This window comes from Larkinella ripae, from assembly GCF_054780775.1.
The window spans coordinates 115343-230685 of record NZ_BAAGVR010000028.1; the positions used below are offsets into that span (position 1 = coordinate 115343).

92 protein-coding genes (2 of these 92 running past the window's edge) are annotated in these 115343 nt (G+C 54.9%); 49 read left to right on the forward strand and 43 right to left on the reverse strand.

Features of this window, described 5'->3' with window-relative positions; all coding sequences use genetic code 11:
- Window positions 1–945, reverse strand: partial view of a 2-hydroxyacid dehydrogenase gene (locus tag ACYVHX_RS22280; RefSeq protein ID WP_460673902.1) — the 5' portion only. The gene continues 42 nt to the left of window position 1, outside the view; 945 of the gene's 987 nt are visible here — the first part of the coding sequence; the start codon lies at window positions 943–945; its stop codon lies beyond the left edge, outside the window.
- 272 nt (window positions 946–1217) lie between these two features.
- On the opposite strand from ACYVHX_RS22280, the gene ACYVHX_RS22285 reads away from it, so the two are divergent.
- The 3 genes from ACYVHX_RS22285 to ACYVHX_RS22295 all read left to right on the forward strand — a co-directional run bounded on the left by ACYVHX_RS22285 (window position 1218) and on the right by ACYVHX_RS22295 (window position 3370).
- Window positions 1218–1580 (forward strand): hypothetical protein, encoded by a 363-nt coding sequence (locus ACYVHX_RS22285; protein ID WP_460673903.1) that lies wholly within the window; start codon window positions 1218–1220, stop codon window positions 1578–1580.
- A gap of 199 nt (window positions 1581–1779) precedes the next feature.
- A complete protein-coding gene (locus ACYVHX_RS22290; RefSeq protein WP_460673904.1) occupies window positions 1780–2688 on the forward strand; it encodes an LEA/WHy family protein in 909 nt (302 codons plus the stop codon).
- Window positions 2689–2827: 139 nt separating this feature from the next.
- On the forward strand, window positions 2828–3370 hold the full coding sequence (locus ACYVHX_RS22295) for a Rad52/Rad22 family DNA repair protein (protein WP_460673905.1): 543 nt from the start codon (window positions 2828–2830) through the stop codon (window positions 3368–3370).
- 77 nt (window positions 3371–3447) lie between these two features.
- On the opposite strand, the gene ACYVHX_RS22300 is transcribed toward ACYVHX_RS22295, so the two are convergent.
- The 3 genes from ACYVHX_RS22300 to ACYVHX_RS22310 form a co-directional block, all read right to left on the reverse strand.
- Window positions 3448–3627, reverse strand: a complete 180-nt coding sequence (locus ACYVHX_RS22300; protein WP_460673906.1) for a hypothetical protein — start codon at window positions 3625–3627, stop codon at window positions 3448–3450.
- 243 nt (window positions 3628–3870) lie between these two features.
- Window positions 3871–4266 (reverse strand): response regulator, encoded by a 396-nt coding sequence (locus tag ACYVHX_RS22305; RefSeq protein WP_460673907.1) that lies wholly within the window; start codon window positions 4264–4266, stop codon window positions 3871–3873.
- Between the two features lie 413 nt (window positions 4267–4679).
- Window positions 4680–5348, reverse strand: coding sequence for a YdcF family protein (locus ACYVHX_RS22310; protein WP_460673908.1), 669 nt, complete (start codon window positions 5346–5348; stop codon window positions 4680–4682).
- A gap of 276 nt (window positions 5349–5624) precedes the next feature.
- Here ACYVHX_RS22310 and ACYVHX_RS22315 point away from each other — a divergent pair, with 276 nt between their 5' ends.
- From ACYVHX_RS22315 to ACYVHX_RS22325, 3 genes are all read left to right on the forward strand, one after another.
- Entirely contained in the window at window positions 5625–6299 is a 675-nt protein-coding gene (locus tag ACYVHX_RS22315; RefSeq protein ID WP_460673909.1) for an SGNH/GDSL hydrolase family protein, read from the forward strand.
- Window positions 6300–6515: 216 nt separating this feature from the next.
- Complete coding sequence (locus ACYVHX_RS22320) at window positions 6516–7751, forward strand: multidrug effflux MFS transporter (RefSeq protein ID WP_460673910.1); 1236 nt, start codon at window positions 6516–6518, stop codon at window positions 7749–7751.
- A gap of 305 nt (window positions 7752–8056) precedes the next feature.
- A complete protein-coding gene (locus ACYVHX_RS22325) occupies window positions 8057–9250 on the forward strand; it encodes an MFS transporter (RefSeq protein WP_460673911.1) in 1194 nt (397 codons plus the stop codon).
- 83 nt (window positions 9251–9333) lie between these two features.
- On the opposite strand, the gene ACYVHX_RS22330 is transcribed toward ACYVHX_RS22325, so the two are convergent.
- Entirely contained in the window at window positions 9334–9765 is a 432-nt protein-coding gene (locus ACYVHX_RS22330) for a VOC family protein (RefSeq protein ID WP_460673912.1), read from the reverse strand.
- A gap of 236 nt (window positions 9766–10001) precedes the next feature.
- On the opposite strand from ACYVHX_RS22330, the gene ACYVHX_RS22335 reads away from it, so the two are divergent.
- From ACYVHX_RS22335 to ACYVHX_RS22345, 3 genes are all read left to right on the forward strand, one after another.
- Window positions 10002–10541, forward strand: coding sequence for a glycine zipper domain-containing protein (locus tag ACYVHX_RS22335; protein ID WP_460673913.1), 540 nt, complete (start codon window positions 10002–10004; stop codon window positions 10539–10541).
- A gap of 46 nt (window positions 10542–10587) precedes the next feature.
- A complete protein-coding gene (locus tag ACYVHX_RS22340; RefSeq protein ID WP_460673914.1) occupies window positions 10588–11067 on the forward strand; it encodes a YybH family protein in 480 nt (159 codons plus the stop codon).
- A gap of 233 nt (window positions 11068–11300) precedes the next feature.
- Window positions 11301–11693: a T9SS type A sorting domain-containing protein gene (locus ACYVHX_RS22345; RefSeq protein ID WP_460673915.1), complete on the forward strand. Its 393-nt coding sequence runs from the start codon at window positions 11301–11303 to the stop codon at window positions 11691–11693.
- 275 nt (window positions 11694–11968) lie between these two features.
- Here the strand turns inward: ACYVHX_RS22345 and ACYVHX_RS22350 are convergent, their stop codons facing one another.
- From ACYVHX_RS22350 to ACYVHX_RS22360, 3 genes are all read right to left on the reverse strand, one after another.
- Complete coding sequence (locus tag ACYVHX_RS22350; protein WP_460673916.1) at window positions 11969–12442, reverse strand: hypothetical protein; 474 nt, start codon at window positions 12440–12442, stop codon at window positions 11969–11971.
- 145 nt (window positions 12443–12587) lie between these two features.
- Window positions 12588–14189 carry a calcineurin-like phosphoesterase C-terminal domain-containing protein gene (locus ACYVHX_RS22355; protein WP_460673917.1) on the reverse strand — a complete coding sequence of 534 codons (1602 nt, stop codon included), beginning with the start codon at window positions 14187–14189 and terminating at the stop codon, window positions 12588–12590.
- 222 nt (window positions 14190–14411) lie between these two features.
- Entirely contained in the window at window positions 14412–15560 is a 1149-nt protein-coding gene (locus ACYVHX_RS22360; protein WP_460673918.1) for a glycosyltransferase family protein, read from the reverse strand.
- A 189-nt stretch (window positions 15561–15749) separates the two neighbouring features.
- On the opposite strand from ACYVHX_RS22360, the gene ACYVHX_RS22365 reads away from it, so the two are divergent.
- The 3 genes from ACYVHX_RS22365 to ACYVHX_RS22375 all read left to right on the forward strand — a co-directional run bounded on the left by ACYVHX_RS22365 (window position 15750) and on the right by ACYVHX_RS22375 (window position 19406).
- Window positions 15750–17108, forward strand: coding sequence for a GH1 family beta-glucosidase (locus tag ACYVHX_RS22365; protein WP_460673919.1), 1359 nt, complete (start codon window positions 15750–15752; stop codon window positions 17106–17108).
- A gap of 386 nt (window positions 17109–17494) precedes the next feature.
- Window positions 17495–18583 carry a fatty acid desaturase family protein gene (locus ACYVHX_RS22370; protein WP_460673920.1) on the forward strand — a complete coding sequence of 363 codons (1089 nt, stop codon included), beginning with the start codon at window positions 17495–17497 and terminating at the stop codon, window positions 18581–18583.
- Between the two features lie 118 nt (window positions 18584–18701).
- The gene (locus ACYVHX_RS22375; protein WP_460673921.1) at window positions 18702–19406 is read left to right on the forward strand and encodes a DUF4369 domain-containing protein; all 705 of its coding nucleotides are present in this window, start codon (window positions 18702–18704) and stop codon (window positions 19404–19406) included.
- Window positions 19407–19443: 37 nt separating this feature from the next.
- Here ACYVHX_RS22375 and ACYVHX_RS22380 read toward each other — a convergent pair whose 3' ends face one another.
- Together ACYVHX_RS22380 and ACYVHX_RS22385 are read right to left on the reverse strand one after the other, a co-directional pair.
- Entirely contained in the window at window positions 19444–19884 is a 441-nt protein-coding gene (locus ACYVHX_RS22380) for a hypothetical protein (protein ID WP_460673922.1), read from the reverse strand.
- A gap of 321 nt (window positions 19885–20205) precedes the next feature.
- Window positions 20206–22083 (reverse strand): heparinase II/III domain-containing protein, encoded by a 1878-nt coding sequence (locus ACYVHX_RS22385; RefSeq protein ID WP_460673923.1) that lies wholly within the window; start codon window positions 22081–22083, stop codon window positions 20206–20208.
- Between the two features lie 196 nt (window positions 22084–22279).
- Between ACYVHX_RS22385 and ACYVHX_RS22390 the strand changes: the two genes are divergently transcribed.
- Both ACYVHX_RS22390 and ACYVHX_RS22395 read left to right on the forward strand, forming a co-directional pair.
- The gene (locus ACYVHX_RS22390) at window positions 22280–23650 is read left to right on the forward strand and encodes a Gfo/Idh/MocA family protein (RefSeq protein ID WP_460673924.1); all 1371 of its coding nucleotides are present in this window, start codon (window positions 22280–22282) and stop codon (window positions 23648–23650) included.
- Complete coding sequence (locus ACYVHX_RS22395; protein ID WP_460673925.1) at window positions 23651–25366, forward strand: hypothetical protein; 1716 nt, start codon at window positions 23651–23653, stop codon at window positions 25364–25366.
- A 122-nt stretch (window positions 25367–25488) separates the two neighbouring features.
- On the opposite strand, the gene ACYVHX_RS22400 is transcribed toward ACYVHX_RS22395, so the two are convergent.
- Together ACYVHX_RS22400 and ACYVHX_RS22405 are read right to left on the reverse strand one after the other, a co-directional pair.
- Entirely contained in the window at window positions 25489–26127 is a 639-nt protein-coding gene (locus tag ACYVHX_RS22400) for a 3-keto-disaccharide hydrolase (RefSeq protein ID WP_460673926.1), read from the reverse strand.
- A gap of 98 nt (window positions 26128–26225) precedes the next feature.
- Window positions 26226–27146, reverse strand: coding sequence for a ThuA domain-containing protein (locus tag ACYVHX_RS22405; protein ID WP_460673927.1), 921 nt, complete (start codon window positions 27144–27146; stop codon window positions 26226–26228).
- Window positions 27147–27368: 222 nt separating this feature from the next.
- On the opposite strand from ACYVHX_RS22405, the gene ACYVHX_RS22410 reads away from it, so the two are divergent.
- Window positions 27369–27740: a response regulator gene (locus ACYVHX_RS22410; RefSeq protein WP_460673928.1), complete on the forward strand. Its 372-nt coding sequence runs from the start codon at window positions 27369–27371 to the stop codon at window positions 27738–27740.
- Here the strand turns inward: ACYVHX_RS22410 and ACYVHX_RS22415 are convergent.
- Both ACYVHX_RS22415 and ACYVHX_RS22420 read right to left on the reverse strand, forming a co-directional pair.
- On the reverse strand, window positions 27703–27957 hold the full coding sequence (locus ACYVHX_RS22415) for a hypothetical protein (protein ID WP_460673929.1): 255 nt from the start codon (window positions 27955–27957) through the stop codon (window positions 27703–27705). The genes ACYVHX_RS22410 and ACYVHX_RS22415 overlap by 38 nt on opposite strands.
- A 39-nt stretch (window positions 27958–27996) precedes the next feature.
- Window positions 27997–28284 (reverse strand): hypothetical protein, encoded by a 288-nt coding sequence (locus tag ACYVHX_RS22420; RefSeq protein ID WP_460673930.1) that lies wholly within the window; start codon window positions 28282–28284, stop codon window positions 27997–27999.
- Window positions 28285–28440: 156 nt separating this feature from the next.
- Between ACYVHX_RS22420 and ACYVHX_RS22425 the strand changes: the two genes are divergently transcribed.
- From ACYVHX_RS22425 to galU, 4 genes are all read left to right on the forward strand, one after another.
- On the forward strand, window positions 28441–28770 hold the full coding sequence (locus ACYVHX_RS22425; protein WP_460673931.1) for a hypothetical protein: 330 nt from the start codon (window positions 28441–28443) through the stop codon (window positions 28768–28770).
- A gap of 67 nt (window positions 28771–28837) precedes the next feature.
- A complete protein-coding gene (locus tag ACYVHX_RS22430) occupies window positions 28838–31417 on the forward strand; it encodes a GH116 family glycosyl-hydrolase (RefSeq protein ID WP_460673932.1) in 2580 nt (859 codons plus the stop codon).
- Between the two features lie 86 nt (window positions 31418–31503).
- Window positions 31504–32499 carry a mevalonate kinase family protein gene (locus ACYVHX_RS22435; RefSeq protein ID WP_460673933.1) on the forward strand — a complete coding sequence of 332 codons (996 nt, stop codon included), beginning with the start codon at window positions 31504–31506 and terminating at the stop codon, window positions 32497–32499.
- A 94-nt stretch (window positions 32500–32593) separates the two neighbouring features.
- Window positions 32594–33463 (forward strand): UTP--glucose-1-phosphate uridylyltransferase GalU, encoded by an 870-nt coding sequence (gene galU / locus ACYVHX_RS22440; protein ID WP_460673934.1) that lies wholly within the window; start codon window positions 32594–32596, stop codon window positions 33461–33463.
- 73 nt (window positions 33464–33536) lie between these two features.
- Here the strand turns inward: galU and ACYVHX_RS22445 are convergent, their stop codons facing one another.
- The 10 genes from ACYVHX_RS22445 to ACYVHX_RS22490 all read right to left on the reverse strand — a co-directional run bounded on the left by ACYVHX_RS22445 (window position 33537) and on the right by ACYVHX_RS22490 (window position 47114).
- Entirely contained in the window at window positions 33537–34652 is a 1116-nt protein-coding gene (locus tag ACYVHX_RS22445) for a thioredoxin-like domain-containing protein (RefSeq protein ID WP_460673935.1), read from the reverse strand.
- A 129-nt stretch (window positions 34653–34781) separates the two neighbouring features.
- Window positions 34782–36032 carry a kynureninase gene (gene kynU, locus ACYVHX_RS22450; RefSeq protein WP_460673936.1) on the reverse strand — a complete coding sequence of 417 codons (1251 nt, stop codon included), beginning with the start codon at window positions 36030–36032 and terminating at the stop codon, window positions 34782–34784.
- A 94-nt stretch (window positions 36033–36126) separates the two neighbouring features.
- Complete coding sequence (locus tag ACYVHX_RS22455; RefSeq protein ID WP_460673937.1) at window positions 36127–36474, reverse strand: heavy-metal-associated domain-containing protein; 348 nt, start codon at window positions 36472–36474, stop codon at window positions 36127–36129.
- Between the two features lie 24 nt (window positions 36475–36498).
- Window positions 36499–38004: a hypothetical protein gene (locus tag ACYVHX_RS22460; RefSeq protein WP_460673938.1), complete on the reverse strand. Its 1506-nt coding sequence runs from the start codon at window positions 38002–38004 to the stop codon at window positions 36499–36501.
- 29 nt (window positions 38005–38033) lie between these two features.
- Window positions 38034–38372, reverse strand: coding sequence for a four-helix bundle copper-binding protein (locus ACYVHX_RS22465; protein WP_460673939.1), 339 nt, complete (start codon window positions 38370–38372; stop codon window positions 38034–38036).
- 117 nt (window positions 38373–38489) lie between these two features.
- Window positions 38490–39068 (reverse strand): helix-turn-helix domain-containing protein, encoded by a 579-nt coding sequence (locus ACYVHX_RS22470; protein ID WP_460673940.1) that lies wholly within the window; start codon window positions 39066–39068, stop codon window positions 38490–38492.
- Window positions 39069–39133: 65 nt separating this feature from the next.
- Window positions 39134–41392: a TonB-dependent receptor gene (locus ACYVHX_RS22475; RefSeq protein ID WP_460673941.1), complete on the reverse strand. Its 2259-nt coding sequence runs from the start codon at window positions 41390–41392 to the stop codon at window positions 39134–39136.
- A gap of 78 nt (window positions 41393–41470) precedes the next feature.
- A complete protein-coding gene (locus ACYVHX_RS22480) occupies window positions 41471–41929 on the reverse strand; it encodes an HYC_CC_PP family protein (RefSeq protein WP_460673942.1) in 459 nt (152 codons plus the stop codon).
- Window positions 41930–42101: 172 nt separating this feature from the next.
- Window positions 42102–43850, reverse strand: coding sequence for a RagB/SusD family nutrient uptake outer membrane protein (locus ACYVHX_RS22485; RefSeq protein WP_460673943.1), 1749 nt, complete (start codon window positions 43848–43850; stop codon window positions 42102–42104).
- Window positions 43851–43871: 21 nt separating this feature from the next.
- Complete coding sequence (locus ACYVHX_RS22490; RefSeq protein WP_460673944.1) at window positions 43872–47114, reverse strand: SusC/RagA family TonB-linked outer membrane protein; 3243 nt, start codon at window positions 47112–47114, stop codon at window positions 43872–43874.
- Between the two features lie 386 nt (window positions 47115–47500).
- Here ACYVHX_RS22490 and ACYVHX_RS22495 point away from each other — a divergent pair, with 386 nt between their 5' ends.
- Window positions 47501–51151 (forward strand): CRTAC1 family protein, encoded by a 3651-nt coding sequence (locus ACYVHX_RS22495; RefSeq protein WP_460673945.1) that lies wholly within the window; start codon window positions 47501–47503, stop codon window positions 51149–51151.
- Between the two features lie 146 nt (window positions 51152–51297).
- Here ACYVHX_RS22495 and ACYVHX_RS22500 read toward each other — a convergent pair whose 3' ends face one another.
- Window positions 51298–51780 (reverse strand): DUF4494 domain-containing protein, encoded by a 483-nt coding sequence (locus tag ACYVHX_RS22500; protein ID WP_460673946.1) that lies wholly within the window; start codon window positions 51778–51780, stop codon window positions 51298–51300.
- 253 nt (window positions 51781–52033) lie between these two features.
- On the opposite strand from ACYVHX_RS22500, the gene ACYVHX_RS22505 reads away from it, so the two are divergent.
- The 6 genes from ACYVHX_RS22505 to ACYVHX_RS22530 all read left to right on the forward strand — a co-directional run bounded on the left by ACYVHX_RS22505 (window position 52034) and on the right by ACYVHX_RS22530 (window position 57862).
- The gene (locus tag ACYVHX_RS22505) at window positions 52034–52801 is read left to right on the forward strand and encodes a GIN domain-containing protein (RefSeq protein ID WP_460673947.1); all 768 of its coding nucleotides are present in this window, start codon (window positions 52034–52036) and stop codon (window positions 52799–52801) included.
- Window positions 52802–52817: 16 nt separating this feature from the next.
- Window positions 52818–53849 (forward strand): sensor histidine kinase, encoded by a 1032-nt coding sequence (locus tag ACYVHX_RS22510; RefSeq protein WP_460673948.1) that lies wholly within the window; start codon window positions 52818–52820, stop codon window positions 53847–53849.
- Window positions 53850–53857: 8 nt separating this feature from the next.
- Window positions 53858–54628: a LytR/AlgR family response regulator transcription factor gene (locus ACYVHX_RS22515; RefSeq protein WP_460673949.1), complete on the forward strand. Its 771-nt coding sequence runs from the start codon at window positions 53858–53860 to the stop codon at window positions 54626–54628.
- A 183-nt stretch (window positions 54629–54811) separates the two neighbouring features.
- The gene (locus tag ACYVHX_RS22520) at window positions 54812–55309 is read left to right on the forward strand and encodes an RNA polymerase sigma factor (protein ID WP_460673950.1); all 498 of its coding nucleotides are present in this window, start codon (window positions 54812–54814) and stop codon (window positions 55307–55309) included.
- 11 nt (window positions 55310–55320) lie between these two features.
- Window positions 55321–55992 (forward strand): hypothetical protein, encoded by a 672-nt coding sequence (locus tag ACYVHX_RS22525; RefSeq protein WP_460673951.1) that lies wholly within the window; start codon window positions 55321–55323, stop codon window positions 55990–55992.
- A gap of 10 nt (window positions 55993–56002) precedes the next feature.
- Window positions 56003–57862 carry an outer membrane protein assembly factor BamB family protein gene (locus ACYVHX_RS22530; RefSeq protein WP_460673952.1) on the forward strand — a complete coding sequence of 620 codons (1860 nt, stop codon included), beginning with the start codon at window positions 56003–56005 and terminating at the stop codon, window positions 57860–57862.
- 74 nt (window positions 57863–57936) lie between these two features.
- On the opposite strand, the gene ACYVHX_RS22535 is transcribed toward ACYVHX_RS22530, so the two are convergent.
- From ACYVHX_RS22535 to ACYVHX_RS22550, 4 genes are all read right to left on the reverse strand, one after another.
- A complete protein-coding gene (locus ACYVHX_RS22535; protein WP_460673953.1) occupies window positions 57937–59268 on the reverse strand; it encodes an ABC transporter permease in 1332 nt (443 codons plus the stop codon).
- Between the two features lie 111 nt (window positions 59269–59379).
- On the reverse strand, window positions 59380–60294 hold the full coding sequence (locus tag ACYVHX_RS22540) for an ABC transporter ATP-binding protein (RefSeq protein WP_460673954.1): 915 nt from the start codon (window positions 60292–60294) through the stop codon (window positions 59380–59382).
- Window positions 60295–60554: 260 nt separating this feature from the next.
- The gene (locus ACYVHX_RS22545; protein ID WP_460673955.1) at window positions 60555–60974 is read right to left on the reverse strand and encodes an RDD family protein; all 420 of its coding nucleotides are present in this window, start codon (window positions 60972–60974) and stop codon (window positions 60555–60557) included.
- A gap of 116 nt (window positions 60975–61090) precedes the next feature.
- The gene (locus tag ACYVHX_RS22550; protein ID WP_460673956.1) at window positions 61091–62344 is read right to left on the reverse strand and encodes a dicarboxylate/amino acid:cation symporter; all 1254 of its coding nucleotides are present in this window, start codon (window positions 62342–62344) and stop codon (window positions 61091–61093) included.
- Window positions 62345–62534: 190 nt separating this feature from the next.
- Between ACYVHX_RS22550 and ACYVHX_RS22555 the strand changes: the two genes are divergently transcribed.
- Entirely contained in the window at window positions 62535–62699 is a 165-nt protein-coding gene (locus tag ACYVHX_RS22555) for a hypothetical protein (protein ID WP_460673957.1), read from the forward strand.
- 66 nt (window positions 62700–62765) lie between these two features.
- Here the strand turns inward: ACYVHX_RS22555 and ACYVHX_RS22560 are convergent, their stop codons facing one another.
- The 5 genes from ACYVHX_RS22560 to ACYVHX_RS22580 all read right to left on the reverse strand — a co-directional run bounded on the left by ACYVHX_RS22560 (window position 62766) and on the right by ACYVHX_RS22580 (window position 66848).
- Window positions 62766–63200: an SRPBCC family protein gene (locus ACYVHX_RS22560; protein WP_460673958.1), complete on the reverse strand. Its 435-nt coding sequence runs from the start codon at window positions 63198–63200 to the stop codon at window positions 62766–62768.
- Between the two features lie 101 nt (window positions 63201–63301).
- Window positions 63302–64801 (reverse strand): glycine--tRNA ligase, encoded by a 1500-nt coding sequence (locus ACYVHX_RS22565; protein ID WP_460673959.1) that lies wholly within the window; start codon window positions 64799–64801, stop codon window positions 63302–63304.
- A 99-nt stretch (window positions 64802–64900) separates the two neighbouring features.
- Complete coding sequence (locus ACYVHX_RS22570) at window positions 64901–65632, reverse strand: Nif3-like dinuclear metal center hexameric protein (RefSeq protein ID WP_460673960.1); 732 nt, start codon at window positions 65630–65632, stop codon at window positions 64901–64903.
- 26 nt (window positions 65633–65658) lie between these two features.
- On the reverse strand, window positions 65659–65949 hold the full coding sequence (locus ACYVHX_RS22575) for a chaperone modulator CbpM (RefSeq protein ID WP_460673961.1): 291 nt from the start codon (window positions 65947–65949) through the stop codon (window positions 65659–65661).
- Window positions 65950–65960: 11 nt separating this feature from the next.
- Window positions 65961–66848 carry a DnaJ C-terminal domain-containing protein gene (locus tag ACYVHX_RS22580; RefSeq protein WP_460673962.1) on the reverse strand — a complete coding sequence of 296 codons (888 nt, stop codon included), beginning with the start codon at window positions 66846–66848 and terminating at the stop codon, window positions 65961–65963.
- A gap of 241 nt (window positions 66849–67089) precedes the next feature.
- On the opposite strand from ACYVHX_RS22580, the gene ACYVHX_RS22585 reads away from it, so the two are divergent.
- The gene (locus ACYVHX_RS22585; protein ID WP_460673963.1) at window positions 67090–68085 is read left to right on the forward strand and encodes a ComEA family DNA-binding protein; all 996 of its coding nucleotides are present in this window, start codon (window positions 67090–67092) and stop codon (window positions 68083–68085) included.
- Window positions 68086–68152: 67 nt separating this feature from the next.
- Here ACYVHX_RS22585 and ACYVHX_RS22590 read toward each other — a convergent pair whose 3' ends face one another.
- Entirely contained in the window at window positions 68153–68950 is a 798-nt protein-coding gene (locus ACYVHX_RS22590) for an LOG family protein (RefSeq protein WP_460673964.1), read from the reverse strand.
- Between the two features lie 338 nt (window positions 68951–69288).
- On the opposite strand from ACYVHX_RS22590, the gene rpiB reads away from it, so the two are divergent.
- Window positions 69289–69723, forward strand: a complete 435-nt coding sequence (gene rpiB, locus ACYVHX_RS22595; RefSeq protein WP_460673965.1) for a ribose 5-phosphate isomerase B — start codon at window positions 69289–69291, stop codon at window positions 69721–69723.
- Here the strand turns inward: rpiB and ACYVHX_RS22600 are convergent.
- The gene (locus ACYVHX_RS22600; RefSeq protein ID WP_460673966.1) at window positions 69713–71143 is read right to left on the reverse strand and encodes a hypothetical protein; all 1431 of its coding nucleotides are present in this window, start codon (window positions 71141–71143) and stop codon (window positions 69713–69715) included. The genes rpiB and ACYVHX_RS22600 overlap by 11 nt on opposite strands.
- A 209-nt stretch (window positions 71144–71352) precedes the next feature.
- Between ACYVHX_RS22600 and rbfA the strand changes: the two genes are divergently transcribed.
- The 4 genes from rbfA to ACYVHX_RS22620 all read left to right on the forward strand — a co-directional run bounded on the left by rbfA (window position 71353) and on the right by ACYVHX_RS22620 (window position 76731).
- A complete protein-coding gene (gene rbfA / locus ACYVHX_RS22605) occupies window positions 71353–71745 on the forward strand; it encodes a 30S ribosome-binding factor RbfA (protein ID WP_460673967.1) in 393 nt (130 codons plus the stop codon).
- Window positions 71746–71760: 15 nt separating this feature from the next.
- A complete protein-coding gene (locus ACYVHX_RS22610) occupies window positions 71761–72990 on the forward strand; it encodes an ABC transporter permease (protein WP_460673968.1) in 1230 nt (409 codons plus the stop codon).
- Window positions 72991–73059: 69 nt separating this feature from the next.
- Entirely contained in the window at window positions 73060–75618 is a 2559-nt protein-coding gene (locus ACYVHX_RS22615) for a M1 family aminopeptidase (RefSeq protein ID WP_460673969.1), read from the forward strand.
- A gap of 39 nt (window positions 75619–75657) precedes the next feature.
- Complete coding sequence (locus tag ACYVHX_RS22620; RefSeq protein WP_460673970.1) at window positions 75658–76731, forward strand: 3-keto-disaccharide hydrolase; 1074 nt, start codon at window positions 75658–75660, stop codon at window positions 76729–76731.
- Window positions 76732–76841: 110 nt separating this feature from the next.
- On the opposite strand, the gene ACYVHX_RS22625 is transcribed toward ACYVHX_RS22620, so the two are convergent.
- The 3 genes from ACYVHX_RS22625 to ACYVHX_RS22635 all read right to left on the reverse strand — a co-directional run bounded on the left by ACYVHX_RS22625 (window position 76842) and on the right by ACYVHX_RS22635 (window position 79446).
- Window positions 76842–77222, reverse strand: coding sequence for a hypothetical protein (locus ACYVHX_RS22625; protein WP_460673971.1), 381 nt, complete (start codon window positions 77220–77222; stop codon window positions 76842–76844).
- A gap of 176 nt (window positions 77223–77398) precedes the next feature.
- Entirely contained in the window at window positions 77399–78757 is a 1359-nt protein-coding gene (locus ACYVHX_RS22630; RefSeq protein WP_460673972.1) for a sensor histidine kinase, read from the reverse strand.
- Window positions 78754–79446 carry a response regulator transcription factor gene (locus ACYVHX_RS22635; RefSeq protein WP_460673973.1) on the reverse strand — a complete coding sequence of 231 codons (693 nt, stop codon included), beginning with the start codon at window positions 79444–79446 and terminating at the stop codon, window positions 78754–78756. The genes ACYVHX_RS22630 and ACYVHX_RS22635 overlap by 4 nt, the downstream gene beginning before the upstream one ends.
- Window positions 79447–80098: 652 nt before the next feature.
- Between ACYVHX_RS22635 and ACYVHX_RS22640 the strand changes: the two genes are divergently transcribed.
- Genes ACYVHX_RS22640 through ACYVHX_RS22650 form a run of 3 tightly spaced genes read left to right on the forward strand, consistent with a single transcriptional unit; the run spans window position 80099 to window position 92752 of the window.
- On the forward strand, window positions 80099–86740 hold the full coding sequence (locus ACYVHX_RS22640) for an amino acid adenylation domain-containing protein (protein WP_460673974.1): 6642 nt from the start codon (window positions 80099–80101) through the stop codon (window positions 86738–86740).
- Between the two features lie 7 nt (window positions 86741–86747).
- Window positions 86748–91997: an amino acid adenylation domain-containing protein gene (locus tag ACYVHX_RS22645; RefSeq protein ID WP_460673975.1), complete on the forward strand. Its 5250-nt coding sequence runs from the start codon at window positions 86748–86750 to the stop codon at window positions 91995–91997.
- Window positions 91998–91999: 2 nt separating this feature from the next.
- Window positions 92000–92752 (forward strand): 4'-phosphopantetheinyl transferase family protein, encoded by a 753-nt coding sequence (locus ACYVHX_RS22650; RefSeq protein WP_460673976.1) that lies wholly within the window; start codon window positions 92000–92002, stop codon window positions 92750–92752.
- Window positions 92753–92964: 212 nt separating this feature from the next.
- On the opposite strand, the gene ACYVHX_RS22655 is transcribed toward ACYVHX_RS22650, so the two are convergent.
- Entirely contained in the window at window positions 92965–93153 is a 189-nt protein-coding gene (locus tag ACYVHX_RS22655) for a hypothetical protein (protein ID WP_460673977.1), read from the reverse strand.
- Between the two features lie 389 nt (window positions 93154–93542).
- On the opposite strand from ACYVHX_RS22655, the gene polA reads away from it, so the two are divergent.
- From polA to ACYVHX_RS22675, 4 genes are all read left to right on the forward strand, one after another.
- Window positions 93543–96518, forward strand: coding sequence for a DNA polymerase I (gene polA / locus ACYVHX_RS22660; protein ID WP_460673978.1), 2976 nt, complete (start codon window positions 93543–93545; stop codon window positions 96516–96518).
- A gap of 221 nt (window positions 96519–96739) precedes the next feature.
- Entirely contained in the window at window positions 96740–97606 is an 867-nt protein-coding gene (locus tag ACYVHX_RS22665; RefSeq protein ID WP_460673979.1) for a universal stress protein, read from the forward strand.
- Between the two features lie 146 nt (window positions 97607–97752).
- Window positions 97753–98832, forward strand: coding sequence for a magnesium/cobalt transporter CorA (gene corA / locus ACYVHX_RS22670; RefSeq protein ID WP_460673980.1), 1080 nt, complete (start codon window positions 97753–97755; stop codon window positions 98830–98832).
- A gap of 106 nt (window positions 98833–98938) precedes the next feature.
- Window positions 98939–101416, forward strand: a complete 2478-nt coding sequence (locus ACYVHX_RS22675; RefSeq protein ID WP_460673981.1) for a bifunctional UDP-N-acetylmuramoyl-tripeptide:D-alanyl-D-alanine ligase/alanine racemase — start codon at window positions 98939–98941, stop codon at window positions 101414–101416.
- Between the two features lie 144 nt (window positions 101417–101560).
- On the opposite strand, the gene ACYVHX_RS22680 is transcribed toward ACYVHX_RS22675, so the two are convergent.
- Window positions 101561–102259: a hypothetical protein gene (locus tag ACYVHX_RS22680; RefSeq protein WP_460673982.1), complete on the reverse strand. Its 699-nt coding sequence runs from the start codon at window positions 102257–102259 to the stop codon at window positions 101561–101563.
- Window positions 102259–103407, reverse strand: coding sequence for a THUMP-like domain-containing protein (locus ACYVHX_RS22685; protein ID WP_460673983.1), 1149 nt, complete (start codon window positions 103405–103407; stop codon window positions 102259–102261). The genes ACYVHX_RS22680 and ACYVHX_RS22685 overlap by 1 nt, the downstream gene beginning before the upstream one ends.
- Before the next feature lie 221 nt (window positions 103408–103628).
- On the opposite strand from ACYVHX_RS22685, the gene ACYVHX_RS22690 reads away from it, so the two are divergent.
- From ACYVHX_RS22690 to ACYVHX_RS22730, 9 genes are all read left to right on the forward strand, one after another.
- Complete coding sequence (locus ACYVHX_RS22690) at window positions 103629–105245, forward strand: SulP family inorganic anion transporter (RefSeq protein WP_460673984.1); 1617 nt, start codon at window positions 103629–103631, stop codon at window positions 105243–105245.
- Entirely contained in the window at window positions 105211–105900 is a 690-nt protein-coding gene (locus tag ACYVHX_RS22695) for a carbonic anhydrase (protein WP_460673985.1), read from the forward strand. The genes ACYVHX_RS22690 and ACYVHX_RS22695 overlap by 35 nt, the downstream gene beginning before the upstream one ends.
- 155 nt (window positions 105901–106055) lie before the next feature.
- On the forward strand, window positions 106056–107582 hold the full coding sequence (locus ACYVHX_RS22700) for an MFS transporter (protein WP_460673986.1): 1527 nt from the start codon (window positions 106056–106058) through the stop codon (window positions 107580–107582).
- A 13-nt stretch (window positions 107583–107595) separates the two neighbouring features.
- Window positions 107596–107817 (forward strand): DUF6814 family protein, encoded by a 222-nt coding sequence (locus ACYVHX_RS22705; protein ID WP_460673987.1) that lies wholly within the window; start codon window positions 107596–107598, stop codon window positions 107815–107817.
- Between the two features lie 88 nt (window positions 107818–107905).
- The gene (acs, locus tag ACYVHX_RS22710; protein WP_460673988.1) at window positions 107906–109819 is read left to right on the forward strand and encodes an acetate--CoA ligase; all 1914 of its coding nucleotides are present in this window, start codon (window positions 107906–107908) and stop codon (window positions 109817–109819) included.
- Between the two features lie 119 nt (window positions 109820–109938).
- Window positions 109939–110670 carry a T9SS type A sorting domain-containing protein gene (locus ACYVHX_RS22715; RefSeq protein WP_460673989.1) on the forward strand — a complete coding sequence of 244 codons (732 nt, stop codon included), beginning with the start codon at window positions 109939–109941 and terminating at the stop codon, window positions 110668–110670.
- An 84-nt stretch (window positions 110671–110754) separates the two neighbouring features.
- Complete coding sequence (locus ACYVHX_RS22720) at window positions 110755–111606, forward strand: methylated-DNA--[protein]-cysteine S-methyltransferase (RefSeq protein ID WP_460673990.1); 852 nt, start codon at window positions 110755–110757, stop codon at window positions 111604–111606.
- A gap of 92 nt (window positions 111607–111698) precedes the next feature.
- Complete coding sequence (locus ACYVHX_RS22725) at window positions 111699–112388, forward strand: 2OG-Fe(II) oxygenase (RefSeq protein ID WP_460673991.1); 690 nt, start codon at window positions 111699–111701, stop codon at window positions 112386–112388.
- The gene (locus ACYVHX_RS22730) at window positions 112385–112648 is read left to right on the forward strand and encodes an Ada metal-binding domain-containing protein (RefSeq protein ID WP_460673992.1); all 264 of its coding nucleotides are present in this window, start codon (window positions 112385–112387) and stop codon (window positions 112646–112648) included. Before ACYVHX_RS22725 ends, ACYVHX_RS22730 begins: the two co-directional genes overlap by 4 nt.
- Before the next feature lie 23 nt (window positions 112649–112671).
- Here the strand turns inward: ACYVHX_RS22730 and ACYVHX_RS22735 are convergent, their stop codons facing one another.
- Window positions 112672–115343: the 3' portion of an efflux RND transporter permease subunit gene (locus tag ACYVHX_RS22735; RefSeq protein WP_460673993.1), read on the reverse strand. Its footprint extends 1843 nt past the window's final position; only the last 2672 of its 4515 coding nucleotides appear in the window; its start codon lies beyond the right edge, outside the window; the stop codon is at window positions 112672–112674.

Consider the following 115343-nt stretch of genomic DNA (forward strand, 5'->3'; position numbering starts at 1 on the left):
AATGTTCTGGCAGGTGGTCAGCGCAATTCCCTGAAGGGCGTTGCGCGTAAAAAAAGCCTGATGGCCCGTGATCAGCACGTTGGGGAACGTCAGCAGGCGCATGAACGTATCGTCCTGAATGATCGTATTGGACAGGTCTTCAAAAAACAAATGACTTTCTTCCTCGTACACATCCAGGCCCAGATACCCAACCTGTCCGCTTTTCAGGCTTTCAATAACCGCCTGCGTATCGATCAGGGCACCCCGACCGGTATTGATCAGCATGACGCCCTTTTTCATCAGGCGAAGCGTGTCCGGGTTGATGATGTGATGGGTTTGGGGCGTCAGCGGGCAATGCAGGGAAAGAATGTCGGACTGGTGCAGCAGCTCGGCCAGGGAAACGTATTCGATTCCGATTCGATGCGCTTCTTCGTCTTCGACCAGATCAAAGGCCACCACGCGGCACCCAAACCCGCTCAGAATGCGGGCGGTTACTTTGCCGATTTTCCCCAATCCGAGCAGCCCGACGGTCTGACCAAACAAATCAAACCCCATCAGGCCATCCAGCGCAAAATTGCCTTCCTTGACCCGGTTATAGGCCCGGTGCGTTTTCCGATTCAGGGCCAGCATCAGGGCCAGTGTATGCTCAGCCACCGAATGCGGGGAGTAAGCGGGCACGCGCATCACCTGCAAACCGTGGTGTTGGGCGGCTTCCAGATCCACATTGTTAAAACCGGCGCAACGCAGGGCAATCAGGCGCACCCCCTGCTGCGCCAGTTGCCGGATGACGGCGGCATTTGCCCGGTCGTTGACAAACAGGCAGACCACCGGCGAATCGGTGACCAAACCGGCGGTGGTCTCATCCAGCGGAACTTTTAGAAACCGGAGCTGAAAGCCAAAGTCGGCATTCGTTTGCTCAAAGAACGTGATGTCGTAGGGTTTGGAACTGAAAAATGTAACCTTCATAGGCATTTCATCGGGGGATTACTTCGACGACCGGAAAATTTTCAGAACGGCCACGCTGGAGCGGCTGGCGTTTCATGGCTGGCAAGTTAACAACTTATCTTGGTGCGAGCCAGCATCAGGGTTGTGCGGACCGACGGTCTGGCTCAAAAGATTGATTCAGGATTCTTTCCCCAAAACTCCAATATCCGGACCATTTCCTCAATACTTCCCGGTTTTCATTCGGGCCGAAGTCCAGAACAGTTATCAATCGGACACTCAACACGCTGCAAACGATGGATACCAAACCGATCACGCCAACCTTACACGGAATTTTGGATTATGGATTCGCGGGCGTTCAACTGGCCGCGCCGTCCGCCCTGGGACTCAACGGGCAAATCGTTAAAACGTACCAGGCGCTAGGGGCCGGTTTTTTGGCGGTCAATGCACTTACGGATACGCCGGTAGCCCTGAAACGAGTGATTCCGCTGCCGGACCATCAGAAAATGGATGCGGTTATCCTGACGGGGCTCTCCCTGCTCACCCTGGCCAGCTTTATCCGGAAAGACAAACGGGCCCTTGGTTTTCATCTTGGATTTCTGGGAGCCGCCATCACCAATTACCTGTTAACCGACTATCAGGCTGGATCCCGAACGTAGCGTCGGTTCCCCAAAAACCGCCTGCGCCATCCCCGGACCCGAATGCCCGGCCGGTGGCCATTCAGGAGCAAATCAAACTCTAATCGCCCGGACCGGTTATGGATGGGATGGAACGCCAACCGCCGTTCAGAACTCCCTGACGTGAAGGGCTGAAAGCTGATCCGGGGCCGCCGTCCACTCCATTAATCAACCCCTAATTATGAAAAAAGGCTGGATCATTGCGCTTTCAATACTGCTGATCGGCGTCATCGGCGCGTATGTCTGGTACAGTCGGCTGAAAAACCGGGCGGAATCCGAAGGGGGCGCGTTCAATGACACGCTCAAACCCCGGCTGGAAGTGAGTACGCTCGAAATCACCAGCATCGACGACGACCGGATCAAAATGAATGTTAAAATGCTGATCGACAATCCCCTGCCGGTCGGCTTCAAGGCAAACCGGCTCCGCTACACCATTCTGATGGCGAACACGCCCGTGATCGAGGAATCGTACGAAAAACCGATCGAAGTCAGGTCCGGCGACAGCACCTGGGTGGTTTTGCCAATGGAAGTAAGCCAGAAAAAGCTCCTGACGGTGCTGGAAACCCTGGACCGGAAAGACATCGACAGTACGACGTATACGGTTCGGAGCACATTTGATCTGGACGTGCCGGTTTTGGGCGAGCGCACCTTTCAGCAAACCATTACCCGCCGGCTGCCCACTTTTTATCTGCCCGAAATCAAGGTGGAGGATCTGGATTTCGGAAAACTGGGACTGAAACGGACGGATATCAGCGCGAAGGTGGCCATCACCAATAAAAACCGGGTTCCATTTAATTTCACCGATACGCACTATACGGTTTCGATCGACGGCAAGGAGATTGCGGAGGGGGACCAGCCGGAAGCCATTCTGATCAAAGAACAGGCCACCACGCCCGTGGTTTTTCCGCTGACGATGCGGCCCGGGAACACCCTGGAGCTATTGCCCAAGATGTTGTTCGACAAAAAAGACACCCCGTTTCTGGTGACGTTTCGGTGTAAAATCATCGACAAGGGAAACAATTCGATGTTTCAGAACAGCAAAATGAACACGGTGGTGCGGGGTACGCTGGCCGATTTCAAGAAAGATTGATGAACCCTTGAAAAAACGCCTTTCTACGGGCGTTTCGCCCCCTGAAATGATGCGGTGAGAGGGCGGTTTTTTCTTGAAAAAACCGCCCCAAAATGATCGTTTTTGCGCCCGAATTTGTTTACTAAGAAACAACTCATGCATGGACATTAGCAAACTGACCGCTCCGCTGCGGCCCGAAGAAATCGAATGGCGGGTGCAGCAACAGATCGAAGCCAAAAACGGCAAACCCGCAAAATTGATCGTGGTTCCCTACATCACCAACCGCTGCGTTATGGAGCGCTTTGACGAGCAATTTGGCTGGGCTAGCTGGAGCAACGAAATCCGGGAGATCGAGGGTGGTTTCCTCTGTACAATTACGGTAACCCTGCCCACGGGTGCCACCGTCAGCAAAACCGACGGGGCCGGGCGCACGGCCGTTGAACCCCTGAAAGGAGGCATTTCCGATTCGATGAAACGGGCGGCTGTTCAGTTTGGTCTGGGTCGGGGTCTGTACAATTTCCCGAAAGTTTTCGTGGAAGTGGAAGGCAAATACATTCCGGAATGGGCGAACCGGCTTCTGGACGCGCTGGTGGATTCGATCAACAGTGGCAAACCGCAACGCGATGTCATCGTTCTGAAAGAAGAGCATGTCCGGCAGTTGCAACCGCCCCGGATAGCCAGTCCGCAACGGGCTGCGGCCTAGTGTATCACGGATTTGTCACGGAATAAAACCGGTCAGCACCTGCTACCGGTTTTTTAGTTTTCGCCCGCTAAGGAGCTCTAAATTTTAAGCTTTATTTTCTTTAGCAGAGTTTCCTGCTGCTCAATGACGCGCTCCAGTCGTTGGGAAAGCCGGTTGTTCCGGTCCGTCAGAGAGGCAATGCGTTCTTTCAGTTTCTGACAATCACCAGCAAACTGCTGAAGGGTAGTAGCGTTTAACTGCTCATCAAATTTTACCATCTCATTCCGGTTGAGGGAGCATCGTCCGGTAATCGCGGAAGGATGTTCGGCGAAGATGCTCAGATTGAACGGATTAGGATAGAAGACAGAGGGCGTTAAACGTATCAAATATACATTGAACAGGAGAGAATTGTTTGAAAATTTATAAAAAATCTTTACTAGTTTCTAAAAAGTAAATTCATGCGGTTTTTGCTTCGTCAGCCAGACGGAGGGTCGGAAATGGAGCGCATTCGGTGCGTTGATTCAGGAGAAATGGCCGGCCAGGCAAAGGTCCTTGACAAACTTGCACCAGTCCTGAAAGTTGAGGGGTTTTCGCGTGATTTCGTAGACGCCAATCGCCTGCGCGCGTTCCACCAGCGCCAGGGTCATGGTCTGACTGAACAAAACGACTTTGAGGGATCGGGTGGAAGGATTGTTTTTAAGCCATTCAACCAGCGTCAACCCATCCATGCCGGGCATGCACTGATCGACCAGGAGCAGGGTAGGCTGGCGGTCGGCTTGAATCGTTGCAATAATCGCCTGGGCATCCGTAAATGATTTCACCTGACAGCTGAGGGCTTCCTTTTTGAATGCCCGCTCAATGATGTCACCAACGGCCTGGTCATCATCGACGAGCCAGATGGCAGGCTTGTCTCGCATGATTCTGTTCCTTACGGAAAAGGTAGTTTATGAAGTAACGATTCTGGGCCGAAAAAGTCCATTCTTCAGCGAATTAATTTACCGAGACCCGGGCGATTGATCTACACCATACATGACTTGCTGGCGATTGTCCGGGCAGTTTGAACGGTGGCTGCCGATGTTTTTTAAGGCTGCATCAGCCGATGGCCCCTTCGGTCCCGAAAGTCAATCGGAGGGGCGTTGGTGAACTCATTATCAGACAAGAGGCTTTTTTAAGCCTAAATTACGAAAAGGGGGGCATCCGCTGCCCATAAAAATTCTCTAATTTAGTAGGCGGCAACGCCAACCCGGTTTTACAAAAATTGATCTTTGTTCCGTGCAAAAACCGCTCAGAATCAAGCGGTTTGGCTACTGGCCGGGCCCGCTTCGGGGCATTACTCCCTGATCAGGTGCTGGTCAAAACCGGCTGCCACCAGCGTTTCATACGCTTCCCAAACGTCTTGCGGAATGTCCTGCGGAATCTGAAATCCTTTGCGGGGATATTCCCTGATCCGTTGCAAATCGCCCACCATGATGTTAATCACCGCTTCGACGGACAGATCCGGGTTCGAATACTGATCCAGATAGTCTTCATACGAAACCTGCGGGGAGGTGACGTTCACCCGTTTTTCGGGCCAGACTTTCCGGAAGGTAGCGTAGCTCCGGCGTTCCATGTACGGTTTTTGAACCAACAGGAACCGGCCCGGGTCGAGGTGGCGCTCGGCCAGGAGCTTCTGGGTGAAAAGGACATTCTCACCGGTGTTCGTGGATTGGTTTTCAATCAGAATGGCGTGGGCCGGAACCCCCATTTCCCGGGCGATTCGGGCGAATTGATCGGCTTCGGGTTCGCTCCACATCGTTCGGGTAATAACGCCCAGCCCGCCCGAAAAGATGAGCAGCGGGGCCCATCCCGCCAGCCAGAGTTGCGCAGCCCGTTCGGCCACGCGCGTATCGTAGCTGCAAAGCACCAAAATCGCATCGGCGGGCTGGAGGGGCTGATTGAGCTGGTGGTAATTCCAGAGTTTCTTCGCTAGTTGGTGAACGGCGGGCGAGCGTGGAGTCATACGGGTTGATCAGGAAACGAGGCAAAGATACCGGCAAAACCGGGTTCTGCTGCGATTCGGCCTTTGGCGGTTGCAATTATTTTCCGGTTTTTCAGTGGGTGGGGAGTTGGGGATCGAAGGCGCGTTTCATACCCGGTTTTTGCCGAAAGTGGAATGAGAAAACGAAACGAATTGACTTCGGGAAATACAATTTCCGGATGATTCTGCCGTTACTTATGCGTCCAAAAACCGGATCTTGCCCGCCTGGCGGGATCTACTTCAACGAACATTTTGCTAATGACTTTTCTTCGTTTCTCCCTCGTCCGTTTCGCCATCGCCTTGTTTGTCACCACCTTCTGGGGCTGTCAAAACGGGGGCGTTTCGCCCGATAAATCCACTTCCAACTTCATTGTGGGTTGGGGCGACAGCCTGACCGAGGGCGTTGGCGGTACGCCGTATCTGAACGAACTCGAGAAACTGACGGGCTACAAGACGTTCAATGGGGGCATTGCGGGCCAGACCAGCACCCAGATTGCCAAGCGGATGCTGGCGGACAAGGAGAAACATTCGTACAACACGATCATCTGGGTAGGCCGCAACAACTACCTCGAACCCGACAACATCAAGGCCGACATTGCGGCCATGGTGGCGGCTCTGGGGCATTCGCGCTACCTGATCCTGAGCATCATAAACGGCCACATGGGACCCAAAGAGCAGGTTTTTGGCGATGGACACAAGGCGATCACGCAATTGAACGGCGAGCTGTATAAGCTCTACGGCGATCACTACATCAACGTGCATGCCTACCTGCTTTCCCAATACAATCCAAACAGCATGGCCGACATCATCGACCATACCGACGATGTCATTCCGGCTTCGTTGCGGGCCGACGAGCTGCACCTCAATTCGGCGGGTTATGCCAAGGTGGCCGAACGCATCAACCAAAGTCTGCACACGCTCACCAACCGGTAAGTAAAAACCGCCTTTTGACAGAAAACCGCCCGATCCGTCGGCGGGTGCGAAAAACCGGCCGGTTTTCCGGTTTCAGTGGGGAGCGCACCGAGGACCCGGTTTTTCGACGGGCTGTATTTTATGGATAATTCCTGGTGATTTTCCTGAAAAAATACAAAATTGGGAACAATCATTGCTTGAGGAGTGTCTAATCCGTAGGCACCACCGCTGCACCCTATGACGCGCCGACAGCATTTCGTTATTATTCTGATTTTAGGAACGCTCACCACGATCAGTCCTTTTTCCATCGACATGTATCTGCCGGGTTTTCCGGCTATTGCCGAAAGCCTGCACACGTCGATCGACAAGGTTCAGCTTTCGCTGACGGCTTATCTGATCGGAATTGCCTTCGGACAACTGCTGTACGGGCCGTTGCTGGATCGCTACGGGCGAAAACGACCGCTCTACGGCGGACTGGTGCTGTATTTGCTGGCTTCGGTGGGCTGCGCTTTTACGGATTCGATTGAAACGCTGATTCTGATGCGGCTGTTGCAGGCCATTGGCGGTTGTGTGGGCCTGGTTGCTGCTCAGGCGCTTGTCCGCGACCTTTTCCCGGTTTCGGAGATTGCCCAGGCGTTTTCGCTGCTGACGCTGGTGGTGGCGGTTTCGCCCATGATTGCCCCGACGGTCGGCGGCTATGCTACCGTGGCGCTGGGCTGGCACTCCATTTTCCTGATTCTGGCGGCCATCACGGCGCTGATTCTGGTGGCGATTTATTTTCTCCTTCCCGACGGCAAAAAACCGGAGCCTTCGATCTCGCTCCGGCCGGGGGCGGTGGTGGGGAGTTTTCTGACGGTTTTGAAACAACCCCAGTTTCTGACGTACACGCTCGTGGGGGGCATTGCCACCTCGGCTCCGTTTGCTTACATTTCCGGTTCGCCCGATGTGTTCATGAACATTTACCACGTCAGCGAGCAGCAGTACGGCTGGATTTTTGCCTTCCTGTCGATTGCCATCATCGGTCCGTCCCAGTTAAATCATATTTTGTTAAAGCGGTTCCGGAGCGAGCAAATCATTTTTGCCACGCTGACCTATCAGTCGGTGGTGGGGCTGCTGATGGTCTGGGGAACGTGGGCGGGCTGGTTCGGCCCCTACGGTCTGATTGCAGTTTTGTTTGCGTTTTTGCTGGGGCAAAGCCTGACCGGCCCCAATGCGTCGGCCCTTTCGCTGGCCCCCTTTTCACGGCATGCCGGAAGTGCCGCAGCGCTGATGGGCAGTTTCCGGATGGGCTTTGGCGGATTGGTTTCCGCGTCGGTCAGCGTGTTTCACAACCACACGGCCATTCCGATGGTGGGGATGATGGGCCTTTGTGTCCTCAGTGGCTTGGCGGTTTTACTCCTCGGCCAGCGGGCCATTCTCTACCGCTCCAAAAAAACCGGCGTTACCGAACCGCTCTCGGAAGTGGCCTTGTGAGAAGAGAAACCCCGGACTTATTCGTAAAACCGCTTCTTCCGAGTGATTTTCTGAAATCGCGCAGCAATTGGGCCGGTGTTCTGGCAGGTGGGTCAACCCGTACCAATGTTTCCGGCAAGGGCTCGGTTTCCATTTTTGGATGATTGCTCCATTGGGTCCGTACGGGTCGCCCAGCATGCGCATTTGACGGGACAGTGACGGGGTCGCAGTCCGTTTTCTCAATAAACTGCGCTTCGCCTTGATTTGAAATCGTTGCGGAATACGGACTTTTTTATACATTTAGCCGTCACTTCCGCTAATCCGTTATGAATGTAGCTCTGCCATCTGGGCCGGTGTTGAAGGCCCGGACCGCCACTCAGTTGATTTTTCTGGTTTGTGGTCTGGGAATGGCCAGTTGGGCGCCAATGGTTCCGTATGCCAAAGACCGGTTGGCGCTGAATGATGCCAACCTGGGATTGTTGCTGTTGCTGCTGGGGGCGGGCGCCATGCTGATGATGCCGACATCGGGCTGGCTGGTGAGCCGCTTCGGAAGCCGGATCATCATCGCCAGCGCCGTACTGGTCATGGCTGTTGCGTTACCCCTGCTGATTATTCTGCCATCGACGGCGGCCACCGCTGTCGCCCTGTTTGTGTTTGGCGCCAGCATCGGAGCCATTGACGTCGCCATGAACACGCACGGCGTCCAGGTGCAAAATCTCTACGGAAGTCCCATCATGTCGGCCCTGCACGGCCTGTTTAGCGTGGGCGGGCTTTTGGGGTCGCTGGGTCTGGGGTTTTTGATGAAGCTGGGGCTCAATCCGCTCTACGCCATTGTCAGTATTGCCGCCCTGATGATTCTCATTACCGTAAGCCAGTACCGGCATTTGTTCCCGGCCGAGGCCGAGCGGCAGGTGATGGCCAACTTTTCGGCCGGGGATGAAACGCCCGCGAAGACCCGCCAGCGATTCGGCTGGCTGCACGCTGGTGCCTTGTTTTTGGGACTGATGTGTTTTGTCGTTTTTCTGGTCGAAGGGGCCATTCTCGACTGGAGTGCCATTTTTCTGCGGGATACCAAAGGAATCGACCCGGAGCTGGCGGGGGCGGGGTATGCCGCCTTTTCGGTGGCGATGGCCGTCATGCGGTTAGTCGGCGATAAACTGGTGGCCCGCCTGAACAGCAAGACCGTGGTGGTGGCGGGCAGTTTAGTGGCCGCCGTGGGCCTGCTGATCGCCATTTTGAGTCCCTGGGTATTCGGGGCCCTGGCGGGCTTTGTGCTGGTGGGCCTGGGGGCGGCCAATATTGTCCCGGTTTTTTTCAGCGCGGCCGGCACCCTGCCCGGTATTGCCCCGACGGTGAGTATCTCGGTCATCACGACGATCGGTTATACCGGGATGCTGGCGGGCCCGGCTTTACTCGGTTTTATCGCTCAGCAATTCTCCCTTTCCACCGCTTTAGGATTCCTGATCTTGCTGTTGCTGGTGGTGACAGTGAGTTATGGCATAAAAGGGAAGGCGACGTAAAGAGCGGTTTGGAAGGCCAGCAGATCGAAAAAGGCCGTAGCGGTTTATTCCGCTACGGCCTTCGCTTTTAGGATTCTGAGCCCTTACTGATTGCCGGCTTCTGAGGTTGGTTGCTCCTGAACGGCGCTGGGGTCCATCCACATCACTTCCCAGAGGTGACCATCCAGGTCCTGAAAACCGTGTCCGTACATAAAACCCTGATCCTGCTTTTCGTTCGGGGTGGTGCCACCGGCGGCTACGGCCTTCCTCACCAGATCATCGACCGCTTCCCGGCTGTCGGCCGACAGGCAGAAAATGGCTTCGGTGGTTTTGCTTGAATCCGCAATTTCCTTCTTGATAAACGTTTTGAAAAAGGGCTCGACCAGCAGCATGAAATAAATGTCTTCGCTGATAATCAGGCAGGTCGCATTTTCATCCGTAAACTGCGGATTGAAGGAATAACCGAGTTTGGTGAAAAAATCGACGGATCTGTTCAGGTCTTTAACGGGCAGATTGACAAAAATTTTCGTTGCCATGTGTATTTGTGGTTTAAAGTTTACTGAACAAAGGTACGGTCGCTGCCCGAAAGAAAGGGCGTGTGAATGCGACAAGATGCGGGGTGTTTGCGACAAGATTTCCACTTCTTTTTAGGCCGCTGAATTCCCCCGAAAACCGCCTTCGGGATTTCGGTTTTTTCACGGGTTGTTACCATTTTTTAAACTATGGCTGCCTGGATCTGTCTATAGGTCATTCACCACTAAAAATGGAAACCATGAAAACGATTCATCATACATACCTCCTGATTCTGCTGACCGGGTTGTTGGCGGGTCATTCGCCGGCGGAAGCGCAAATTCTGAAAAGCTGGAGTCCACAGGCCAAAGGAACGGCCATCGGCGCGGGGACCGGAGCAGCCGCCGGGGCCATCATCCACAAACGAAACCGGGTTGTGGGCGGAGTGGTCGGGGGCGTTGTGGGCGGTGCGGCCGGCTACGCCATCGGGAAACACCTCGACAACAAGCGGAAAAAAGCCGCCTGGGAAGAAGCCGGTCGACGGGCGGCCGAACGCCCGGTGCTGGCGGCCAATACCGGGGCGGCCCCTTCCATTACGATGCGGTCTGCGGTGGTGGCAAAACCGGCGGTTAAATCCCCGGCACCAGCGCCGGCTTTCAGTGCGGTTCAGACGGCGAAACCGGAAGAAACCGAGACCAACCCGGCTTTGTACATTCTCAATCAGGGTTATCTGCCAAACCCGTATTACGGGGACGCCGACTCGCCGTACGGAGCCACGGAATACCGGCAAAAAAGCTGGTAACAGCACCGAACGGTTTTGTTTCATCACTTTTAACAATAGACTCATCATGAAATCATTCATCGCTCTGTTGTTGCTAACGATGCTGGGTACGGCATGTTCAACAACCACCGAATCGGTAAACATCCAGGAGCTGAACAAGCAGTTCATCACGGCCTGGAATGCGAAAGAGGCTGATAAGATTACGTCTTTCCTGGCCGACGACGTGCAGTTTGTGCAGGGAAACAGCCATTGGCAGGGCAAATCGGAAGTAAGCAGCAAGTGGGTAAAAGCCACGCTGCCCACCCTCGACGATCTGAAAATCTACGCGGTCAGTTCCGGAACGGACGCCAAAACCGCCTACGAAGCCGGAACGTTTTCGGTGGATGTGCTGCCCGAAAATCCGGGCGAACCAGGTGGGACCGGCTCCGGGAATTTTATGCTGCTCTGGAAAAAAAGCGCCGACCAAACCTGGAAACTCAGTTTTGTTCAACTGGAAGATTTGCCGGTACGCGCCGAATCGGGGCTGCTGTCCGCAATTCACCCATAAAAAATACCGGGTTTCGGGTTAAAAAGACGCCAGTCCACCGGCGTCTTTTTTGTTTTCCGGTAGATCCTAAAACCGCCTTTTCTTCTCATCCTTTCAATTAACCACTCATCCCGGTATTTCAACCGACAAAGTACTATGCATAGCAAGGTACCTTATGTTGTCATTACTTTTGAATCAGTAAACGGTCGAAGAGTAACTGACACCGACAAATCCTAACGCAAACAACAGATCCAATGAAAACTTTAATTGCTTCCGCCCTTATTGCCCTGACTTTGGCCACCACCTCCGCAGCGCTGGCCGACGGTAAAGAAACCGCCGAAGCCAAATCGACCTTTCAATCGGCGGTTTATCCGGTGATCAACAGCCTAAAAGTGAGTGTGAACGTCAGCAAGGCGAAAGACAGCAAAGTCAACGTCCGGCTGGTCAACGAAGCGGGGCAGACCCTGACGGTGTTGAAACTGGGCGAAAAAAACGAAACGTCGATCATCCGGTTTGACCTGAACAACCTCGAAGACGGTGTTTACAGAGTTGAGGTATCCGACGGTTTCAAAACGGACGTGAAAACCGTGAAGGTGCAAACCAGCGCCCCGGTTGACACCGCTTACCGGGCCGTCAGCCTGGACTGAGTGCGGCAAACCTTCACAATTTCATAACCCACCGGCACCGGGAATCGTGGTATATTTGTTCCGGCAAGTAAGACCCCGCTCAACGGTATGTCACATTTCCGATGTCGGTGCGGCAGAGCGGGGCCTTGCCGCTATCTTTTGCCTTCTCATGTTCATTGGGTAATCCAAACAGTCTGATGGCTTCCGGCAGGCTCTGTTTCAATGAGTTAGATACCACAAATCCCGGCCACTCGCCGGGATTTGTCTTTTATACCGCGATGAGTAGGGCCGACAGATCAGGGGAGCGTGGCGCTCTGAAAATAAAGATGCCGGATCTCGGACTGCCAGGTCGCCAGGTGTTGCGAAAGCCGGGGCGCAGCGGTTTTCTGCAAAATCAATTGCCGGAAAGCCAGACAGGAATTGAGCAGCTTTGGGGTCAAAACCGTTGCGCGACCGCCCGACGAGAGCAGGCTTACTTCCTGCGTTTGCTGACGAATCTGCTCGTTCAGAGCCAGCAGGGTGGTTTCGGACTGACCGTCGCGAACCGCCAGGCGAAGCAGGGTTACGGACGAATCCAGTGCAGCAATGGACTGAAGATGAAACTGGTGGATTTCCGGCCTGGCGGGTGCTGCCGGCGAAGCAAGGGACGGAGCCAAAACCGCCTGCCTGCAAAACCGCCAGGCGCCCCAGCCTGACAGCATCATGAGCATCAGCAGCCAGAACGCCTGATTGAACCGCCGGAGCAGCAAAACACGCAGAGAATCAATCACGCCAACAGTCGAAAGTTTCCGTAAAGATCGGAGTCCAGCATGACCTCATTGTGAAGCCAACGTGAACGATTTGCTAAATTGGGCGGCCAGGGAACGAATTACCTGGTTCGCGTGGCGGCATATCCCGGCGATTTTAGCTCGTCTTTTATTTTTCGGAAACCCCGGATGGCTCTACCACCCGGAACGTGGTGTTGCCCGTAAACGTGCGTCCGTAAACGTCTTTGGCCCGCACCTCAATGGTGTGTTCGCCCGCGGGTAGGTTTCCACCCAGCTTGGCCTTCCACAAATGGGTCGATGGAATGGGAGCGGAGGGCTTCGTACCGGCCAACGGTTGCTCTGCCGAGTCATACCGAAACCGCACGCCGAGCAAACCGGGGTCGGCTTCTTCCACGCGCGTCATCGGTTTCCAGTTGGTCTGGCCGATGCGGTATTCCAGTGAGTCGTGTTTGCTGCCCTGAAAGAAATTGGCGTACAGATCGTTCCGGCCAACCTGCCCTCGGGGAATGGCTTTGGGGGCATACAGGCCAATTTTGTAGGTTTCGGTCTGGCCCGCAATCCGGTAATCGAACGAATACTGGTTGCCGTTGAACGTCAGGAACAAATAACCTTTGGGCGTTCCGTCGCGCATGGTAGAAACCGGGACGCCCTGGGCGTTATTTTCCCCGGAATACCAGTCGCCCGAGGTTGTGCCCACGTTGTATTCGTGGTGGGGCGTAGCGCGGTCGAAGCCGGCTTCTTTGCCGTAAAAAAAGTGCTGCTGAATGTGGGTGTGGGCCGAAAGCGAGAGCGTGTGCGGAAAGTCTTTCAGGGTGTTGAACAACCGCTGCTGATCGGTTTTCCGGAACGACTCGTTTTCACCGGAAAGTGGAATGTGATGGCACAGCACCACCAGATGGTCTTTCGGAACGTGCTTCAGATCGTTTTCGATAAATGCCAGCTGGTCGGGCCGCAGACCACCCTGATACCCCGCCTGATCGCGCGGATCGGGATAAATAATATCGTCCAGCACGATGAAATGGACTTTCCCCTGCGTGAAAGCGTAGGTATTGGGGCCGTACATGGCTTCGAAACTCTCGTCCGACAGGCTATCCGCTTTCACGTCGTAGTTCATGTCGTGATTGCCCATCACCTGAAACCAGGGCAGGTCGAGTTTCCGGATCACGGCGTTGTAGGCACTGAACAAGGTCGGATTGTCGCCCACCAGATCGCCCAGACTGATTCCGAACCGGAAAGTGCCGGTTTTTCCCTGCAACTCCGAAACCACGCCCCGGTCGAAATGGCCGATCTGTTCGGTCGTGTAGGCCTGCGGATCGCCGAAAACCAGAATCTGATACTGATCCGGCTCGGCCTGTCTGGTCAGCGCAAAATCGACGGATTTGGGCAGGGGGCCGGTGGGCGAAACCCCCGCGAATTTCAGGCTGGGCGAGCCCTGCGGTTTGTGCCGGTAATAAAACTGCGGCAGGTTCTGCGGATTGACCGGAAGTTTGTAACCCGTCGGTTTGATCACAAACAGAATGTTGTCGGCGCCCACCGGCAACTGATAGCGACCCTTCGGATCGGTGAGCACGACCTCGCGGCCGTTCGAAACCGGCACCTGGGCGATTCCGGGCTCGGCGCGGTCTTTTCTGCCGTTCTGGTTGCGGTCTTCAAAAACAAAACCCTGCGCAGTGGTTTGGGCCTGTGTTAGCGCTGAACAGCTCAGCAAAGCGCCAACGAACAACCCGCGTATGGAATAGGGGATCGACATAATCAGAAGGGTGAATTAGACAGATGCGATGAAACCGTAAAGAAAACCATCCGGCAGGAAACCAGCTCAATTGATTTGTTACCAAATTATTAAAATAATTGACAAAACCGGATGCGCTTTGGGATCTGACGGCGCTGCCCGGCTCCCGGGACACCTGTTGCCGAACGGTCCGCTGCCGCGGTTAAAGGCGGTTTTGCAATGAATGGCCAGTTGCCTTTCGGATTAGCGACCTGCCGCCGACAGGGCTTTCATGCGTTGCCGGGGTCGCCGGGGCGTTGGGGTGGTCGAATTGACGGCGCGGTTCATGGCGGCCAGAAATAAATAATACCCCCGACCGTACCACGCCCGGAATTGCGCACCGGCATTGGCGTCGTAATGGGGCATAAAATCCAGCAAACGACTCAGATCAAACGAATGAGCGGCTACGCCAACCCCCGCCCGCTGGCCGTCCAGCGCATTGCAGGCCTGCTCGAAATGATTGGGTTGGGGAATCATCAAAACCGGTTTTCCGAGGTAAAAGGCTTCGCAGACGGACTCAAAACCGGCGGTTGTGACCACGGCCCGGCACCCTTGCATGGCATCCAGAAACCGCTGCCCGTCGATGGCGTGGTAGGTCAGCGCGTCGTCGATGCGTTCGTCAGTCGCCTGCGTCCCCGCGTGAAAACAACGGATGGGCAGATCGGGGTGCTGCTGGTGGGCTTTCACGAGCTGCGATACCAGACCCGGATTGGTGGTGTAGGCCAGCAGAAAATCGCCGGTGGTAGGCTGGCGTTCGATCACTTCGCGACGCAGCAACGGCGGAACCACGCGGACCCGGCTGCCCGGCACGTCGGGTTGCTGATCAAAGGACAAAGCCAGCATTTCGTGGGCCCGCCAGGCCGTGAGCCGCGAGGTCAGTTTAAACAGCAACCGATCGATCCACTGGCCCGCCGGAAACGGAAACCGGGGATGAAAGGCCAGGTATTGATGCGCCACGCAGATCATGGGCACCGAAGGCCGGTAAAAACCGTAGGCCAGTCCACCCAGCAGCTCGTAAAAATTAACGACGAGATCGGGCTTAAGGGCGTCAATGGCGTCCCGAATCTGGCGAATGCTGCGCCGGAACGTCCGAAAATTCCGAAGGGCCTGCCAGGCGGTTCTGGAAGGTTGCAAGGCGTGGGTTTGCGTATGGTAGACCAGACCGGGACTCAGCAGGGGCGTGATGGGTGCCCGGAACTGTTCGCTGAAAAACAGGGGCGTCGGGCGGTTTTGGGTAACGCCGACCAGCGCGCCAACCACCTCATGGCCAGCGGTTTCGACCAGTTGGGCAAACGAAAGAGCCTGCGTCAGATGGCCGCGACCTTCTCCCTGAACCAGAAATAAAATACGCATGAACGATAGCGACGGTTTTGGAAACGAATCTACTCCCCAGAAATGACCTGAATTTTATGGACCGGTTACCAATGCGCTCGTATTCAGCAGTTTTTCGGCGTTTTTCTTAACAGTTTCATAATAATCTGCCGGTGCGGATACCGCCGGAAACCCGCTACCTTTCCGCCTGATCTTGTTTTGATTCATCGTTTGCAACCATCAACACCGTCTTTTTCCCGGCCGGATTTTGGGCCGGATTTTGTCTGGGGCGCGGCTACGGCGGCCTATCAAATTGAAGGAGCCCACCAAACCGACGGTCGCGGGCCTTCCATCTGGGACACCTTTACGCACGACCGACGCTGGCGACGGCTTCGGGATCACGGCGATGTGGCCTGCGACTTTTACCACCGCTACGAAGCCGACCTGATTTTACTGAAGAGCCTGGGATTCCGTGCGTTCCGGTTTTCGCTGTCGTGGTCACGGATTTGCCCGGATGGCACGGGCCGGGTCAACGAGCAGGGGCTGGCGTTTTATGACCGGCTGATCGATACCTGCCTGCGGCTGGGCATCGAGCCCTGGGTGACGCTTTACCATTGGGATTTGCCGCAGGCCCTCGAAGCCAAGGGCGGCTGGACCAACCGCGCCGTGATTCGCTGGTTTTCGGAGTTTGTGGAGTGCTGCACCAAAGCGTTCGGACACAAAGTCAAGAACTGGATGGTGCTGAACGAACCGCTGGTGTTTACGGCGGCCGGCTATTTTGCCGGTGTTCACGCGCCGGGTCGGCGGGGTTTGTGGAATTTCCTGCCCGCCGTTCACCACGCCGTCATCTGCCAGGGCGAGGGGGGGCGAATCATCCGCCGGAATGTGCCCAACGCCCGGATCGGCACCACCCTGTTTTGCGCGCCGGTCGAACCGCAGACGCCGGCCCTTCGCGATGTTCGGGCCGCCGAACGCATCGATGCACTGGGAAACCGCCTTTTCATCGAACCGAGTCTGGGACTGGGCTATCCGGTTCGGGAAGCGCCCCTGCTGAAAGAAATTCTGACCAAATACGCCAGTCTGGGCGATCTGCAACGGGCGGTTTTTGATTTTGACTTCATTGGTCTGCAAAATTACTTTCGGCTGGTGGTGCGGCACGACTGGTTCACGCCCTACGTCTGGGCGCGGGAAGTAAAGCCCCGGCAACGCCGGGTAGCCGACAGTACGGCGATGGACTGGGAGGTGTATCCGGAAGGGATTTACCGGATAATTCGCCAGTTTTCGCAGTACGAAAAAATCAACGAAATCATCATTACCGAAAACGGGGCGGCTTTTCCGGACCAGTTGCGGGATGGCCGGGTGGAGGATCCGCAACGGGTTGCCTACTATCAAAGGTACCTGCACCAGGTGCTGCGGGCCAAACAGGAGGGCTTCAAGGTGGGCGGTTATTTTGCGTGGTCACTGCTGGATAATTTTGAATGGGCCGAGGGCTACCGGCCGCGTTTCGGACTGATTTACGTTGATTACCCGAGCCAGCAACGCATTGTGAAACAGTCCGGTCAGTGGTTTCGGGATTTTTTGACCCGCTGACCGGCGAGCCGGTTTTAGGTCATCCAGGATTAAAACCCGGGCGGTTTTCGGGATAAAATTCAGGCCGGAAAACCGGGTGAATGCGGGTGCGATTTGCCCCACTCAGGCTGGCAATTATCCAGGTTTGTGAATTTTAAAAGCAAGTATTTCGTTATCAGGTCGTTGTTGAAATAACCGTTTGCCATTCGTGTAAAATACGCGCTGTTTTGTCGAACGTACGGAATAGGGCCGTAACTTTCCGCGTCGTAATGGACAAGGTACCGCGGACGCGGGAAAAGGTTGTTCCGGAGGTACCGATTTGTTGTATTATTTTAAGCGATTTGTTGCCCGATAAGCCGAATGCAATTTTCTGAATTCTGCACAAGTCGGCTTAAGGATTAGTTTTAATGCAAACACCCGTAAAATTTACCAATACCGGTCGGTCGCAGTTTTTTGCCACCGCTCGCCAGCGCGTCGATACCTATTTCAAGGAAACCGGTATTTCGCCCCACGCCAACCGGGCCATGTGGTTTAAGGCCCTCTTTTTTCTGACCGGCTACGGGCTGCTCTACGGCCTGATCCTGTCGAATGTTTTTAATGCCTGGACCATGCTCGGCCTGGCCGTTTTACTGGGCATTTTTGCGGCTTTTATTGGGTTCAACGTCTCCCATGACGCCATTCACGGCGCGTTTTCCTCCCGAACTTGGCTGAACAAAATGCTGGGCAGCAGCTTTTATTTCATCGGGGCGAATCCTTACGTTTGGAAGTTGTCCCACAACGTCGTTCACCATACCTACACCAACATTTTCGGGCACGACGAAGACATCGACGTGGCGCCGGGGCTCATTCGCCTGGAAGACGGGGAAGCCTATCGACCGTGGCAGCGATACCAGCACCTGTACGCCCTGCCGCTGTATTCGCTGACGTCGCTTTCCTGGGTTTTTCGCAAGGATTTCGTTAAGTTTTTTCAGAAAAAAATCGGTCAGCACGCCAATCCGCGCCATCCCCGGCACGAATACATCACCCTGTTTACGACCAAGGCCGCTTATTATTTTTGCTTTCTGATTCTGCCGTATCTGGTGCTGGATTTGGCCTGGTGGCAAATCGCACTCGGGTTTATCACCATGCACCTGGTGGAAGGAGCCTTGATTGCCGTGGTTTTTCAGTTGGCGCACCTCGTGGAAGGTACCTCGTTTCCGGTGCCGGTCAACGGAATGAGCATTCAGGAAGCCTGGGCGGTTCACCAGTTGCGCACCACGGCCAATTTTGCCCCCCGCAGCAAGATGGCGGCTTTTTTCTGTGGCGGTCTGAACCGGCAGATCGAGCACCATCTGTTTCCCAAAATCTGTCACATTCATTATCCGGCCATCACGGCCATTGTGCAGCAAACCGCCCGGGAATTCGAACTGCCCTATCTGGAAAACAGGACGTTTTTATCGGCGCTGCATTCCCACTACCGCATCCTGAAAAAACAGGGCCGCATCGAATTGGCCTGACGTATTCACGGACGTCAACCCGCGTGGAGTTTTGCACGGACTGACGTTCGTGAATACGGATTGTAATAAAAACCGCCCGGTTTCGTCTAGGCAGAAGAGAACCTAATCCTTCGTACCGATGAAACTTGTTAAGCTCCTGCTCCCCGTCCTGTTGTATTTTCTGTTGATCAAATGCTCGGCCCAGCAGCCCGCTGGCTACCGCGTGAACGGGCATATTCTGGGCTTGCCGGACAATACCAAAATGTACCTGATCGACGGCGGGCAACGGAAAGTTGTTGATTCGGCGGTGGTTCGGCAGGAGCGGTTTGTGCTGAACGGAACCATGGCTGAACCGGCGCACATGTATCTGTACGCGGGCAAGGGCAGCATGAGCCTGAAACTGGCGGATATTCTGCTGGATAACCGGACCGTTACGGTGGAAGGTTCAAAACCGCTGTACGACAGCGTGGTGGTCAGCGGCTCCGACATCGACCGGCTCTGGAAAGAATGGTACCGGGAAGACCAGCAGATTGGTTACCAGCGTTACCGCATCAAACAGGTGCATGAAGCGCTGGTGGCGAAGGAAGACACCGCCAACGCCCGGCCCCTGAAGAAAATCGTGGACGAGATGACGGCAAACCGCATCGATCTGCTGAAGACGTACGTGAAACGCTACAACACCACCGCCGTGGGAGCGGCTTTGCCCACACTTTGTACGCTGAGTAATTACCTGACCAAAGCCGACTACCTGGAAATGTACCGGACGCTGTCGCCCACCTGGCAAAACTCCCGGCTGGGGCGGGAGATTCTGGCCGAAGCCGCCAAAAAGAATGCCCGACCCTAAGCGGCATTTTCCGAAATAACGCTGTTAGATTTATCCGTTAAAGTTCGTAGGTCACGGTTTGCTTGAGCACCGGGCCGCCCTCGGGCTTAAACGACACCAGCATGAGGCCCTTTTTACTGGTCTTTTGGTAAGAAGCCGACGACTTCTGGTAGACAATCCGGGCCGTTTCAAAACCCAGCATCTTTTTTTCAAAGGAACCGGCGCCGAACGTCAGCGGCCGGAAGCTGGCTTCGGTCAGGGCCGTATCCAGTTCCATCACCGTAAAAACCGTATCCTGTTTGGAAAGCCCCTGAATTTCAACCAGCAGCAAACCCGTGGCGCTGGTTGGTTCGCCTTCTTCGTCGATCAGGGCTACCGAAACAATCAGGCCGTCGGAGCCATCTTTCCGAACTTCAACCGCTTTCAGCAATTTGGGCGGATTCTCATTTTTACAGCTTGCCAACAGCAGCAAGGCCAACAGGTAGCCAGCAATTCTCATGGATCAGGTCCGTTAAAGGTCGTTTTTCCCTAATAACCTGGGAAAGTGGTTTACGGTTTTCGGTATACAGGTTTCGGTTTTCGGTATACGGTTTTTGGTTTACAGTTTTTGGTTTTCGGTATACGGTTTTCGACAGGCCGTCGCCACGCCGGACCGTCGCTACGCCGGGCCGTCGCTACGATCGGCTGACGCCTTCAGCGTTCAACATTCGTTATTCATTATTCGCTATTCAAAAATAATTGCCTCACCACCGTAGCGACGGCCCGGCGTAGCGACGGCCCGCCGAAAACCGTATACCGAAAACCGAAAACCGGTTCCCCGCTAGCGCGGCCATTTCGCCAATGCCTCGACGGTTTTTTGCGTTTTCGTGGCGGCTTTTTCCGGCACCAGCAAAACCGTCAGGGCTTTTTGGGAGCTGGCGGGCAGCACCACTTCAAAGCCGACCCGGATGGTGCCGGGGTTGGCGGCATCGTAGCTGTTGGGCGGATCGGTGGTCCAGGTTTTCAAGACTACATTGGCCGGTTCCCGAACTTCCAGGATCAGCTTCCTGCCGTCTTTGGTCAGCTCGGCTTTGTTGGTGCCGAGCAGCTTGACATCGGCCGGGCTGAGCATCGTCCAGCGAACCGTGGTTTCGGCCGCCCGGTTTTCGAGTTCATCCCGCACCACCACGTAGGCTTTGTCCACCAGCGCAACCCCCCGTGTGGCTTTTTGCAGGGATTCGGCGTAGAGCCCGGTCAAATCCGTAACGGCGTTCATATAGTCCGGTTTTTTCGAAAAGGCCGTGATGGGCGCTTTGCCGGTTACCTTCTGCAGGCTATTGTTGACAGTCAGCGTATTGTGGACAAAATTGTTGTACCGAAAGACCTGCCAGCGTTGCGAATCCTGGCGACCATTCCACAGATCGACTCCTTTCGATTCGAGCGATTCGTATTCCTGCATCCCAAAATCCATCGCCCAGCGAACGCCCTCGGCTTCCATCACAAACGACCCAACATCCATGTGCGCGTGGCTGGCCGAGGGCGTTCCGGCTTTCAGGCCCAGATACACAGCCGCCGGATCGGTCCAGGACGACCGCATGAGGGCCACCGGGGTTTTGCCCTGACCGACCCACATCAGCTCGTTGGGCGCGGCCATGGAACCCAATTTAACCCCCGCACTCCAGAGCATGGTCGCGGGCAGGAGCCGGTTTTTGACCACTTTCGTCGCGTCGTCGTTCATCAGGTGGGTGCGTTCCACCCACAGCAGCGACGGATTTTTCAGCTTTTCGGCAAACCAGAACATCGCCGGTTGCAAACCGCCCCCCAACCCGGAGTCGGAGTAGTTGAAGGCATTGCCCGAAGGACCGGTCATAAACTCCAGGTATCCGGCGGTTTTTAAAAAACCGGCCTGGGCTGTCAGCCCGAAATCCTGGCCAAAGGCTTTATCCAGCGCACTGATGAGCATGACGTTGAAGCTCGTGCCGTAGCCCCAGTAGCTGTAGCCTTCGGGGTAGGCGCCATCGGGACTGTACTCGGTCATTGGCAGGCTGACGGTTTCGAGCGCCCGGTTGATGATCTGTTTGCCCAGTTGAGGTTGCTCTTCAAAGATCGCCAGCGCGCCGTATACCATGCCCGCATTGCAGACCTGGTTCCAGTTGTTGGTTACTTTCAGCCAGTTGCTGTACTTCGGATCAAGCGAAGGTTCAATTCCTTTTTTGAGGATGGCGTCTTTGATGAGCCCGCGCGACGACTCGGCCAAACCCGAATACAGCCAGTCGTAGCCCAGACTGACCGCCATGGTCATTTCACCCACATCCAGAAAATGGGAGGGATTCCAGTCGCTGAAAGCCGCGATGGCCAGCATTTCTTTTTCGGCCCGGCGCAGATAGTTTTCCTGCTGGGTCATGCGGAAGGCGTAGGAAAGAAAAAAGAGCCGGCGCAGGGCTTCCCGGGATTTATCGAGCAGGCGTCGGCCAATCTGAATGCGCTGGAGCGGAGCAACATCGAGCAGCGCGTCGCATTCGGCCAGAATGATGCCGTGCATTTTCTGCCAGGTCGGGTCGGAAGTGGTGGTGCGTTTGATTGCGGCTTCTTCGCCTTTCAGGAGCAGGATGCGGGGGTGATCCGGCAGGCTGACCTGGGTGCCGATCCGATCGGTTTGGGCCGGTGCGGAACGGGAGACCAGCAGGAGGAAGGCAATGGTAGTCAGGACGGTTTTCATGGCTGGGGCAGGAATAGGTTCGAATCGTGTAGACAAAACCGGGTCGGGCGGGAAGTCTACCCATTGAATTGTAAACTTGCCGGAAAAAGTTACTTTTCCCGGGTTGGTAGTTTTTCAACGTTTCGTACTTTATGTACCAAATACATACTAACAGAATTTAAAACCCCGGCGTAAAGCGTCCGAAACCTTCTCGCAAATGGATTTTTTTAACATGAACCGCCGTAGTTTCCTGCAGGGTGCCACGGCATCACTCGCGCTTTCGACCCTGGGAGCCTACGGTATGGACCCGCTCCAGCAGGGAAAAACCTGGCGTGTGGCGCTGATCGGAACCGGCTGGTACGGCAAAAGCGATTTATTCCGGCTGATTCAGGTGGCTCCCGTTGAAGTGATTGCCCTCTGCGATGTCGACAAAAACATGCTGGATGCTGCGGCCAAACTGGTCAGCCAGCGGCAGAAATCCGGCAAAACGCCCAAGCTCTACGGCGATTACCGCAAACTTTTAGCGGAAAACCAACTCGACATTGTCCTGATCGGAACGCCCGACCACTGGCACGCTTTGCAGGCGATTGATGCCGTTAAGGCCGGTGCGCACGTGTACGTCCAGAAACCGATCAGCGTCGATGTGATGGAAGGGGAAGCGATGGTGGCAGCCGCCCGGAAATACAAGAAAGTGGTGCAGGTGGGAACGCAGCGCAAGAGCACCCCGCACCTGATCGAAGCCAAAAAGAACATTATCGATGCCGGTTTGCTGGGCAAAGTGTCGCACGTCGAAATGTGCTGCTACATCCACATGCGGGCCAACGGCAACCCGCCGACCGAACCGGTTCCGGCTTTTCTGGACTACGAAATGTGGACCGGCCCGGCCCCGCTGCGTCCGTACGACGGCCTGCCCCACATCCGCTGGTGGCGCACTTTTAAGGAATACGGCAACGGGATCATGGGCGATATGTGCATCCACATGTTCGACACGGTTCGCTGGATGCTGAAACTCGGCTGGCCCACCAAAATCAGTTCGGAAGGCGGTATTTACGTGCAGAAAGAAGGCAAATCCAACATTTCGGATACGCAGTCGGCGGTTTTTGAATACCCCGAACTGAACTGCGTCTGGCAACACCGCACCTGGGGAACGCCCAACAACCCGGATTATCCGTGGTCGTTCACGCTCTACGGCGACAAAGGAACGCTCTGGGCCAGCACCATGCAGTATGATTTCATCCCGCAGGCCAAAGGCGGACAGAAAATCCACAAGGATGTGGTGTACGAAAAAGAAAAGTATCCGGAAGACAATACCGAAGAGCGCATCGAACTGAACGCGGCTCCGGCAACCCGGCTGCACATGCTCGATTTCCTGGCGGCCATTGAAAAAAACAGCCGCCCGGTGGCCGACATCGAAGAAGGCCACATTTCGACCGCGAGCTGTCTGCTGGCCAACCTCTCCATGGAACTCAAGCGGCCGATGGTCTATGATCCGAAAAAACGGGAAGTGGTGGGCGACAAAGAAGCCACCGCCAGACTGTCCCGCGAATACCGTAAACCGTGGATTCACCCTGATCCGAAGAAAGTTTAGATGAACCGACGAACATTTGTATGCCTCGGAACGGCCACGTTCTGCAGTTTGCCCGCGCTAACAACCGCAACGCTGGCCCGTTCTTTTGCAATTGCACCCCAGGCCAAACCGGGCTGGCTGATTGATACCATCAAAGCCAATGACGAGCAAATCGGGAAGGTTCGTGCGAATCGGGTGAAAGAAACCGGCAGTCCGGCCTTTGGTGGCTTCAAGGATGCCGACGATATTCCGAACGCCCAGTCGACCGCCGATTTTGTCCGGCGGAGCTGTTGTGCGCTTTCCTGTCCGGAATCGACGTTTTACCGTTCAAAGGAATTGCTCGGCGAAACCGGGCTGGCCCTGCAGTATTTGCTGAAGCTCCAGCATTCGGACGGCACGATCGACCTGCCCATGACCAATTTTCATTCCACGCCCGATACCGGTTTTATTGTCAAGCGGTTAACCACAGCTTACAGCCTGCTGGACCGGTCGGGAACGCCGGGCGCCGAGCCGGTTCTGGCGAGCCTGAAAACGTTTCTGCAACGGGCGGGCGATGCGCTGGCGGTGGGCGGAATTCACACGCCCAATCACCGCTGGGTGGTGTCGGCGGCTTTGACCAAACTGAACACGCTCTGGCCCGACAAGCGGTACGTAAACCGCATCGAGCAGTGGCTGGGCGAACACATCGACATGGACGCCGATGGGCAGTACAACGAACGGAGTACGCTTATTTATTCGCCCCTGACCGACCGGCTGCTGATTACGATTGCCAAGGGGATGAACAAACCGGAGCTGCTGGAGTACGTTCGGCGAAATCTGGCGATGATGCTTTACTACATTCACCCGAATGGCGAGGTGGTGACGGACGCGTCGGGGCGACAGGACAAGGCGGGCATCGGAACGCTGGAAGGCTATTATTACGCAGCCCGTTACATGGCCTTGCAGGACAAAAACGGCGAGCTGGCCGCGCTGTGCCGCCAGATTGAGAAAACCGTGTTGAATAAGGGCGTTCATTTCCTCGATTATTTTCTGGACGATCCCGGGTTCTGGAACGAACTGCCCGCCAGCAAACCCTTGCCGACGAGTTACGTAAAACCGTTTCCGCATTCGGGCCTGGTCCGCATCCGGCGCGGCAACTGGGACGCTACGATTTTGAAAACCAACCCGGTTTGGCTCACGTTTTCGAAGGGCGAAGCGGTGTTGCAGGGCATCCGCCTGTCGGCTTCTTTTTTTGGGAAAGGCCAGTTTCAGACGGAAAAAATTGAGCAGCAGGGGGATAGCTGGGTGTTGACGCAATCGCTCAAAGGTCCTTATTACCAACCGGTTGCCAAAAGTGACATCGATCCGGCGGGCGATTGGGAAAAGATGCCGCACGCCAAGCGGAAACATTCCGAGATCCAGGAGTACGAAGCGAAAGTGACGATCCGCGAAACCGGCAGTGGGATGGAGGCCCAGATTCAGATTACCGGCACCGAGCACGTCCCGGTTTCGCTGGAGCTGATTTTCCGACCCGGTGGCAACCTGGCAGGCGTTACCAAACATCTGACCCGCGCCAACGCGCATTTGCTGAGCGCAGAATCGGGCTCGTATACCGCCGGAAAAGACACAATTACCTTTGGGCCGGGAAAGGCGCTGCACAAAAACGTGGTGTTGCGGGGCGCTTTGCTGCCGATGGATGCGCCCACGGTTTACCTGACCGGTTTTACGCCTTTTCAGCACACGATCCGGTTTTCGTGACCATCCCTACAAACCCTGACGGGGGTTGACTGTGGATAGCCTCGTACGCGGTGCGGGGCGGAAGGCCGGGGGGGCACCCCCGGTTAGCCAGGGTCAACCCCTGCGGGGTTGGTAGGGACGGTTTACGGCCGTTCTTCCAGCATCAGGTCTTTGTAGTAGACCAGGGCTTTGCCTCCGCCGTGGATCTGGAGACCGATCAGACCGGTTTGCGGAATGGTTGCGTCCGGTTCGGTATAGTCAATGGTCTGTTTGCCATTCAGATAGAGCCGGATTCGCCGGTTTTCGGCCCGGACCTCGTACTCATTCCAGTCATTGCGTTTGAGAATCTTTTTGATCAGTACGGAGTCGGGTTTGATCAGCGTTTTGTTCCGGCGCGATTCATCGTACAGACTCGCCCAGTAGCCGTCGCCCAGATCGGCCTGGTAGCCCGTCATTTCGTGCGCCGGCTCGGTTAGCCGTTTGCTCCGAAATTGCACCCCGGTGTTGATAAAACCGTCGGTGCCGACCAGCTTGAATTTACAGCGCAACACAAAATTGCCGTATTCGCGGGTGGTGCATAAAAAGTCATTCTTAGGGACGGTTTCCGTCAGTGACCCACCCACCAGCGCCCCGTCCTGAATGCGCCAGGTTTTGAGCGTGTCGCCCTCCCAGCCACGAAAGGTTTTGCCGTCGAAAATCCGGGTCGGTTTCTGCGGGGAGTGGCTCATCAAAGCCGTTAGAAAAACGGCGCCAGCGAAGGCACCCAACATCGAAAATTTCATGGCGTCGAAAGGTTTAGGCGTGTGGGAATCTGTTTTTTGACCGACACGTCCAGTACCGGCCTAATTTCAAACGTACTCAATCACTGCAAGGGGAACGGTCAGTGCGGACACTGGTATTCGCCCATTTCTTCTTTCGATGGCGTCGAGGAGGCCACACCACCGGCGGGGACGTCCGCTTTGGCAACCCAGGCAATGGCATTCAGGACGAGTTTGCGCATGTTGTCGTCGGCCCAGACGCGGTGAAAATGGCCGCCGGTGATGCCAAAACCGCGTCCGCCGTCGGGTCGCTCGCGGCACCAGGCCGTGTGTTGCGGTTTTCCGATTTCGGCCCGGACCGCCGGATTGCCTTCGTGCGGACCGTCTTTCCGGTCGAGGCTCGACGCGGGTGGAACCGTGGTCAGAATCGGCGTGACACCCGCCATGTTCGGGCGGAAGCGCATGTGGTAATACCACTCATCGTTGAGCGTAAACGGCTTAACGCCTTTGGTGATCAGGTGGTTGGGCAGGGAGGGGTAGGAGGCAGTCCAAACCGGGTTCACCGACCAGTCGGTTTCAAAATAACCGCCGATCCAATCCAGGAAATACGTACCGGGCGCGCCTTTGGGCACCTCAACGGCGTAATGAATACAAACCAGGCCAACGCCTTTTTTCATCAGGGCATTCACCGGCTCCAGATGCGGGTTGATCAGGTGGCCGGGGCCACCGTCGCCGTAAATCACCACCGCATCGGCCCGGTCGAGCGCCTTCGGATTGGTGGGCCAGCCCTCCGAAAAAACCTCCGTTTCGATGGAAGGAATGGTTTCCTGTAACCGTTTGGCCAGCAGAATGCAACCGGCCTTGTGTTCGTGTTCACCGGCCCCGTGGCTGCATTTGCCCGCAATGAACACCACCCGCTTTTTGGCGACCGGGGCGACAATACCGGCCGAAGACGGCGCCCCGCTGAACCAGGTTGGCAGCGTAGTAAAAGTCGCAAGAAGGCCAAGGACACTACTCAGGAACAAGGGAAAAACCGACCGCATGGTATTTTCTTTTTGGAATATTGACAAAAGAATCCGGCGAATGGTAACTACTTGAATTCCTGATCGGATTGGCACAGAATTGGTGGAAAGATGCCCACGCCGGGCAAAAACCGTATACAAACTTTCTAAAAGTATGGTCTGGTATTTGTGCGGTAATAAGTAAATAATCAGGTACTTGTACTTTATTGATAGTCTGTATATTTTTATCAATACCGCCACCAAATGAGAAAGTCTGTTCTGGTAGTTGAAGATCAGTCGGCGCAACGCAAGTTAATGGTAGATGCGTTACAACGGGCCAATTATACTATTTATCAGGCTGGCGATGTTCGGGAGGCAATCAATCTGATTCACCAGCAAAAACCGGATGTGCTGGTGGCCGATATGCACTTACCGAACGGGGATGGTACGGATGTGATTCGGGAAGCCCGGAAACTGCCGGGGACGCCCGTGGCGGTTATTGCCGTATCGATCGATCTGGCGATTTTAAATCAGAATATTACGGCTACGTACTCGGCTGACGCCTACTTATCCAAGCCGTTTCATCCGCGCGAACTTCTCAAGATTGTGGAGGAACTAGTGGGGGTATCGCTGTGATTTGTTTAAAACCCGCGCGTAGCAATTCCATCCCGATTTCTACGGTTACCACCCAGTATTTGCGTTCATCATTCGTAACAATCCACAGCGTATCTTCCTCAGATTCATTAAGTTGTACCCATGCCTGGGCCTGAATCGGATTATCGAACAGAATGAGCGGGGTATCAATAGGCGTAGGTAACGCTTGCAGCACAGCAAGCCACGTATCTTCATTCATAGGTGGGAATGCAAAACAGGTATGCGGATGTGAAAACGGTTAATGGATAAACCAACCCAACAAAACCGCCAGGAAACCAAAGGCTAAAGCGGCTGCAATGCGACGAATTTTGTGGGGCCTCAGGGCTTTTTGAAATGCAGAGTAGGCGTAATAACCCGCTATCAAACCATTCAGAAAAATTGAAAAGCCAATAAGGTAAACGGCCTGCATGGGATAAAAAGCCAGTATGTGAGTAGTTTCAACCTGGAGTAATTTACCTATAACAAAATCCGTGCCATCGCTAAATTTTGTTCCTGAAAAACGCCCTGCTTGGCGAAAAAAACGCATCTTATGGGTCTTGTTACCGCGTCTGGGAGCAAAATAAATTACAATATTTTAGAAATAATTACCGTTTTTGTGACTGAGTGGTACAAAATTTGTACTTATTAAGAAGAACGTTACTTATTCCGGACCCTTATGATGGCAACAACACTCCCAACTTCAATGTCCGGTTCTCAGGCCAACCTGCAATTAAATCCGAAATGGAGCCGGCAAGTTCAGGAGTCATTCGACCTCTACCACGATCTGGAGGTTTTAAGGGATAAAGTCCAAAGTCCGGAAGCGATTCAATCCATTGACGACAGCCAGCGGCACCTGCTGTTCACCCTGAACTCGATTTTCATGGAACTGGGCGCGGCCCCGCCTTCGTCGGAGCAATTTGCGCTCAAAGAGTTTATGCGCCAGATTTCCCGGCGGGTTCAGGCCGAAAACCGGCTGGTGAAATCCGTGATCAACCAGATCAACACGACCCTCCGCGTTCAGGATGTAAACTGAATCTGTTAATTCGTTTCTTGCCATCCCTCTTTTGTACATTTGTCAGGATTTTAACCCTCCTGAACCGATGTACCGTTTACTCCTCTTCTTCCTTTTTTGCGCCCGAATCGGGTTTGCCCAGTGGCAGCCGACCGAGTGGCCGGTTTTAAAGCATTACGACCGCAATCACCTCTATACCATTGCGTTGCCGCTCGGTGGAATTGGCACCGGTACGGTTTCGCTGGGCGGGCGCGGGGAACTGCGCGACTGGGAGATCATGAACAAACCCGCCAAAGGCTTCAGCACCGTCACGGTTGGCAACAACGCCCCGTTTTTTGCCATCAATGTGCAGCCCGCCACCGGAAAACCGCTGACCAAAGCCCTGCTCGGACCACTCGATCCCGCCGAATACCTGCATTATGAAGGTCGCCCGGCCAATCAACACGGTTTTCCCCGGTTTGCGGAAGCATCGTTCGATGCGGCTTATCCCCTGGGACAGGTGAATTTGTCCGATCCCAAAATGCCCGTCAAAGTCAAGATCAAAGGCTTCAATCCCTTGATTCCGGGAGATGCCGATGCGAGCGGTATCCCGCTGGCCGTTTTAGCCTACGAAGTGACCAATACCGGCAACGAAGCCCTGACCGTGGCGGTTTGCGGTTCGATGCGCAATTTCATCGGGAAAGACGGCAGCCAGGTCCGCAAAGACTGGAAAGGCGACATTATTCCGCTGGGCGCTAAAAAGAATCAGAATGTGTATAAAACCGGTGCCGGTTTTCAGGGAATTTACCTGTTTTCCGACAGCGTAAACCGGCAGGACCCGGCCTGGGGTACCATCGCCCTGACCACCAACAGCATCGCCGGCGTCACCTACCGCACCTCCTCGCGCTCCAACGACTGGGAGAACGCCATGCTCGATTTCTGGGACGATTTCAGCGCGGACGGCCGGCTAACCGAAAAAGATAAACTGGTAGACGACGACCCGCTGGCGTCGCTGGCCGTTCAGAAAACCATCGCGCCGGGGCAAACGCAGACGTTTACGTTTTTCATTAGCTGGCACTTCCCGAACCGCCCGGCCTGGTCGTCGTTTTCGTTGCAGCCGGGCCAGGAGACCGTCGGTAATTACTACGCGACGCAGTATGCCAATGCCTGGGAGGTACTGGCGAAAACGCTGCCGCATCTCCCGGTTCTGGAGCAGAAAACGCTTCAGTTTGTGCAGGCTTTTCTGGACAGCTCGTACCCGGATGTCATTAAGGAAGCCGCGCTTTTCAACCTGGCGACTCTGCGCTCCCAGACGGTTTTTCGGATTCCGAGCGGGCATCTGATGGGCTGGGAGGGCATTTTCGACGAAAACGGCTCCTGCTTCGGTTCCTGCACCCACGTCTGGAATTACGAACAGGCGACGGCTTTTCTGTTCGGAGATCTGTCGCAATCCATGCGGGATGTTGAGTTTAATTACGCCACCAACGAAACCGGGAAAATGAGCTTTCGGGTGATGCTGCCCTTGTCGAAAGCCCAGAATTGGAGCAATGCCGCAGCCGACGGACAGATGGGCACGGTTCTGAAATTCTACCGCGACTGGCAGTTGTCGGGCAATGCGGAATTCCTGCGGAAAAACTGGCCGCAGGTTCGCAATGTGATGCGTTACGCGTGGATTCCGGGCGGTTGGGATGGCAACCAGGACGGGGTAATGGAAGGGCGGCAACACAACACGATGGACGTCGATTATTACGGCCCGAATCCGCAGATGGGTTTCTGGTACCTGGCGGCCCTGAAGGCCACGGCCGAAATGGCAACGGCCATGAAAGACAAAGCCCTGGCCCAAAAATGCCTGGATCTGTACCGCAAAGGCAGCGCCTGGATGGACCAGAATCTGTTCAACGGCGAGTATTACGAACACAAAATTACGGACCCGAAAACGTTTACCTTTCTGGATTGGGAAAAGAACCCGGACGTTTCGGTGCCCGATTATCAGTTGGGGAAAGGCTGTCTGGTGGATCAGCTGGTCGGGCAGATGATGGCGCACACGCTGGGCCTGGGCTATTTGGCCAAACCGGAAAACGTTCAGAAAACGCTGCAAAGCGTGATGAAATACAATTACTTAGCAAACTTCTCCGACCATTTCAACAACATGCGCTCCTACGTTCTGGGCGACGAAGCGGGGCTGTTGATGGCGAGCTGGCCCAAAGGACGGCTGAAAGTGCCGTTTCCGTATTTTGCCGAATCCATGACCGGTTTTGAGTACTGTGCCGCCGTGGGAATGCTGTATGAAGGGCAAACGGAAGATGCGCTGAAATGCCTGAAAAGCATCCGGGACCGGTTCGATGGCCGCAAGCGGAATCCGTTTAATGAGCCGGAATGTGGTCACCATTACGCCCGCTCGATGACCAGCTGGAACGCCGTGCTGGCGTGGAGCGGTTTTCGGTATTCGGCGGTTTCGGAGTCGATGGCGTTCACCAGCCAGCCCGGTACCTATTTCTGGTCGAACGGGTCGGCCTGGGGAACCTGCACGATTGCCGCGAAGGGAACGGAAAACCGGGTGGCGCTGAAGGTGTTGAACGGAAAAATCCGTCTCCGCCAGTTCGAGCTCCAGCGAGTTGGCAAACAAGAGTTTAAGCAAAGCCAGGAGCTTGGCGCGGGCAGGACGCTGGATTTTACGGTGAAAAGATAGGAACGGTTTTCAATCCTGCATTTTTGATTGTGCATTAGTCATTTAACCCCTAACTTGCCGCTCAACAGCACCAATTACGCAGAAACTTGATTATTGAAACACGCGCCTACGCCCGTGCCGGGCTGTTGGGCAATCCTTCCGACGGTTTTTTTGGCAAAACGATTTCGATTTCGGTGCGAAATTTTGGCGCTTCCGTATCGCTGTATGAGTCGCCCGAACTGAACATCGAGCCGCAGCCGCAGGACACCAATTCGTTCCGGAGCATTTACCACCTGCGCGATGCCGTGGCTTCGCTGGGGTATCACGGTGGGGTGCCCCTCATTAAAGCGGCCCTCAAGCGGTTTTGCGAATACTGCGACCAGCAGGGCATCCGGCTTCCCAACAAGAATTTCACCATTCGCTACAGCACGTCCATTCCGCGTCAGGTGGGTTTGTCGGGCTCCAGCGCCATCATTGTGGCCACGTTTCGGGCGCTGATGAAATTCTACCAGGTGGAGATTCCCCTGCCGAATCTGCCGACGCTGGTGCTGAAAACCGAATCGGAAGAACTCGGCATTACGGCCGGTTTGCAGGATCGCGTGATTCAGTGCTACGAGGGGTGTGTCTACATGAATTTCGACCGGGAACTGCTGGAACAATGCGGTCACGGCTATTACGAACCCATCGAACCGCGTCTGCTGCCCAAGCTTTACATCGCCTACAAAACGTCGCTGGGCAAGCAGTCCGGCCGGATTCACAACGATGTTCGGTCGCGCTGGGACAAAGGTGAGGAGCTGGTGGTCAAGACCTTGCAGGACATTGCCGAGGTGGCGCGTCGGGGGCACGATGCCATTCTGAACCAGGAAGCAGAACAACTCCACGCCCTGGTCAACGAAAACTTTGACCTTCGTCGCCGGATTTACAACATTAGCGAAAGCAATCTGGAGATGATTTCGGCGGCCCGTCGCATCGGCGCGTCGGCGTCATTTGCCGGTTCGGGCGGGGCCATTGTCGGTATTTACAAGGACGATGACATGCTTAACCGCCTGTTTGTCACCATGAAACAACTCAACGCCCGCGTTATCAAACCGTACGTCGTTTAACTGAAGATTGAGTGAATGAGTGATTGAGCGAATAGGATCGAAGATCACGCTTTTTAATTTATTCTATCATTCACTCATTCTATCATTCAAAATTATGATTAAGAAAGCCGTCATTCCCGCTGCCGGATTGGGAACCCGATTTTTACCGGCCACCAAGGCGCAACCGAAGGAAATGTTGCCGATTATCGACACGCCGACCATTCAGTATGTGGTGCAGGAAGCCGTCGATTCGGGCATCGAAGATATCTTGATTATTACCGGCAAGGGCAAACGGTCCATCGAAGACCATTTCGACCGGAATTACGAGCTGGAAACCCGGCTGGAAGAAAAGGAAGACGAAGCCCTGTTGCTCGAAATGCGCCGGTTGTCGGACATGGCCGACATTCATTTTGTGCGGCAAAAAGAACTGAACGGGCTGGGCGACGCCATTTACTACGCCCGTCACCACGTTGGCAATGAGCCCTTTGCGGTTTTACTGGGCGACACCATCATGGATTCGGTGATTCCCGTAACCCAACAACTGATCGACACCTACGACCAGTACCGGGGCACCGTCATTGCCGTGGAGGAAGTTCCCGCCGACAAAGTAAACCGCTACGGCATCGTGGGTGGTTCGACGCTGAGTGACAGCATCATGGAGCTGAACACGCTGGTCGAAAAACCGGCCCTCAACGCGGCTCCCTCGAATCTGGCGATTGCAGGGCGGTACATTCTGACGCCGGATATTTTTGCCGCCATTGAGCAAACGCCCAAAGGCAAAAACAACGAAATTCAGTTGACCGACGCCATGTTGCTGCTGCTCAAACGGGAAAATATCTACTCGCACCGCATTGAGGGTCAACGGCACGACATCGGCAATAAGCTGGATTTTCTGAAAACCACCGTCGAATTTGCCCTGAAACGCAAGGAATTTTCCGCTCCCTTCCTGAAGTTTTTGAAGGAAATTGTCGCGGCTCATTCCTGAGGGGCTGACGAGCGAAACGGGCGGCCCGTGATTTTCGACCGGGACCGACCACGGATTTAACCCCTCGGAAAGCTTATTCGAACGCCACGGCCAGTTGCTTTTCCAGTTCTGCCCCGTGCAGTCCTTTGCGGATAATGTAGCCTTCTCGGTCAATGAGCATATTGATCGGGACGGTGCTTGTTCCGTATTGGGTTCCGATGACATTCCGGGGACCTATCCGGTCGGAGAGCTGCGTCCAGGGCAAACCCGCTTTTTGCAGGGCTTTTTTCCAGGCTTTGGGGTCTTCGTCCACCGAAATGCTGATGATCTGGAGCCCTTTGTTCTTGTACTGCCTGTACAGGGATTTAAGCTGGGCGTGTTCCCGGCGGCACTGATCGCACCAACTGGCCCAAAAATCGATAAGAACCACGTTGCCTTGGTAATTCAGCAAACTCACCGGCTTATTTTGCTTATCGGCCAAAATCAGGTTGGGTAAGTGTTGGCGCGCTTCGGGTTTCCGGTCAAATACCTGATCGTGAATGCGCCGGCCAACCGAATGCTGCTGAAGCGCATAATCCAGCCGGTTCCAGAGGTTTCGCGCTTTTTCTTTCGGAAGGGTAGGGAGAATTGTGCTCAGTTGAAAAAGGCTGACCAACGAGCCGGGATGAAGTTCAATAAAACTGGCTGATACAGCCGCAATGTCCTGCATTATGGTCCGGTACTGACCCGCATACAGCATGGCGAGAGCCGTATCCTTGCTACCTTTTTGCATCGTTTCACCGATTTTTTCTTCCAAATCTTTTCGCTTTTTTACGTAGGTTTCCAGCGATTTATCGAGAATCAACTGATGCCGTAGATGGAGCGAACCTACGATAGACAGGCGTTCAAGCGAATCGGCATCCCCGAGTATCGTAATGGGGCTGTTATCGAGGAGAAACGGTTTGAACCGATTCAGTGGTTCGCCCTGGATACCGATGGCGTAGTAATTTCCTTCACCCAAAACCCCCTGAAACGAAAAATGACCGTCGGTAGAAACGCACGAGTCCGCCAGCGAGCCAATCGGATCTTCCGGCCGAAAGGGCGGCACCAGAAAAACCGTCCGGCCTTTCAGGTTGGCCAGATAACCGTTGACGCTATAGCGGGTCGATTTTTGCTGACCGAAGGCTTGACTCGTCAGCAGGAGAGCACCAATGAGCAGGATGCGGTACATATCTATTGCATTTAAAATCAGATAGTAAGTTAGGATTTTAATTGTTCAGGAACAACTACAGATGTCGTTATTATTCCGGGAAAATTAAAAACCGTATTGCCCCTTAAAACCGCATTCAGGTAATTGACTTTAATCGTTCAGGAAGGCCTGCCCGACGCGCCAGACTTCTTCGAACGTGTTGTAGAGGGGTGTGGGAGCCAGGCGGATGCAATTCGGTTCGCGCCAATCGCCAATGATGCCCTGTTCGGTCAGGCGATTGAAAACCGCCCTGCCGTTGCTTTCGACGAGCAGCGACAACTGACAGCCCCGTTCGGCCGGATTCGAGGGGGTCATAAGGGTCAGAAGCGGGCCGGATTGCCGCAGCACGAATTCGAGAAAACCGGTGAGCAACGCGCTTTTCTGCCGCAACGCTTTCATCCCGGCTTCGGCCGTAATCTGCAAAGCGGCCTGATGAATGGCCATCCCCAACACTGTCGGGGTGCTGACCTGCCAGCCGTCGGCACCCGGCATCGGAACAAAGCCTTTGGTCATCTCAAACCGGCGCGCCTGGTCGTAGCCCCACCACCCGGCCAGTCGGGGCAGGGCGGTTTTGTGGTGGTTTTCGTGAATAAAAAGACCGGCCACTCCGCCCGGCCCGGAATTAAGGTATTTGTAGGAACACCAGAAGGCAAAATCAACGCCCCATTCGTGGAGTTCCAGCGGAAGGTTACCGACGGCGTGGGCCAGATCAAACCCGACCAAAACGCCCACTTCGTGCGCTTTTCGGGCAATGGCCGCCACGTCGAAAGCCTGTCCGGTGTAATAGTGCAAACCGCTCATGAGCACCAGCGCCAGCGAATGCCGGTTTTGCTCGATGGCCGCAAGAATGTCGGCGGTTTGCCAGGTGTAGTCGTTCGTTCGGGGAAAAACATCAATCAGGCACTCCTCCGGATTTAAACCGCGGGATTGCAGGTGTGTTTCGAGGGCGTACTGATCGGAGGGAAAATCACCACCGATGGTTAGAATCCGGTTTCGCGGTCCCTGCGGTTGGTAAAACGAAGTCAGCAGCAGGTGCATGTTGACCGTCAGGGTATTCATCGGGCACACTTCCGACGGTTTTGCGCCGACAATTTGCGCCAGCGATTCCTTGCAGCGTTCGTGAATGGTGAGCCACGGTTGTGTCCCTTCAAACCAGCCTTCCACCCCGCGCTGCTGCCAGGTGGCCAGCTCCTGCTCCAGGGCCGGGCGGGCGGTTTTGGGTTGCAGTCCCAGGGAGTTTCCGCAGAAATAAATCAGCGGTTCCCCATTCCGTTCGGGAATATAAAACCGATCACGGAAGGAGCGGAGCGCATCCTCCCGATCAAGCTGCCGGGCATAGGCCAACGAGTTCTCAAAAAGCATAGCTTTTTAGTTAAAAGTGATGAGGTAAAAGTTGTTCGCCCTGCGATTTGCTGACGCATTTTTAACTCTAAATTCATCACGCTTAACTCTTTCCTCATTTATGGCCTCCTTTTTTGCAGCAGGAGGGGAGTTTGGCGTAGCCTTTTTCGTCGGCGGTCACTTCGTCGGCGTCGTACCCGGTTTTTGAAATATTGGCCTTGATTTTGTCAATGTCAGTTTTCTTCGGGTTGTACCGGACCGTCACGACTTTGTCGTTCAGATCCAGATTGGACTCCTTCACGCCTTTTTCAAAAGCCAGGTTACGCTGGATGCGTTCTTTGCACATGGAGCAAACGGCCGAGGTCTTGATCTTCACTTCTTTTTCGTTGTCGTCGGTGGCCCGGGCGCCAAAACCGACGGCCAGAAACAGAAGCGTCAGAATACCAAATACGTGCTTTTTCATGCTATAGTGGGTTTAAAATGTCGTTTAAGGGCGATTGGTGCGGTTTCCCGGGATCATCATGGGCATCAGCGAGGGCGTAATACGCAGGTAAAGCTGACCCGAAACCGGTGTTTTTCCGTACTGTTCCTGCAAAAGCCCGTTTCGGGGAATCAGGCTGCCCGTCAGTTGAGCCCCCAGCACCAGGTCCGTTTGACCAACCCTCAGAAACCGGTAATTCATGCCCAAAGTCAGGTTGTTGATGGTGAGTAAGGTCTTTTCCGGAAAATCCTGAACCGGCACCGCGAGTTCCAGCGCCGATTTGGTAACATTTTCGTACCGTCCATACAAGGCCGTTGAACCCAACTGCAAACTGCTCTCGGCCAGGTACGCATTTTCGTGCTGACCATCGTGCGAATTCATGCCCCAGACCAGCGCCGAGGCCACATACCGATCGGGGCGTCCCAACGGTTTACTGTGCAAAACCGATGCCGTTGTACGAATAACATCGTGATCGGCTTCGAGAGTTTCCGGGCTCCTGATAAATCCCTGCGAAAACTGCACCGCCAGCGCGGGCGACGGATTCACCGACAGGCGGTACGAATAACTGTCGAAGCGCGGCCGGTCAAAACCGTACCGGTTTTCGTTGGGTTCGCGACCCGTAAAACTGGATACTTCGACTTTCGCAATTTTATAACGAAAACCCGCCGTGGCCACTCCAAACGTGATGTGCGTTGCGTCGGTCCAGTGGTGTCCCAGGGGCGAATCCGGATTGTTGAACGATGAAATCCGGTGCATGAAAGCCGGAGGGCCCAGCGCCGGTTCCCCGGGATAACCGACATACCCAAACACATCGGCATGGCGGGAAAGCGCGTAGGAATACCCGACCGATAACTCCGAAAACAGATCGTGCTGGTGCTGGCGGTCGATCAGGCGCTGGCCCCGGTAGGTTTCGCCCGATTGGAAAAGCAGCGGATATCCGCCCTTGCCGACGGTCAGCGGATCGAGCGAAAGCATGGCTTTGAAAGCCAGCAACCCGCGTTGGCCGACGTGCCGCTGGGCCATGCCCATCACGTAGTTGGGCGCATCGAAAGCCGTCGCGCGGCCCCGTCTGCCCGGATTGTTGAAATTCTGATTGGTGTGCCGGACAAAAACGCTGTAATGCAGCATCGTCATCCACGGTTTTCCGGACGTGCCTTCGGGGTGCGACATGTGCATGTACATCGGGGTGTGGTCGGGGTGCCAGGCCGTTCCGGAGGCATTCCGGTTCATGGACAGGTTCCGCGAATACAGGTGCGACATCATCGCCATGCCTTTTTGCATCTGCATCATGTCGTGCATGGCGTGGCCCATGGCGGCATGATCCAGGCTGTCCTGCCGCATCATCTTTTTGGCGGGTGGCATTTTCGCTTTCCGGCTGGTGTCGGCCAGAAAACCGCCGGCCCGCGCCGTCAGGGCAAGCGTCAGAAAAAGGACGGCAAAAAAAACGCTCAATCCCGCGTAAAGGCCCCGCCAAACGGGATTGAGCGGTACTGGTTTATGGATTGTATTCATAGCAAAGTTCGGCACTGAAAAACCGGTGCTCAGGCATTGGCCGAGAGCCGCCGGCAGTCGTCGGCGCAACGGCGGCAGGCTTCGGCACAGGCCCGGCAGTGGTCGTGATCGTGTTTACTGCATTCGTCGGCACAGGCGTCGCACACGTCGGCGCAGAGTACCATAAAATTCATCATGTGGGCAGAATCGCGGGCCGTCAGGCTGCCGCAGAGTTTGCAGAAATCGGCGCAGTCGCGGCAAAGCCGGATGCAGTCGCGCATCATCGCAACGTGGTCTTCCCGTAAACAGGCCGTCAGGCAGTGTTCGCAGGCGGCTGCGCAATCAAAACAAATCTGAACGTGTTGCTGATGGTTTTGCATCGTTTCCATACCGGTAAGGTTAACTTAGTGAATCGTTGATTTACATGTTTTTCGGGTACGGCAGGTGGTGCAAAGGTAGAACGGCAGGACGCCTGATAACGTACAAAACCCGGGCGCCGTTGTGCATCATTTTGGCGGCCCTACTTTATCAATTTCGGTTCGAAAAGCCGCATCCGTTCGTTTAAAATCACTCGGCGTCAGACCCACCAGCTGCTTGAACTGGTTAGAAAGGTGCTGCGTGCTGCTGTAGCCCAGCCGCCAGGCAATCTCACTGAGGGTTAACTCTCCGTAGCGCAAATATTCTTTTACTTTCTCGATTTTTTGCGCGATGACGTATTTTTCAATGGTCATGCCTTCCAATGCCGAAAACAAATGACTCAGGTACGAGTAATCATAGCCGATCTTCTGGGTCAGGAAATCCGACAGATTCTGATGGTCGGGGCGCTCGCGCCGGTCGTGGTGAATTTCGTTGATGACCAGCGCCTTGATCTGTTCAACCAACACGGCTTTGCGGTCTTCCAGCAGTTCAAAATCGTTGGCGGCCAGCGCCTGCCGAATGTCCGCCAGCGAAACCGCAGCCGGTAATTCGTCCACCTCGACATCGCCCAGCTCGACCTTGTGAACCGCCAGACCCAATTCTTCCAGGATGTCCCGGACGACGCGCTTGCACCGCCCGCAAACCATGTGTTTAATGAATAGTTTCATAGGAATTATCATCAAAACTGAATTGTCTCGAACCTGGCTTCGCAGAATGAACCGGGTTCAGCGCATCAGATTTTTAGTTTATACCGAAAACCGGCGTAGATCATCCGGCCGGTAATGGGACCCCAGACCCGGGCGGCTGCGTCGAAATCCCGGCCAAACGGGTCACTGGCACCAACAATCGGGTTGGCTTGCCGGAAATTACCGAGGTTTTCGCCCCCCAGATACACCTCCCACCGCCGGAACGCCCGGCTTACCTGCGCGTTGATGTTGAAAAAACCGGGTGCGTTTTCGCGGGGCATGTTCTGGTAACCCGTGTGTTCGTAGCCTTCGCGCAGGTACGGAATCCGGCGCGGGCCGTTCCATTGCACCGTAAAATCAGCCTTCCATTTGTCGTACGGCAGGGCGTAGCCCGCGTTGAACAGCACCCGGTCGCGGCTGACCATCATCCGGGGCAGCAGCAGACTCTCGCCAAACGTCATGCCCATCGACTGCCGGACGTCGAACAGCCGGTAGGCCAGTTTAACCTCCAGGCGCTTGATGGGCTGGTAATTGAGTTCGGCCTGAAAACTGTTGGAAAAGGAGCGGGCGTTCAAACCGGGCGCCGACCGGCTTGAGAGGTAATAAAAATGAAGTTCGCGCGGGTGTTCCAGGTCGGCCACCAGTTGATTCTGGAAGTTCGTTCGGTAATAATCCAGCGCCAGCGACGCCCGCTGGCCGAACAGGCTGAATTCCTGCGTCAGGCTGGTTCCGTAATTCCAGGAAACTTCGGCTTCCAGTTTATCGTCAAAATAAACCGCCCGCGAACTGACCAGGTAGCCGTAGTTTTCGGCCAGTGCGTTCGGCGTCCGGAAACCCCGCCCCGCCGAGGCCCGCAGAATCAGGTGATCGGTCAGGTCGTATTTGAGGTGAAACCGGGGCGTAAACTGCGCGCCGAACAAATTGTGAACGTCGAGCCGCGCTCCGGCCACCAGCGTCAGTTTGTCCAGGTACTTGTAGGTATATTCCCCAAAAACACCCGGCACCGACTCCGTTCGCGTCATCAGGGTATCCCGGTATTTTTCGCGGTACTCGTCCAGCAGAAAACTCAAACCGGCCTTGAACGAATGATTCGTGTTGTCGATAATCGACTGATAGATCAGGTTGCCGTAGAGCGTTTGCTGCCGGCCGTCGTAAGGTGTAAAGCCAAAAACCGAGTTCTGTTCGTGGTGGACGGCATTCAGAATCAGGCCCAGGCCCCGGTACGGTTTTTCGGGATACAGCCGGGCGGTTTTGGAAAACAGCTCGACCCGCTTCGTGGTGTTGGTAAAAGTGTAGGTAGGGCCGCTGCTGCGGTTTTCGGTGGCCTGCCCGCCCGTCCGATCTTCGTACAGCGCCTTGACGCCGAACTGGGTCATGAACCGCTCCGTTCCGTATTTGGCCCGCACAATGCCGTTGTATTGCGAGTACAGCGGCAAATCCAGAAAATTGTCGCCGTTCTGATCGACCCGGTTTTGCAGGGTGCTGGCGTGACCCAGAAAACCGACGCTCCATTTGTCAGTCAGCGGTTTCGACAGGTTCAGGTTGCCTTCCACGCGCCCGAAACTGTTGGCGTAGGCATTGGCCACGATGCGTTCCTGCGCATCCGGTTTTTGCAGTTCCACGTTGATGGCGCCCGTCATGCCTTCGTACCCGTTCACGACCGAGCCCGCGCCCTTGCCAATATCGATGGACGAGATCCAGGTGCCGGGCACAAAATTCAGGCCGAACGTTGACGCCAGCCCGCGGATGGTCGGAATGTTTTCAACGTTGGTCTGGACGTAATACCCACTCAGTCCCAGCATCTGAATTTGCTTGGCCCCGGTGATGGCGTCGCTGTAGGAAACATTGACGGATGCGTTGGTTTCGAACGATTCGGACAGGTTGCAGCAGGCGGCTTTGGCCAGCGTGCGGGTGGTCAGAATTTCGTTTTGAATGGGCGACATTCGGTCTGTCTGCGACGACGCGCCCTGCACGGTGACTTCCTGTAAAGTATTCTGACTGGTGAGTGTAACGCTCAGCTGGGTTTGATCCGCAACCAAAACCGTATCGGCTTTGAAACCGACCAGGCTGAATACCAGCTGGTTGGTGGCGTCGGATCGCAAAATTTCAAAACGGCCTTCGGGACTGGTCGTGGTGGTGACCGAAGTTCCGGCCCAGTAAATGGTAACGCCGGCCAGCGGAACGGTTTGGGAATTGACGCGCTCCGAAACCGTGCCGGTTACGGTCTGTGCTTGGGTTGGCAGGAAACTGAACAGGGTCAGCCAACCGACGATCAACCCCTTTCTGTAGATGGAATGTGGATGCATAAAAGTCGAATTGTGATGAAGAAAATAGCAGGAGCCCTGCACGCTGGCACGGACTTTACTTTTCAGCACAACCGAATCCTATAGCAGAAAACGTTGAACAAACGTGAGCAGGCTCCGCCCGGAAAGAAGAGGGGGCGAGTCGGCCCGGATCGTTGCTGATTCAGGCGTTACGGGAAATAAATCGTTGAGCAGCCAGCCGAGCACGGCAGCAACGCCAGTTCCGGCCACATCGGCTACCGATTTGATGAACTTGGCGACCAGTTGCGTGATGGACGACGAAAAGTCCACGTTTTCGTACCGCTGTTCTTCTTTACAGCAGTCGGTGCGTTTGACGACCGGACCGAGGGAGGTCTGGTTCGACACCGAAAACTTCTTGCTGTGAACCGGGCAGGTCGATTGGGTTTCCCGGTTCAGTGCCAGCGTCACTTTTTTTCCGCGCATCAAACACGTATGCTCGATCAGGCTAAAACCGGTACTGCTCAGCAGCACGATGCAGGCCATCAGGAGGTTGATGTAGGTGAAGAGGGCGCGTTTCATGGCGGTTCAAAAGTAGAGGTTCCCGCTTGTAAATGCAAGTGCAGGATTTTGTCATCCCGTACAGGATTTTGCGATTGGTGCGAAAACCACCGGTTTTAACAGTCTGGTAAAAAGAGAAAGAGGTGGAGCAGATGCTCCACCTCTGACAAACTTGTGACCGGTTTCTGACCGATTAATAGCCAGGATTCTGTTTCAGGACATCAGCCCCCAGCAAGTCGATCTGATCCTGCGGGATGGGCAGGAATTCGTTTTTGTTCGGCGTAAACTTGGCACCGCCCAGGGCGTTGATCAGTTTTTTGCCTTCGTAGTTCAGGTAGGCATTGACCTCCTTGTCGGCCAGGCCCCAGCGAACCAGGTCATAGAAGCGGTGGCCTTCCAGCGAAAGCTCCAGTTTCCGTTCGAAATACACCGTGGTACGGGCCGTTGCTTTGTCGGCAAAGTTCGTAGCCGGGTACACGTTGATCACGTACTTAGCCGCCGGCGCACCAGCTTTCATGACAAATCCGGCCGGATTGGCTGCCCGGGTGCGAACCAGGTTGGTATAGTCGCGGGCTTTGGTCAATGAACCCACTTCGATTTCGGCTTCAGCGGCCATCAGCAGCACATCAGCATACCGGATAACCGGGAAGTTGAGGGCGGTGTAACCCGGCGTCCAGGTGCTGTTATCCTGCAACGAACCAACGTCCGATTTGTAATAAGCGAATTTCTTCGGCGAATACGGTCCGGCGTTGGCCTGGTTCCGGATCCAGTCGAAACCCGGGTGGTCGATCCAGTCCAGGAACGGAATGCCGCGCCGGCCGATGACGTGGTCAATCCGGGGATCCAGGTTGCCGGCGTCCGGTGTAAAGGCGGTTTTTGACTGAACCCCCTGATCGGTTTTTACTTCGTTAGCGGCCTGGTTATACGAACCATCCAGCAACGGCAGACCGTTGGCATTGGTCCGGTACGAGTTGCCCATTTCAAACGAAGGAGCGAAAAAACCGCAGCAGTTGCCCGGGCCGTTCGGACCCGTGTTATACGGGTAGTTCAGGTCAAATTCCGGGTTGGCGTTGTTCACACTACCGGTGTTGGCAGCCGCCTGAACAGCAAAGACGGATTCTTCATTGTTGTCGTTCGACGCCTTGAAGTAGTCGGCATATTTCGGCACCAGACCGTATTTTTTGCCATTCGACGTTTTACCATTCGCAACGATCAGGTCAAACAGGGCTTTGGCTTCGGTGTACTTTTTCTCGTACATATAAACTTTGGCCAGGTAAGCAGCAGCGGCCCATTTGTTGGCCCGGCCCACGGCATCCTGCGTTTCGGGCAGGTTGTCATAAGCGGCTTTCAGATCCGCTTCGATCTGCGGATAAATATCCTTGTCGTTTTTCACCTTTTCGATGCCGGTTCCGTAGTCCATCGTCTCGTCAACGTAAGGAACCATGTTAAAGGCCCGCTTCAGTTCGAAATAATAGTGTCCACGCAGGAAGCGGGCTTCGGCGCCGATGCGTTTCTTGTCGGCGTCAGTTACATCCGGACCGGGGGTGGCCAGCAGCTTCAGGACGTTGTTGGCGCGGGCAATACCTTCGTAGTTCCCCCGCCATTTGTCGAAAATAACATCACCCGTGGTCAGGTATTCGAAACGCTGAATGGGGTTGATAGTCTGGAAGTCACCGGGGTCGGTTCCTTTGTTGGCATCGCCCCCGCGGATGCTCCCCCAAACCCAGTTGGACGGGCTGGCCATCCGGTTATCGCGGCCGTTGATCTGGCCGTAAACCGCAATCAGGGCACCCTCCAACCCTTTTTTGGAAGTTAACTGGGAGACGCTCACCTGGCCGGTGGCGGGTATTTCCAGAAAACTATCCTTACAGGCATAACCGACAAACATCAGGGTCGATGCGGTGGCTGCGGTAATTACTCCTTTTTTAAATATTGCTTTCATGTGTTGTAATGGCTTTTCTTTTTAGAATCCGATGCTCAAACCACCCAGCAACTGACGAGTCAGCGGATAGTTACCCAGGTCGATACCAAACTGCGTATCGACGTTACCACCGACACCGGGATCCAGGCCCTGGTATTTCGTCAGGGTGAACAGGTTATTGATGGAAACAAACACCTTGACGCGCTGGATTTTGGCTTTGTTCAGGAGCGCAGCGGGCAGGTTGTAAGCCAGCGAAACGTTCTGCATCCGCAGGTAATCGCCGTCTTCCACGTAGAACGAATTCGATTGGGTGTTGGTACTGAAGTTCGATGCATCTTCGAAAATCGGCGTCGTTGCTCCCGTGTTGGTGGGGCTCCACGAGTCTTTCACGCGGGCGCTGATGGCCGCACCGGCGAACGACGGGTAGAAGTCCGTGAACCATTTCGACACGTTGAAAATTTTGTTCCCCACAAAAGCGTTCAGGTACGTGTTCAGCTCGAAGTTTTTGTAGTTCAGTTTCAGGTTGAAACCTCCGCTGAATTTCGGAACCGGGCTGCCCAGGTACGTCCGGTCGTTGGCGTCGATTTTGTTATCGCCGTTCAGATCGGCATACCGGAACCGGCCAACGCCTTTCCCATCCTGCGCGGGCGAAGCCGTTACTTCTTCCTGGTTCTGGAATAAACCGAGAACTTGGTAGCCGTAGAAGGCCGAGATCGAATAACCGATCTGGTTCCGGATCGGGTTGATACCGCGGTAGCCCGGGTTCACCGTGGTCAGGTACGTCAGGCCCGGCGCCAGTTCGGAGATTTCGTTTTTCAGGAAACCGCCCGTCAGGGTTACTTCGTAGGCCAGGTCACTGGTCACTTTGCCCCGGTTGATAAGCTGGATGTCAATCCCTTTGTTGACCATTTTACCAACGTTTACCGAAGGTGCCGAAGCCCGGTAGCCGAGGGTAGCCGTAACCGGCACTTGGAACAGCAGGTCTTTGGTATCTTTCTGCCACAAATCAAGAATAACGTCTAATTTACCGTTCAGCAGGGTTGCATCGATACCGATGTTTTTCGTAATACTGGTTTCCCATTTTGCATCCTGGTTCCCGATCCGCGTCCGGTAGTAGCCTTCGAGGGTACTGCTGTTCGAGCCGTTGATGTCGTACGCCGACTGACCTACGTTGGCTGCGTACAAGCTGTACTGGTTGTTCGGATCGACGTTGTTGGAGTTCCCCATCGTTCCGTAGCCACCCCGTACTTTCAAATCCGTCACCCAGCTCAGGCCCTTCATGAACTCTTCGGACGATACCCGCCAGGCTGCCGAGAAGGCCGGGAACACCCCGTAGCGGTTGTTGGCCCCAAAGCGTGACGAGCCATCGCGACGAATCACCCCGGTGACGATGTATTTATCGTTGAAGTTATACACCGCCCGACCAAACAGGGAGTAGAAGTTTACCCCGCGTCCGTAGCCGCTGTTAACGACCCGGCCGCTGGCGGCTGTTGTCGTCAGGGTCACGTAGTTTGGATCAATTGAGAACGGATTCAAGCCGTTTCCATCAATGTTCCGACCTTTGCCGGTATTCAGGGCTTCCTGACCAATCAGGAATTCAAGACCGTGGATGCCAAACTTCTTTTTGTAGGATGCGGTATTGGTGAAGGTCCACCGGAAGCTGTAACCGCTGAATTCGTTGTAACCGAATGCCGAGTTGTTCTCGGAGTTTTCGTACTGCAACCGGTTGTAGCCATACCCGTAAAAGTTATCGTACTGACCACCGATCGTGCTCCGCAGGGTCAGACCCGGAATGGGATCGTATTCGGCGTACACGTTACCAAACCCGTTGCCGTTGAACGCGTAGTTGTCTTTCAAACCATCGCGGGCGGCCACTGGATTCTGGGGGTTGTTAAAGCCCTTCGCTGCCGTTCCGCCATAACCGCCAAATTCGTCGTAAATCGGAATGATGGAAGGCATCCGGAAAGCCGCCAGGATATTATTTTCATCGTCGGCAACCCCTTGTCCACCGTTGTCACCGCCTAAGCCCAACACCGACCGGTAGGTAAATTGCAGGTTTTCACCGATCCGGATTTTTTCGGATAAGTTAAATTCCGTGTTCGCGCGGAAAGTGTAGCGGGTAAAGCTGTTGTTCGTTAGAATCCCTTTTTGGTCCTGAGCACTGAAGCTGATGTAGTACCGGGCATAATCCGTTCCGCCCGAGAAACCCAGGGCGTGGCGCTGAATGGGAGCCAGACGCGTGATGGCATCGTACCAGTCGGTTCCCGCCTTGTTGGCCCGGACAACCTGATAAACGGCCCCGGCCTGCGGGTTAACGTTGTATTTGGCCCGCTCGGCTTCCAGGTCAACCGTACCGACAACGCCCGAACGGCCGCCTACGTTGATGTAATCCGGAATAACCGGCGTCGCGCCGTTGCCAAACTGCGGGTGAGTCCAGTTTTCATCGCCCACTTTCCGACCCGAATTCCGGAACGCATTCCAGGTCCAGTCGGCAAATTCCGTCGGGTTGAGCATTTCCTGGCCCTTGCCGGGGAATGTTACCCCATACTGACCGTCGTAGGAAATAGAGAGTCTGCGGGCGGTTTTTGATCCTTTTTTCGTCGTGTAAACGATTACCCCGTTGGCGGCCCGCGCCCCGTAGATGGATGCGGCAGCCGCATCTTTCAAAACCGTCGTCGTTTCAATGTCGTCCGGTGCCAGGAAGTCCGTTGAGCCCACCGGCACCCCGTCTACTACATACAGTGGTTCGTTTCCACCGAAAGCACCAAAACCGCGGACGCGAATCTGGCTCGTCGTACCCGGCTGTCCGTTCGTAACGACCGTTACCCCGGCAACCCGACCGGCCAGTGACTGCTCGACGTTACCGGTCGGAACGGCCGTCAAATCGCGTGATTTAACAATGGCGACCGAACCCGTGGTTTCGCGACGGCTGTCGGTCGTATACCCCGTAACAACCACCTCGCTCAGGGCCGTAACGTCATCATCTAAACGCACGTCAACCGAACTCCGGTTGCCCACTGCAACTTCAATGGATTTAAAACCGATGGCGGAAATAACCAGCGTAGGACTGTTGCCGCGGACGGCGATCGCATAATCACCGTTGGCATCCGTCGAGGTACCGGTCGTGGTGCCTTTGATCACCACGTTCGCTCCCGGAACCGGGCCGTCGGCACCTGACACTTTTCCTGTAATTCGGCGCTCCTGGGCCATCGCGTTTATGCTGAAAAATAACACAAACGCACCCAAGAAAGCAGACTGGAACAATCTGTAGAATTGTGCTTTCATAATAGGTTTTGTAATAATTGGTTTTATTTTCGTACTAAATTAAGAGGACTTTGGACATACTTCAAAATTTTCTCAGGAATATTATAAAAAATCGTGTTGCAACATTTTATTATAAGTTGTCAAGATTTTATTGTATACTATTGAATGTTAACAAATTATGTGGGTAGTAATAGGAGATAAAAAGTTTCATAAATTTTTGCTACGATTTGATTACTAGTCAAATAGCGATTTGATCGCAACGATTTTGCGTACTTTGCCGGAGAAACTGTCTGTTAATTCGACGGCTTTTTCCCCATCCTAAAAGTGAGTATTCGGCTTTGTATCCAGTCAGATTAAAAATAGTTTAATTTTTGTATTTTAATAAGTTAGTATATTATTCTTCAGGTATGCTTCAAAAATTAATTTTTGGTTGCTTTCTCTTTCTTTTGGGCGGTTTCGTCAGTAGCTGTCAGTTTTCCGGACCAACCCTTTTTAGCCTGCTTCCTGCCGAAGAAACCGGGATTACGTTCTCAAACCGGATGAATGAAAGTGATACGCTCAACATTTTAAACATCGATTATTTCTACAACGGCGGAGGAACAGCCATCGGCGATTTTAATAACGATGGCTTGCAGGACGTTTTTTTTACCGGGAATCTGGTGGCTAACAAGTTGTATCTCAATCAGGGTAACTTCAAGTTTACGGATGTTTCCGAAAAGGCGGGCGTCGGCGGAGACGGGAAATGGTGTTCCGGTGTGGCACTGGTTGATATCAACAACGATGGACTGCTGGATATATACGTCGGTGCGACCATCCGGAAATCGGCCCGCGACCGCGAAAATCTCTTGTATGTGAATCAGGGCTGGAAAGGGCAGAAAGCGGGTGTGCCGGTTTTTAAGGAAATGGCCAGAGAGTACGGCATCGCCGATGACAGCTACACGACCAATGCGGCTTTTTTCGATTACGACAACGACGGCGATCTGGACCTGTTTGTGCTGGTGAACATGGCCGAAAAATACCCGGGCGCCTACCGCAACAAAGTAATCGACGGTTCCTCGCCAACCACCGACCGGCTCTACCGCAACGACTACGATCCGAAACTGGGGCACCCGGTTTTTACCGATGTGTCGAAAGAAGCCGGTATCCAGCTGGAAGGCTACGGCCTGGGACTAAACATCTGCGACATCAACCGCGACGGCTGGAAAGACATCTATATCACGAACGATTTCCTGAGCGAAGATCATTTCTTCATCAATAACCAAACGGGCGGTTTTGGCAAACCGGCGTTTACGGACCAGGCCGGGCGGTTTTTCAAACACACCAGCAGTTCGGCGATGGGCAACGACGTGACGGATCTGAACAACGACGGCCTGCTCGACATTGTGGTGCTCGACATGCTGCCGAACGACAATTTCCGGAAGAAAATGTTTATTCCGCCGAACAACTACCAGACCTACCTGAACAACGAAGAATTCAGGTACGGGCACCAGTACATGCGCAACACGCTGCAAATCAATCAGGGATTTCGGCCGGGCACGCGCGAGCCGGTTTTTAGCGAAATCAGCCTGATGGCCGGGGTAGCGGCCACCGACTGGAGCTGGACCCCCCTGGCCGTTGATTTTGACCACGATGGCTACCGCGATCTGGTGGTGACCAACGGTTTTCCGAAAGACATTACCGACCGGGATTTCATGCTCTACTACGCCGACAACGCATCGGTGGCGACCAAAGACTACATGCTGACGCAGATTCCGGTGATCAAAATCAACAATTACGCGTTCAAGAACAGCGGCAAGGATCTGTCGTTCAAGGATGTTTCCAGCGAATGGGGCCTGATGACCCCCGCTTTTTCGAGCGGAGCGGCCTACGGTGATCTGGACAATGACGGTGATCTGGACGTGGTGATCAACAACATCAACGATTCGGCATTCGTCTACCGCAACAACTTAGTGGAACAGAAGCCGCTGGATGCCAATTATTTACGCATCAAATTCAACGGCAGCGAACAAAACCGCATGGGCCTGGGAACCTTGGTAGAACTGACCTACGGAAAAGGCGAGAAGCAGGTCTACGAACACACGATCTACCGGGGGTATCTGTCCACCGTTGAAAATGCGGCTCATTTCGGGTTGGGCCGTACCAAGACCCTGGAAACCGTACGGATCACCTGGCCCGCCCAAAATGGAAAACCGGGTAAGTCGCAGACGTTGCGCAACGTGAAAACCAATCAGGTGCTGACGGTCGATGTGAAAAACGCGACCGAAACCGCCCCGCTGCCGCCCGCGACCCCCGCCGGAACGCTGTTTCGGGACGTTACCGATTCGCTGAACGTAAAATTTGTGCACCAGGAACCGGAGTACATCGACTTCAACCAGCAGAAGTTGTTACCGCATAAATTGTCGCAATACGGCCCGACGCTGGCGGTCGGCGACGTGAACGGCGACGGGCTGGACGATCTGTTCATCGGTGGCTCACGAACCCAGAAAGGCCAGTTTCTGATCCAGACGGCGGCCGGCAAACTGGTTCCGCAGGATCTGCTGCCGGGTGCGTCGGGCGAGACCAAACCGGAAGAAGACATGGGCGCGCTGCTGTTCGATGCCGACGGCGACGGCGACCTGGACCTGTACGTTGCCAGTGGCGGTTTTGAGAGCGATGCCAACACGGCGGCTTACCAGGACCGGTTTTACGCGAACGACGGCAAAGGACGGTTTTCGCTTTCTGCGCTGGCCCTGCCCCAAAACCGCATCAGCAAATCCTGCGTCAAAGCGGCTGATTACGACCGCGACGGCGATCTGGACCTGTTTGTGGGCGGGCGCGTGGTGCCGAACCAGTACCCCCGGCCGGTGTCGAGTTTTATTCTGCGGAACGATTCAAAACCCGGTCAGCCGAAATTTACGGATGTGACCAAAACGGTGGCGCCCGGGCTGCAAAACATTGGGCTGGTTTGCGACGCGCTCTGGACCGATACCGACAACGACGGCTGGCCGGACCTGATGCTGGCCGGGGAGTGGATGCCGCTGACGATTCTGAAAAATGCGCAGGGGAAAAAACTCAGCGCCACTGCGGACGCACAACCGCTCAACCCGTCCATCGCCCAGCAAAAAGGCTGGTGGAACTCCCTGGTAGCCGCCGATTTTGACCGCGATGGCGACATGGATTACATCGCCGGAAACCTGGGTCTGAACTCCCTGGCCCACGCCAGCGACAAGGAGCCGCTGCGGGTTTACGCCAAAGACTTTGACAACAACGGTTTTTACGACGCCATTCCGACGGTGTTTTTTCCGGATATAAACGGCAAAAAGGGGGAATTTCCGTTCAACGGGCGGGAGGACCTGATTCGCCAGATCATCTCCATGCGGGCGCGGTTTCCGCTGAACAAGGATTTTGCCGTGGCCACCATCGACAAAATCCTGAAGGAAGACGAGTTAAAAGATGCGATCGTGCTGGAAGCCAACTACATGAAATCGGCTTACGTGGAAAACAAAGGCGACGGTCGTTTTGTGCTGCACGACTTGCCCGTTCAGGCGCAAACCGCCCCGGTTTTTGGCATGATTGCCGACGATTTTGATCACGACGGCAACCCGGATGTTTTACTGGTGGGCAACGATTTCAGCAATGAACTCCTGGCCGGGCGGCTCGATGCACTAAACGGCTTGTTGCTGAAAGGCGACGGGAAAGGCGGTTTTCGGGCGCTGAATCCGGAGGCCAGCGGTTTTTACGTGCCCGGCAACGCCAAAGGAATTGTTCAGTTAACGGGGGCCGGCGCAAAGGGCGGTTTGGGTACGTCGCTGATCGTCGCTTCCCAAAACCGGGGGCCGCTGAAAGTCTTCAAATCGTTGCAACCGACGCAACCCGTCCGGCTGAAACCGACGGATGTGGCCGCAACCGTGACGTATGCCAATGGCAAAAAGCAGAAGCTGGAGTTTTATTACGGCCAGTCGTTTCTCTCGCAATCAGCGCGGGAAGTCGCCCTAGGGAAAGACGTTAAAACACTGGAAATCATTGATTCCAAAGGGACGAAACGGCTGGTTTCGTTGCAGCCGCTGGCGGGGCCGTAACGGGTATACGGTTTTCAGTTTACGGTTTTTGCCGGGGCTGACGCGTTCATTATTCGCTATTCAACATTCGCTATTCGCTCGTTTGGATTTACTCTTTACTAGCGAATACTGACTGTTGAATAGCGAATGATGAACCGCAAACGCGCTTATCCTTCCTGCTCCACGACCTCGCTCAGCGGGCGGAGATTGGCGGGGATTCGTTCTTCTTCCACGTACGGATAAATGTCCAGAATTTTGGTGGTGTTGATGTCGGTCGTTTCAAACGGAATCAACATGGTGCGCAGGCTTTCCTCGATGCGATCGTAGGCTTGTCTGACGTTCTCGGCATTCACCAGCATCTGGTTCACGATGCGTTTCTCGCGGCCTTTGTCGTCTTCGGTGACGTAAACCACTTTGCACTTGTACCAGGTTTCCCCCCCATCTTCAAAATGAAACAGATCGGCCAGCCGCATCCGGGAGAGGGCCGTCACCGTGAAGTCGGGCGTATTGGCGGCTACCTCCTTGTACAAACGGGCTTCGGCGTCGGTGTACGAAACCGCGTCGATCAAGTACGCTTCGTTAATGGTTTTGAATTTTCCGGTAGGGTCCTGGAGTTGATAGCGAATTTTTCCCTGATACCAGCTTGGCATAACAATAGAGTTTTGGATGAAGGTAGTTTCGCGGAGGTGAGCGGAGAAACAGAGAGATAAGCCGGGACGTTTAAAAAAGACTCTGCTAAATTCTTTATTTCTCCGCTCACCTCCGCGAAACAACTAACGTTCAAAAATACAGAACTTTCGGTAGGTTCGACGGCTCATCCGGCTTTTTAGTTAGTTCGTCGGTGGACCGTTGTGACTGCATACAAACCCCGCCATCTTTGACAAAAAATAAGGACGCTTGAAAATGAATAACTTACCCGATTGGTTGATCCTGGCGGAAGCGTTGCCGGTTGAGCCCGTAAAAAATTACCTGCACCTGACCCTGTTGTCGGTGGGCCTGCTGGCGCTGGTGACGACAATCTGGTGGCAAACCGACAAGGAATCGTACGAGGAAGTGACGGAAGATTTGCGCATTACGGCGTTTGAAAAACTGGAAATCTGGGGCATGCTGAACGTGCTGGTTTCCGACGGTCCGGCGTATTCGCTGACCGCCCGGGGGTCGCGCCGGGCCATTCAGAACGTAAAGGTCCGGCAGCGGGGCAAATGGCTGAAAGTGGGTTCCGGTTTTTTCTTCTGGCACCGCCAGTATGATCTGCTGCTCACCCTCACCACCCCGCATCTGAGCAAACTGGATGTGTCGGGCGCCTGCACCCTTCAACTCACCGGTTTTCGGGAACTGACCGGCCTGGACATCGACATTACGGGGGCCTCCAACGTATCGTTTGAAGGGGAGGCCCAACTGCTGAACATCGACATTACGGGGGCGTCCCGGCTGACGCTGATCGGGCGGGGCAATACCCTGGCGGCCGACCTGACCGGCGCATCGACGCTCCACGCCCTGCAATTCCCGGTGGAAGACGCCACCGTGGAGGTGACGGGCGCCTGCACCGCTCAGGTATTTGCCAGCCGCATCCTGAAAGCCGAAGCGACCGGGGCCAGCAAAGTGCAGTACCAGGGCGAGCCGAGCGTGCATTTCGAAAGTTCGGGCGCCGGTTCCATCAAAAAGGTTTAGCCGTTGAACACCACCGATGAGAAATAAATTAAGACTTTGTGTTCTGTTGAGTTTGCTGGCGTTGCTGATTTACGGCCTGCTGGGGACCGAAGCCACCATTCCCTACGAAATCAAGTGGATCATTATCAGCACGGTGATCGGGAGCGGGCTGCTGATTTATATGGCTTTATCCTGGTTTATTCCGTACGTCCTGAACCACTCGGCCGAACAGTTGTCTCCGCAAAAACTGGTATCGCTAACGGTGACTTCCAGCGGAATTCTGGCGGCCATGACCGGTTTTATGGCCACGCTGGCCCTCGATTTTTTCGGAAACGTCGATTTTCGGCCGGTCGACTACTGCTCAATTGGGGGCTTGTTCGCGCTGATCACGGCGGGCATCACGGCGGTTTATTCGCTGAAGTCGTTCGTGCAGCGCTGGAAAGCGCTGCTGCTGATGGAAGAAGGCCTGAAGCAGGCGGTTTTGAAAGCCGAGTTCGAGTCGCTGAAAAATCAGGTCAATCCGCATTTTCTGTTCAATTCCCTCAATATTCTGAGCGCGCTGATTCCGGAAGATACCGGCAAATCCGTGCAGTTTGTCGAGCGGCTTTCCAAGGTGTTTCGCTACAGTTTGCAACATTCCGAACAGAATACCATTGAGCTGACTGCGGAGCTGAAAGTGGCCGAATCCTACCTGTTTATTAACCAGATGCGGTTTGGCGAGAGCTTCCGGTATACCGTCGACCTGTCGGAGGACGACCGAAACCGCCAGATCGTCACGCAGGGTTTGCTGACGCTGCTCGAAAATGTCGTCAAACACAACGAATGTTCGCTGGAAAAACCGCTGACAATCCGGATTTACACCGAAAAAGATTGCCTGGTGGTGTCCAACTCATTCCAGCCCAAAAGCCGGTTACGAACCGATTCGACGGGCATCGGACTGAAAAATTTACAAAACCGCTACGTGCAGCTGGCCGCCGACCGCCCGGTGGTGATCGGGCAGACGGAGCGGGAGTTTATCGTTAAATTACCTTTACTGGAACCGGCGGCCCATCGTACGGTTGAAAATTGAATACGGGAATGAAAATATTAATTGTGGAAGACGAGCCGCTGGCCGTCAAACGAATGGAGGGCTTGATTCGGGAAGTGGCTCCCGAGGCCGAGATACTGGGAAAAACCGATACCGTTCGGGCGTTTGTGCGCTGGTGGCAAACCAATGCGGCCCCCGATCTGATTCTGATGGATATTCAACTGGCGGATGGCCTGAGCTTTGAGATTTTTCAGCAGGTGGAGGTCAAAACGCCGGTGATATTTACCACCGCCTACGATGAATATGCGCTGCGGGCTTTTAAAGTCAACAGCGTCGATTATTTGCTGAAACCCATCGAACAGGAAGAACTGGCGAAAGCCATTCAGAAATTCCGAACTCAGCGCCAGACCGATGCACCCGCCGGAACGTCCGAAAATCTGGTGAAAATGCTGGAAGAGTTTGGCATTAAGCCGGTTGCCTACAAAAACCGGTTTTTGATCAAGCAGGGCGGCCGGTTCGACGTGGTTGAGACGGCGGACATTCTGTACCTCTACGCCGACGACAAGGTGGTTTTTCTGATTACGAACCAAAACCGCAAGTACATCGTCGATGAAACCCTGGACGAACTGGAGGCCAAGCTGGATCCCCGGCTTTTTTTTCGAATAAACCGCAAATACATTACGCATTTGTCGGCCATCGAACGCATTGAACCGTACTTCAACGGGAGGCTGCGCATCTGGCTGAAACACCGCCCGTCGGAGGAGGAAGTGTCCGTGAGCCGGGAGCGGGCCGAGTCGTTTAAAATCTGGCTCAATACCTGAAACGCGCTTTTAACGGCTTTAAAAAGTGGCATGACCAGCGGTCGTGACACTTTTTTTTTGCCCTCCTGTGATTTTTTAAATTTTTCTGCGAATAATAGAGTGTGAGACGATAGCGGGATGGGAAACGCTGGGAAATGGACGCTTACGTTTTTAAGGTTTCTCCATCTGCTTTATGCTTAAAACATGAACTTACAACCGGAAAAAGATCGATTTCTTGCGCTGATTGAAGATCATAAAAAAATCATTTTTAAGGTTTGTAATTCCTATTGCAAAGACGCTGAGGACCGAAAAGATCTGGTACAGGAAGTCATTATTCAGTTGTGGCAATCGATGAGCCGGTACAACAATCAGTATAAATTATCGACCTGGATTTACCGGATTGCCCTGAACGTAGCCATCTCGTTTTACCGGAGTGAGCATACGCGGAAAAAGCAGACCTCGTCGATTCATGACTCCCTGATTGACATCGCCGATGAAGATCCGGAATCCGAATCAAACAGTACGTTGCTGCATCATTTTATCAATCAGCTGGATGAGCTAAACCGGGCGCTGATGATTCTTTATCTGGATGACAAAAGTTACCGGGAAATGGCCGATATTCTGGGTATTTCCGAGACCAATGTGGCGACGAAAATCAGCCGCATCAAACAACGTTTAAAAGCACAGTTTTCAAAATTATAACCGCACGAATCATGGAACTCGATGAATTGAAAGTACTCTGGAATGATTACGATCGTAAACTGGATAAAAGCCTGATAATGAACAAAAACCTGTTCCGGGAGCTGAACCTGACCAAAGCCAAATCCAGGCTACGCAGCCTGCTGCGGGTTAAAATTGTCGAACTGATTTTTCAGTTTGTGATGGGATATTTTCTCATCCATTTTAGTCTGGTTGGAACTGGGAAAGCGCCATTCACCATTCTGGCTTTAACGCTGCTGTTTTTTGTCGTACTGACGGCCATTTATTCGGTCCGGCAGATCGGTATTATCGTTCAGATTAATTTTGATTATTCCGGAGCCATCGCTCCCTTGCAGAAAAAACTGGAGAAATTACGAATCCTGTTGTTACAGTACGTAAAGTTGTCTTATCTTCCGATTCCTTTGTCTCCGCTTTTTACCGTACTGGGCGCGGAAATCTGGTTTAACTACGATTTTTTTGCGAATGCCAATCCGCAATTCTGGCTGTGGAGTGTTGCAACCGGCGTCCTGTTAATCCCGGTCATTTATCTCCTGTTTTATCAGCTTAACAAGCGCGAAATAAAACCATTTTGGGTAAGATACGTGCTGAACGGATCGGGTTGGGGAAAAATCACCGCAGCGAACACTTTTTTAAAAGAAATCGAAGAATTTGAACGCGAAGATTAAAAGAATAACCATGACGACCCACGACCATCTCACTGCGCATTTTTGGTTAAAACCGGTTTTTTTCCTGGCCACCTTGCTGGGTATCGGTGTAGGAAACGCCACTGCGCAGGCCCCCGACTCGCTGACGCTTCAACTCGGAAGCCAGGTGTACGCTTCGACCTGCAACGTTTGCCACAAAGAAGGTGCGGCCGTGAAAGCGCCCAGTCAGGTGGCGCTGGGCATCATGACGCCCCGGGCCATTTTGAGCGCCCTGGAAACCGGCAAGATGCGCATCCAGGCCAGCCAGTTATCGGACGAACAGCGAAAAGCCGTCGCCCAGTTTCTGACCGGGAAAGTGTTGAAAGAAAGCGCCATGCCTAAAGAAGCCTTTACGGCCTTTGCGCTGCCGGTCCGAAAAACCGGCCTGGTGCAGCATTCGGGTTGGGGGGGCGATCTGGCCGGCACCGGTTTTCGGTCGGATAAGCAAACGGCTATTACGCCCCGGAATGTGGGCTCACTCAAATTAAAATGGGCCTTTGCCTTTCCGGAAGCGACCCAGATGCGCAGTAAACCGGCCCTGGTTGGGGATTGGCTGATCGTCGGAAGTCAGTTTGGCGAAGTGGTGGCCCTACACCGAAAATCGGGAAAAATCGGCTGGCAATTCCACGCGGACGGGCCAATTCGGGGCGCTATCAGTGTGATTCAGGATCAACGGGGCATCCGGGCTTTTTTCGCGGATAACATCACGAACGTGTACGCGGTGGATATGCAAACCGGAAAACTGATCTGGAAACAACGGGCTGGCGATCATCCGCAGGCGTCGAACACGGGTTCGGTGGCGGTGTATCAAAACCGGGTTTTTGTGCCCATCAGCTCCATTGAAGTGGCGATGGCCCTGGACCCGAACTACAAATGCTGCACGTCCTCGGGCGAGCTGGTGGCGCTGGATACCGGATCGGGCCAGGTGCTCTGGCGGCACCGCGTCATTCCGGACGAAGCCCGGGAAACCGGAAAAAAGAAATCCGGGCAGCCGTTTTACGGGCCGTCGGGGGCGCCGGTCTGGTGCAGTCCGACGCTGGATACGAAACGGGGGCTGGTGTACATCGGAACGGGCGAGAATTACACCAATCCGCCCTCGGCCACCAGCGATGCCATCCAGGCGGTGGATATGAAAACCGGCAAACTGGTCTGGTCGTTTCAGGCGACGGATGCCGATACCTGGAACCTGGCTTGCCCGGGTAATCCGAATTGCCCCGATAAAGTAGGCCCGGATTTTGATTTCGGCATGGCGCCCATTCTGGTGAAGGATGCCCGCGGCACGGAACGGCTGGTGGTGGGCCAGAAATCCGGAATGGTGCACGCCCTGAACCCGGACAACGGCAAGGTGCTCTGGCAAAACCGCATTGGCAAAGGCGGGATGCTGGGGGGCATTCACTGGGGCATGGCAACGGATGGCCAGTACGTGTACGCGGCCAATGCCGACAACATCTGGGCGATCGACCAGCGCGATTCGACGCGCAAAGCCGCACCTGGTTTGGTTGCCCTGGATCTGAAAGACGGGAAAGTAGTCTGGACCACACCAACACCCTCGTGTGGCGAAAACAAAGCCTGCGTTGCGGCCAACTCGGCGGCACCAACGGTTGTGCCCGGGCTGGTGTTTGGCGGCACCCTCGACGGCCACATTCGCGCTTACGACGCTGCCAACGGAACCATTGTCTGGGATTTCAACACGGTCCGCGATTTTCAGACGGTCAACGGCACGCCCGGTAAAGGCGGTTCCATCGACGGCCCCGCGCCGGTGGTTGCCGACGGAATGCTATTTGTCAATTCCGGTTACGGCATGTTCGGCGAAATGCCCGGCAACGTGCTGCTGGCGTTTGAACTAGAATGATGCGTTATGAATGATGAACGATGAATGGCTAACGCAGCGCAGTGAATTCATCGTTCATCATTCATAACTCATCATTAAACCTTGTAAAACACCCATTTCGCCAGTTCTTTGTACGACGGTTTCTTGCCGTACATCAGAATGCCGACGCGGTAGATGCGGGCCGCCAGCCAGGCGGTGCCCAGAAAACCGCCGATGAGCAAAACCACCGAGAGCGCAATTTCCCAGAACGGGACGCCGAACGGAATCCGGACCATCATGATGATGGGTGAGGTAAACGGAATCATCGACATCCAGAACGCCACCGCCCCATCGGGCTCGCGAATGACGAACTGCGCCATGATAAACGACAGTACCAGCGGAATCGTGATCGGGAACATGAACTGCTGCACGTCCGTATCGCTATCGACCGCCGAGCCGACGGCGGCAAACAAGGCGCTGTAAATCAGGTAGCCACCGATGAAGTAAATCAGGAAGCAGCCGATAATCAGCGGAATGTCCAGGGTGCTGATGGCTTTCAAGACCGATCCCATCGGATTGCTTTTTTGTTCCGTTTTCGGTTTTTCGGTGGCCGGGGCCTGCGCTTGAGTAGGGTCCGGCGCCATCATTTCAACGCGTTTTTGCGGCCCGATGCTTTCGCCAATGACGCTGGATACAATCGACGAAATACCAAACGTGAGCAGAATCCAGAGCAGGAACTGGGTCAGCCCCACGAGTGCGACACCGGTAATTTTGCCCGCCATCAGCTGGAACGGTTTTACCGACGAAATGATCACTTCGACGATGCGGTTCATCTTTTCTTCCATGACGCCCCGCATCACCTGTACGCCGTAGATAAAAATGGCAATGTAAATTACAAACGCGCAGAAATAACCGATGCCCGTGGCCGCGCCCGAACTGCTGTCTTTCTCACCTTCCTCGCTCAAACTGTAGGTGTCCGACGACACATCGGCTTTCGTGCTTTCGAGTACTTTCCGGTCAATACCGGCTTCCATCAGGCGGATGTTCTCGATTTCGCGCTCTACGGCGTTCTCAACGCCTTTTTTTACTTCCAGACTGACGTTCTTCTCGGCGTAGATTTTGAGCCCTTTCGGATTCTCCAGAATGTCGTTCGGAATGTGCACCAGCACATCGTAACCGCTTTTGGCAAAGTCTTTTTTGGCGGTTTCGACCGGCGTTTTCACCGGTTTGAAAACCAGCTCCTTCGTGTCTTTAAAGGTTTTGTCAAACTTTCCGCTTTCGTCGATCACCTCGACTTTCTTCTGGTCGATGTCGCGCATGGCGAAAAAAACCGGGACAAGCCAGAGGCAGGAAACCAGCAGGGGCGTCACGAAGGTCATGATGAGGAAGGACTTCTTCTTGACCCGGACCAGGTATTCGCGTTTGAGGATAAGGAAAATTGTTCTCATGGTTTAATGAGTGAAGGAGGAATGGGCGATTGAGTGATTAGATCAAAGAAAACGCTTTTAATGGCTGCGTTAGCCGTCCACTCAATTGCTCAATCACTCATTCACAATTAGTTAAGTAGTTGGGACTTCGCCGACGGCTTTGATGAAAATGTCGTTCATGGACGGAATGTTTTCCCCGAACGAGCGCACGGAGACGTGGTCGATCAGGTCGCGAATCAGGTCGTTAACGGGGGCGTCGCGCGGAATCCGGATGTTGGCGCGCTGGAAACCATCTTCCAGCGGTTTTTTATCCAAAACCGTGTAGGAGGGATTCAGGTCATTCAGAACACCCTGGTATTCAACGTGGTAGGTATGGGTTTTGAACTGCTCCTTGATCGCTTTCTTGGGGCCGTCGAGTACTTTTTTGGAGCGGTTGATGAGCGCAATGTGGTCGCAGAGTTCCTCAACCGATTCCATGCGGTGGGTCGAAAAAATGATGGTGCTGCCTTTCTGGCGCAATTCCAGAATTTCGTCTTTGATGAGGTTGGCGTTGATCGGGTCGAAACCGGAAAACGGTTCATCCAGAATGATCAGATCCGGTTCGTGCAGCACGGTGGCGACAAACTGAATTTTCTGCTGCATTCCTTTCGACAGGTCCTCAATGTGTTTGTTCCACCACGTTTTAATATCGAACTTAATGAACCATTCTTTCAGCTTTTCCATCGCCTGCCGTTCGCTAAGTCCTTTTAGCTGAGCTAGGTACAGCAGTTGTTCGCCCACCTTCATTTTTTTGTAAAGACCGCGTTCTTCGGGCAGGTACCCGATGCGGCTGATGTGCTCCTGGCCCAGCGGTTTTCCGTCGAAAAGCACCTGACCCCCATCGGGACCGGTAATCTGGTTGATTATACGGATGAGGGAAGTTTTGCCCGCGCCGTTGGGTCCCAGCAGACCAAAAATCTGGCCGCGCGGAATAGTGATACTCACGTCGTCTAAAGCCCGGTGCTGCGCGTACTGCTTGACAATACGGTGGGTTTCGAGAATGTTCATAGATAGGTTAAAAGCCAATTGGCAGAATCAATCGTGGATACGAAGATAAAACCGTCCGTCCGGCGCCATCCGGTTTTGGGACAAATGGCCGGGGAACAGGTTTGCCGGGGCAAATTAAGGAACAGTTAACAAGTAACCATGAATAATAAACAATGAATATCAAAGTGAGCGCCCGCCCGTTCATGGTAACGTATTCATTCCTCACTAAAAAGCGAAACGGGCTGCGGCCAGATGACCGCAGCCCGTTTCGCTTTTCAGCATCAGGCCTTGATAACAACGGTTTTGGCCCATTTATCGCCAAACCGCTTTCGTTCGTCGGTGAGGACCATAAAGGCATCGACGATTCCGAAAAACGGGATCATCAGCGACACCTGCCGGACAATGGCCGTTCCATAATCGCCCAGCAAACTTTGGCCGGTATCTTCCCGAATGACTTTAATTTTCATGAGTTTTTTGCCGATGCTTTGCCCGCCCAGATAACCGCCCATTTCCGGCAGCGCATCTTTGGTCAATTGGTAGCCGAGCATGAGGATCCACCCCAGAAAAGCCAACCGGTAACTGATGACCGTTAAGAGAAAAAAAGGAATATACGTAATCAGGCCATCGATCAGGGCTGCTAAAAAGCGTTGCGCCGGATCGGCTTTGACCTGCGTAGAAGGGGTGTTGAACACGGGTTGCATAATGAAGGTTAAGCGTTGAAAGGGTTAAAATCAAACCTAACCTACAGAATGTTAGCGAACAAATCCACTGGCTACCTTAATTTATAACGCCGATCGTCCGCCTTTTGTGTAAGCGGTCAATCCGGCATCGAAACGGAGTCAGCGGGCTTGACCAAATCACCTTCCCACTTGGAAATCACGCAGGTTGCGACGGCATTTCCGGCCACGCTCGTGGCCGAACGACCCATGTCCAGAAAGGGATCAACGCCCAGAATCAGGGCTAGTCCTTCCGGCGGCAGATCGAACATCGCCATCGTTCCGGCAATGACCACCAGCGAGGCCCGGGGGACGCCCGCGATGCCTTTGGAAGTAATCATCAGGGTTAGCAGCATGATGAGCTGTTGCTGAAGCGTGAGCGAAACGCCGTAGGCCTGCGCCAGAAAACCGGTGGCAAAGGTCATGTACATCATCGACCCATCGAGGTTGAACGAATAGCCCAGGGGCAGCACAAACCCGATGATCCGTGGGGAAATTCCGAAATCTTCGAGGGCCTTAATCTGTTGCGGCAGAGAGGCTTCCGAGCTGGCCGTGCTGAACGACAGCAGCAGCGATTCTTTCATCTGGGCCAGCAGTTTGAAAAATGGGATGCGCATAAACGCGCAGATTCCGGCCAGAATGACAAAGACAAAAAACAGCAAACCGCCGTAGAAACAAACCAGCAGGTAAGCGTAGGAAACCAGAATTTCGAGCCCTTTGGCGGCAACGACGGCCGTCATGGCCCCCAAAACCGCATACGGAGCCAGCTGCATGACGTAGCCCACCATCTTGAACACCAGTTCACTCAGCGCATCGAGGGCTTTCATCAAGCCTTTGCCTTTTTCGCCGATGGCGCCGAGCGCAATGCCAAAAAAAAGCGAGAAGACCACAATTTGCAGGATTTCATTTTCGGCCAGGGCCCGGAAGGCGCTGTCGGGAAAGATATGGAGGATAAATTCTTCCACGCTGTTCAGCTTCTTGCCCTCAATGCCCACACTGGTGCCCGATGCGGGTCGGGGCCAGCTCTGGATGGTGCCGGGTCGGGTGACGTTCACCACCACCAGACCAACCACCAGCGACAGAATGGTGGCAAAATAAAAGTAACCCAGCGTTTTGATGCCGATCCTTCCAACGACTTTAAAATCGCCCAGCTTGGCAATTCCGACCACCAGGGTTGAGAACACCAGCGGCCCGACAATCATTTTAATCAGTTTCAGAAAGACCTTGCTGATGAGTTGAAATTTATTCCCAATTGAAGCGGCAGTTTCCGGGTCCGACGTACTGTGCAGAATCTGACCAATGATGACACCCAGCGTAAAGCCGATAACAATTTTCGTCGTGATGTTTAGTTTCATTCAGATGAAGGATAAAGAGTAATGGGGCAGCGACGGGTCGAACCGAAACAAAAATAGAAGAAAAATCCGAATCAGGACAAAATGAGCCAGATTCGCCCGATTGTGAAATCACTGCGATAAATAACCGGACAAAATCGCGGGACCGGCCGGAGGACTATTCACTAAGTTGTCTACTAATTTCACATATCGTTTGCATGGAGAAACCGAAAACGGGCTATTTCAGGACGGTCTGACAAGAAACCGTTCCGGCCAGCGGCACCGGCAAAGCCGGATTGTTCAGCAACAGGTGACCGGGCTGTACCTGCTCCGCGCGACGGCCATGCAGGCATCGTGGCTGATTAAAGGGGTGAAATAAAAACCGGAAGCGTGTTTAAACCTGACCGAACGGCATCCCGACGGTGGCAACCGGTCAGGGTTAATTTTAGGCGAAAAGCTGCTTATAGATGGGTTTTCGGTAGGCAAAAAGCCCGTACATAATCGGATAAATCAGGAAGTCCGTTAGGATCGTGGGCGTTCGGAAACTGATTTCGTCGGCAATGCGGGTATGGTCGCCGTGTCGGATAATCCGGTGTTTATGCCGCCAGTAGGTGAGGAAAAAGGGAAGTTTAACGCCCTGGTCGATAAAGTAAATTTCGGACCCGGTTTCTTCCTGGTCGATGATCCGGCTGATCCAGTCCTGGCTGAACAGCAGCAAGTTGAGTCGCAGATGAACAAGGTCGCCTTTCCGGCTGCCGTCGAACCGAACGATCTTTACGGGCGGAAATGGCGGACTCAGTTTTTCGAGCAACGTTCGATCAAAACCGGCCCAGACCCGTCGATACTCCTGCTGAACGGTTGTCGCAATTCTGATTTTCATGGCTTACAAACGGAAAAGTCCGTGTCTTGAGGAACAGGTTAAGCGATCAAATGTTCACGTTACCTAATTTCCGGAAACACGGACTTTCTGCGTCGGCAGGCTTACAAATTCTCCAGAATCCGCTCAACGGAAACTTCCTGCCCAATGCGGGATTTCAGTTCGCTGATCGGAACGCGGACCTGCTCGGTAGTGTCGCGGTACCGGATCGTGACGGTATCGTCCTCCAGTGTCTGATAATCGACGGCGATACAGAAGGGCGTTCCGATCAGATCCTGGCGGGTGTAGCGTTTGCCAATGGCGTCGCGCTCTTCGTAAATCACCCGGAATTCGCTGCGAAGTTGCTTTACGATTTCCTGCGCTTTTTCGGGCAAACCGTCTTTCCGGACGAGCGGGAAGATGGCGGCTTTCACCGGAGCCAGCGCCGGGTGCAGTTTCAGGTACGTGCGGGTTTTCTGGTTTTCACCTTCGCCCACGACTTCTTCGGTGTAGGCGTTGCAGAAAACTGCCAGAAACAGCCGGTCGGCACCCACGGACGTTTCAACCACGTACGGGATGTAGTTGCCGTAAGGTTTTCCGTTTTCGTCGAGGTCGTTGTCGAAATACTGCTGCTTTTTGCGGCTCAGTTCCTGGTGGCTTTTCAGGTCAAAATCCGTGCGGGAGTGAATGCCCTCGATCTCGCGGAAACCAAACGGAAACTGGTATTCAATATCCACGGCCGCATTGGCGTAGTGGGCCAGCTTTTCGTGAATGTGGAATTTCAGCTTTTCGGCGGGCAGTCCCACGGCTTTGTGAAAGTTCAGCCTGGTGTCCCGCCATTTTTCGTACCACGCCATTTCGGTGCCGGGCCGCACGAAAAACTGCATTTCCATCTGTTCAAATTCCCGCATCCGGAACGTAAACTGCCGGGCTACGATTTCGTTCCGGAACGCCTTGCCGATCTGCGCAATCCCGAACGGAATCTTCATCCGGCCGGTTTTCTGCACGTTCAGGAAATTGACAAAAATGCCCTGTGCGGTTTCGGGACGCAGGTAAATCAGGCTGGCGTCTTCGGCCACGGAGCCCACCTGCGTCGAGAACATCAGGTTAAACTGCCGCACCTCGGTCCAGTTGGCGGTTTTGGAAACCGGGTCCACGATGCCTTCGCTGATGATCAGTTCGCGGACGCCGTTGAGGTCGTTGTCGCCCAGCAGACGGCCCATTTCGAGCAGCAGTTCGTGGCCTTTTTCGGCTTGCCCGTTGGCCGCGTATTCTTCGGCCTTCAGTTCGAGCAACTGGTCGGCGCGGTAGCGTTTTTTGGAGTCTTTGTTGTCGATCATCGGGTCGTTGAACGAATCAACGTGGCCCGACGCCTTCCAGGTCAGCGGGTGCATAAAGATGGAAGCATCGATGCCCACCACGTTTTCGTGCACCTGGGTCATGGCTTTCCACCAGACCGTTTTGAGGTTATTTTTCAGCTCCACACCGTTCTGACCGTAGTCGTAAACGGCCTGTAACCCGTCGTAAATTTCACTGGACGGGAACACGAAACCGTATTCTTTAGCGTGGGAAATAATGTCTTGCAGCGAGGTGGCCGGAGCCTGCGTTGGTTTTGCTTCTTCCATGATGCCGCAAAAATACGGATTTAGACCAGTCGCTGATAAAAATTTTATCTTTTTGCCCGATCGTGGGTGGAAGTGATCCCTTGAAAGGCTAAGGCTTGGCTAATACGGTTTTACGACTACATCCAAATTCTCTTTTCGTAATACTTCCGCCAACATTCGCAAACCCCATTCCTCGCTTCGCCGGTGGCCGACGGCCATCACGGCCATGCCGGTCTCGTCCACGGCTTTTTGTGCGCCTTTCCGGTATTGGCCCGTGACGTACAGGCCCGCGCCCCGGCAGGCGGCTTCCCGGATGAGTTCGTTGTTCATGGCCCCGACCACGGCCATCCGTCCCGGAACGTCCTGAGTGCCCGGGCGGGCGTCTTCATATCCACCAAAAAGCTTCGAAAACTGGGCGCACCAGCTCGCAAAATCACGTTCTGGAACGGTGCCGATCATGCCGATGGGCCGGGCCGGAAAACCGGGTGCCTGCTTGGTGCCCAGCATTTCGGTCGCCGTCCACGGCATGGACAACGTATTCGCCAGCAACCGGTTATAACCAATGGTCAGGTGTTCGTCAAAGGGCAGGTGGTGGAATAAAACCGGGATGTGGGTCGGTAAAACCGCCGGGTCGAGTTGCCAGGGACGGTGCAGCCAGAGCGTGCCGATCCGGTTTTTACTGATCCAGTCCGGCAGGTCCGGTCCGGGTTCGAGTGCCAGTCCCAGGCGCTGAACCGGCGCGTTGGGCAGATGCTGATCGGGGCGAAAATAAAAACCGCCCTGCTCGTCGGGTGGATACGCCGGGCTGTCAAATAGTGCCGACAAAAAGTGAATCAATTCCGGTACCAGCATCGGGGCGCTTTTTGCGGTGGAGCGGTTTACTGGAAGGTAGCCAGTTCGTTTTTCAGGCGTCGGATTTCCGCTTTCATCGCTTCAATGCGGTCCAGCAGGTGGTGGATCGCGTCCAGACCGTCGATGTTGATGTTCAGTTCATAATAGAGATTGCTGAATTTTTCGACGGACTGCAACTGGTGAAACGGAATGCATTTCTGCTCTTCCACCACCACCAGTTCAATCAAACCGTATTCCTCCAGGGACGAAACAAACGTGTGTTCGATGTTGTATTTCAGGCAGTAATCGTCAACAAGAATAACATCTTGGGGCAGCATATCACAAGCATTTACAAGTGAGACAATTCCTTGAATAACTCCTTTTGTTGGTCCGTCAATCCGGTCGGAATTTTAACCGAATACGTCACATACAGGTCGCCAGCCTCCCCTTCCTTTTTATACACCGGAAAACCTTTGCCTTTCAGCCGCACCTTCGTGCCGTTCTGCGTTTCGGGGCTTACCTTCAGCTTTACTTTGCCGCTGAGGGTGTCGATGGTGATTTCGCCCCCTAAAACCGCCGTGTACAGATCAAGGTCGACGGTCAGGTACAGGTCATCGTTCAGCCGTTTAAAAACCGGGTCGTCGGCAATCACAAACGTAATGAACAAATCGCCGTTGGGGCCGTCGTTGACCCCCGGGGCGCCCTGGCCTTTGAGCTTGATGACCTGGCCGTTGGTGATCCCGGCCGGAACCGTAATGCGAATGTTTTTGCCGTTGACCGTCAGCGTGTGCTGGTGGGTCTGGTAGGCTTCCCGCAGGCTGACGCGCAGCTCGGCGGTGTAATCCTGCCCCCGGAATTGCGTCTGCCGACCACCGCGCCCCCGGGCCGGTTCGCCGAAAAAGGATTCAAAGAAATCGGAGAAATCGCTGCCCGAAAACGAGCCGCTCCCGAAATCCGCCCCGCCCGAATGGCTGTACTGGCCGGATTGCCGGGCCTGCTCAAACTGGTCGGCGTGTTTCCAGTTTTCGCCGTACTGGTCGTATTTTTTGCGTTTTTCCGGATCGCTCAACACTTCATTCGCTTCGTTGATCTGCTGAAATTTGGCGTTGGCTTCCTGGTCGTTGGGGTTCAGGTCCGGATGGTATTTCCGGGCCAGTTTGCGATACGCTTTTTTAATGTCGTCAACCGAAGCATCTTTGCTGATACCGAGCGCTTTGTAATAGTCGATAAATGCCATAGTGGTTTTAAACGTCAAATCGTGAGGGCGGGGCATTGGTATTCTTGGAAGAAAACCAGCCGCCCGGTAATTTGTTTGCGTCAGTTCGGGTCAATCGTCCGCTAACTCTACGCATTGTCGGACACAAACTTGGCTTTCCTTTTCAAACCGGATCGTTACCTTCCGGGCCAAAAACCGTCTAATCAACAGGTGCCGAACGTGCAGGGCACCCCTAGCCGATGATTTGACTTTCAGCCTGACCATGAAAAAGGTAGTAGCCGTGCTCCGTGATTATTTCGGTGTATCCCAACAGGAAGCCCGGGGGCTGTTAGCGCTGCTGACGCTCACCGGTTTTTTGTTGCTGCTCCCGTTGCTGTACCGCCTGTGGGTGCCCGATTCGGTTCCGGATACCACGCAAACCGACCAGCGCCAGCTCGATAGCCTGGTTGCCCTGCTGGAAACGGGCCGCAACGAAACCGACGATCAGCGCGGGAGTCCGTCGGGTCGCTACGAACCCGCGGTTGAGCCCAAAGCCGTCGAACGGTTTGCGTTTGACCCCAATGCCATCGACGCCGGAAGCTGGCAGCGACTGGGCGTTCCCCGCTGGCTGGCCGAACGCATCATCCGCTACCGCTCCAAAGGCGGACAGTTTCGCAAAAAAGAAGACCTGCTGAAAATCTACGATTTCTCCCCGGAACTCTACGCCGAACTCGAACCGTATATTCGGCTTCGGGCCGACCCAAACGCTGAGCGGTTTGGTACCAAAAACCGGGAGCCGTTGGCCGGTCGTGGGGCGTTTCGGGAAAAACCGCCGACGGCCGAACGGCCAGCTTATTCCCGCGAACGGTTCCGAAAACCGGTTTTGCAACCGTTCGACCTCAATGCCGCTGACACGACGGAATTAAAATCATTACGCGGGATTGGCTCCAAACTGGCGGGCCGGATTGTGAAATTCCGGGATGCACTGGGCGGTTTTCACTCCACGGAGCAATACGCCGAAATCTTCGGGCTGGATTCGCTGGCACTCAGTGAATTGACCCAATACGGACGGCTGCAAACGCCGGTCAAAAAAATAGCGGTCAACACCGCGACGGTGGAAGAACTGGACCGGCACGTTTATCTGTCGAAGCGGCAGGCCGAGGTGATTGTCAATTACCGCACCCAGCACGGGCCGTTTGCGTCGCCCGAATCGCTCCGAAACATCCGGATTCTGGATGCCCGAACCATTGAAAAGCTAAAACCGTATCTGGAATTTTGAAGGTTTTACCGTTTTTAGACCTCCCAAACCTGCAAGGTCTTTTGAGACCTTGCAGGTTTTGAACCAATTAAAAATTCGGTTTCAATAGATACTTCATGTAAAAATCGTCGATGGCTTTCACGGCTTCGTCGGGCGTATCGACCAGCGAAATCAGCTTCATGTCACCGGGACTGATGTTGTTTTCCTGCCCCAGCATGACCTCTTCAAGCCAGCCAACGAGGCCCTGCCAGAACGTTTTGCCCACCAGCACGATCGGAAAACGCGCAATTTTCTTGGTTTGGATCAGCGTCAGGGATTCAAACAGTTCGTCGAGCGTACCGAACCCGCCCGGCAGCGCAATAAAGCCCTGCGCATATTTGACAAACATGACTTTCCGGACAAAAAAGAAATCGAAATTGATGTTCTTATCCGGGTCGATGTAAATGTTGCTTTCCTGTTCAAACGGGAGGTGAATGTTGAGCCCCACGGATTTGCCGCCCTGCTCGAAAGCGCCTTTATTACCGGCTTCCATGATGCCCGGACCACCGCCGGTGATGACGCCGTAGCCGTGCTTGACGAGTTTGGCCGCAATTTCCTCGGCCATCTGGTAATACGGGTTGTCGGGCTTGGTCCGCGCCGATCCGAAGATCGATACGCAGGGGCCAATTTTAGCCAGTTTGTCAAAACCTTCGACAAACTCGGCCATGACTTTGAAGATGACCCAGGAGTCGGCAATTTTTATCTCGTTCCAGTTGCGGTCCTGAAAAGCTTCCTTGATGCGTTGTTCGTCCGGGGTGAGCAGCAATTCGTCCCGTTTGGGGAGATCTCTTTTTATTTGGGAAACATTCTGTGTTTCAGATCGCTGTACTGTTTTTTCTGCGTCCATGTTGTGTATCGACTTAACGTTCGGGCGGCCGGGAATCCGGTTTTTCGTCGGCTGAAACCGGCGGTTTCACCCATTCCCTTTTTCAATCGCCAGACTCGGTGATGGTGGGTTACTTTTACGGAACAAACCGATCAGGCAGAAACACCGGGTTTGTTTGATAAAATTTCCAGCACGAATTGCGTTGATGCTGCTTGATTGATTGTTTACTTTGTCTAGAATTTCAAACAGCGAACGTTCAAAATTCTGAATCGGTGCCGGTTTTTCCGGGCAGTTTCGCCCAAACCGGAACATAATAACGTATAATCGCAGATTTAGTTTCAATTGTTACCGAAAAACCCATGAAACCCTCAATCGCCGTTGGTGCCGATCATGCCGGCTTTGCGTATAAACAGGAAATTGTGGCCTGGCTGGAAAAAGAAGGCTATCCGACGAAAGACTTTGGAACGTACACCGAAACCTCGGCCGACTATCCGGATTTTGCCCATCCGGTGGCACTGGCGGTCGAAACGCAGCAGTTCGACTGGGGCATTCTGGTTTGTGGCAGCGGCAACGGCGTAGCGATTACGGCCAACAAACACCAGGGCATCCGGGCGGCTTTGTGCTGGCTACCCGAACTGGCCGAACTGGCCCGGCAACACAACAATGCCAACGTTCTCTGCCTGCCCGAACGGTATATTTCGGCGGAAGAAGCCCTGGAATGTGTCAAGCGGTTTTTGACGACGGATTTTGAGGGCGGCCGGCACCAGACGCGGGTCGGCAAGATCAGTTGTTGAGGGCAGTTCCCTGCTTCAGCCGGTAGATGCCTTCCAGACCGGTTTTTTCGTAGGAAGCGGCCAGTGAAGGCGCGCGCTGGAAAAGCTTTTTGATCACTCCCTCTTTGTCAATGATGTAGCTGGGCGGGTCTTTCCGGAAATGGTCATACACGCTGATGACGCTTTCGTAATTGTCCAGGTTTCGCAGGTCGTATTTGGCCAGATCCCAGTTCAGATACGGGGTGGCCACCTGATTGTACCGGTAGGCGCTGAGGTCTTCGCCAATGACCAGGATTTTCTGATCCCGGATGTGCCGGTCGATGGGGGAGGTTTTGACCTGCAACGCACTCAGCCTTCCGAGTTCCCAGTTGGAGACGATGGGCAGCGCGCCCTGGTAGAGAATCAGCAGGGTAAAAACAAAAACGCCCGTAAAAATCAGTTCGGCCATCCATTCCCGGCGGATGGTCTGAAAATAGTAAGACGCGAAAAACGCCAGCGCCGGCACAAAACTGATGAACAGCATGGGGGCCAGAAACGGCATCAGGCCCACCGAAATCAGCGCCGTCAGGACCCAGATCATCATGATCTGCTGGCAGCGCTGCTGAAAATTGACGTAGCGGGTCGTTTGCCGAAACAGGGTCAGCAAGCCCAGCGTTCCCATTGCAAACGGCAAAAACAGCGATGCCAGCAGGGTCTGGAAATCCGTCAGGTCGTATTGCCGCACCCGGAAAACCGATGCGAGGAGGTTGCGGTTAAAATCCGCCAGACTGTCGGCCAGGTAGTAATACAAAACCGTCAGCAAAATCGGAAACGCAAAGCCAAACAGCAACAGCGAATGTTGCCGGAAACTGGCGCCCGTGAAGAGCAGCAGCGCCATGAGCGCCCAGATGATGAACAGCGCCGACGGCAGGTAAACCAGGGACGCCAGACTGATGTAAAAGCCAATTTCAAAGACTTCGTCGGTGGCTCCGCGCCGGTCCATCTGTTTCACCAGGGTCCCAAAGGCCAGCAGCAGAAAGGTAGTGGAAAGCAAAACCGGTGAGAGCGTGCTGCAATCGAACGACATATTCAGGAACAGGGCGTAGATCAGGCCGGGAATCCAGTTGCGGTCGGGATAAATATCGCGTACATTCAGCATCCAGTTGAAATAGAAAACCTGAAAAGCCGCCACCACCGTGCCCATGACGTGGTAGACCAGGTGGGATCGCCCGAACGTGAGGTCAATCAGCCAGTAGACCAGGGCCGACAGCGGACTAAGGCTGTCCCAGATATCCCGGTACAGCAGGTTGCCATTGTGCATTTGCTCACCGACCAGCATCCAGTTCAGTTCCGGAATGAGCAGGGGCGGTGGCGACAGCAGAAACGGCAAGCGGATCAGGATCAGCAAAAACAGCAATCCGACAATCTGGAGCGTAGCGTTAACCCGAAAAAAACTTAACAATTGATTCTTGGTTTTACCGTATGGGTCCGGGATTGGAACGACGAAATTAACGCTTTAAGGTGAAAGAAGTCGAATAAAAGGCGGATATTTGCAGGAGTACGCCAATGAACAATTAACACTGATTAATGAACAACAAAGGCTGATTATTGACGACAGATTAATTTTTGTTGTTCATTAAGCCTTGCTATTTGTTCATTACTTTTATAAAAATGGAATCGAAACGACAGCAGAAAGTAGCGCGGTTGTTGCAGAAAGACCTGAGTGAAATCTTTCAGCGTGACAGTCGGCACCTGTTTAACAATGCCTTCATTACCGTAACCAACGTCCGGGTTTCGCCCGATCTGAGCATTGCGCGGGTGTATTTGAGCTTTCTGGTCACACCGAATAAGGAATTGCTGCTGGAACTGATCAAGGAAAAAGGAAAATCCATTCGCCAGCAACTGGGCGACCGGGTGCGTCACCAGCTCCGGATCATTCCCGAACTGCATTTCTTCCTCGATGATACCGCCGAATATGCGGCCAAGATGGATGCGCTGTTTGCCAACCTCGACATTCCACCCGCGCCCGAGGAGGAAGAGGAAGAAGAAGAGGATGAGAAATAACGTCTGCGCCCACCCATGAACCTGCCCCTTTGGATTGCCCGGCGGTATTTTTTCTCGAAACGCAAGCGTAGTTTCATCAACCTGATCTCCATCGTGTCGATGCTGGGGGTGGGGGTTGGCACGATGGCGCTGGTGGTGGTGCTGTCCGTGTTCAACGGCATGGAGGAGCTGAACCGCATGATTTTCAAGACTTTCGAAGCCGACCTGACCATTGCGCCGGCGCAGGGCAAACGCCTGACGGTTTCGCCCGCTCTGTTGCAGCAGATCCAGAAAACCGGGGAGGTGAACCTCATTACGCAGGTGATCGAAGACAACGCGCTGGCCCGCTACCGCGACGGACAAACCGTGGTCAAACTCAAAGGAATCGACAATTCGTACCTGCAACGGCGGCAACTCGATACGGCGCTGGTGGAGGGCAAACTCCGCTTGCAGGAAGACGGCATCGATTACGCCCTGGTGGCCGAAGGGGTGCGGAATGCCCTGCTGATTTCACCCGAAGACCTCCTGACACCCCTGGAACTCTGGTACCCGCAAAACCGCAAAAGCTATTCGGTATTATCCGCCGATGCCTTCAACAAAGCGGACTTTGCGGTTTCGGGCGTGTTTTTCATCGAAGATAATTTCAACGATTACGTTCTGGCGCCGGTAAGCGTTGTGCGTGAGTTGGTTGGCTATCGGCAAAATCAGTTATCTTCGCTGGAGTTGCAGGTTAAACCGGGGGTGAAAATCGCTGCGCTGAAGAAAACACTGCAACAGCAATTGGGCGCCACGGTGGTGATCAAAGACCGGGACGACCTGAACCCGGATTTGTTTCGGGCCATCCGGATCGAAAAACTCTTTGTGACCGTCACGCTGGCGTTTCTGGTACTGGTGGCGTCGGTCAACATCTTTTTTTCGTTGTCGATGCTGGCCATTGAGAAGAAAGACGATGTATCCATTCTGTACGCCATGGGGGCCTCGCCTTCGCTGGTTCGGCGGATTTTTCTGTTTGAAGGCTCGATAGTGGCCTTTACCGGCGCCGTGGTGGGTCTGGTGCTGGGCATCGCGCTCTGTCTGTTGCAACAGCGGTTCGGGTTGGTGTCGATGGGCATCGAAAGTTCACTCATTGACGCCTATCCGGTGAAATTGCAAGCCAACGATTTGATCAGTACAACGCTCATTGTCATTGCCGTAACCATCATCGTGTCCTGGTTCCCGGCCAAAAAAGCAGCCGCCGTTTCGAAAGCCGTTGACAGTGTGCAGTAGCGAAATGGACTAGTATGGACTAAAAAACGAATTGCATCGTTTTGAACAAGGCAAAGTAGAATCATCAGTATGCTTAAGATTTTCCAAAACAGCGTTATACTCCTTCTTCTTTTCATCAACAGCATCGGGGCGCTGGGACAGGCCGCCCGGTCGGTCGATGCCGAGAAAAAAAACGCACTCCAGGGCACCAACGGTCCGTATAACCCGAGCCGCACGCTGCCCCACGATCTGGTGCATACGCGACTAGACCTGACCTTCGACTGGGTTCGGCAGTGGGTTCACGGGAAGGCTCAGTTGCGATTTAAACCGCATTTTTACCCCCAGAATACGCTGGATATCGACGCCAAAGGCTTTGAGATCAAGGGCGTGTTCCTGCTCGATACGCTGAAAACCGGGGAGACGGTTTTTGATACCCTGAATTATACGTACAACGACCGGCAGAAGATTCACATTCTGCTGCCCCGAACCTACACGCGGGCCGATACCTTCGACATTCAGATTGCCTACACCGCCAAGCCGAACGAACGACCGCAGGGCGGTAGTGTGGCCATTTCGGAAGATAAGGGGCTGTATTTTGTCAACCACGACGGCGCGGAGCCCAGCAAGCCCCGGCAAATCTGGACGCAGGGCGAGACCGAAGCCAATTCGTGCTGGTTTCCGACCATCGACACGCCGAACGAGAAAATGACGCAGGAAATTTACCTGACCGTCGAAAACCGATACCGGACGCTCTCCAACGGAAAACTGGTTTCGTCCACGCTGAATCCGGACAGTTCACGCACCGACTACTGGCGGCAGACCATTCCGCACGCGCCGTATCTGGCCATGGTGGCCGTGGGCGAATTTGCCTACGTGAAAGACTCGCTGGCGGCCACACCCGAGCGGGGGGCGCTCGAAGTGAGCTATTTTGTGGAACCGGCGTACGAAAACTCGGCCCGCGCCATTTTCGGCCGGACACCCGAAATGGTTGAATTTTTTGAGAAGAAATTTGGCGTGCCGTACGTCTGGGAAAAATACAGCCAGATTGCCGTCCGCGATTTTGTGACCGGCGCGATGGAAAACACCACGGCCACCGTTCACGGCGAAACCGTGCAGATGGACGGGCGGCAGCTGGTGGACGGCAATTCCGACGACGTGATTTCGCACGAGCTGGCGCACCACTGGTTTGGCAATCTGGTCACGGCGGAATCCTGGGCCAACCTGCCCCTCAACGAAGCCTTTGCCACCTACGCCGAATACCTCTGGCGCGAACACAAGGAAGGGGTTTATTCGGCCGATATGCACGGGCTGGACGATCTGAACCAGTATCTGGCCGAATCGGAAACCAAGCAGGAACCGCTCATTCGCTACCATTACACCGACCGGGAACAGATGTTCGACAGCCATTCCTACGCCAAGGGCGGCCGGGTGTTGCACCTGCTGCGCCGGGTGGTGGGCGACGAGGCTTTTTTTGAATCCCTGACGGTGTACCTGAAGCGGCACCGGTTGAAAACCGCCGAGCTGAGCGATTTGCGCGAAGCGTTTGAAGACGTGACCGGCCAGGACCTGAACTGGTTTTTTAACCAGTGGTTTCTAAAACCGGGTCATGCCGTCGTCAAGGTGGAAAAGGAATACCGGCCGGGCGGGGTGCAACTGACGGTTTTGCAGCAGCAGGACTCGACCCGCACGCCGATTTACCGCCTGCCGGTGAAGGTCGATATTTGGGTGAAAGGCCAGAAGAAAACCCACGAAGTGGTGATCGACAAAGCCAAACAGACGCTCAATTTTCCGGTGGAGCAACGCCCGGATCTGATCATTTTCGACGCCGACCACCGGATAGTGGGGACCATTGAGCAGGAGAAAAACAAACCGGAACTCGTGTTCCAGTTTTACCACGCGGACAATTACCGGGATAAATACGAATCGATTACGCGCTTGGAGGACAAAAGCAATCTGATCGATTCGACGGTTCGGCACATGATGATGGACGCCATGAACGATACATTCTGGAAAATCCGCCAGGTGGCCGTGGGCAATTTTGCCGAATACGACGGCTACGAATTTGCGGAGGTGGAGCGGATTGTGCAGAGCAAGGCCCGCAACGATGCAAAGTCGCTGGTGCGGCAGGAAGGCATCAATACGCTGGCTTCGTACGCCGATAACGTCAACGATCCGCTGTTTCGGGAAGCCCTGAACGACACTTCGTACGCCGTGGTTTCGTCGGCGCTGGATTCGTATCTGCTGTCAAAACCGGGTGATGCCAGTGAAGTCGCGTCCCGGTTCGAGAATGTGCCGAACGGCGATATTGTAACGGCGGTGGCGAATTTTTACGCCAATACGACTGATACCAGCCGGTATGCGTGGTTCATCAACAAAATGAACACCATGAAGTCGCAGGATTTGTACAACTTTTTGCAGGTGTTTGGCAAATACCTGATCCGTTCCGGGGCCGATACGCAGCGGCAGGCCATTCCGATGCTGGAAGTCATGGCCCGCACCAGCCCGGCGTATTTTGTGCGATTTGGGGCCTACCAAGTGCTCGGTTTGCTGCAGGATATTGAGGGCGTAAAATCCATGCGGAAAGACATCCGGCTGAGTGAACGCGATCCCAAACTAAAGGAGATGTATGAGCAGTTCAAAGATTTTTAAAACCGTATCCCCTTGAAAAACAAAACTCAATCAACCCCCATGAAGAAAACCGTATTTACGTCGCTTCTTTTCGCCTTTCTCACGATTACGGTGGCGCTGGCCGGCCCGATCGACGGCAAGTGGACCGGAAAAGTTGCCGATCAGCACGAACTGACGCTGGACCTGAAAACCGAGGGCGATAAGCTGACCGGAACCATTAGCAATGCCAACGGCGGACTCCCGATCAAAGACGGCAAAGTAAGCGGCAACGATTTTTCGTTCACTACCGAATTAAGGAACAATACGCTGCCGGTCAAAGGCCGGGTTGAAGGTGAAAAGCTGTATTTGTCGATCAACTACAACGGCAATGAAGTAACCGGAACGTTCACCAAACAGGCTGGTTCGGCAGGCACCGCAACGGCGCAGCGCCCCCGGATGAAACCGGAAGAAACCGAAGTCTGGGACCCGGTTCCGAAAGTGGTCACGCCCGGCAAAACGACCGTTGATGCGCCTTCCGATGCCGTCATTCTGTTCGATGGCAAAAACCTCGATCAGTGGGTGTCGGTCAAAGACAAATCGCCCGCCCAGTGGAAAGTTGAAAAAGGCGTGATGACCGTCAACAAAGCCGTTGGCAACATCGAAACCAAGCAATCGTTCAAAAATTACCAGCTTCACATCGAGTGGAAGATTCCCGAAAAAATTACGCTGACGGGCCAGAGCCGCGGCAATAGCGGTATTTTCCTGGCGTCAACGGGCGGGGGCGATGCCGGGTATGAATTGCAGGTGCTGGATTCGTACGAAAACAAAACCTACTCGAACGGACAGGCGGGCAGTATTTACAAGCAGGCCATTCCGTTGGCCAACGCCAGCAAAAAACCGGGTGAATGGCAGGTGTACGACATCATCTGGAATGCGCCGACCTTCAGTGCCGATGGTTCGGTGCAAAAACCGGCGCACGTAACGGTGATTCACAACGGTGCCGTCATTCAGAACAACTACGAGTTGAAAGGGGAGACGACTTACATCGGTCATCCGCAATACAAAAAATACGAATCGGCGCCCATCAAACTTCAGGCCCACGGCGACCCCAGCGAACCGATCAGTTTCCGGAACATCTGGGTTCGGGAGCTATAAGCGGTTTTAGATTCGGATCAAAACAAACAGGGGGCTCTTGCGGGCCCCCTGTTTGTTTTGGTTAAACGAGTGGATGGAAAGGATGAATTAAAAAGAAAAGGGCCGGGTTATCAGTCGTTTTCTACCGGCAGGACAGGGCGTGGATGGGTAGCAATTTCATCTTGCGGGCCAGGCGCTTCCGTCACCTGAACGCGCTGCATTTTATAATTCCGTCCCGCCAGGTTCTCCTGCGGTTTGTGTGGGACAACATAACCGTCAGCGGGCGGGGTACTCGGTACCGGCTGTTTGTAATTGGCAACCGTCCGGTTATCGAGACCGGGGGCACTAACGCCCGCGCCTTTCTGATTGGCCCACTGTTTGGCCACGGCGGCTTTGTTAGGGTGCTTGTAATTATGCGTTGAATACGTTCCATCGTTCCGGTTTTTGTCCTGGGCCGAAGCGGCCAGAATGGAAAGTCCACTAAGAGTAATGGCAAAAATGTATGTTTTCATGGCTGTTCTGTCTTTTTATGAATCAACCGGGCGGCATCCAGGTCCTCTTGGATCAATGGCTGGTTGATGGTACAAAGGTCGGCAGCCGGGGTTAGGCTCGTGTTAGAACCGCATTAGAACGGGGTTAGAAATAGGGTGAAATAAGGTTAAAATTAAAAATCAGCCTGGTTTTTCGGCTAGGAGCGGGGAAACGTGACGCGAAAAATGGTGCCGGTCTCAGCCGACGACTCGACCTGGATGTTGCCCTGGTGCAGACGAATGATGCGTTCGGTGAGGGGGAGACCGATGCCGTACCCCGGCAATCCGCTGGCGTTGCGTCCCCGCTGAAACGGCACAAAAATGGCCGACAGCTGATCGTCCGGAATGACCGAACCGGTATTGTGGACGCTTAGCTCCACGGTTTTTCCGGACATCGCCAGGTGCAGCGTCACCGAATGATCGGGCGAAAATTTGCCGCCATTGTCCAGCAAATTGAAAAAAGCCGTCCGCAGCAGCGGCTCACTCCCCGTCAGTTGCCAGTCACCGGCACCGGCCGGGTCGATTTGCAGGTGAACGGTATACGTCGGTTGTAGGCGCTGGATTTCCAGCCGAACCTGTTCCAGCAACTGATCGAGCTGGACGGGTCCCATCGGTACGGCGGACGAGTCCATGCTGGCACTCGCCAGGGCCAGCAGGCCGTTCGCCATGCGGTTCAGACCGCGCACATCATCGAGAACGGAGCGGAGGGTAGCCCGCAGTTCATCGGGCTCGTCGTCGGCCAGCAGCGACACTTCCAGCTGACCCGTAATGGCGGTGAGTGGGGTGCGCAGTTCGTGCGAAGCGTGCGAAACAAACGAACGCTGCAACCGGAAGGCGTCTTCCAGCCGATTCAGCATCCGGTTAAACCGCTGCGCCAGTTGCGTCAGCTCGTCGGCGCTTTCGGCTTCGGGCAGTCGCAACGACAGGTTGGAAGCCGTAATTTCGTCGATCCGCTGGTTGATCCGGTTGATCGGGCGCAGCATCCGGCCCACAAAAAACCGGCTGGCGATGAGCACAAGAGCTGTCATCAAAAGCCAGCTAATGCCCAGCAGTTGCGCCAGATTCCGGATCGTGCGCACGCCATAGGTGTCCACGGCCGAGGCAAAAATGACGTACGGATCGGTCGGCTCGGTAAACAGTACGCCCACCACTTCCCGGCTGTTTTTTCGCCAGTGAACGGTTTTCAGCAGCCGGACCCGGTCTAAAATCGCGGGCGTAATGGTCAGGAAATCCGTGCCGCTTTCGTAGATCAGGTCATTTTGGGCGTTGTAAATGATAATCTCTTCCTGCGGCAAAACCGTCAGTTGATTTTTGTCAATCAACTTGTAGAGCGTCGGACCGATGCGCTCCGGACCCACCAGCAAATGCCCGGCCATCAAGGCTTCAGCCCGCAGCCGGGTCCGGAACTCATACCCCCGGTATTGTTCGGCCACCAGGTAGAGCAGCAGGCAGAAAAGCGCCAGTAAAACCGACACAATCGCGGTCGATAGCAGAGTCAGTCGGTTGCGCAGGCTCATTTTTCTTTCAGCACATACCCCATTCCAATCAGAGTGTGAATCAGTTTGACGGGATAATCTTTGTCAATTTTGGCACGAAGGTAGCTCACATACACATCAATCACGTTCGTTCCGGTGTCAAACCCGATGTCCCAGACCTGCTCGGCAATGTCCACCCGCGACACCACCCGCCCGGCGTTGCGCATCAGGTATTCCAGCAGCGCATATTCGCGGGCGGTCAGCTCAATGGTCTGTCCCTGACGACGGGCCACGCGCTCGTCCAGATTGAGTTCGAGATCGGCGACCCGCAAAATCCGGTCGGAATCTTCCGTTCCGGCTCGCCGGAGCAGGGCCTTGATCCGGGCCAGCAATTCCAGAAAATCAAAGGGTTTGGCCAGGTAATCGTCGGCACCGGCTTCAAAGCCCAGCAGCTTGTCGGCCGTGGTATCCAGGGCCGTTAACATCAGAATCGGCACCCGGCGGTTCTGCCGGCGGATGTGTTCGGCCAGGTCGAGGCCGCTGATGTCGGGCAGGTTAACGTCCAGAATAATCAGGTCGTAGCTGTTGGCGTCGAAAAGTTGTTTTCCATCTTCCCCCGTTAACGCCACTTCCACCGCATACGCCTGCGTTTGCAGCCCTTTTTTGATAAACGTGGCCACTTTGGGTTCGTCTTCCACCAGCAGAAGATTCGTGAGGGTACCAGTAGTCATAAAATAGAGTCCGACAAGTCCAGAAAGGTACAATCCTTGCTAGCGTATTAGGGAGTTTGAAAAGCGGTTGCAAGGTACTGACTAACGAACACGAATCGAAATACAACGGAAGGATCATTTGCCGGAATAACTCCAACCGGTCTGTGGAGTCAGCCTAACCACCCGAAACCGTTTGGGCTGAAAGTCAGCCATTTCGTCTTTTTTGGTAATCGTTTGACGTCCGATGCTAAAAAGCAGACAAATTGGAAATTGACAAGTAGGTAAAAATACGGCTGGGGTGCAAAAAAATATACCGTCTAATAAATATAGCAGAAATAATTTACCAATTGTCAAAACTGGAATTTAAATTTGTCAGACAAAATTTTTAAACTTGCATAGGATAAAGCTGAGCGGTAGAAATAGTATCCATTTTGCAAGAAGATGAATTTCTGCCTTATTGGTTAGTGAACGATTTCTATTTTTGGTAACAATTGATAGACATCGATGGAAGTTTTTGCCGCCCGGAAATCTGGATTTTTATATAAGTAAAATTACGGATAAAGAAGCGTGTATAAATTCTTATAATTCCGATGTCTATTTTCAGTTGTTCGGTAAGCAGGAGAAAGTAAAGGAGGAAATTGATACCCGCAGAGTGTTCATTCGTCGTCATTTCATGAAAAGACCTTATTCGCAGATTGATCAGATGGTAGCGGAAGCGGTGCAGCAGCACGCCGACCGGACCGCCGTCGTTCACGGAGCCGAAAGCCTGACTTACCAGGCTCTGAATGACCGCGCCGATCAACTCGCCCGGGCGATTCTGCACCAGGTGCCTGACGCCGAAATCATCGGCCTGAGCACCACCCGCAGTCTGAGCATGGTGGTAGGCGTGCTGGCCATTCTGAAAGCCGGGAAAGCGTATTTGCCCCTCGATCCGACTTATCCCGTCCAGCGGCTGGAACAGATCATTGCGGATTCCGGCGTGAAAGCCTACCTGACCAATGCTGCCGACGAAGCCGGATTTGCCCGGTTGGGCCTGTCGGTCATTCGGGCCGATGAAGACTATTCGCTGGCGGCACGGGCGGTTTCGTTGCCCAATCCGGTGGCCTGCATTTTGTATACCTCCGGTTCGACCGGGCAACCGAAGGGCGTTTGCCTGGCTCATGCCGGACTGATCAATCTGCTGACCTGGCAACACGATCACGCCGTGGTCGGTCCCGGCCTTCAGACGCTTCAATTCTGCCACCTGAGTTTCGATGCGTCGTTTCAGGAGATTTTTGTGCCGCTCACGACGGGCGGAACCCTGCACCTGATCGACGACAGCTACCGGCTGGATGCGGGAAGGCTGCTGGGGTACATCCGCCAGAATAGCATCAACCGGCTTTTTTTGCCATACGTCGTCCTGCAATACCTGGCCGAAGCCGCCGAAGCCGAACCGGGTGTTTCGGATCAACTGCTGGAAATCATCACGGGGGGGGAACTGCTGAAAATTACGCCACAGATCGCCCGGTTTTTTGCCGACCGGCCCGACTGTACGCTGATGAACGTCTACGGCCCGACCGAAGCCAGCGTGTGGGTAACGGAGTTGAAATTGAAAGGGGATGCCCTAAACTGGCCCAGACTGCCCACCATCGGCCGGCCCATCGCTGGCCTTGAGGTGTTGCTGCTGACCGAAACCGGCGAGTTGGTGCCGACGGGCGACGTGGGCGAAATCAGCATTGAGGGGATTGGTCTGGCAACCGGTTACCTGAACCGCCCCGAGCTGACGGCCGAAAAATTCGTCCCCTGGGTGCACCCGGAAAAAGGTCCGCTGACGGTGTACCGTACGGGCGACCTGGCCCGGTACCAGGCCGATGGCTCCATCGAATTTTACGGCCGGAAAGACGATCAGGTTAAAATCCGGGGCAACCGCGTTGAACTGGGCGAGATCGAAGTCGTCCTGGCGAAACAGCCGGGCGTTCGGCAAACCGTGGTGGTGGCCCGTGAAGACCTGCCCGGTCAGAAACAGCTCATTGCCTACGTGGTGGCGACGGAAGCCGTCGAAACGGCCTCGCTCCGCAAAGCCCTGGAGCAGCAACTTCCGGATTTCATGATTCCGGCGCAGTTGGTCCGGATGGCGGAATTTCCCCGGACGACGAGCGGGAAAATCGATAAAAAACAATTGCCTAAACCGGGTAATCACCGGCCGGAACTGGGCGTATTATACCGCGAGCCGGTTTCCGAACTGGAGAAACAGCTGGCGGGCTTGTGGAGCGAACTGCTGGGTTTCGACCGGGTGGGCTTGGACGACAACTTCTTTGAACTGGGCGGAAATTCACTTCTGGCGCAGAAAACCGTAGCGGTGCTGAAACAGCAGCTCGATCAGACCCTGCCCGTAACGAAGCTCTATCAGCACCCGACCATCGCCGGGATCGTGGCCGCACTGGAACAAAAACCGGCGGTTTTCCACGCGGCCGCAGCGGGCCCAAAACCGCAAACCGCTTCGGCGGATGTCGCCGTGATCGGCATGGCGGGTCGTTTCCCCGGCGCCAGCACTGTCGCCGAACTGTGGGAAGTCTTGAAAGCAGGCCGGGAAACCACCCGGTTTTTTGCCTCGGATGAATTGGATGCGTCCATCCCGAACGCGACCAAAACCGACCCGGCTTACGTTCGGGCGCGGGGTGTCATCGACGGAATTGAGGAATTTGATGCGGCTTTTTTCGGGCTGACTCCCAAACTGGCCGAGGTGATGGATCCCCAGCAGCGGCTTTTTCTGGAAATCGCCTGGGAAGCCCTGGAGCAAACGGGCTATCTGCCCCGATTTTACAAAGGCCGCATTGGGGTCTATGCCGGTAGTGGGAACAATACGTACTACCTGAACAACGTCCTCACCAATCCGGCGGTACTCAATCAGGTCGGCGCTTTTCAGGCGATGACCGTCAACGAGAAAGATTACATCGCTTCGCGGACGGCCTACCAACTGGACCTGAAAGGCCCGGCCGTCAGCGTTTACTCCGCCTGCTCGACCTCCCTGCTGGCCATCGCGCAGGCCGTCGAAAGCATCCGGAAAGGGCAGTGTGAGCTGGCGCTGGCCGGTGGAGCCAGCATTACGGCCCCCGTCAACAGCGGGCATCTGTACCAGGAAGGAGCGATGGGAAGCCGCGACGGGCATTGCCGGTCGTTCGATGCCGACGGGACCGGTACGGTTTTCAGCGACGGCGCGGGCGTGGTGTTGCTCAAAAGTCTGGAAGCGGCTCAACGCGATGGCGACCGGATTTACGCGGTGATCAAAGGGGTGGGCGTCAACAACGACGGCGGAGGCAAAGGTAGTTTTACGGCCCCCAATGCCGAAGGACAGGCCGGAGCGATTCGGATGGCGCTGGATGATGCGCAGATCGACCCGGCTACCATTACCTACGTGGAAGCCCACGGCACCGCCACGCCCCTGGGCGATCCAATTGAAATGCAAGGATTGACGATGGCTTTCGGGCCGCAGCCGCGCAACCAGTACTGCGCCATCGGGTCGATCAAAAGCAACATGGGCCACTTGACGCAGGCGGCTGGCGTCGCCGGTTTCATCAAAGCGGCACTGACGTTGTACAACCGGCAAATTCCGCCCTCGCTGGGTTTTAAGCGTCCCAATCCGCATATCGATTTTGCGAACAGTCCGTTCGTTGTCAATACCCAACTGACCGAATGGGCGTCGGAAGACGTGCGCCGGGCCGGGGTCAGTTCGTTTGGGGTCGGCGGAACCAACGTGCATGTCGTGCTCGAAGAAGCCGTCAATGCACCGGAAGAAGCAGGGGAAGGTCGTCCGCTGCAACTGCTGACCTGGTCGGCGAAGTCGCCGGAGAGTGCCAGCGCCTACGCCGAACGGCTTTCGGGCCACCTTCATCAGGCACCGGAAGAACCGCTGGCCGATTTCGCTTACACGCTCCAGACCACCCGGCCCGATTTTCACCACCGGCGGTTTGCGCTGGCGTCCGATGCCGCCGAAGCCCTGGCGGTTTTGCCCCACGCCACCGCCCATTCGCTGACTCAACGTCCGGGCGATCTGGTGTTTCTGTTTCCGGGGCAGGGCGCGCAATACCTCAACATGGGCCGGACCCTGTACGAAAATGAAGCGGTTTTCCGGCTGGCGGTGGATGAATGCGCCGAGCTTTTGAAGGCTGACCTGGACCTGGATTTACGGGCTGTCATGTATCCTGACCAGCCCGGCACCGAAGCCGAAGCTCGCTTGACGGACACCCGCTACACCCAACCGGCGTTGTTTGTGACCGAGTATGCACTGGCACGGTTGTGGATGAGTTGGGGTATTGAGCCCACGGTTTTATGTGGCCACAGCATCGGTGAATTTGTTGCTGCTCATCTGGCGGGCGTTTTCTCCCTGCCGGATGCGCTGAAATTGATTGCGGGCCGGGGCCGGATGGTGAGTGAATTGCCGCGTGGCAGCATGTTGTCCGTCAGGATGGAAGCCGCTGCGTTGCAGGCAATCCTGCCGGAAACCCTGTCGATAGCGGCCATCAACAGCACCCATCTGTGCGTGGTGGCGGGTTCCGACGACGCGGTGACGGTTTTTGCGCAGCACCTGACCGCCGTAGAAGTACCCCATCGGTTGCTGACCACGAGCCACGCGTTTCATTCGGCGATGATGGACCCCGTCGTGCCGAAATTTGCTGAACTGGTAGCCAGCGTGTCCTTGCAACGACCCCGGCGAACGATTGTTTCGACCGTCACGGGGACATATCTGACCGATGCCGAAGCGACCGACCCGGCGTATTGGGCCAACCACCTCCGGCAGACGGTGCGGTTTGCCGATGCGCTCGACACGCTGTTCACCCGCCAGCAGCCGGTTTTTCTGGAAGTTGGGCCGGGGCAGGTGTCCACCACGCTGGTTCGGCAGCAGGCGGGGCCACGCCAGGCCGGGCCTGCTGCCGTTCCGGTTTTCAATAGCCTGGAGAAACCGAAAGGGAATCTGTCGGAATACCGGCTGATTCTCAAGGCGCTCGGGCAACTTTGGCTTCATGGCGTTGAGCCCGACTGGCAAGCCTTTTATGCCGGGCAGCAGCGCGTCAAGCGGATGCTGCCTACCTATGTTTTCGACAAAAAACGGTGCTGGGTCGATCCGGTTTTGCCGGTTTCTCAACCCACCCAATTTATAGCTGATACCCCAGTAACCGAAACACCCCTAAAACCAGAACAACCAAATTCCATGAGGCAAGACACTTTATTGACAAAAATTAAAGACATCGTAGAAAATGCGTCAGGCATCGAAATGTCCGGAATTCAGTCCGATCGGAGCTTTGTGGAGTTGGGGCTGGACTCGCTGCTGCTGACGCAGGTGGCAATGACCCTCAAAAAAGAGTTCAACGTCCCCCTGACGTTCCGCCAATTGAACGAAGAGTACGCCACGCCCGATCAGCTGGTGGCGTATCTCGATCAGAATCTTCCGGCCGATGCGTACCAACCCGCGCCAGCGGCTGCCCCGGTTCCGGTTTCGAACCCGGTTTTGCAAACGCCGGTTTCCGTGCCGGTGAACGGGTATGCCTATCAGAATCAGGCGGCTACCAACCCGGCGCTGGGGTTGATCTCCCAGCAGTTGCAGATTCTGGCCCAGCAAATCGCGTTGTTGCAGGGAAATAACCCGGTTTTGCCGCAGCCCGCGCCAGCCCCCGTTGTTGGAAGTACGAACGGCCAACTGAACGGGAAAGCGTCGTCGAACGGGCAGGGATCGGAAAAGAGTCCGTTGACCAAAGCCCCCGAGCTGACGGCCGAAGAAGTGGTTGAAATCAAAAAACCGTTCGGCGCGGCCGCCCGGATCGAACGGCAGGCGACGGACCTGACACCGACGCAACAGGGTTTTCTCCGGCAACTGACCGAGCGCTATACCCGAAAAACCGGGGGCAGCAAGAAATACACCCAGAAGCACCGTTCGCACATGGCCGACCCGCGCGTGGTGTCGGGCTTCAAACCGCTGACCAAAGAGCTCGTTTATCCCATCGTCGTAAACCGCTCGAAGGGCAGCCGGTTGTGGGATGTGGACGGCAACGAATACATTGACGTGCTGAACGGTTTCGGCTCCAATCTGTTTGGCTATCAGCCCGATCACATCAAGGAAGCGCTGCACGAACAGGTGGAAGACGGTTTTGAAGTGGGGCCGCAGCACGAACTGGCCGGTGAGGTTTGCGAACTGATCTGTGAAATGACCGGTTTTGATCGCTCCGCCCTGTGCAGCACTGGTTCCGAAGCCGTGCTGGGCGCCATGCGGATTGCGCGGACGGTTACGGGCCGGTCGCTGATTGTGGCTTTTACCGGCTCCTACCACGGCATCATCGACGAGGTGATTGTGCGCGGAACCAAGAAAATGAAGTCGTTTCCGGCCGCACCGGGCATCATGCCCGAAGCGGTGCAGAACATGCTGATTCTGGATTACGGCACCGACGAAAGCCTGAAAATTATCCGCGAACGGTCGCACGAAATTGCCGCCGTGCTGGTGGAAGCCGTGCAGAGCCGCCGTCCGGAATTTCGGCCCGTGGAGTTTTTGAAGGAGCTTCGTACGGTGACCCAAACCGCCGGAACGGTCCTGATCTTCGACGAAATCATCACCGGTTTTCGGATGCACCCCGCCGGCGCGCAGGGTCTGTTTGGCATTCGGGCCGACCTGGCGACCTACGGAAAAGTGGCCGGTGGCGGTTTGCCGATTGGTGTCATCGCCGGAAAAAAACAATTCATGGATGCGCTCGACGGCGGCCACTGGCAGTACGGCGACGCGTCGTTTCCGGAGGTTGGCGTCACGTATTTTGCCGGAACCTTCGTGCGTCACCCGCTGGCTCTGGCGGCCGCCCGGGCTTCGTTGCGTTACCTGAAACAGAAAGGCCCCGACTTGCAGCGCAGCCTGACGGCCAAAACCGAGTGGCTGGCCAGCACGCTCAACGCCGACTTCAGCCGCCAGCAACTGCCGTTCTTCGTGGCCCAGTTTGGCTCGCTCTGGAAAATCAAATACCACCAGGAAATACCGTACAGTGAGTTGTTGTTCACGCTGATGCGCGAAAAAGGCATTCACATCTGGGACGGTTTTCCCTGCTTCATGACCGAGGCCATCACCGACGCCGAAATTGAACACGTGATTGCGCTTTTCCGCGAAAGCGTGCAGGAAATGATCGAAGCCGGTTTTTTCCAGGCCGCGCCGGTCACTGATTCGATCGCCAGCGCATCGGCCGCGCTGAACGTGCCGCCCGTGGCGGGTGCGCGTTTGGGCCGGGATCAGTCGGGCAATCCGGCCTGGTTTGTTGCCAATCCGGATGTGCCGGGGAAATTCATGCAAGTAGACGCCAACTAAGACGCCAATGGTCGCATATTCCACACCAATTCACGTTCATGCTGTTGATTACGATCCGTTTGCGGGTCCCGAAATTAGCCGCTTGGTCCCTTCGACGGAGCCCCAGATGGAAATCTGGACGGCCTGTTTGCTGGGGGGCGATGAAGCCAGTCGGGCTTACAACGAATCCATTTCCCTGCGGTTTCGGGGCGTTCCGGATCGGATCGCGCTGGAAGAATCGTTGCAGTTGCTGGTCCGGCGGCATGAGTCGCTGCGGGCTGCTTTCAGCGCCGATGGCCGGCAAATGCTTATTTTCCGGGATCGGCCCGTGGCGCTGCACGTCGAAAATTATTCGGAAAAAACCGCCGACGAACAGACGCGGGCCGTGGCCGACTACGTTCGGCATGACGCCGAATTTTGCTTCGATCTAGGCAACGGGCCGCTGCTGAAAGCCGGTTTGCTGAAGGTTTCGGCCGACGATTGGTTTTTGGTGTTAACGGCCCACCACATCGTTTGCGATGGCTGGTCGATGGGTATTCTGATGCAGGATCTGAGCGCACTCTATTCGGCGACGGTTCAGAATCAGTTTGTTAGTTTGCCCGAGCCGGTTTTGTTCAGCCAGTATGCCGACGATCAGGCGGTGTTTGAGCGGAGCTCGGAGTATGCCCAGATTGAAAAATTCTGGCACGATCAGTATAAACCGGGGGTTCCGGTGGTTGATGTACCGACCGATTTTCCCCGCCCGCACCACCGGACCTACAAAAGCCAGCGGCTGGACTTTGAGCTGGACGAAACGCTGGTGTCGGCTCTCAAAAAGCTGGGTCGCGAAGCCGGTTGTAGTTTTGTGACGACGCTCGTGACGGCTTTTGATGTGTGGCTGCACCGCCTGACGGGGCAGGAAACCATCGCCATTGGATTGCCCGCGGCCGGTCAGTCGGCATCGGGCCATTACCGGCTGATCGGTCACTGCGTCAACCTGCTGCCGCTGCGTTCGCACCTTTCGGAATCCGTGCGGTTTGTCGATTTTCTGAAGCAGCGCAAATCCGAGTTGTTGACGGCCTACGACCACCAGCGGCTGACCTTTGGCAGTTTGCTGAAAACCCTCAGTATCGCCCGTGATCCGTCGCGCATTCCGCTGGTGCCGGTGATCTTCAACGTCGATATGGGCCTGGCCGACGGCGTGGATTTTCACGGACTGACTTACCAGCTCATCAGCAATCCCCGGGCGTACGAAAACTTTGAGTTATTTCTGAACGCAACCGGCTCCGAAACGTCCCTGACGCTGGAGTGGTCGTATAACACGCAACTGTTCACGGCCGAAACCATCGGCCGGATGATGACCGGTTTTGAGAACCTGCTGCGGACCATTGTTGCCGATCCGGCGGTTTTGGTGAATTCCCTGACCTGGGCGGTTTCCGACCAACCCCGGCAAGTGGCTGTTGGCCAGGAGGCAATGGTGAACTACCCGAAAGAAACGCCCCTGCACCGGCTGCTGGCCCAGACCGCCACGCAATTCCCGGAAAAAACCGCCCTGGTGTTTCAGCAGCAAACGCTGACGTACCGGCAGTTGCACGAAACCGCCAACCAGGTAGCGCATTATCTGATTCAGAAAGGCATCCGGAAGAATGACATTGTCGGGGTTTCCCTCGACCGTTCGCCCGAAATGCTGATCACCCTGCTGGCGATCCTGAAAGCCGGGGCGGCTTATCTGCCGCTTGATCCGGCTTATCCGCACGACCGCATTGCCTTCATGCTGACCGATTCCTCGGCCCGGATGGTGGTAACATCGCGAAAATACGCCGGTCGGCTGGACACAACGGTCCGGGAGCTGGAACTCGAAACGGCCTTGAGCGAATCGGCCGCCCTGTCCAGCAGCGAGCCGGTTGTAACAACCGGAGGCTCTGATTTAGCGTATATTCTGTACACCTCCGGTTCGACGGGCAAGCCGAAGGGCGTACTGATCGAGCAGCACAACATTGTCAATTTGCTGACGAGTATGCTGGATTGGCCGGGAATGACGCCGGACGACCGCTTGCTGGCGGTGACGACAATCTCGTTCGACATTGCCGGTTTGGAGTTGTTTCTGCCGCTGCTGGTCGGTGCAACGCTCGTACTCGCCGATACGGAGACGACCCGCGATGGTCGGCTGCTGCTGGAAGCCATTCAGAAGGAGCCGATTTCGGTAATTCAGGCGACTCCCGCAACGTATAAACTCATGCTGGCGGCTGGCTGGGAAACGCCCCTGCCGCTGAAAGTCCTGTGCTGCGGAGAACCCTTGTCGAAAGACCTGGCCGAAAAACTGACGGCGCGGTGTGCTTCGCTCTGGAACATGTATGGCCCCACAGAAACGACCATTTATTCGACCGGAAAACAGATTTTGGCGTCGGATTCGGTCATCACCATTGGGCGGCCCATTCAGAATACGCAGGTCTACATTCTGGATACCGACGGAAACCGCCTGGGCATTGGCTCGGTGGGTGAAATCACCATTGCCGGTGAAGGGGTGGCGCGGGGCTACCACAACCGGCCCGACCTGAATGCGGAGAAATTTGTGGAAAACCGGTTTGGCACGGGTTTGCTGTACCGCACCGGTGACCTCGGGAAATGGATACCCAACGGCGAAATTCAGTGTCTGGGCCGCATCGATCAGCAGGTCAAAATCCGGGGCTACCGGATTGAACTGGGCGAAATTGAATACGCCCTGGCCGGGGCCGACGACGTGCGGGAAGCAGTGGTGGTGGCGCGGGAAGACCGGCCCGGCGATCCGCATCTGGTGGCGTATGTGGTTCCGGAAACGGCACCCGTCAAAAGCAAATCGCCGAATTGGAAAGAACGCTGGGATGTGATCTACAACATGGGCGTGGCCAGTGAGCAGCAACTGGCGCTGGACGACCAGAACCTGGATGTGGCCATTGCCGAACAACTGAGCAACCGGAAAGACATTCGTCAGGAGGCCGATGCCTGGCTGGCGCAGTCGATCGAACGCATCAAAGCGCTGAAACCGCAGCGGATCATGGAAGTGGGTTGTGGAGCGGGGCAACTCCTGTTTGCCCTGGCTGCCGACGTGAAGCAGTATGTGGCGACCGATTATTCGCAACCGGCGATTGATAAACTGACGGAAAAAATTACCCAGCAGACGGACAAATTCCGGCATGTACGGGTTCGGAACGGCATGGCCGACGATTTTTCGGCCCTGGGTTCGTCGAGCGTTGACCTGGTTCTGGTGCACAGCGTGGCGCAGTATTTTCCGAATACCGCTTACTTTCTGAACGTGATCCGCAACGCCGTGGAGGTGACGGCGGCCGGTGGTTGCGTTTTCATCGGCGATATGCAGGGTAAGAATACGCTCCGGATGCACCACGCCTACGACCAGTTGCAGCGATCGACGGACGAAAAAACAGTGGCCGAATTTCGCGAGACGGTGGAACGGCGGGTGCAGATGGAAGATGAGTTTCTGGCCGATCCGGCGTTCTTTTATGCCTTGCCGCAGCTGATTCCCGGGATTGCCGGAGTTGAGATTCAATTGCGAAAAGGCAAATTCCGGAACGAAACGACCAAATACCATTACGATGTCTGGCTGTACGTCGGGAAAGCGCCCCAGGTGGTGACCGCAACGGTCGAACTCGACGGACGGAAGGTTTCGCTGGCCGCCATTGAACAGCAGCTCCGCACGAATCCGCCGACGGTGGTTTTCGTCAAGAACCTGTTCAACGAACGAACCGCCCAGGATTTCGCCCTTCTGCAACTGGTGAATCAGGCCGGGGGGCAAACGCCGATTCGCACCATCAAAGAAAAGCTGGCGCAGGCCGCCGTGGGCATTGATCCGGATTTGTTCTGGCAACTGGGCGAATCGCTGGGGTATCAGGCGCATATTCGGTGGGCGGTCGACGGAATCGACAACCGGTTTGAAGTGGTCTTTATTCCCAAATCGCTGCCAAACCGGATGCCGGCAATACCGGCGGGGGCGGTTATTCATGAATCGGTGATCGGGTCCTTCGCCCGCGATCCGCACAAAGTAAATCCGACGGTTTCGAAAGAACAACTCCAGCACTGGAAGCAGCGGGCCAAAGACCTGTTGCCGGATTACATGGTGCCGAGGGCGTTTGTGGTATTGCCCCAACTGCCGTTGACCCCCAATGGAAAAATTGACCGCAAGGCCTTACCCAAACCGGAAACGGAAAGTCTGTCGGCGGAACCCGTGGTGGAACGGGCGCGGAGCAAAGAGGAAGAATTAGTGGCTACTATCTGGTCGGAGGTGCTTCAACACGACAACATCAAGAACACTGACGACTTCTTTGAACTCGGCGGGCATTCGCTGATTGCCGTGCAGGTGATGACCCGAATCGAGAAAGAAACCGGGAAACGCCTGCCGCTTTCGACGCTTTTTGAATATTCAACGATTCAAAAATTAGCCAACCTGCTGCAAACCAACAAAAAATCCACAACCTGGAAATCGCTGGTTCCCATCAAACCGGCGGGGACGAAAGACCCGATTTATTTTGTTCACGGCGACGGACTGAATGTGTTGAAATTCAGCCATGTTGCTGGCAAGTTGGATGCCGATCAGCCGGTTTACGGTTTTCAGGCGAAGGGGCTCGACGGGCTGGACGAACCGCTGGATAGCATCGAGGCCATGGCGGCTTTCTACGTCAGCGAACTGCTGGAGCAGAATCCGCATGGTCCTTATATGCTGGCCGGTTATTCGTTCGGGGGGTACATTGCCGTCGAAATGGCCCGGATTCTGCGGGGAATGAACAAAAAAGTGTCGATGCTGGGTATTCTGGACACGGACGCCGAAATCGTGACATCGAAAATTCTGGACGCCCGCAACCTCAACAAACGCATCCGGCGCCAGTATCCCAAGCTAAAGTGGCTGGTTCATTCGTTTCTGCGTGATCCGGCCCAGACGATTGCGTATCAGAAGAATTATTTGCTACGGCGAATCGATGCCCTGCTGACGACCGTCGGGTTGCGGGAAGTGCCCAAACCGGAAGAAGCGTTGCTGCCGATTGAGTACATTCGCGAAAGGCTGGAAGGCGCCTACAAAAAATACATTCTCAAGCCCTTCGACGAAGAGGTGGTTTTATTCCGCTCCCAGAAACGGGTGTATTTTATCATGGATTTCGCCTTCCTGGGCTGGAAAAAATACGCGCGCCGGGATGTAACGGTTTACGAAGTGCCGGGCGACCACAGCACCATGTTTGATGCGCTGAATGCCACGGAAACCGCCCGGGTCATTCAAACGGCCCTGGATGACCGCAAGCGGCTAGCGAAATAAAGATGATGAGCGAAACCGCCCGGCTGGACATTGGTGAACTCGGTCATTCCATTGACTGGCAGCCTTTTACCTCTTGCCCGGTTAGGCCGGTTCGCACCGTCGTCCGGCTGCCGTTGGCGCAGTTTGACGCTGAGATGCCCCGCTTGCAGGCTTTTCTGTCGGACGAAGAAAAAGCGCGCGGAGCGCGCTTTGTGCAGCCCACCGACCGGGCGCGGTTTGTCATTGGGCGGGGGATGTTGCGGTTTTTTCTCGCCCGGTTTACGGAGCAGACACCCGGTGCAATTGCCTTTGAACCCGGGATTGGGAAGCCCCGGCTGCGCAACAACTCCGGACCGGCCTTCAATCTCTCCCATTCGGGCAACTGGATTGTGTATGCCTTTGATGCTGCAACGGTTGGTATTGATGTCGAATACGCCGACGGTCGCCAGAATTACACCGACGTTATCCGGTATCATTTTTCGCCGGACGAGCAACAGTTCATCGCGCGGTACGGACCCGATCGTTTTTTTACCCTCTGGACGCGAAAAGAAGCCTGGGTGAAGGCCACCGGACACGGCGTGGACGATAAGCTGTCGGCGGTACCATCACTGGCCGGATTTCATTCGCTGGCCACAAAACCGGGCGACCTTGGGCAACACTGGCTGGTGCGGAGTTTTCTGTGCAGCGATCACTATCCGGCGGCTCTGGCGTACCAGGGTCAAAACGACAATCCGCCCATTTCGTTCTACGAAGCAGAAGCGGCAATTCTCAATTGAGCCAGCAAGACTTAAGTTAATCGTGATAAAGCAGGAAGCGGGCCATTCCCGGTTTTTGCGGGCCTTATACCAGCTACCAATAGGGGATCGTTGCTGGCGTTAGGGACTTCCGGGCGGTTTTTAAGCAAAGAAAAGGGCAAAAAATGGACGCTGCTCAGCGAGTGGGCGGGCAAACAGGGATAAAACCGGCAGCTGGACGGAACCGCAGCGCACTACGCATCCTCGGAGGACGTATCTTCGTCGTACGCTGCCGAAGTCGCCATCCAGGCAATAATACCGATTCCGAAAATCTCCAGGCATCCAATCGTGGTCATCATGTTGCGCACACTCGGCGGACTCGTGATGACGACCAGAACAATAACAAGAACCAGAACGGCGAGGGAATCCAGCAGTTTTCTCAATGGATCGAAGATCGTATGGTGATGTTTCACACTTCAATTTTTTAACTACGACAACTACAGAACGTATATTGTCCCCTAATGTTACAAAATACCTTGAAATTGTCCTTTTAATGGCAAAAATAATTTTACCAAACGGATTGTTAATGCCATGAAACAGACGAAAACTACGTCATCAGCCATCTGCCAGACCGGACCGGGCGGTTGCCGCGAAGGAATTTGACTCGTCAAAGAAAAGAACGTACAGGATTCCAAACCGCCCGAAACCCGGGCGGTTTTTTTGTTGCAGAGCCGGAAAACCAGAAACCAGAACCCGCATTAAGGTTGTTATCAAGTTGTACAATTGGCGGGATTTGTGTTTCTTGACGGCATCTTCCGATATTCTTCTCTCAATGACAAAACCACAAAAAAAATTATTTCTGCTGGATGCGTTGGCGCTGATTTACCGCGCTCATTTTGCATTCAGTAAGGCCCCCCGCATTACGTCACGCGGTATGAATACCAGTTGTGTGTTTGGTTTTACCAACGCCCTGCTGGAGATTCTTCAGAAAGAAAAACCGACCCACATCGGCGTTGCGTTCGATAGCAGTAAAAAGACATTCCGGCACGAAACCTTTGTCGAATACAAGGCCAACCGCCAGGCCATGCCCGAAGACATCAGCATTGCCATTCCCTACGTGAAGAAGCTGGTGGAAGCCATGAACATTCCCATTCTGATTCTGGATGGTTACGAAGCCGACGACATTATCGGTACGATTGCCAAACGGGCTGCGAGGGCTGATTTTGAGGTGTTTATGATGACGCCGGACAAGGATTACGGCCAACTGGTTGAAGATCATATCTACGTATACCGTCCGGCTTTCATGGGCAAAGCCGCCGAAAAGCTGGGTGTAAAAGAAGTACTGGACCGCTGGCAGATTGAAGAAATCAGTCAGGTGACCGACATGCTGGGGCTGATGGGCGATTCGGTCGACAACATACCGGGGATTCCGGGCGTGGGCGAAAAAACCGCCCAGAAACTGGTTGCCGAATTCGGAACGGTCGAAAACCTGATTGCCAACGCCGACAAGCTGAAAGGAAAGCTGAAAGACAATGTCGTGCAATTTGCGCAGCAGGGCCTGCTTTCGAAACAACTGGCAACAATTCATCTGGACGTACCGATTGATTTTAACGAAACCGCCCTGCTGCACACCGAACCGGATAAACCGCGGTTGTCGGCCCTGCTCGAGGAACTGGAATTCCGGCAATTACGCAAGCGGCTGGTCGGCGACGAGGAAGTAGACCCCATTCCGTTCCCGGTGGTGCCTCGTTCGACGCCCAAGGGCCAGATGGGGTTATTTGATGCGGAAACCGTGCTGGCTCCGGCCGCCCAATCCGGAACCGATAACCCGTCGGGAACCTCGGATCTGCCGTTTGTGGAGGAGGACGTCTCGACCCGCAACACCGCCATCTCGGCTTTTGAAAGCGGAGCGCGGCCGTCGGTTTTGCCAAACACGACGGATAGGCAGGCCGACTGGACCGAAACCGAATCCGTTGAAAGCCAGCACGAACCCCGGCGAACCATTTATTCGGTGGTGCACGATTACCGGCTGGTGGATACGGCATCGTTACGCCAGAGCCTGGTGCATTACCTGAATCAGCAGGAAACCCTCTGTTTCGATTCGGAAACAACATCGACGGACCCGGTGGAGGCCGATCTGGTGGGCTTGTCGTTTTCCTACCGCAAGGGAGAAGCGTTTTACGTGCCGGTGCCGGCCGAACGCGAAGCCGCGAAGGCCATTGTGGAGGAGTTCCGCAGCGTGTTCGAGAATCCGGCGATTCTGAAAGTCGGTCAGAACCTCAAATACGACATGCTGATGCTGAAAAAATACGGCGTCGAGGTGCAGGGGAAACTGTTCGATACGATGGTGGCGCATTACCTCATCGAACCTGAACAACGGCACAACATGGACATCATGGCCCTGACGCACCTGAACTACGACCCGGTTTCCATCGAAACGCTGATCGGGAAAAAAGGGCCGAAACAGTTGACGATGCGCGATGTGGAGATTCAGAAGGTGGTCGAATACGCCGGTGAAGATGCCGATATAACGCTGCAACTGAAGGATACGTTTGGGCCGATGCTGGAGAAAAACCAGCTCAACAAGCTGTTTGACGAGGTAGAAATGCCGCTGGTCCGGGTGCTGGGCGAAATGGAGCTGGGTGGGGTCAAAGTTGATATCAACGCCCTGAAAGATTTGTCGGCCACGCTCGAAACCGACATGCGGCAGGTGCAGGGCGAAATTTACGAACTGGCGGGCGGGCCGTTCAACATCGGTTCGCCGAAGCAATTGGGCGAGGTGCTGTTTGACAAACTGAAACTCGATAACAAAGCCAAAAAGACCAAAACCGGTCAGTACGCAACCGGCGAGGAGGTACTGACCGAACTGGAAGCCGACCACGAAATTGCCCGAAAAATTCTGGATTACCGGGAACTGGTGAAATTGAAAAACACCTACGTCGATGCGCTGCCGCTGTTGATCAGCCCGCGCGATGGCCGGATTCATACCTCGTTCAATCAGGCCGTGGCGGCCACGGGACGACTGAGTTCGACCAATCCGAACCTGCAAAACATTCCGATCCGGACGCCCCGGGGGCGCGAAATCCGGAAAGCATTTGTGCCGCACAGCGACGAATTTCTGATCATGTCGGCGGATTATTCGCAGATCGAACTGCGGATTATGGCGGCTTTCAGCGGGGATCAAACCATGCTCGACGCCTTCAACAACGGTATCGATATTCATACGCAAACCGCCAGCAAGGTTTTTAAGGTTGGCCTGGATGAAGTGGATTCGGACATGCGCCGGAAAGCCAAAATGGTCAATTTTGGGATTATTTACGGGATTTCGGCCTTTGGCTTATCCCGTCGGCTGCGGATTCCGCGCAAGGAAGCCGCCGAGATCATTCAGGAGTATTTCGCCGGTTTTCCGGCCATCAAACAGTACATGGATGGCGCGATTGCCAAAGCCCGGGAGTATGAGTACGCCGAAACGATTCTGGGCCGTCGGCGGTATTTGCGCGACATCAATTCCCGAAACATGACCGACCGGAGTTTTGCCGAGCGCAACGCCATCAACGCGCCCATTCAGGGATCGGCGGCCGATATGATCAAAATTGCGATGATCAAAATTGATGAGTTTATCCGGGAAAACCGCCTGAAATCGCGCATGATTCTGACGGTGCACGATGAACTGGTGTTCGACGCGCACAAGGATGAACTGGATATTCTGAAAGAAAATGTTGCCGGACTGATGGAAAACGCGATTCCGCTGGCCGTGAAAATGGAAACCGGGATTGGATTCGGAAAAAACTGGCTGGATGCGCACTGATTAGAACGAACCTCGATGTTCGGTGTTCGTTATTCATTATTCGTGATTGGTTCAAGCCTCTTAATAATGAACAATGAACACCGAATAACGAAGGTCGGAAACGGGTGTGAAATCCGGACAAAACCGGATACCGAAAACCGCCTGATAACAAAGAATTAACAAGGTTTTTGGGAAAGAAGTCTGGTTTTTTTGTTAGTATAGAATCACTAATCCCTCTACCAATGAAAAACATTCTTGTCCCTACGGATTTCACCGGCACCTCTGACCTTGCCATCGCCTGGGCCAAATTTCTGTCCCGGCAATATAGCCGCGATGGGTTGGAAACCACCATCGTTCTGGCCCATGTAACTCAACCCTACATTCCGGATACGACTTTGCCGACGGGCGAAGTGGGGGTGGGGATTCTGGCTGCGCAGGAACTGGAGGATGTGGGCGAACTGAATTTGCAGGAACTGGCCGAACAACTCGAACGCGAAGGCTTTAAAACCCGGATCGAAACCCGGTTTGGCTCGGTTGACGGTGAAATTGTGGAGGTGGCCGATGAGCTGAAACCGGATCTGATTGTGATGGGGCGCAGCCACATCGACACCTTTTTTGACTGGCTGACCGGGAGTTCGGCGGCCGATGTCGCCATGACCGCCCACTGCCCGGTTCTGGTGGTCCCGACGCTCGAACACGGCAACAGCCATCCGGTTGGGCTGCAAAATATCGCCTACGCCACTCAACTGGAGTTTGACGAAAACCACATCCTGCGGCCGGTGGTGCAACTGGCGCGGACGTTTCAATCCAACCTGCGACTGGTAAAAATTAAGGCGGTCAATCAGCCGAACGTTTACGATGATCGCCAGTTTCTCGACCAGATCGAGGCTGAATTTGGCCGGGCGCGGTTCGCCGAGGACACCGTCGATGCCGATAACGTCGCCGAGGGATTGACCAGATACGTGAAGACGCACCAGGTTGATTTGCTGGTGATGGCCACCCGCGAACGCGATTTTCTGAGCAAACTGCTCAATCCCAGCCTGACGAAACGCATGGTGTTAAGCTCCGAAGTGCCGGTTCTGGTGTATCACGCGGAAGAAAATTACTGACGCAGCGACAGCCTGGCCGCGCCGAAATCTGGAGACAGGCGGTTTTCAATGCGTTCCATAACGTCCATTTTGAGTACCCACGGTTTGGTCTGAATACGGGCTGAAAACCGTGGGTATGTTGTATTTTAGCGGGAAGAAATCAGCTTATGGCCAAACGCCGGTACAAACATTCGGAGAAAAAAGTGGGAGCCTCGCCGGGTTCCCTGATTTACGTTGGTCAGGAGATCGATTACAAAACGACCATTCGCCGGATCGACTACAACGAAGCCAGCTACTCGGTCGAACCGGTAAAACGGCTTTCGGCCTGCGGAAAACCGGGTGACAACGCGCCCACGGTGTCCTGGCTGGACGTGGATGGGATTCACGAACCGGCCGTGATCGAGGGCATTGGCCAGCAATACCACCTGCATCCGCTGTTGCTCGAAGACGTCATGAACTCCCAGCAGAAGCCCAAAGTGGAAGAATACGACGGCGCGTACCTGTTTGCGACCCTCAAGATGCTGTATTTCAAGGAGCAGCGGCAGGAACTGGAAAGTGAACACCTGAGCTTTGTGCTGGGCAAAAACTACCTGATTTCGTTTCAGGAAGAACGGAAAGGCGATTTGTTTCAGCCGGTTCTGGACCGCATTCAGGCGTCGGCGGGCAAAACCCGGCGCAACGGCCCCGATTACCTGCTCTACGCCCTGATGGATTTGGTGGTCGATCATTATTTTCTGGTGCTGGATACCATTGGCGAAAAGCTGGAAACGCTCGAAAACAGCATCATTCAGCAGGTGGCCAGCCAGCACACGCTCACGCGCCTGTATACCTTGAAACGCGAACTGACGCTGATGCGCAAAGCCGTCTGGCCCGTGCGGGAGATGATCAACCGGATTTTGCTGGAAGAAAGCGACCTGATCCGACCCGCGACTATGCCCTTTCTGCGCGACCTCTACGATCACGTCATTCAGGTCTTGGACAGCATCGATTCCTACCGCGAACTGGCGACCGGTTTGCTCGACGTGTACCTGTCGACGCTGAGCAACCGCATGAATTCGGTGATGAAAACGCTTACAATTTTTTCGGCGATCTTCATGCCGCTAACGTTTATTGTGGGGGTTTACGGCATGAATTTTGACAACATGCCCGAACTGCACACCCGAAACGGCTATTTCGTCGTTTGGGTCGTCATGGCCGTTCTGACGGTTTTAATGGTGGTTTATTTCCGACGACGGCGGTGGTTTTAATACAGTTTACGGTTTTCAGGATACGGTTTACGGTGGCTGGAATGCAGTGGCCCCGGCGCAGGACGCACCGTATACCGTATCCTGAAAACCGAATACCTCTTTAAGCATGACTATTCAGGAATTTGAGATCAATACGGCCGCTGTGTATCCCCTGACCGACAGTCGGCAGGTGCTGACGGCGCTGCCGGGCGGATCGGCGAAGGCGGTTTTTTTTGCCATTCAGGGCGAGCACCACGATGGGCACCGGTATATTCGGGAGTTGTACCAGAAAAATGTCCGGCAGTTTGTTGTTGAAACCGCAGCCCTGACGTCCGAACTCCGGCACGAACTGGCGCAGTTGCCCGATGCCCTGATCTGGGAAGTAGGCAGCAGCCTGAAAACCTTGCAGGAATTAGCCGCCCGGCACCGCAGCCAGTTCGCCATTCCGGTGGTGGGCATCACGGGCAGCAACGGCAAAACCATCGTGAAAGAGTGGCTGGCGCAGGTGCTTTCGCCCGATTTCCGGATCCAGAAAAGCCCGAAAAGTTACAACTCCCAACTGGGCGTTCCCCTGTCGGTCTGGCCGCTGAATGAACAGCATACGCTGGGCATTTTTGAAGCCGGTATTTCAAAACCGGCCGAAATGCAGGCGCTTCAGTCGATTCTCCAGCCTACCATCGGTATTTTCACCAACATCGGTTCGGCCCACGACGAAGGGTTCCGGTCTCAGAAACAGAAGGTGGCCGAGAAACTGCGCTTGTTTCGGCAAAGTGAAACGCTGATTTACCGAAAGTCCTACGCCGAAATTGACGAAGAAATTCATTTGCTGCTGACCGCCGTCAATCCGACAATCCGCCTGATTAGCTGGTCGACCGAGCCCGGCGCGGAAGTCCCGGTTTCGCTGACGCAGCATTCCTACGGCACACTGATTCGGCTGGCGTGGGCGGGGCGTGCGTACCAAATCCGGGTTTCGTTTTCCGACCCCGCTTCGCTCGAAAACGCCACGCACGTGCTGCTGGCGTCGCTGGTGCTGGGCGTTACGGACGAAGCGGTTTTGCAGGAGCGGTTTTCCCGGCTGCGCCCCGTGTCGATGCGGCTGGAACTGAAAGAAGGCATTCACCGGAATCTGCTGATCGACGATTCGTACAACAACGACCTGGCGGGATTGTCCATTGCGCTCGATTTCCTGAACCAGCAGGATACCACCCGGCAGAAGGTCCTGGTGTTGTCGGACTTGCTGGAAACCGGTCTGAAGTCCGACGAACTCTATCCCGCCATTGCGCGGATGGTGGCCGAAAAAGGCGTTGGGCAACTGGTGGGAGTGGGGCCGGAAATCAGCCGGTACCAATCGGTTTTTACAATTCCGAGCCGGTTTTTTGACACGACAGCCGCCCTTTTGCAGGCCAATTTGCTGAACAAGCTAACCGATTCGGTGATTCTGGTGAAAGGAGCCCGGCGGTTTTCCTTTGAAACCGTCATTGACCGATTTGTTCAGAAGTCGCACCGCACGGTCCTGGAAATCAACCTCGATGCGCTGACGCACAACCTGAATTTTTACCGGAACAAAGTGGGGCCGCACACCAAAATCATGGTCATGGTCAAGGCGTTTGCCTACGGCAGCGGCAGTGCCGAAGTTGCCAGTTTGCTGCAATACCACCGGGTTGATTACCTGGCGGTGGCCTACGCCGATGAGGGCGTTGCGCTCCGTGAAAACGGCATCCGGCTGCCCATCATGGTCATGAATCCGGCGGCTCAGTCGTTTCGGCAACTGATTGATTATCAATTGGAACCTGAAATCTACAGTTTTCGAATTCTGGACGAATGGCGTCAGTTTCTGGCGGACGAAAAACCGCCGGCCACTGTTCCGCCCCTACACCTCAAGCTCGATACCGGCATGCACCGGCTTGGTTTTTTACCGGACGAAATTCCGGCCCTCGCCGAGGTGCTGACGGCTGATTCCGGATTGCAGGTCGCGACGGTTTTCAGTCATCTGGCGGGTTCTGACGAAGCCGAGCACACGCCCTTTTCGCAGGAGCAATACCGCCGGTTTATGGACGGAGCAACCCGCCTGGCAACGGCGCTGGGCTACCGGCCCTTGCGCCATCTGCTCAATTCGGCCGGCATCGTGCGACTGCCGGAATACAAACTGGATATGGTACGGCTGGGCATCGGTCTTTACGGCGTGGAAGTCAGCAAACTGGAACCGCAGCAGGTACAGGCCGTCGGCACCCTGAAAACCGTCATCAGTCAGATCAAAGAACTCCGGGCGGGTGAAACCGTGGGGTACAGCCGCCGGGGAGTGCTGACCCGCGATGCCCGCATTGCCACCCTCGCCATCGGATATGCCGACGGCTACGACCGCCGGTTGGGCAACGGCATCGGGCAGGTTTGGGTCAATGGTGTTTTGTGTCCGACGGTGGGGAGCATCTGCATGGACATGACGATGATCGACGTATCGGAGGCCCCGGCGCAGGAAGGGGATGAGGTGATGCTGTTTGGCGCAGCGGTTTCCATTGCCGAGCTGGCCGAGCGGATTGGCACCATTCCGTACGAGATTCTGACCGGGGTCAGTGAGCGGGTCAAGCGCGTATTTTTTCGGGAGTAACAAAAAAGCCCGCCAGCCGGAATCCGACTGACGGGCCTCATCTGTCCCCACAAACCGCTCTCACAGGGTTCTTCCGAGTAGGCAAACGCAGCGGCTTACCCGACTCATTGCTTGAGAGAAAAGACGAGTCTTTCACCTCAATAACTATTTTGGCAACTTGGCCCGGGCTTCTTCCAGGGCCAGCTTTTTCGTTTCCAGCTCTTTGGACGAACTCTCCTGTTCGGTTTTGTTCGTTTCGGTATCGCGCTGCAACTGCTCGAGTTCGCGGGCGTTTTCGTCCATCCGCTTCACGAGATTCTCTTTTTCTTTTTTGTTTCGTTCCAGATCGCGGACCAGTTTTTCGCTTTGCCGGGTCAGTTTTTCCTGCTTTTTGTGGGCTTCGTTGAACGAGTCACCGGCCAGTTTGATGTCGTAATTCAGCCGGGTGCGTTCGGCGAAATCCTTCAGCAGCGTTTCAACCTGATCGTACATCGCACTACCCGGTTTTGCATAGTCAGCGTTTCCCCGGTCAACGGCCAAAAAAATGGTCGCCTTGTTTTTATCGGTGGAAACCTTGCTGGCGACATTCAGCGGGTTGGACGACAGCGCCGGAATACTGGCCGACGGAATTTTATAGACCCCGTTGCGCCCGACGGCCACCTTGCCGTAGGATTTAGCCTGCGTTTCCCATTCTTTCTCAACGAATTTTCCGTCGATGGGAAGGTTGAGCGAAAGTCCCGGCAGCGTCATCTGATCTACTTTTTCGGTCGCCGACGAAACCGTCTGGGCCAAAACCGGCGAAGCCGTTGCGAGTACGGAACAAAACAATACGGATAAGAACAGGCGAAATACAAGCGTTTTCATTACTGTAACGATGGATGAATTAGTTTTCGTGTAATTAATAGTCGTTTCTTCCCGTCAAACAGGGTAGTGGCAAATACATAGACCTCGCCACCGGTTGCCAATCCAAGCTTTTTGCGCAGATTTTCAGCCGTTTCCGGGAAGTTCCGGACGCTCAGGTTGGCTTTTCGCTCCGGCAAAAAAACGTAAATTTCCTTTCGGTCCGGTTTGCAGTCGCCAACAATTTCAAACGAGCGGCCCGGAAAACCGGGTACGGGCTGATCGCTGGTATACAGGTGACTGTTCGGCGCCAGTTTGGTTACGCCAAACCGTTCGGCAAGGGTCCGAAAGGCGCCCGCTTTCAGAACAGACGCATTCGGTTCGTATACGTAACGCTGTGGAGCGCCAAATTGGACCTGAGCGGTTCGTTCGTCGGGTCGGTGGAAAACAAAGTACTCGTCCGGGCCGTTCGAGCGCAGGTTAACCGTCGTTACCTCAACGTTCGGCGGGGCGTTTTCGGTCAAAACAAACAAAACTTCCTTGCACTCATTATCGACCGAAACGACGTGGATGGCGGCCACGTCGGGGAGTTGCCGCGTCACGTTCTCGATATCGATTAGGGGCGAGGTTTTGAGCAAAACCGCCCGGGCTTTTTTTCGAAAACCGGTTTGGTCGTCAGATTGGTACCACGCCAGCACGTTGGGTTCGCAATCTTCCAGCCGAACCATTTTGCCACCCTGCTGATCCCGCCGGGCGGGGTCCAGATACAACCAGTCGGCGGTTTCGGTAAAGTGCCGTAAAAAACCGGCGGCATTCGGTACCAGCCCTTCTGACTGCGGAAATTCAATGTTTACGCCACCCAGTTTGGGCAGATTAAAAGCGGCCAGCTCCGCCAGATGGGGTTGCTGCTCGATGTACAGAACGCGATCGGCCTGCCGGGAAAACGCCAGCGCATCGACGCCCATTCCGCCCGTGAGGTCGATGACCAAGCCCGGTTTTTCGGTGTAACGGGCAAGGATAGAGGCTTTGTAAGTGGCCGTCCGCTCCGACGAAGCCTGTTCAACGGAGAGCGCGGGCGGCAAAATCAGATCCGGATTGGCGTACCAGCCGGGCAATTTATAGCGGGCTTTCTGGCGGGCCACCAACTGGGCCGTCAGGCTTTTTACCCGCAACGTTTTAGATTCCGGATAGCGCAGGGGTAACGTATGGGGGTCATCGGTTAGGTGTTCTTGTAGAAATGCTATTTCTTCGGAATTAAATAATATCATAATTTTTATAAATTATATTAATTATTTAAATATTAAAAAGAGATTAAAATTTATTTGACGATTTTGCAGATGGGAACGGATTGTTCTTCACTATCACACATAGACGAATTTTAATTTAATTACTTATGAAAGTTCTTAGCCCTTTCAGGTCGCTAGCAAACTATTCCATGTCGGCCTTCCGGTCGGACTTACCGGCGGGATTATCAGTTTTTCTGGTGGCCCTTCCACTTTGTTTGGGGATTGCGTTGGCATCGGGTGCGCCTTTATTTTCCGGCCTGGTGGCCGGAATGATTGGTGGACTCATTATTGGTATACTTTCCGGGTCGGAAGTCAGCGTGAGCGGCCCGGCGGCTGGCCTGGCCGTCATCGTGGCCGACAGCATCAATAACCTGGGTCAATTTGACGTGTTTTTGACGGCGGTCGTTATTGCCGGAATCATCCAGTTCGTTCTGGGCCTGCTAAAAGCCGGGAAATTTAGCGGTTATTTTCCGGACAGCGTAATCCGGGGCTTGCTCGTGGCGATTGGGCTGGTGATTATTCTGAAGCAGATTCCGCACGCCCTGGGTCGTGACAATGATTTTGAAGGCGAATTTGAGTTTCAGCAACTGGCCGACGGCGAAAACACCCTTTCCGAAATCTACCGGGCCGTCGTGACGGCCAGCATGGGTGCCGTCATCATCAGTGTGGCTTCGTTTCTGCTCTTGTTTTTCTGGGAAAAGTTAGCCAAAAAGGGCCTCGGTTTTTTCAAAAACTTTCCGGGTGCGTTGGCCGTGGTGGTTTTGGGTATCGGTCTGAACGAGCTATTCCGGGTTGCCATACCCGGCTGGTACCTGGGCACGTCGGCGGATCAGCACATGGTGCAGATCCCGAGCATCGAGCCCGACAAAGGCATTTTCTCGATTTTTTATTTTCCGGATTTCAGCGCGTTGAGTAACCCCAAGGTGTATGTGACGGCCATCACGATTGCAATCGTTGCCAGTCTGGAAACCCTGCTGAACCTGGAAGCCGCCGACAAACTCGATCCGCAAAAACGGGTGTCCTCGCCCGATCAGGAGATGGTGGCGCAGGGCATTGGAAATTTCATTTCGGGCTTGATCGGCGGTTTACCGCTCACGTCCGTGATTGTTCGGACATCGGCCAACGTCTACGGGGGCAGCAAAACCCGGGTATCGTCCATCACCCACGGGGTGTTTTTGCTGCTGGCGGTTTTTCTGGGTGCTCCGCTGCTGAACCTGATTCCGCTGTCGTGTCTGGCGGCTTTGCTGATTACGGTCGGTTACAAATTGGCCAAACCGGAGATTTTCAAAAAAACCTATAGGGAAGGCATCTACCAGTTCATCCCTTTCATTGTGACGGTGATCGGTATTGTGTTCACGGATCTGCTGATTGGTATTGGCATTGGCCTGGTGGTGGGCATCCTGTTTGTGCTGTTTACCAATTTTCAGGCTGCTTTTCGGGTCGTCCGGGATGGAAACAAAGTGCTGATCAAGATTCAGAAAGACCTGTATTTCCTGATCAAACCGCAGTTGAAGCAGGCTCTGCGGGAGTTGCAGCCGGGCGATCAGGTGCTGGTCGACGGCACGTACGCATCCTTCATTGATCACGATATTTACAACATTCTGCAGGACTTTAAGGAAACGGCTCATACGCAGGGCATCAAGTACGAGTTGAAAAATGTGGCATTAACAAAACGCAGTATACGCAGCCATGCACGCACACGAGAAGTTACTATTAGCGAATAAGGCCTGGGCACTCGATAAACTGGAGCTCGACGAGCACTATTTCGACAACCTGGCGGCTGATCAAAAACCGCAGTTTCTGTGGATTGGCTGCTCCGACAGCCGCGTTTCGGCCGAGGAGATCACGGGGACCACACCGGGCGAAATGTTTGTCCACCGGAACATCGCCAATCAGGTCATTTCTTCGGACCTGAACCTGCTCAGCGTGTTGCAGTACGCCGTGGAGGTGCTGAAAGTCCGGCACATCATCGTCTGCGGTCACTACGAATGCGGGGGCGTCAAAGCGGCCCTGCTCGACAAACGGTACGGCCTGATTGACAACTGGTTGCAGAACATTCAGCTGGTCAAGCAGAAATATGCGGATGAACTGAACGCAATCGCCGACGAACCCGCCCGGTTTAACCGCCTGGTCGAACTCAGTACGCGGGAGCAGGTTTTTAACCTGGGACATACGGCGGTGATTCAGGAAGCCTGGAACCGGAAACAGGAGCTGTGGATTCACGGCTGGGTTTTTGACCTTCACAAGGGCGAGTTGAAGGAAATCATCGATTTGTCGTCGGAAGATCAGTCGGCGGTGGATTTTGTCAAGGAATTAGGCACCGAAGACGGTCTGGCCAAAGCCCTCACCACCGACATTCGGTTGCTGACGGACAAGTAAATATGGAATGATGAATGATGGATGGTGAACGATGAATTACTGCCATAGCGCATTTATCGTTCACCATCCATCCTTCATCATTCTTTTGCGCATGTGTAGGAAAAAACCGGTTTATGTTGCTTTTTTATGCCGTTTTCCAAAACCCTACACAATTCATGCGCATTAAAAAAGCCGCGGCCACCGAAGCAAACGGGGTCTGGCGGGTCATTACGGCCTCCTCGGTTGGCACCCTCATCGAGTGGTACGACTTTTACATTTTTGGTAGTCTGGCGACCATTCTCTCCGCCCAGTTTTTTCCGAAAGACAATCCCACGGCCGGTTTTTTATCGACACTGGCCACCTTCGCTGCCGGTTTTATCGTGCGTCCGTTCGGTGCGCTGGTCTTCGGCCGACTCGGCGATCTGGTCGGGCGGAAATACACCTTTTTGCTGACGCTCGTTTTGATGGGCGGCTCGACGTTTCTGATTGGCTGCGTACCGGACTACGAGTCCATCGGGATGCTGGCTCCGGCGCTGGTGCTGCTGCTGCGGCTGGTGCAGGGGCTGGCGCTGGGTGGTGAATACGGTGGGGCCGCCACCTACGTGGCCGAGCACTCGCCCGACGGCAAACGGGGGTATTTTACCAGCTTTATTCAGACCACGGCCACGCTGGGGTTGTTCGTGTCGCTGGGCGTGATTCTGCTGACCCGGCAATCGCTGGGAACCGACGCGTTCAACACCTGGGGCTGGCGGGTGCCGTTCCTGCTATCGGCTTTTCTGGTCGGCATTTCCGTTTACATCCGGCTGCGGATGGAGGAATCACCCCTGTTCAAGAAGATCAAGCAGGAGGGCAAAGTGTCCACCAATCCGCTGAAAGAAAGTTTTGGCCGGAAAGCGAACCTGAAAATGGTGCTGCTGGCCCTGTTCGGCGCAACGGCGGGGCAGGGGGTAGTCTGGTATACGGGCCAGTTTTACGCCCTGTCGTTCATCCAGAAAATCTGCAATGTGGAGTTCGTGCAATCGAATTACATCATTGCGCTGGCGCTGTTGGTGGCCACGCCTTTCTTCGTCATCTTTGGCGGGTTGTCCGACCGCATCGGGCGCCGGAACATCATGCTGGCCGGAATGTTGCTGGGTGTGCTGACCTACCGGCCCATTTACCGCGCGATGTACAACCTGGCCGACATCAACCAGAAATTTGAAGAACCGTTCCGGCGGAGCATCGAAACCAAACAGGAGCGCGTTGAAGGCTCCAAAGAATTTAAGTCCACCACGTCCACGATCCGGTATTTTGACGACGGCACAACGTACCGGGAGATTCAGCCCCAGCCGGGGGCGGCATCGTCGGCGGTGATCAAGGAAGTGTCGCTGGGCAACGAAGCGTTCTGGCTCATGACGGTGCTGGTGCTGGTGCAGGTGCTGTACGTCACGATGGTCTACGGCCCGATTGCGGCTTTTCTGGTCGAGCTGTTTCCAACCCGGATTCGGTACACCTCCATGTCCTTGCCGTACCACATCGGAAACGGCGTTTTCGGCGGTCTGACACCGTTTATTGCCACCAGTCTGGTGGAAACCGCCAAGAAAACCGGGTCGCCGGATGCGTATTTGCAGGGCTTGTGGTATCCCATCGGAATCGCTGCGGTTTGCCTCGTGATCGGCGCGTTGTACATCGACAAAAAACAATACAAAACGGTTGAAGACTAAACCGCTGACTACTATGAATCCACTAAAAAAGACCCTGGGCCTGGTCTGGATGCTGACCGGAATGGCGCTGCTGCTGGGCTTGCCGTACCTGACCATTCAGAAACTCTCATCGGAAACCGCCAGCACGGAAGATTACGTTTTCTGGCTGGTCATCGTCGTTATTTTTCTGCCGATCACAGCCGGACTGGCCTTGTTCGGGCGGTATGCGTGGCAGGGCGAATACGATAAAGAGTAAGAAAACCGGCCCGGTAAAACCGGACGGGTTAATCAATTAAAAACAAATAATCGTAGTTTAGCAGCCTGAACTATGGCAATACAAGAAGATGAATTTCCGAATCCGAACCTTTGACGACTACCAGGAGGCTTATCGCTACAGTGTGGAAGACCCCGAAGGCTTCTGGGCCGAAATTGCCCAGAATTTTCAATGGCGCAAACCCTGGAAAAAAACACTTCAATGGAATTTTGACGAACCCAGCGTCCAATGGTTTGTTGGGGGAAAACTGAATATTACCGAAAACTGCCTCGACCGGCACCTGGCCGAACGCGGGGACCAACCCGCCATCATCTGGGAGCCCAACGACCCGCACGAAACGGGCCTGACGCTGACCTACCGCATGCTGCACGATCAGGTGTGCCGCATGGCCAACGTGTTGAAACGCAACGGCGTCGGTAAAGGCGACCGCGTTTGTATTTACATGCCGATGGTGCCCGAACTGGCCATTGCCGTGCTGGCCTGCGCCCGGATCGGGGCCATTCACTCGGTGGTGTTTGGCGGTTTTTCGGCCCAATCCATCGCCGACCGGATCAACGACGCGCAATGTCGTCTGGTCATCACTTCCGACGGTGCCTACCGGGGCAACAAGGAAATCCCGATGAAGGAAACCGTCGACGATGCCCTGGTGCAGTGTCCGAGCGTGCAGAAGGTGATCGTGCTGACCCGCACGCGCACCCCGGTTTCGATGTTCAAAGGCCGCGATGTGTGGATGGAACAGGAGTTGAAGCTGGTGACCGCCGAATGCCCCGCCGAAGAAATGGACGCCGAAGACATGCTCTTCATTTTGTATACGTCGGGCTCGACGGGCAAACCGAAAGGCGTGGTGCACACTTGCGGAGGCTACATGATTTACACGGCCTACACGTTTCAAAACGTTTTTCAGTACGAACCGGGGCAGGTTCATTTTTGTACCGCCGACATTGGCTGGATCACCGGCCACAGCTACATCGTCTACGGACCGCTGGCCTGCGGAGCCACTAGCCTGCTTTTTGAGGGCGTTCCGACCTGGCCGGACAACGGGCGGTTCTGGGACATTGTCGACAAACACCAGGTGGACATTTTGTATACGGCGCCGACGGCCATCCGGTCGCTGATGGGGTTTGGGCTCGAAAAAGTAGAGAACCACGACCTGAGTTCGCTGAAAGTGCTGGGCTCGGTGGGCGAACCCATCAACGAGGAAGCCTGGCACTGGTACGACGATCACATTGGCAAAAACCGCTGTCCGATTGTCGACACCTGGTGGCAAACCGAAACCGCCGGAATCCTGATTTCGCCCGTTGCCGGCATTACCAAAACGAAACCGACTTACGCCACCCTGCCGCTGCCGGGTGTGCAGCCAATTCTGGTCGATGAAAACGGGCAGGAAATCGAAGGCAATGGCGTGAGCGGTAATTTGTGCATGAAATTTCCGTGGCCGGGCATCATCCGAACAACCTACGGCGACCACGATCGCTGCCGTCAGGCCTATTTCAGCACCTACAAAGGCTTGTATTTCACCGGCGACGGCTGTCTGCGCGACGAAGATGGCTACTACCGCATCACGGGCCGGGTCGATGACGTGCTGAACGTATCGGGTCACCGCATCGGAACCGCCGAGGTGGAAAACGCCATCAACATGCACACCGGCGTGGTCGAAAGTGCCGTGGTGGGGTATCCGCACGACATCAAGGGGCAGGGTATTTATGCGTACGTAATTGCGGAAAGCCAGGTGTCGCACAGCGATGCGGATTTGATGAAACGCGACATTCTGGCGACGGTCAGCCGGGTGATTGGACCCATCGCAAAACCGGATAAGATTCAGTTTGTCAGCGGCTTACCCAAAACGCGATCCGGCAAAATCATGCGTCGGATTCTGCGCAAAATTGCCGAAGGCGAAACCGGTAACTTGGGCGACACCTCAACGCTGCTGGACCCGGCGGTGGTGGACGAAATCAAGAACGGTGCGCTGATCGGCGTGAAGTAACCGTGGTTTGCAGCGATAAAACCGGCTTTTCAGGATTAGTTTCCTGAAAAGCCGGTTTTAAGTTTTACGCTTCCAACGAAATGCCCCTTTCGGGAGTCTTATCGGAAAAAGAAGATATGATGAGAAGGCTACTTCTGATTCTGATGATCGTTGGCGGTGGATGGTTAACCCCCGCCCGGGCCTGCAGTTGCGTCGATGGCGGCCCTTTTTTGACCATTGCCGAGCGGGGTGCCTGGATGCCCGGTGTCCTGGTGGTGCGGGCGGAAGTGCGGAACCAGGAAGCCCACGGCATAGAGGTGAAAATTCTGGAGGTGCTGAACGGCCGCGAAGATAAATCGGTGATTCGGGTTTGGGGCGATCCGGGGTGGATGTGCCGGTCGTATACCACCGGTTTTAAGAAAGGCGAAAAACTGGTCCTGATTCTGGACCGGATTGACAATGCGTATTTCGAGGACGAACGGAACGGCGACTACGAACTGGGCGGCTGCGGAACGTTCGTCGTACGGGAAGGCAACAGCATTACGGGCCGGATTTCGGGCAACGATTCAGAAATGGCCCGCAACCGGTTCTTTGACGAGCTGGACGAAATTTTAAGCAAAAACCGCCCGGATATGGCCCGGATTTTTCCCAGCCCGGTGGTGGATAATTTCCTGACCGTCAACGTGCCAGCGCTCCAACAGCCGACTATTTCGGCCCAGCTTATTACGATGGCGGGGCAGCTGCTGCAAACCCGGCAACTCGAAGCCGGGAAACAGCACCAGGTGGATGTGTCGACGCTCGCGCAGGGAATTTACATCATTCTGTTCCGCACCGAACACCAGCATTACACCCGGCGGTTTGTCAAGCAGTAAAAACCGGGCGGAAAAGACCGCAAGAATCGGGTTTTTGGATAGCGTATCGCGGGGTAATTTTGGGGTATGCAAACGACAACAACCATGAACGCGCCAGAAAACCACCCTACGTACCAGCAAATTGCCCGGTCGATTGAGTTTTTAAACGAAAACTTTCGTCAGCAACCCCTGCTGGCCGATGTCGCCGACCGGGCCAACCTGAGCGAATTTCATTTCCAGCGGTTATTTTCGGATTGGGCGGGCGTGAGTCCCAAGAAATTTCTCCAATACCTGACCCTCGATTTTGCCAAGGAACGACTGCGCCAGGGCCTGACCCTGGCCGAAGCCGCCGACGAAGCCGGGCTTTCCGGAACGGGGCGCTTACACGACCTGTTCGTGGTGCTGGAAGGCGTCACGCCCGGGCAGTTCAAGCAGGCGGGCGACGGGGTAACCATCCGGTATGCGGTTTTTGATAGCCCGTTCGGTTCCTACCTGCTGGGTGTCATTGGCGATAAAGTCTGCAAACTGGCGTTTCTGGACGAAGCCGACCCCACCGACGAAGCCAGCATCGCAACCCGTTTTGCCACCGACTGGCCCGAAGCGCGGCTGGTGCACGAGCCCGAAACACTGCGCCCGCTGGCCGAAACCATTTTTTCGGATGCCGAGCGCAAGCCGCTGCGAATCCTGGTGAAAGCATCGCCGTTTCAACTAAAAGTCTGGGAAGCGTTGCTGCGCATTCCGGAAGGGCAGGTGGTTAGCTATGACCAGATTGCCGCGGCCATCGGGATGCCAACGGCGTCGCGGGCGGTCGGAACGGCCATCGGCTCCAATCCCGTGGGGTACCTGATTCCCTGCCACCGGGTTATCCGAAAAACCGGTTTATTCGGTAATTATCGCTGGGGAGCCACCCGAAAAACCGCCCTGCTCGGCTGGGAAGCGGCTTATTCGTTGCGTTAACAAGGAGAAAAGGAGGAAAGCAGGAAGAAGCCTCACCTCCTGCTTTCCTCCTTTCTTCCTTTCGTCCTTTTCTCCTTCCTCCTTTATTTCCTATGAATTCAATTAACTGGCCGGATGTGCATGCGTCGCTGCACAAAAATGGGTTTGCCATACTTCGCCAGGTTTTACGTCCCGAAGCGTGTCGGCAACTTTCGGCCCTGTACGAAAACCCGCAGCATTTCCGGAAAACCATTGTGATGGAACGGTACCGGTTTGGCGAAGGGGAATACAAATACTTTACTTACCCCTTGCCCGAAAAGATTCTAACGCTGCGCACTACGCTGTACGAAGCCATCTGTCCGGTGGCCAATCAGTGGATGGAAGCTCTGAACACCGGGATTCGGTATCTGCCCACACACGCCGGTTTTCTGGACAAATGCCGGCAAAACCGCCAGACGCTGGCAACGCCCTTGCTGCTGAAATACGGAAAAGGTGGTCACAATACCCTGCATCAGGATTTGTACGGCGCCGTATATTTTCCGTTGCAGGCCGTTGTTTTCCTGAGCGAACCGGGCACCGAATATACCGGCGGTGAGTTTGTGCTGACCGAGCAGATTCCGAGGGCGCAGTCGAAGCCGACGGTTCTGACGCCCGGCCAGGGCGATGTGCTGTTGTTTACGACGCAGTTTCGGCCGCAGAAAGGCAGCCGGGGCTATTACCGGGTCGCCATGAAACACGGCGTCAGCACCGTGCACACCGGAAACCGCTACACACTCGGCATCATTTTTCACGACGCCCAATGATTTGGCACCGCCATTTTTCACAAGACGATTCGGGAAAATTGGAACTCCGTCGCCTGATCAAAACCGGTGAAATCCGACTGGGTGGTAACGCCGTTCTAAAAATTTATGGGACGTTGCGGTGCCGGTCCGGTCAACGGATGCGGCCGAAAAACCGGGTTTTCTTTGCCTCGGAAGACGAAGCCATCCGCTGCGGTTTCAGGCCCTGCGGCCATTGTCTGCCCGAAAAGTACCGGCAATGGAAAAACCGGGTAAGCCACTAATCGCTTACCCGGTTTTTAACGAATTAGTCGGTGCCGGTCGTTCGTTCCAGCTCCACTTTGGCGATTAGCAAATCGTAAACGGCCTGCAGGCGGTTGGTTTGGGCCTGGCGAAGCGCCAGATCGGCGTCCATGACCTCACTGAATCTCGTCAGTCCCTGCCGGTACCGGCTTTGCGTCAGGGCGTAGCTGCGTTCGGCGGCCCGGATGACGCCCTCCTGCGCCCGGATGCGGTCCCGAGATTCTTCCAGCGTTGACAGATGGGAGCGGACTTCGTTGCCAATGAGTGCTTTGCTGTATCGCAGCTGTTCCTGAGCCTGCTCGTAGGCCAGCCGGGCCTGCTGAATTCTCGGGCTGTTGGCGGCATTGAAAACCGGGATGCTCACTTGCAGACCGAGGTAGCTAACCAGGGGCCAGCGGCTCTCCGAAAACCGGAAATTGTCTATCTGGGTCAACGTTCCGACCTGCCCGAACAGACTCAGCGTCGGCAAACGGCGGGCCTGCTCCAGCCGGATCTGCAACTGGCTGTTTTCCAAACCGAGCAGCAGGTGCCGGATTTCCGGCCGACGATTCAGCGCCAGCCCAATCACAGCGGTTTCGGCTTCAACCGGCTCCGCCTGAACCGTCAGGGAGTCCGTCAGGGTAAGCGTGGTGGCCTGGTCCGACGATTCGCTGAGGCCGGTCAGCACGGCCAGCTGGTTTTGAAGCAACGTGAGGGTGCGGTCGAGTTTGGATTGATTGGGCCGGAGGTTGGCCAGTGCCACGAACGCCCGGAGCGTGTCGGCATCGGTCGCCAGCTGCACCCGGTACAACGTACGCACCTGCTGCAAAACCTGTTCGGCGCGGGCCATGCTCCGCACCAGCAACTGCCGCTGTTCCTGCGCCAGCAGGGCGTTGAGGTAGTGGCGTTTAACGTCGGCAACCTGACGGGCCACCGTCGCCCGGACTTGCTCGCCCGCGAGTTTTTGCCCCAGCCCGGCCTGTTGGCGGGCGATGCGGAGAGTTGGCTGGATGACCGGCAGGGCCACGTTCAGGCCCGCATTGTACTGGTTTTTCAGGGCCGCTTCAATGGGAGTCATTCGGTTTTCGTCAAGCGAAAAACCGCCTTCGGGCGTGATCGAAAAGGCCGGGAAAAAGAAAACCGGCGGATTGATGTTGTACTGGTATTGAACGGCCGCGTTAAACGTGGGCAAACTCATCCGCTGCACTTCGGCGGCTTTCGCATCGGCCTTCTGCAGTTCCAGGCGCGCAATCCGGACCTCGCCATTTTGCTGACGAACCCGCTCGACCGCTTCGCGGAGGGAAAGGGCGCGCGGGGCCGATTCCTGGGCCAACGCGCCACCGGCAATGGTGATCAACAGCAGGGTGGTGAACCCGGCAGCGACCAGTTTTTCCTTTTTCCGTTCATTCTTTTCTCCCTTCCTTTTTCCTTCTCCGCTCACCCGCGCAATGATCCGGGCGAAGTAAAAATAAATAACCGGCACAAATACCAGCGTCAGGAACATCGAGCTGGTCAGACCGCCAATGAGCGCCCAGGCCAGACCGGTTTTCAGTTCAGCACCGGGTCCGGTTGCCAGCGCAATGGGCAGCATCCCGATGACCATTGCCAGGGTGGTCATCAGGATGGGACGGAGCCGAACGTAGCCCGATTCGAGCAGGGCGTCGATGACCGGCATGCCCTGTTCGCGGTTTTCGTTGGCGCGCTGCACCAGCAGAATGGCGTTTTTGGCCACCAGCCCCAGCATCATGATCATGCCCAGAATGGTGAAGACGTTCATGGAATTCATGGTGAGGGCCAGCGCGAACAGGGCCCCGACAATCGCCACCGGAATCGAGAACAGCACGACCAGCGGATACGCCCAGGAGTTGTAGAGCGCCACCATGACGAGGTACATAAACACGATGGCGGCCAGAAACATCAGGCCCAGTTTGCCAAACGAATCGTCCTGCAACTCCAGATCACCGCCGTAGGTAATGCGCACCGACGGATCGAGTTTCAAACCGGTCACGGCTTTCTGAATGTCGATGCCGATTTCGCCCGTGGGCCGCCCGATGGACTGCGAGGTGATCGTCATGGAATTGTCGCGGTCTTTGCGTTCCAGAATCGCCGGATTAAACGTGTCGCGGATGTCGGCCACCTGCTTCAGTTCCACGGGCTGACCCAGGGCGTTCGTCAGCGTCAGGTTGCCCAGCTGATCGGTGCGGTTCCGGAATGATTCGGCGTACTGAATCCGCATGGGAACCGATTCGTTGCCCTGCTGAATTTTCAGGTCGTCGAAACCGGCCAGGGCCGTCCGGATGGCCAGGCCCACGGTTTCGGTGGTCAGGCCGTAGCGGGCCAGTTTTTCCCGGTTGACGTTGATCTCAACCTCCGGTTTGCGAACGTTCCCCGAAAACCGCACATCGGCCGTGCCCGGAATCTGCTTGATGGCTTCCACCAGCCGCAGGGTTTCGGTGCGGAGTTTGTCGCGGTCGGAAGCGCCCACCATCAGGATAATCGGGGAAGCATTGTCGGACCCCAGAATCCCCAGCGGATACGCCCGAATCCGGGCGCCGGGAATGCCGGACGCCATTTCTTTCACTTCCCACGTCAGCGTGTTCAAGTCTTTTTCCCGTTCGTTGCGGGGTGAAAACGTAACGGCAAACTCGACCGCATTTTTGCTCGTCGGCAGGTTCGACCAGCCTTCCGGATTGGCCC

Bases quoted from the DNA above. Each gene is read 5' to 3' on its own strand.
- ACYVHX_RS22310 (WP_460673908.1), bottom strand. From the start codon at position 5,348: ATGACTCCACGCTCGCCCGCCGTTCACCAACTAGCGAAGAAACTCTGG.
- ACYVHX_RS22460 (WP_460673938.1), bottom strand. From the start codon at position 38,004: ATGAATACAATCCATAAACCAGTACCGCTCAATCCCGTTTGGCGGGGC.
- ACYVHX_RS22345 (WP_460673915.1), top strand. From the start codon at position 11,301: ATGAAAACTTTAATTGCTTCCGCCCTTATTGCCCTGACTTTGGCCACC.
- ACYVHX_RS22620 (WP_460673970.1), top strand. From the start codon at position 75,658: ATGAAGAAAACCGTATTTACGTCGCTTCTTTTCGCCTTTCTCACGATT.
- ACYVHX_RS22475 (WP_460673941.1), bottom strand. From the start codon at position 41,392: ATGCATCCACATTCCATCTACAGAAAGGGGTTGATCGTCGGTTGGCTG.
- ACYVHX_RS22510 (WP_460673948.1), top strand. From the start codon at position 52,818: ATGAGAAATAAATTAAGACTTTGTGTTCTGTTGAGTTTGCTGGCGTTG.
- ACYVHX_RS22425 (WP_460673931.1), top strand. From the start codon at position 28,441: ATGTCCGGTTCTCAGGCCAACCTGCAATTAAATCCGAAATGGAGCCGG.
- ACYVHX_RS22470 (WP_460673940.1), bottom strand. From the start codon at position 39,068: ATGAAACTATTCATTAAACACATGGTTTGCGGGCGGTGCAAGCGCGTC.
- polA (WP_460673978.1), top strand. From the start codon at position 93,543: ATGACAAAACCACAAAAAAAATTATTTCTGCTGGATGCGTTGGCGCTG.
- ACYVHX_RS22730 (WP_460673992.1), top strand. From the start codon at position 112,385: ATGATTTGGCACCGCCATTTTTCACAAGACGATTCGGGAAAATTGGAA.
- ACYVHX_RS22525 (WP_460673951.1), top strand. From the start codon at position 55,321: ATGGAACTCGATGAATTGAAAGTACTCTGGAATGATTACGATCGTAAA.
- ACYVHX_RS22615 (WP_460673969.1), top strand. From the start codon at position 73,060: ATGCTTAAGATTTTCCAAAACAGCGTTATACTCCTTCTTCTTTTCATC.
- ACYVHX_RS22520 (WP_460673950.1), top strand. From the start codon at position 54,812: ATGAACTTACAACCGGAAAAAGATCGATTTCTTGCGCTGATTGAAGAT.
- ACYVHX_RS22680 (WP_460673982.1), bottom strand. From the start codon at position 102,259: ATGAAAACGCTTGTATTTCGCCTGTTCTTATCCGTATTGTTTTGTTCC.
- ACYVHX_RS22585 (WP_460673963.1), top strand. From the start codon at position 67,090: ATGAAAAAGGTAGTAGCCGTGCTCCGTGATTATTTCGGTGTATCCCAA.
- ACYVHX_RS22665 (WP_460673979.1), top strand. From the start codon at position 96,740: ATGAAAAACATTCTTGTCCCTACGGATTTCACCGGCACCTCTGACCTT.
- ACYVHX_RS22700 (WP_460673986.1), top strand. From the start codon at position 106,056: ATGCGCATTAAAAAAGCCGCGGCCACCGAAGCAAACGGGGTCTGGCGG.
- ACYVHX_RS22385 (WP_460673923.1), bottom strand. From the start codon at position 22,083: ATGAAAACCGTCCTGACTACCATTGCCTTCCTCCTGCTGGTCTCCCGT.
- ACYVHX_RS22305 (WP_460673907.1), bottom strand. From the start codon at position 4,266: ATGCGAGACAAGCCTGCCATCTGGCTCGTCGATGATGACCAGGCCGTT.
- ACYVHX_RS22300 (WP_460673906.1), bottom strand. From the start codon at position 3,627: ATGGTAAAATTTGATGAGCAGTTAAACGCTACTACCCTTCAGCAGTTT.
- ACYVHX_RS22580 (WP_460673962.1), bottom strand. From the start codon at position 66,848: ATGGCATTTATCGACTATTACAAAGCGCTCGGTATCAGCAAAGATGCT.
- ACYVHX_RS22395 (WP_460673925.1), top strand. From the start codon at position 23,651: ATGAACCGACGAACATTTGTATGCCTCGGAACGGCCACGTTCTGCAGT.
- ACYVHX_RS22355 (WP_460673917.1), bottom strand. From the start codon at position 14,189: ATGTCGATCCCCTATTCCATACGCGGGTTGTTCGTTGGCGCTTTGCTG.
- ACYVHX_RS22410 (WP_460673928.1), top strand. From the start codon at position 27,369: ATGAGAAAGTCTGTTCTGGTAGTTGAAGATCAGTCGGCGCAACGCAAG.
- ACYVHX_RS22535 (WP_460673953.1), bottom strand. From the start codon at position 59,268: ATGAGAACAATTTTCCTTATCCTCAAACGCGAATACCTGGTCCGGGTC.
- ACYVHX_RS22575 (WP_460673961.1), bottom strand. From the start codon at position 65,949: ATGCTGCCCCAAGATGTTATTCTTGTTGACGATTACTGCCTGAAATAC.
- ACYVHX_RS22565 (WP_460673959.1), bottom strand. From the start codon at position 64,801: ATGGAAGAAGCAAAACCAACGCAGGCTCCGGCCACCTCGCTGCAAGAC.
- ACYVHX_RS22340 (WP_460673914.1), top strand. From the start codon at position 10,588: ATGAAATCATTCATCGCTCTGTTGTTGCTAACGATGCTGGGTACGGCA.
- galU (WP_460673934.1), top strand. From the start codon at position 32,594: ATGATTAAGAAAGCCGTCATTCCCGCTGCCGGATTGGGAACCCGATTT.
- ACYVHX_RS22430 (WP_460673932.1), top strand. From the start codon at position 28,838: ATGTACCGTTTACTCCTCTTCTTCCTTTTTTGCGCCCGAATCGGGTTT.
- ACYVHX_RS22405 (WP_460673927.1), bottom strand. From the start codon at position 27,146: ATGCGGTCGGTTTTTCCCTTGTTCCTGAGTAGTGTCCTTGGCCTTCTT.
- ACYVHX_RS22715 (WP_460673989.1), top strand. From the start codon at position 109,939: ATGAGAAGGCTACTTCTGATTCTGATGATCGTTGGCGGTGGATGGTTA.
- ACYVHX_RS22290 (WP_460673904.1), top strand. From the start codon at position 1,780: ATGAAAAAAGGCTGGATCATTGCGCTTTCAATACTGCTGATCGGCGTC.
- ACYVHX_RS22415 (WP_460673929.1), bottom strand. From the start codon at position 27,957: ATGAATGAAGATACGTGGCTTGCTGTGCTGCAAGCGTTACCTACGCCT.
- ACYVHX_RS22610 (WP_460673968.1), top strand. From the start codon at position 71,761: ATGAACCTGCCCCTTTGGATTGCCCGGCGGTATTTTTTCTCGAAACGC.
- kynU (WP_460673936.1), bottom strand. From the start codon at position 36,032: ATGCTTTTTGAGAACTCGTTGGCCTATGCCCGGCAGCTTGATCGGGAG.
- ACYVHX_RS22640 (WP_460673974.1), top strand. From the start codon at position 80,099: ATGAAAAGACCTTATTCGCAGATTGATCAGATGGTAGCGGAAGCGGTG.
- ACYVHX_RS22320 (WP_460673910.1), top strand. From the start codon at position 6,516: ATGACGCGCCGACAGCATTTCGTTATTATTCTGATTTTAGGAACGCTC.
- ACYVHX_RS22630 (WP_460673972.1), bottom strand. From the start codon at position 78,757: ATGAGCCTGCGCAACCGACTGACTCTGCTATCGACCGCGATTGTGTCG.
- ACYVHX_RS22690 (WP_460673984.1), top strand. From the start codon at position 103,629: ATGAAAGTTCTTAGCCCTTTCAGGTCGCTAGCAAACTATTCCATGTCG.
- ACYVHX_RS22720 (WP_460673990.1), top strand. From the start codon at position 110,755: ATGAACGCGCCAGAAAACCACCCTACGTACCAGCAAATTGCCCGGTCG.
- ACYVHX_RS22420 (WP_460673930.1), bottom strand. From the start codon at position 28,284: ATGCGTTTTTTTCGCCAAGCAGGGCGTTTTTCAGGAACAAAATTTAGC.
- ACYVHX_RS22335 (WP_460673913.1), top strand. From the start codon at position 10,002: ATGAAAACGATTCATCATACATACCTCCTGATTCTGCTGACCGGGTTG.
- ACYVHX_RS22285 (WP_460673903.1), top strand. From the start codon at position 1,218: ATGGATACCAAACCGATCACGCCAACCTTACACGGAATTTTGGATTAT.
- ACYVHX_RS22590 (WP_460673964.1), bottom strand. From the start codon at position 68,950: ATGGACGCAGAAAAAACAGTACAGCGATCTGAAACACAGAATGTTTCC.
- ACYVHX_RS22360 (WP_460673918.1), bottom strand. From the start codon at position 15,560: ATGCGTATTTTATTTCTGGTTCAGGGAGAAGGTCGCGGCCATCTGACG.
- ACYVHX_RS22495 (WP_460673945.1), top strand. From the start codon at position 47,501: ATGCTTCAAAAATTAATTTTTGGTTGCTTTCTCTTTCTTTTGGGCGGT.
- ACYVHX_RS22500 (WP_460673946.1), bottom strand. From the start codon at position 51,780: ATGCCAAGCTGGTATCAGGGAAAAATTCGCTATCAACTCCAGGACCCT.
- ACYVHX_RS22560 (WP_460673958.1), bottom strand. From the start codon at position 63,200: ATGAAAATCAGAATTGCGACAACCGTTCAGCAGGAGTATCGACGGGTC.
- acs (WP_460673988.1), top strand. From the start codon at position 107,906: ATGAATTTCCGAATCCGAACCTTTGACGACTACCAGGAGGCTTATCGC.
- ACYVHX_RS22550 (WP_460673956.1), bottom strand. From the start codon at position 62,344: ATGAAACTAAACATCACGACGAAAATTGTTATCGGCTTTACGCTGGGT.
- ACYVHX_RS22725 (WP_460673991.1), top strand. From the start codon at position 111,699: ATGAATTCAATTAACTGGCCGGATGTGCATGCGTCGCTGCACAAAAAT.
- ACYVHX_RS22545 (WP_460673955.1), bottom strand. From the start codon at position 60,974: ATGCAACCCGTGTTCAACACCCCTTCTACGCAGGTCAAAGCCGATCCG.
- ACYVHX_RS22390 (WP_460673924.1), top strand. From the start codon at position 22,280: ATGGATTTTTTTAACATGAACCGCCGTAGTTTCCTGCAGGGTGCCACG.
- ACYVHX_RS22445 (WP_460673935.1), bottom strand. From the start codon at position 34,652: ATGTACCGCATCCTGCTCATTGGTGCTCTCCTGCTGACGAGTCAAGCC.
- ACYVHX_RS22380 (WP_460673922.1), bottom strand. From the start codon at position 19,884: ATGAGAATTGCTGGCTACCTGTTGGCCTTGCTGCTGTTGGCAAGCTGT.
- rpiB (WP_460673965.1), top strand. From the start codon at position 69,289: ATGAAACCCTCAATCGCCGTTGGTGCCGATCATGCCGGCTTTGCGTAT.
- ACYVHX_RS22455 (WP_460673937.1), bottom strand. From the start codon at position 36,474: ATGAAAAAGCACGTATTTGGTATTCTGACGCTTCTGTTTCTGGCCGTC.
- ACYVHX_RS22625 (WP_460673971.1), bottom strand. From the start codon at position 77,222: ATGAAAACATACATTTTTGCCATTACTCTTAGTGGACTTTCCATTCTG.
- ACYVHX_RS22570 (WP_460673960.1), bottom strand. From the start codon at position 65,632: ATGCTGGTACCGGAATTGATTCACTTTTTGTCGGCACTATTTGACAGC.
- ACYVHX_RS22375 (WP_460673921.1), top strand. From the start codon at position 18,702: ATGAAACTTGTTAAGCTCCTGCTCCCCGTCCTGTTGTATTTTCTGTTG.
- ACYVHX_RS22695 (WP_460673985.1), top strand. From the start codon at position 105,211: ATGCACGCACACGAGAAGTTACTATTAGCGAATAAGGCCTGGGCACTC.
- ACYVHX_RS22370 (WP_460673920.1), top strand. From the start codon at position 17,495: ATGCAAACACCCGTAAAATTTACCAATACCGGTCGGTCGCAGTTTTTT.
- ACYVHX_RS22295 (WP_460673905.1), top strand. From the start codon at position 2,828: ATGGACATTAGCAAACTGACCGCTCCGCTGCGGCCCGAAGAAATCGAA.
- ACYVHX_RS22515 (WP_460673949.1), top strand. From the start codon at position 53,858: ATGAAAATATTAATTGTGGAAGACGAGCCGCTGGCCGTCAAACGAATG.
- ACYVHX_RS22645 (WP_460673975.1), top strand. From the start codon at position 86,748: ATGGTCGCATATTCCACACCAATTCACGTTCATGCTGTTGATTACGAT.
- rbfA (WP_460673967.1), top strand. From the start codon at position 71,353: ATGGAATCGAAACGACAGCAGAAAGTAGCGCGGTTGTTGCAGAAAGAC.
- ACYVHX_RS22315 (WP_460673909.1), top strand. From the start codon at position 5,625: ATGACTTTTCTTCGTTTCTCCCTCGTCCGTTTCGCCATCGCCTTGTTT.
- ACYVHX_RS22330 (WP_460673912.1), bottom strand. From the start codon at position 9,765: ATGGCAACGAAAATTTTTGTCAATCTGCCCGTTAAAGACCTGAACAGA.
- ACYVHX_RS22635 (WP_460673973.1), bottom strand. From the start codon at position 79,446: ATGACTACTGGTACCCTCACGAATCTTCTGCTGGTGGAAGACGAACCC.
- ACYVHX_RS22400 (WP_460673926.1), bottom strand. From the start codon at position 26,127: ATGAAATTTTCGATGTTGGGTGCCTTCGCTGGCGCCGTTTTTCTAACG.
- ACYVHX_RS22325 (WP_460673911.1), top strand. From the start codon at position 8,057: ATGAATGTAGCTCTGCCATCTGGGCCGGTGTTGAAGGCCCGGACCGCC.
- ACYVHX_RS22705 (WP_460673987.1), top strand. From the start codon at position 107,596: ATGAATCCACTAAAAAAGACCCTGGGCCTGGTCTGGATGCTGACCGGA.
- ACYVHX_RS22530 (WP_460673952.1), top strand. From the start codon at position 56,003: ATGACGACCCACGACCATCTCACTGCGCATTTTTGGTTAAAACCGGTT.
- ACYVHX_RS22485 (WP_460673943.1), bottom strand. From the start codon at position 43,850: ATGAAAGCAATATTTAAAAAAGGAGTAATTACCGCAGCCACCGCATCG.
- corA (WP_460673980.1), top strand. From the start codon at position 97,753: ATGGCCAAACGCCGGTACAAACATTCGGAGAAAAAAGTGGGAGCCTCG.
- ACYVHX_RS22650 (WP_460673976.1), top strand. From the start codon at position 92,000: ATGATGAGCGAAACCGCCCGGCTGGACATTGGTGAACTCGGTCATTCC.
- ACYVHX_RS22675 (WP_460673981.1), top strand. From the start codon at position 98,939: ATGACTATTCAGGAATTTGAGATCAATACGGCCGCTGTGTATCCCCTG.
- ACYVHX_RS22465 (WP_460673939.1), bottom strand. From the start codon at position 38,372: ATGGAAACGATGCAAAACCATCAGCAACACGTTCAGATTTGTTTTGAT.
- ACYVHX_RS22505 (WP_460673947.1), top strand. From the start codon at position 52,034: ATGAATAACTTACCCGATTGGTTGATCCTGGCGGAAGCGTTGCCGGTT.
- ACYVHX_RS22490 (WP_460673944.1), bottom strand. From the start codon at position 47,114: ATGAAAGCACAATTCTACAGATTGTTCCAGTCTGCTTTCTTGGGTGCG.
- ACYVHX_RS22480 (WP_460673942.1), bottom strand. From the start codon at position 41,929: ATGAAACGCGCCCTCTTCACCTACATCAACCTCCTGATGGCCTGCATC.
- ACYVHX_RS22540 (WP_460673954.1), bottom strand. From the start codon at position 60,294: ATGAACATTCTCGAAACCCACCGTATTGTCAAGCAGTACGCGCAGCAC.